The sequence below is a fragment of the Rickettsia sp. 109562A South Dakota genome (genome assembly GCF_055791265.1).
Genome location: NZ_CM147703.1, coordinates 483,874 through 599,216, shown reverse-complemented (window position 1 = coordinate 599,216; position 115,343 = coordinate 483,874). Strand labels below are relative to the sequence as shown.

The following is a 115,343-nucleotide window of genomic DNA, read 5'->3' as shown; positions in this document are numbered from 1 at the left end:
CTGATAATGTTGCTTCTATATCTGTTACTACTTTTTTAGCTATATTAATATATTCAAGATATATTTCTTTAGCCTTTATAATAGATGAATAAGTTTTTGGGGCATCGCTACCAAATAAATGTGTAATACATGAACACATTGTTTCCTCTTTATTAAATTTAAACTACCATATTTCATGGTTTTTTGAATATAACAGAAATGCACTATATTACAAAGGTAAACAAATGTCAATTTTTATTTAATAATAACTTAAGTAATATTAATGCTTGACATTTGTTAAAAAATTCCATATTTTGTGGTAATTAAGATAAACTAATGTTGGGAATACATAATGAAAGAATTTGAATCTTTAACTATAGCAGAAATTCCTATACGCGCTATAAACCATAAGGAATTTGCTCATTTAGGAGTAAATCTTGCGTATAAGACAGATGATACAAATCGATATCTTGCAGAAGCATTAATGACAGATGGTAGTCACTTAGTAGGTAGTGGTTGGGAAATACTCACCGCTTCTTGTAATAACGCAAATACAGCTCAATATGGTTATAAAGCTGTTGCATTTATAAATAAGGAAACTAAAGCCATTCATATTGCTAGTGCCGGTACAAAAGCAGATATGAATGACATATGGGATGATGCACGTATTACTTTCCATTATAATCCTAATAAATTAGTAACAGTTAAGAAATTTATTGATGAAGTAATTGAAAAAATAGGCGGCATTGAGAAAGCTGCAGAATATATTTTTGATACTAGCGGTCATTCACTTGGAGCAATAGTTGCGGATTTAACCGGAGTAGAATTACATTCTCGTAATTTAAATTTTAATAAATCCGTAACTTTTGACTGCCCAGGTTCACAAGAAGTAATTAAATACGCTATAAATCAGGATTTATTTACCGGAAAAGTAACAACCCCTCTAGAAGAGTTAGCTAAACATTCTGAGGTATATAATGCAAAACCTAATATTATTAATACTACCAATAATCATTCCGGTAAAATACACTTAGTTCTACCGAAAGTAAATAATATCGAGAAGTCAGAATCATCAAAAGCAGAAGGGTGGGGATCATATTTATATAATATGGTTGGTTCTGTTGTTCAAAAAGCTTCAGCATATCTAGGCATTAATAAAATGATGGAAGGGCTTGAGAATCATAAGTTAAAGAATTTTGCTAATTTAGAAGATAAGATTATTTTACCTATAGCCGATTGGGAACAGCAAATATTAGAAAATAATGAATATACTCAACAGCTTAAAGCTATTTCAGGTCATGGTAAAGATGTATTTTTATTAGATACTTATGTTGAAGATGAGTATCCTAGTATGGTTGGAGTAGATATGCATCGTTGGGGATATAGTGATTTACAACAAAATTGTGCTATGGAAGTTAAACAAATAGGTAACATAACCTCATATAATAGTATAGAAATTGTATGTTAGACAACATTATTTTTGGTATAGCTAGATTTGTAAGAGGTGCAGCTGATACTGCTTTAAATATAGTAGAAGCTAATACAAATATGATTTCTACTATTTTAAGTACAACAACAGATAATGAAGATATAGTTAATAATCCTACTATTATAGAGAAACTTGATGGCAACTGGGTAGTAGTCTCATTAGGAGAAGCGTCATCTTCTGTAACCAAATCATAATTTCAGTATTATAGCTTAAATTACCCTCAATTATTGAGGATAATTTTTTATTTCTTATTTAGAGCAACTAAATAGATTTCAGTGGATTCGCTACGGCTGGATGAAGGTTTAAAATGTTTCACCGTCCTAAATTCACGCTTCACTTTATTTAATAACTCGTTTTCTGCACCGCCGCGAAAGATTTTAGCAATAAAATGACCTGAAGGTTTTAGAACTTTTAAAGCAAATTCAAAAGCTTGCTCACATAAAAGTAAGGTTCTGATATGATCGGTAGCTTTATGACCTATGGTATTTGATGCCATATCACTCATTACTATATCAGCTTTACCGTCTAAAGCCTGAATAATTAATTCTTCCGTATCTTCTTCAAAAAAGTCTTTTTGAAAAAACTCAACTCCGACAATAGGTTCGATTTCTAATAAATCGATAGAGATTATTTTATTATTTAGGCTATTATCCGAAGCTTGAATAAGCTTGGAAGCTACTTGGCTCCATCCGCCAGGAGCTGCTCCTAAATCAACAATTTTCATATTAGGAGTAAAAAGTTTAAATTTTTCATGAATTTCAAGCAGTTTATACGCAGCTCTTGATCTAAAGCCTTGGGTACGTGCCTTTGCAACATACGGGTCATTTAATTGGCGTCTAAGCCAGTTATTAGAAGAGACGGTACGTTTTTTAGAAGTCTTAACTCTAACAAATTTATTTCTATAACCGCTTAAGTTATTTGTCATGGGATTTTTTTATTTTCTTTTGCTATTTTATCTAATACGGAATTAACAAAACCGATCTCGTGTTCATTTAACATATCATTTGCTATGTCCGTATATTCGTTGATTACTACTTTAGCAGGCGTAGTAGGGCAAAATAATAGCTCACATATACTAACACGAAATAAAGCTCGGAGTAAGATCGGCATATGTGCAGGATCTTTATCATTTGTTAAATGATTGGCGATAATTTCATCTAGTTTATTAATATTTTCAAATACTGACTTTACCAGCATTTTAAAATGACTTATACTTAATGATATTTTTAAATTCTCCGGTAAATCTGTTATAGAATTATTATTTTGATAAAAAGAAAGTACGTTCTGCAATATATCTTCCATATCTTGATTATCTTGTAATATATGTTGATACATAGCCTGCACTGCTGCAATACGTGCAATCGACTTTTTATTAATTTTATTTGAACCCATAGAGAAAAGAATTTTAAAATTTAATTTTCGTCATTGCGAAGGAGTATTGTTGCGTGGTTTGAGTTTCTCATTGTTTGTCATCCCGCGACTTGATCGCGGGATCCAGTCTTTTTTTGATTTTGTTCTGGATACCGTGGTCAAGCCACGGTATGACACTGAACGCATTTTTCGATCCACGCAACAATATCACTCGCAATGACGGAATGATACCTATAACCTTGCAATTTATACCTTAAAATAATGTATTAGTAAACTTATAAAAATTTTATGTTATCTATAGTCGGATTTATTATAACAATTAGTATCTTGGTATTTATCCATGAGTTTGGACATTATGCGGTTGCTAGATATTTTAATGTAAAAGTTGAGGAGTTCTCGATAGGCTTCGGTAAAAAACTAATAGGTATTACCGATAAAAAAGGAGTTAGGTGGAAGATTTGCCTTGTACCGCTCGGCGGCTACGTCAAGATTTACGGCTATGATCGTACTCTTATGGCTAACGCTAAAGAAGTTAATGAAAAAGTAGCTTTTTATGCTAAATCTTGTTTAGAACGTTTTTTAATAGTTGCAGCAGGTCCACTCATTAATTATTTACTTGCCATAATAATATTTGCAGGTTTTTATTGTTACTTTGGAAAAACAGAGATTCCTCCTATAATAGGTGATGTAGTAGCTTCATCACCGGCAGAGAGAGCAGACTTAAGAGAAGGAGATAAAATTGTTAAGGTTAACGATAAACCTGTTAAAGATTTCGGGGACGTGCAGAAAGAAATATTAATTAACGGCTTTAGTTCTTCTACTTTAACTATAGAAAGAAAAAATGAAGAATTTACCGTTAATATAATGCCCCAAGAAATAATTATATCGCCTCCCGAAGAAAAGAAGGTTAAGAAAACTCTCCGCATCGGTATTGTAGCTAAAAATGAACCTATTTATACTAAAATAGGAATTTTAATAGGATTTTGGGAAGCTATTAATACTACTATAGATATGTCCGCTTTAACTCTAAAAGCAATATCACAAATGATTGTAGGAAAACGTTCATTCGATGAGATAGGAGGGCCGGTAGCTATTGCTAAAGAGTCAGGGAAATCTATAGCTCAAGGAGCCCAAATGTATCTATTATTTATAGCAATGCTTTCCGTTAATTTAGGGTTACTTAACTTACTACCCATACCGGTTCTTGACGGTGGACATTTGATATTTATACTCTATGAAGCAATTACCGGTAGATTACCGAATCCTAAAACTAAAAATATTTTGTTACAATTAGGAGCGGCAATAATAATTTTTCTTATTATAATCTCTGTTTCCAACGATATACAAAATTTATTTTCTTAAATAATAGATTTACTTGCTCTGACTAATATTATCCACTATAGTGGAGTACATTAATTATGTTTGAATGCATTAGTGTAGGAGAACTTTATGTCATTCCCGCGAAAGCGGGAATCCAAAAAAATAACCTTAATATTAGTACAAATAATTACATAGTTGGTAAAATAACCATATAAAAACAAGTTTTTTATATGGTTTTACTAGATTCCCACTTTCGCGGGAATGACATACAATGTTTTTCAAACTAATATAACAATTTACCTATATTAATACATATATAACGTAAAGAAATTTAAATTAAATCTTAAAAGAAGGTTTTAAGTGAAAATCAGATCAATTAGTAAGTTAACAATTTTATTATTAACGATTTTTTATTATCATATTTCATTAGCCGACACTGTAATTCGTAAAATAACTATCGAAGGTAACCACAGGGTTGAGCGTTCTACTATTGAGAGCTATTTAAAGCTTAAAGTAGGAGAAACTTACAATAATTCTAAAGAAGATGAGGCAATAAAACGTTTATATGCCACCTCACTTTTTAGAAATATAAATATGTATATAACAAATGAGGGTAATTTAATAGTTAACGTTACGGAAACGCCTTTTATAAGTAGCGTAGTATTTAGCGGTAATTCTAAAATCAAAACTAATATGCTTGCTAAAGAAATTTATACAATGTCGGGTGAATCTCTTAGCCAAGCTAAAATCGAATTAGACGTAAAGAAAATATTAGAAATTTATAAACGTAGCGGACGTTTTGCTACTACGGTAACACCTAAAATTGAGAATTTAGAAAACAACAGAGTTAAGGTTATTTTTGATATCGCAGAAGGACCAAAAACCGGTATTAAATATATTTATTTTAGCGGTAATGAAAATTATAGTGATTCAGAACTTAAATCTATTGTTTTAACTAAAGAATCTCGTTGGTTTCGTTTTTTAGAAAGTAACGATACTTACGATCCTGATAGGATGGAGTATGATAAAGAATTACTAAGAGAATTTTATCAATCTGTCGGTTTTGCAGATTTTAGAGTAATTTCGGCATCGGCAGAACTCAATAATACTAAAGAATATTTCACCCTTACATATTCCATTGAAGAAGGAGAGAAATATAGTTTCGGTAATGTTACAATAGATAACAAATTAACTAATATAGATATAACTCCACTTAATAAAATTGTTAATATTAAGCAAGGCAAGGTTTTCAATATGAAAACGGTTGATGATATAGCTGAAAAAATCGGAGAATATTTTACGGATTCCGGTTATCCTGCGGTAAATGTTTATCCGGATATAATGAAAAATGCTAATCATACTGCAGATATTAAATTTATTATTGAGAAAGCCGATAAGGTTTATATTAATAAAATTAATATTATTAATAACCTTAAAACTGAAGACCATGTTATAAGAAGAGAATTTAAAACAGAGGAAGGTGATATAATTAACCGTTCATATATTGAAAAAGGTGAGCGTAATCTTAGAAATTTAGATTATTTTGAGAAAGTAGCAATTAGCTTAGCTCCAACTAAAGCTAAAGATAAGTATGACGTTAATGTTGAAGTTGATGAAAAATCTACTTCCTCTATAGGTTTTGATTTAGGATATAATACTGCCGGCGGTTTATTTGGTCGTTTTTCTTTCTTAGAGCGTAATTTAGTCGGTACCGGTAAACTGCTTAATGCCGGTGTACAAGTAAGTAAAAACAGTACAAGCTATTACGGCGGTATTACCGAACCGCATTTTTTAGATCGCGATTTATCACTTAGTGTAAACGCATTTAGAAACTATACCGGACGCGGTGCTAGTGTATTAAATACAACTGATCAAAGCTATAAGTTACACTCTATAGGAGTCAAAACCTCTCTCGGTTATGAAATTAAAGAGGATTTAGGTCACGAAATAGATTATTTAATCAAACGTGATATTTTAAGTGCACCAACTCCGTCAACCTCAATATTCTTAAAGGAGCAAATGGGAAGATTCATTACTTCCGCTATAGGACATACTATTACTTATGATCAGACCGATAACAAAATTGTTCCAAAGAACGGTTATTTAGTAAGCGGTACACAAGAATTTGCCGGCGTTGGAGGTGATAACAAATATATAAAACATGAAGTTGACGGTAAATATTATAAATCTTTCATACATAATAAGCTTACTTTAAAAGTATCTGCTTCCGGCGGTGATATTGCAGGGCTTGGAGGAAAAATCGTTAGAATTTCAGATCGTTTTAATTTAGGTGATTATAGTTTAAGAGGCTTTGCAAGCGGCGGTGTCGGACCTCGTGAAAAGAACACTAATGAGGGACTTGGCGGTGAGAGATATTATACATTCTCAACAGAGCTTAATTTCCCGACTCCTGTTCCTGAAGAGTTTAATTTAACGGGAGCAGTCTTTATGGATTTAGGAAGCGTATGGGGCGTGGGTTTAAACAAAAAGCGCTATGAAACTCCAAACGGTTTTTATAATGATAAATCGCTTAGAGCTTCCGTTGGTTTCGGCTTTATGTGGGTAACGCGTTTTGCTCCGATCAGAATGGACTGGGGATTTCCGGTAAAGAAGAAAAAATATGATGATACGCAGCATTTCCATTTAAGATTTGCGACGCATCTTTAAAAATGCCGTGATTATAAACATTGTTGTATGGCCTCTATATGTCATTCTAGCTAAAAGCGGGAATCTAGAAATCTTTTATTGTCATACCGCGACTTGATCGCGGTATCTTAGGACGCAGTCTGTGGTACAAGACACCCCGTGGCTTGACCACGGGGTGACAACAAAAAAGCCTGGATTCCCGCTTTTAGCTAGAATGACATATTAACCACGTATACCGAAATACAACATTAAGTTACAATTTCTTCAGCATAATATAATGATATTTCAGCCGATGTAGCTCAGCGGGTAGAGCGGCGCATTCGTAATGCGTAGGTCTGGGGTTCAAATCCCCACATTGGCACCACTTTCTAAATGCGAATTTAGGATAAAATATCCTAAGTTCTGTGGAGATTTCTAAAAAGATTTAATTTTGACTCTTTATTTGCTGCAAATTATAAGATTTTTTTGAAATAGGGTTCACTATTCCAACAAAAATCTTATTAATTTTCGCTAAAAAATAGCTCAAAATAGCAAATCAATTAGAAATTTTCACAGAACCTAAGCTTGAGATTGGTTTAGATTCTATGTACTTTTGATAAATGATTATTGGCATTCCATAATAGAGTTCTTTCCAAGCTCTACTAAAACTTGTGTAATTTACTACCCCATAAAAAGCTGTAGAAATTGAGATTTGAAACAGTTATTATATTGGCATTGCCTAAAAAGAATTGCTTGGGATAGCCTAATGCTTCAATGTCATTCCCGCGTAGGCGGGAATGACATTAAGGTCTTTTTAAGAGTTGTGTAAAACAAAACCACCTTTTTTAGGCAATTCCATTATATTGTATAAAGAATTATAAGTTTTTGCTAAAAAATAATATATACTTAACTTTATATAAAAGGTGAAAACCATCTTTCGCCTTTTATATTCAACTTTTTAAGCCAAATAATAGATTATGTAATAATTCGCTATTCGTGTTAATTAACTATTATCTTTTTTCTTGGAGGAATATAGATTGTTTCATCTTCAGCATGTGAAATCTTTTCTAAAAGTCCGATAAAACGGTCTTTATTAGGTACTAGCTTTACTATCGCCCACCCCTCTTCTATTGATTTCTTTATGCGTTCTATATCAGACTTATGCTCTGAAAAAGATATAACTTTTTGTGCTGGATTTTGCATATTGATAAATCAATTATAGTTAATAAATATTAATATTATAGTAAATATTTTTTAATAAATCAATTATATATTTATTATTTGCTAAATATAAATAAAATGATTACCATATATTAGGTCTTGTCTACTTATATCCTAATAAATGGTTTAATTAAAAATTAAAAGTTGTACAACAATTTTTTATTTTAAACACGTATTTTTATATCACTTATTAACTTTATTTTAAAAAAACATTTGAAAAAATCTTATATGACAACAATAATTTATAATATGGTTAGGTTCTGTATACAAAATTTAATTTAAACTGTATAATTTAATTATGTCAAACGATAATTTACAAGTTCCTTCTACTCTATCCAAAAAGCAATTATTTGCTTTCTTCGATATGGTTGTCGGGATGTTTATGTCGGTACGGACTGTTGAAAAAGTGATAAGAAGGAGCGGAATGCAGTTAAGTTAAGAAATAAGATGTATTTTTATGCTTAAATAAAGGTATAAAGATGCATGGTTATAAAGCTGATCAAGATGTAATGAGTGGTAGTATTAGCTTAAGGCAAATGATACCCAATGATCATTTATTAGTAAGGATTCATGAAAATAAAGCATTAGATTTTTCTTTTATCTATGGAATAACCAAAAAATATTATTGTGCTAACAACGGACGTCCATTAATTGATCCTGTATTATTTTTCAGGATGAAAATAATATCTTACTTATATGGTATAAGGTCAAATAGAAGATTATGTAAAGAAATTCATCTGAATGTAGCATATAGATGGTTTTGTGATTTAGGTTTGGATGATAAGGTACCCGATCATTCATCATTAAGTAGAATAAGAGATAGATATGGAGTAGAGCTATTTCAACAGATATTTGAAAGCTTAATTAAGCGATGGTATAAATTAGGTATTTTAAAAGGAGAAACCATTATTTCAGATGCATCTTTAGTTGAAGCGTATGCATCTATAGATAGTATGATATTAAGAAATGATAAAGATGATACACAAAAACGAGAATTAAAAATATATGAACGTCGTTATCATGATTTTAGAGAAGGGAAAAAAGTAAGAAAAATATCTAACCAACCTCATGTAAGCAAAACAGATCCTAATTGTAGTCTTGTATCAAGAACTAGTGGCTATAAAAAGCTATGTTATAAAACACATTACTCGATTGATAGCGGTACGCGTATTATAGTAGATTGTTATGTAAGTACAGGATCACAACATGAGTGTGTTATACTGCCAAATAGGGTTTGTTATATATTAAATAATTTTTCTTTTAAAATAAAAGAATGGATAGCAAATAAAGGTTACGGTAGAGGTCCAACTTATAGATACTTTCAGTTGCTAGGAATTACTACTTATATACCTTTACACGTAGACAATCTTGGTGAAGGAAAAATAAGTAGAGGTGAATTTAAATATGACAGAAAGAACGATAGGTATAAATGTCCTGAAGGACATTACCTTTATCCTTATACAAAATTAGATAAAAACGAATAAAGCGTTATCGTATTACGGGTGGACATTGTAAAAATTGTCTATTAAGACAACGTTGTATTTCTGATAATTATAGTAATAGAGCAAGATTTATATACCGTAATCCTTATCAGGATGAAATAGATGAAGTAAAAGCAAGACAGAACAGCATTGATTTTAAGCAAAAACTAATTGAGAGCAAATGGAAAATAGAAGGCATCTTTGCTGAAGCTAAAGATAATCATGGCTTACGAAGAGCACAATTTAGAAGTATACAAAAAACACAGATTCAAGTCTTCATGATTGCAATAGTGCAAAATTTCAAACGGATACTTAAAATTATTTTTTGGTTTTTTATCTATTGCTACTAAAAATAAAAAATATTTGCAACCTTGATGACTTTTTCAACAGTCCGGGTACTTGATATTCAAATTGTCGCTAGCTCATTATCTGTAAGAGCGCAGGCCTCTTGCTGCTTCAAGTGACGAGCTTTCTTGGGTGTAAACATCGTACTTAATAGCTGAATTTATCATTATTCCTATTACAGGCTTTTTAGCAAGATTACTTTCTACTAGAATTTCTTATTTTATTGCAGCTCTAGGATTTACGGTTATGAGCGTATTATGTTCGCTTGCAACTAAATATTGAATCAATGATTATCTTTAGAGCATTACAAGGATTTTTTGGCGGTGCGATGATACCGACGGTCTTTAGTACTGTTTTTATAATTTTTCCGGCATCGCAACGTCCTACCGTTACTATTTTAATTGGACTTGTCGTAACTGTTGCACCTACTTTAGGACCTACGCTCGGTGGATATATTACGGAAATTTTGTCATGGCATTTTATGTTTTTTTAAATATTATCCTAGGAATTTTTGTTTGCAGCGTCGTTTTTTTATACGGGGATTTTGATAAACCAAATTATAAATTACTCAAAAATTTTGATTTTCTCGGTATATTATTAATGGCTTTAACGCTCGGCTTATTACAGTATGTTTTAGAAGCAGGAAATAAAAAAGGTTGGCTTGAGGATAATTTAATATTATTTTTAAGTATTGCAGTAGCTTTAGGCTTTATTTTATTAATCATTAGAGAACTAACCTTTATGAATCCAATTTTAGATTTAAAAACATTTCTTTATAAAGACTTTACTTTTGGTTGCCTTTATTCGTTCGTGATGAGTATAGGATTGTACGGGGCAGTATATATATTACCGCTATTTCTCTTTACCATTGCCGGATATGATACATTACAAATCGGGGCTACTATGATGGTGAGACGGGCGGAGCACAATTTTTATCTGCAACCGGTTAGCCGGCAGGATGCTAGGGCTAGGGGTAGATTTACGCCTGATGCTTATTATAGGGCTTGGAGGGTTCGCTCTTGGATGTCATTTGAATAGTTTTCTAACGCCTGATTCTAAATTTGCTGCATTTGTGCTTCCTCAATTTGTTAGAGGTCTTTCCTTAATGTTTTGTTTTATACCGACTAATAATATAGCTCTTGGCAATATGCCAAAAGAAAGAGTAGGCAACGCTAGCGGGCTTTATAATCTTACCCGTAATCTAGGAGGAGCAGTAGGGCTTGCAATAATCAGCACTATACTTACTAATGATACTAAAACCTTTATGCAATATTTATCGGAAAATATCTCGTCTACTTCTATAATGGCATTAGAGCAGCTAGATTCTTACACTGAATTATTAAGCGGAAAAGTTCTTAATCCTGAAAAAGCATCATATTTGTTATAGCAAACAAATTAAATAATGATGCTTTTGTAATTGCAATAAATAATATATTTAATATGATAGGGCTGTTATTTGTATTTATAATGCTGCTTATACCTTTTACTTCAAATATCAAATTAACCGGAAATGTTAATGCCCACTAAAATTAAATTTATATTATATTTTCCTTGGTTATTATTAGAAATATGGAAATCGGCTTTCTCGGTTATCAAAATAATTTGGCAAAGAAAAATAAAAATAGAACCGGTTTTTGAATGGATTGATGCAGAAGGACTAGAAGAAATGGGTGAAATAGTATATGGTAACTCGATTACGTTAACACCTGGTACAGTAACACTTGATATAAATAATAATATGTTATTAGTGCATGCACTCAATAAATCATCGATTGCCAACCTACAAAGAGGTATAATGATTAAAAAAATTAAGCAGATATTAAAAGCAACTTGAAATAGAAAATGATATCAGATATAAACGCTCTAAAGTATAAAAAAGTTTTGCTTAAAGTTTCAGGGGAAGCTTTAATGGGAGACAAGCAATTTGGGCATGAATATGACGTAATCAAAAAGATTACCGGCGATATTAAAGAAGTTATCGATTTAGGAGTAGAAGTCGCTATTGTAGTCGGCGGCGGAAATATCTACCGCGGAATTAATGCAGCACTCGTTGGTATGGATCGTGCTTCAGCGGATTATATAGGTATGCTTGCAACGGTGATTAATGCCTTAACTTTACAAAACGTTATGGAAAGCCTCAATATCTATACAAGAGTTCTATCGGCTATTCCTATGATGAGCGTGTGCGAGCCTTATATTCGCCGCAAAGCTAAAAGACATATGGAAAAAAAACGAGTAGTAATTTTTGCCGGCGGCACGGGTAATCCGTTTTGTACAACCGACAGTGCCGCAGTACTTCGTGCAATCGAAATGAATTGCGATATTTTATTAAAGGCAACTCAGGTTGACGGCGTATATGATTCCGACCCTAAAAAAAATCCGAATGCTAAAAAATATTTCACTATTAGCTATAAAGATGTTATAACTAACAACCTGCAAGTCATGGACACGGCAGCTATAGCAGTAGCACAAGAAAATAAATTACCTATAAGGGTATTCTCGATAAAAGAACAAGGAAATTTTGCCAAAGTAATACAAGATAAAGGCGAATATACGACAATTAAGGAATAATATATGGACACAGAAACGTTAAAGAAAAATTTACAAGAAAAGATGGAGAAAGCTCTAAAAGTTTTAGATCATGAGCTTAAAGGGCTACGTACAGGTAGGGCTTCGGTTAATTTACTCGACAGTGTAACCGTAGAAGCTTACGGGAGTAAAATGCCGCTTTCACAAGTTGCTTCCCTATCCACCCCTGATGCACGAACAATTAACGTGCAGGTTTGGGATAAATCTATGGTATCATCGATAGAGAAAGGAATTACGATAGCAAATCTTGGCTTAACTCCGGCAACGGACGGTCAACTAATCAGACTGCCGATACCGGCTTTAACTGAAGAAAGACGTAAAGAACTTGTAAAACTTGCTCATAAATACGGTGAGGATACTAAAATTTCATTACGTAATATTAGAAGAGACGGCAACGAAGAACTTAAAAAGCTAGAAAAGGACAATATTATTGCAAAAGATGAGCATCATAGCTTATCTGAACACGTACAAAAACTAACCGATGATTATAGTAACAAAGTTGACTCGGCAATAAAACAAAAAGAACAAGAAATAATGACTGTTTGATATTCGGTGTCATACTGTGGCTTGACCACGGTATCCATAATTTTAGTATTTTTAACTGGATCCCGCTACAAGCTCGCGGGATGACAAGAGTGGAATCGATCCACGCAACAATGTCTCACGGGAATGACATCAGGCTATACCACTCAAAATAATAAAACTATGATTACAAAAGAAGAAGCACAAAAAATAGCAAAATTAGCTAGATTAAAATTTGAAGAAGATACCGTAGAAAAATTTTCTACTCAGCTTAGCTCTATAATGGATATGATCGATATTTTAAATGAAATAGATTGCAAAGATATAGAGCCCTTAACTTCGGTTTCTAATATGAATGCTAGAATGCGAGAGGATGAAGTTACAAGTTCTGATTTATCAAATAATTTATTTGATAATGTAAGCGGAAATAGCGCTCAGCTTGCTAAAGAAGTAAAATATTTTATCACTCCAAAGGTTGTTGAATAATTATGACGGAACTAAACAAATTAACAGTAGCAGATAGTATAAAAGGTCTAAAAAATAAAGATTTCACAAGTACAGAATTAGTTAATGCACATATTAAACAAATAGAGAAGCATAAAAACCTAAATGCTTATGTTACCGAAACTTTTGATCTTGCCTTAAAGGGGGCTCAAATTGCCGATCAAAATTATGCTCAAAATAAAGCAAGAACACTTGAGGGTATCCCGTTTGCCGCTAAAGATCTTTTCTGTACGAAAGGAATTAGAACTACGGCATGTTCTAATATACTGAAAAATTTTATACCTAATTATGAATCAAGCGTTACACAAAATATTTTTGATAAGGGCGGTGTGATGCTCGGCAAAACTAATATGGACGAATTTGCGATGGGTTCGGCAAATATTACTAGTTGTTTTGGAAATGTAATTAGCCCTTGGAAAGCGAATAACGACAATAGTGATCTAGTACCAGGCGGTTCTTCCGGAGGATCGGCTGCGTCAGTTAGCGGTTTTATGGCATCTGCTGCTCTTGGTAGCGATACGGGCGGCTCGGTACGTCAACCGGCAAGTTTTACGGGTTTAGTCGGGTTTAAACCGACATACGGACGTTGCTCAAGATACGGAATGGTATCGTTTGCTAGCTCTCTTGATCAAGCAGGAATATTTACTAGAAGCGTTTTAGATAGTGCTATTATGCTTGAAGCAATGATGGGATTTGATGAAAAAGATTCTACTTCGATCAAAGCAGAAGTTCCACAATTACAATCTGCTATCGGAAGTTCGGTAAAAAATATGAAGATAGGCTTACCTCTTAGCCTTGGTGAAGGCGGTATTATTGAACCTAATATTATGAAAATGTGGCAGGATACCATAGTGCTACTTAAAAATGCCGGTGCTGAAATAGTTGATATTACTTTGCCACATGCTAAATACGGCGTTGCCGTTTATTACGTAATAGCACCGGCTGAAGCTTCTTCAAATTTATCTAGATATGACGGCGTTAGATACGGTCTTCGGGTAGAACGTGAAAATATGACGCTTGACGAAATGTATGCAATGACTAGATCAGCCGGATTTGGGGAGGAAGTAAAACGTCGTATTATGATTGGAACATATGTACTTTCATCTAGTTGTATGGATGCATATTATTTAAAAGCTCAAAAAGTACGTCGTTTAGTTGCAAACGACTTTAATAATGCTTTCGCAAAAGTTGACGCCATTTTATTACCGGCGGCCCCGTCTGAAGCATTTAAGATCGGTGAAAAACAAAATGATCCGACTATTATGTATTTAAACGATTTATTTACTATTCCTGCAAGTTTAGCCGGTTTACCTTGTGTATCGGTGCCTGCCGGATTATCGACACGAGGTTTACCTCTTGGAATGCAGATTATCGGTAAACAATTAGATGAATATAATGTTTTGAAAGTAGCATCGACAATTGAGTCAGGTGTTAAACATATTAAATTTGAGCCAAAGGGGTTTTAATTATGGCATATATTGAAGGTAATACGGGGAAATGGGAATATGTAATAGGGCTTGAAATTCATGCTCAAATCTCCTCAAAATCTAAGCTTTTTTCAGGAACTAGTACTACATTTGCAGCAATGCCAAATTCGCAGGTTTCTTATGTTGATGCAGCAATGCCCGGGATGTTACCGGTATTAAATAAGCACTGTGTACACCAAGCAATTAAAACAGGACTTGGACTTAAAGCACGGATAAATAAATATTTGGTATTTGATCGTAAAAATTATTTTTATGCCGATCTACCGCAAGGTTACCAAATTTCGCAATTTTACTATCCTATAGTACAAAACGGGACTATGGAAATACCGACTAGTACCGGTGATCTTAAAACTATTCGTATTAACCGTTTGCATTTAGAGCAAGATGCAGGTAAATCTATGCATGATCAATCTCCGCATTATAGCTTTATCGATTTAAATCGTGCCGGCATTGGGCTTATGGAAATTGTGACCGAACCTGATATATCATCACCGGAAGAAGCGGCTGAATTTGTTAAAAAACTGAGAAGTTTGCTACGTTATATCGGTAGCTGTGACGGCGATATGGAAAAAGGATCAATGCGTTGTGATGCTAATATATCAGTAAGACGTAGCGGTGAACCACTCGGCATAAGATGCGAAATTAAAAATATTAACTCAATTCGTAACATCATTAAAGCAATAGAATTTGAAGCTAAAAGACAAGTAGATTTAATTGAGAGCGGTGGAATCGTAATTCAGGAAACACGTTTATTTAATGCCGATAGCGGCGAAACAAGAACTATGCGTTTAAAAGAAGAAGCACTTGATTATAGATATTTTCCTGATCCTGATTTATTACCGCTTGTTATTTCTGATGAGTTAATAAACGAGCTAAAAGCAAACTTACCTGAGCTACCTGATCAAAAGATTGAGAAATATACGAAAGAATTTGGCTTAAGTAAATATGATGCCGAAGTAATCGTAGCCGATGAATCGGTTGCCGAGTATTTTGAGAAAGCAGCAAATGAGTGTAACCCTAAAATGCTTACTAATTGGCTAACCAGTGAGTTGTTCGGACAATTAAATAAAGCATCGATAGGAATCAGTGAATGCAAAATTACTCCCAGTAACTTTGCACAACTAATAAAATTAATAGAAAATGATACTATTTCCGGTAAAATTGCAAAAACAGTTTTTGCAATTATGTTTGAAACCGGTAAAGCACCTGATAAAATAGTAGAGGAAAAAGGACTTGTACAAGTTTCGGATAATAACGTGCTAAACACGGTAACTGACGAGGTAATAGCTGAAAATCCTGAATCTGTAGAGGGTTATAGAAGCGGTAAGGATAAATTATTCGGTTTTTTTGTAGGGCAGGTAATGAAAAAAACCGGCGGCAAGGCTAATCCGATACTTGTGAATCAGCTTTTAAAGGAAAAATTGGGTTCTTGATATTTTCTATACCAAATGTCATACCGCGACTTGATCGCGGTATGACACAGGACATGCTCAAACTTAAAACATTATTTTTATGAAATTTCTGAAAATATTTTTACTATCTTTCTTACTAGTTTCTTGTGAAAAAAAAGAAACGGAAAAAACTTTAATAGTCGGTACTGCCGCAGATAATCCTCCTTATGAATTCATCCAAGACGGAGAGATTGTCGGGATTGATATTGATATTATCAAAGCAATAAGCGAACATCTAAATAAAAAAGTTATCATAAAAAACTTCGACTTTAACGGTTTACTTGCAGCTTTGGTTAGCGAAAATATTGATGTTGCGGTGGCGGCGCTTTCCGTAACACCGGAGCGTGCCGAATATATCAGCTTTTCCGATAATTACGCTACTGCAAGATTCGCCATAATATATAGAACAGGCGATAATATACAAGGTAGCAAAGATCTAGAGAATAAAATAGTAGGAGTACAACTTGGCAGTGTTTTAGAAAAAAAAGCACAAGATCTATCACAGACGATGAATATTAAAGTTCATTCTTTAGCAAATCATTTAATGTTAGTTGAAGAATTAAAAGCCAGAGTCATAGATGCTATTATCTCCGAAGAATTTCAGGGCGTAAAATTAAAAGAAAATAATTCAAATTTAGAAAGCAGTACTTTAGAAGAATTTTCATCCGATGTTGCTATAGGTATGTCTAAAAACTCAGGACTAATTAATGAAATTAATGAGGCAATCGATTCATTAAAAAAAGACGGAACCATTAACAAAATTATGAAAAAATGGCTGGGACAGTAACAGAAAGTCAATTTAAAGATGCTATGAGCCGCTTCCCTCATGGGGTGACTATTATAACAACAAATTGCAACAACGAACTTTTTGGCTTTACTGCTAGTGCTTTTACTTCCGTATCTTTAAGACCGCCGTTAATATTATTTTGCCTTAATAAAAACTCTTTTAGCATAAACAGTTTTCAAAAAAGTAATAAGTTTGCAGTTAGTATTTTAGCAAAAAATCAAATTGATATCTTAAAGCATTTTGCTAAATCACAACCTAATAAATTTACAAAAATTGATTATAAGCTTGGTAATAAAACCGATTGTCCTTTAATAAATGGTGCAACTTGTCATATAGAATGTAATAAATATGCTTCTTATGATGCCGGTGATCATGTTATATTTATCGGTGAAGTAATAAATACCGCTATTAAAAACAATCTAAAACCTCTATTATATTTTCATAAATCCTATACAAATTTACAATAAAGCAAATATGATAAATATCGGTCTTAGCGGTTCTACCGGTAAAATGGGAAGAACTATTGCTGAAAGAATAGACGAATTTGAAAATTGCAAAATTTCGGCAAAATTTAGTAGTACTAATAGTCTGTATGATTTAGACAATTTTTGTAAAAATTCTGATGTGATCATCGATTTTTCTACCCCTGAAATATTAGAAAAATTAGTTAATGATGCATTAAAACACAATACAAAATTAGTGATCGGAACGACAGGTCTTCAGCCTAAACATTTTAAGCTTTTAGAAAAAGCAGCTCAAACTTTACCTATTTTATATTCCGCAAATATGAGTATAGGGGCTAATTTGCTCAGCTATCTAGCTAAAGCAGCAACAAAAATACTAGATGATTACGATGTTGAAATTTTAGAAATACATCACCGTAATAAAAAAGATGCACCCTCAGGTACTGCTATTATGCTTGCTGAAACAATTGCAAGCGAAAAAGGTTTAGATATAATATTTAATCGCGGTAACAGACCAAGAAAAAAAGAGGAAATAGGTATTTCCTCACTGCGTGGTGGGAATGTTCACGGTATACATGAAATATCTTTTTTAGATGACAATGAAATAATCACTTTAAAACATGAAGCTCTGAATAACAATTCTTTGGCTGACGGAGCAATTAAAGCTGCTATTTGGCTACAAGATAAACCTTCTGCTTTATATTCAATGCAAGATATTTATAAAATTTATTAATTATAGCTTGCAAAAACACCTTTAAAAGACTATATTTTATTATGTAAATACATAGTAGGTTACTTATGATCGATTATACAAAAACTTTAACTGCCACCTCAAAAAATAAAACTTTTGATGAAGGCTTAAGAAAATACATGCTTAAAGTATATAATTATATGGCTTTAGCACTTTTACTAACCGGCGTAGCAGCCGTAACGACTATATCAGTTGAGCCTATTTATAATTTAATGTTTCAAACCGGCTTCGGCACTATTATAATGTTTGCTCCGCTCGGTATTGCTTTATATTTCTTTATGGGCTTCGGACGCATGAATCTGCAAACGGCACAAATATTATTTTGGGTTTATGCCGCTTTAACCGGTATGTCGCTTGCATATTTAGCTCTTATTTATACCGGTGCATCAATAGCACGCACTTTCTTTATTTGTTCCTCTGTTTTTGGAGCAATGAGCTTATACGGTTATAGTACAAGTAGAGATTTGACATCTATGGGGTCATTTTTTGCAATGGGTCTTATAGGTCTTATAATCGCCTCGCTAGTTAACCTATTTCTCAAAAGTTCAGCTCTCTCTTTTGCTACTTCTCTTATTGGAATAGTAGTATTTATGGGGTTAATTGCTTGGGATACTCAAAAGATTAAGTCTATGTATTACATGGCAGGAAACGATGAAGTAGGACAAAAGCTTTCTATTATGGCAGCCTTTACTTTATATTTAGATTTTATCAACCTTTTCCTATATTTAATGAGATTTTTAGGCAATAGAAGAGATTAAGAAAATCTTTATACTTTTCTATGTCTATACGGACAAATAATTTAACCTCGATGATCACCAATAGCGAATTATTACATAATCCGCTATTTGCGTTTGGTGACTATTCTGCATTAAGTATAGTAGTATCTATCTATATATACTGCTAAATCTCTTATCATGAGAGTCCATAATCTGCATTCATATAGCCACATTATCTCCTGGCTTTGCTCTTTCATAATTTGACATTGCATTCTCAAATTGCTCTGAACTAGCTCCAAGTAAATAATATTTATTTATTAATTATTGCAAATAATTTTTTAAAACTGTTTTGGACATTGCCTAAAAAGAATTGCTTTGTATGATAGGCTTAAATGCTTCGATGCCATGATGATGTCTAGATTCGCAGCTTTGAGTGTTCTTGTCGCATGGATCGAAAAAAACACTCTTTATGTCATTCCCGCGGAAGCGGGAATCCAGTCACTAAAAAGTATAAACACACTAAATTTTTAAAATTAAAAGCTTATATAATTTCGCTTTTTTCTGGATTCCCGCTTCCGCGGGAATGACATCGAATCGCTATACCGAGGCCATGCAACAATGCCAAGCTTGTAGCGAGATCCATATAAATATTTGTTTTACTGGATACCGGGAGGGGCCACACGGTATGACATCGGAGCGTTTTTCAAGAGCCTAGCAACAACTATAAATTCTTATTCTTTCTCTGCATTTTTTCTAGCAGACGGTGAGAGCATAATGCTTAGCTCTTTTAGAGCTTTATCTTCTACATAGCTTGGGGCGTTCATAAGTAAATCTTCCGCTTGTTGGTTTAAAGGAAATGCAATTATTTCTCTTATATTTGTAGCTTCTGCAAGCAGCATAACAATTCGGTCAATTCCTGGAGCCATTCCGCCATGTGGTGGAGCACCAAACTTAAACGCTCTAATCATACCGCCAAATCTCTTATCAACTTCCTCCTCACTATAACCTGCTATGGAAAATGCTTTATACATAATTTCCGGCTTGTGGTTTCTAATAGCACCGCTGGAAAGTTCAATACCGTTACACACAATATCATACTGGTATGCGGTCAGCTCTAACAACTCTTCGGTTGTTTTAGCATTTTCTAAAGCATCTAAACCGCCTTGCGGCATAGAAAACGGATTATGGCTAAAATCAATTTTACCTGTTTCTTCATTTAATTCATAGAATGGAAAATCAGTAATCCAGCAGAATTTAAAGCAATCTTTTTCAAGTAAATCAAGCTCATCGCTAAGTCTTATTCTAACCTTACCGGCAAGTTTGGCAGCTTTTTCTTTTTTATCGCTAGCAAAAAATACGGCATCACCGTTACTTATATTGGCAGTAGCCTTTAGGCTCTCTAATTGCTGCGGGCTTAAGAATTTTGCTACCGGTCCTTTTGCTTTACCGCTTTCACTAAATTGGATATAGCCAAGTCCTCCTGCTCCTTCGGATATCGCAAACTCTATCATTGTATCGAAGAAACTACGAGGTTGTGCTGCTGCTTTAGGTGCAGGAATTGCACGAACGACACTACCTTTTTTGATATTTTCTCTAAAAATTGTAAAATCGGAATCTCTAAATATTTCCGTTACGTCAGCAATTATAACAGGGTTACGCAAATCAGGCTTATCAGAGCCGTATTTTAGCATAGATTCATTATATGGGATACGGATAAAAGGGGTCTCTGATACTTTCTTGTCTGTAAATTTAGTGAATAAATTATGCATCACAGGCTCAATAGTACTAAATATGTCTTCCTGTGTAACAAAAGACATTTCTACGTCTAGCTGATAAAACTCACCAGGGGATCTATCGGCTCTTGCATCTTCATCCCGAAAACAAGGAGCAATTTGGAAATAACGATCAAACCCCGAAACCATGAAAAGCTGCTTGAATTGCTGAGGTGCTTGCGGTAGTGCATAAAACTTACCGGGATGCATTCTACTAGGCACTAAGAAATCCCTAGCTCCCTCAGGTGAGCTTGCCGTTAGGATCGGCGTTTGAAATTCAGTAAAACCTCTTGCCGTCATCAAATGACGAATATGAGAAATAATTTGCGAGCGGAGTATTATATTATTATGTAATTTCTCACGTCTAAGATCTAAAAAGCGATGTTTAAGCCTCGAATCTTCCGGAGCGTCTTTTTCGGTATTAATAACAAAAGGTAGAGTAGCTGCTGCTGATTCAACAATAAATTCTCCGGCTAATATTTCAATATGACCAGTCGTAAGCGTATCATTAATAGTATCCCCTGATCTTGCTACAACTTTACCAATAACCGTAATTACCGACTCATAACGCAAACGACTAGCCGTCTCCATAAGCTGGAGGTTTTGATCTGTAAACACGATTTGAGTTATACCGTAATGATCACGTAAATCTATGAAAACTAGATTACCGTGATCTCTTCTTCTATGTACCCAACCTGACAATTTAACTTCTTTTCCTACATCGGATATTTGTAATTCGTTACAATTATGAGTTCTATATTGATGCATTTTTATTTTTTTATTATACGATTTCCCCTATATTATATACATAAAATTGTGGATTTTCGCAAATAAAAACTAAAAATTTATCTTGATAATGTAGGAACATTCTTTTGTTTTGGCAATGATTGGATATGATTTTGTTGTTGAGGTTTTACTTGATTTAACTCACCTTTAATCCATTAATATATTGCTTTCTTAGGGTTTTTATTATCTCCGCAACATTTTCTACTAAATTTATTATTCCTTTAATTAACGGTAATAACTCCTCTTTAATTTTATTTATAGGAATTATTTACTTGTAATTTTTCTTGATTTTCGCTTGATAGATTACCAAATATCTTATTCATTCTTAACTGAAGATCATTTCGTTCAAGATCTTTTTCTCTAAAATGTGATTCAAGTGTTCTATCCACTTCTTTTTGTTCTTCCGGAGTTAAATTCTTATATTTATTAATAAGCTCATCCGCTTCCTTTCGTTGTTCCGGTGAAATATTTTCAGAAATATTTGGCATTTGTTTCTCTTAAAAAGTTAAAACATATTAATTTTGCACATTATATATATTTTTTATAATAGAAATTAACCTTTAAACATAGTCTTAATACCTAAAAAGTCTAAAAAATTTCGTAATTCTTGACGTGCAAGCACATGTGAGCTATTAAATGCTCTATCATATTTTGCAGTTTTTAGATCAAGTAATGTTAAACCTTGCAAAAATAATTCCCTATATATTACACGTTCGCTAAATCCCTCTGCGAGTTTAAAGTTAATTCTTTTAGCAAGTTTAGCTAATACATTTCCTACACGTCGTTTATTTAATGCATCAAGGTTACTTAAACGATTACGAAGTATTATCCAATCTATACTGACTCTATCACGACTAGCACGCTCCATTTTCTGTTCCCAAATCATTTGACTATAGATTGATGGGCTAATAATTTCGTCCTTGCTATCGATTTTTGCTATCACGTCTAAATCTAGAAAGCTATCATTAATCGGTGTAATAATCATATCGGCATAAGAATGAGCAAGCCTTGATAAAGGAGTATGGCTGCCTGGGGTATCAATCACTATATAATCGGCATCCTGATTATTTTTGAGTACCTGCTCAAAACTCTTTGCTTGCTCTTCTACTTCACTTTCCGATATATGAAAATGTTTCGGTACTAATACAGGTTTATCAGGATTTTGTTTATTATATAAATCTCGATTTTTTAAATAATTTGTTAAAGAACTTTGACGTGAATCGGTATCTATACTTACTACCGAAGAATTTTGATAAAGCAGAGCTATTATTAGATGTATAGAACAGGTAGTTTTACCTGCTCCTCCTTTTTCATTACCTATAACAAAAATATAAGGTTTACTGTTCATAATATACTTCTTTTCTTTCAAAAGTAGTATTGCATACTCCCTTTTGAAAGAAGTTTAAAATAGTGGGTATTCGAGATGAAAAGCGGTTCCCATCTCGAATACAAATTTAATTATATTTTATTCTAACTATTCTTCATTTATCAGGAATATATATTCCGAATAAACGAAGAGTAAGTATACTACTAGTAAATGCAAAGTAGTATACGAAGATCAACTTCAAAAAAAGCAAGGAGTTCACAAGACGAGGAACGGAGCGTATACTTAATACGTGAGTACCACAGTACTTGTAGAACGACGTAGCCAATTTTTGAAGTTCATCGAGTATATTCCTTGATGAATTTTTCAAGTAGTCTCACACCGTACCCCACTGCTCCCTTAGGACCAAGCGATGAAGCTTTATTACTATTTGCAACGCCTGCTATATCTAAATGAGCCCAATCTACTCCATCTTTAATGAAACGTTTAATGAAATGTGCAGCCGTGCAGCTTCCGGCAGCTCCCGGTACGTTACCGATATTTGCCATGTCGGCTATGTCGGAGCTAATCATTGCATCGTACTCATCATGAAGCGGCATTCTCCAAAGTTTTTCATTAACTTCTTCCCCCGCTTTTATTAATTTACTCGCTAACTCATCATTATTGGAAAAACAACCGGCATATGTACTACCAAGTGCTACGGTTATTGCTCCTGTTAGAGTTGCAATGTCAATCACACATTTAGGCTTAAATTTTTCTTGTGCATACCAAACAGCATCAGCAAGTACTAAACGCCCTTCTGCATCGGTATTTAAAACTTCTGCAGTTTGCCCTGACATGGTAGTGACCACGTCCCCTGGACGCTGTGCGTTACCGGACGGCATATTTTCTACAAGCCCTACAACACCGACTATATTTACAGGTAATTTTTGACCGGTAACTGCAATCATGCTACCCACAACTGCTGCAGAACCTCCCATATCGTATCTCATTAAATGCATATTACTTGACGGTTTTAAGGAAATACCGCCTGTATCAAAAATCACTCCCTTACCGACCAAAGCAATAGTAGGAGCATCTTTACTGCCGCCTTTATATTCCATAACTACTAACTTTGACTCGTGTTGTGAACCTTGTCCCACACCAAGTAATGCTCCCATACCAAGATTTTTCATCTCACGTTCACCGATAACATCAACATCTACTCCTAGCGGTTCAAGTATATCAACTATTCTTTCGGCATAGACTTGCGGAGTTTTAATATTTGACGGTTCATTACTTATATCTCTTGTAAAAAATACTGCCTCAGCAATTAATTTTTTGACTTCAAATAATTTTGCTGCTTCAGTGTTATTATCGGTAAAAATTTCAATTGATTCTACTGCAAACTTTTCTGCTTCTTTTAAGGTAGTTCTATATTTATCAAATCTGTAAGAAGCAAGAAATGCACCGCTAACAACTAAAGATGCAAATGTTTGAGATGTAAATCTGCTTATTCTATTTATAATTTTTAAGCCGATAGTAGAAATTTTAGCACTAGTTGCATGCTGTAAGATTTTGCCGCCTAACTCTTCGATTTTTGCTTCAGTTAACTTTTCTTCATCCCCAAGCCCTGCTATTATCAAATATTTAATCTCGCCTGATTTAATGAAGGACGGAATAACCTTGATCTGTCCATATTTACCGGTAAATCGTAATTTATCTGCAATAGTTTTAGAAATTAATCCATGATGTTGTTGATCAAGTGCTATTAAATTACTATCAAGTTTTAACTGTTCATCAATAAAAACTACTAAACCTTGATTGTTAAGCGATTCTTCATTGGTAAAATTTACATTAAGCATAACTATTCCTTATATTAACTTATTGATACTCTTCTGCTTTCAAGAATTTAATTTCATTTTATCAAGGATTCGCATCCTCACCTATTCAGTATAGGCTGCGGGTGCTCATCTCTCAAAATAAAATTAAATTCTTGAAAGCAGAAGAGTATGCTTGAGCGATAATTCTATTTATCTTGATAAAACTTTGCAAGTATTATAATTGATTTAAAACAAAATCTCATTAAATACTAGTTGACAAATGTTAACGTTTTTTATATTGTGCTGGCGAATTAGTTAAATTTAAGTAACCATATGCTAATACATGACATCACTTCTTACTTAATTAAACAGAAGTATACAATGATTAAAACATCATGTGAGTTAAACTGTGATATGAATGAGGTTTATAGTCTCACGCCTCACCCGATACGATATACTTACCTTAACTATTTAAAGCTATTATCTCTACCTATATCACTAGCATTTTATGTAACAAAGCTTTGTTTTACAGCTAATCCGGTATGGACGTGGATCGGGGGTAATATTTTGTATAAGAAGATGGATCAAGCAATAGCCAAAAAAATATTACATGGCTTACCTGACGAAATAGAAACAGATCAAAATATACCTAAAATTGTCGAGTATGTATTTAAAAACTATGAAGAAAATCCTACATTAGCACCTCTTATTGAACCTACATTTGTACAAAAATTTTTAGCAAAGGCCGATAAATATATTCCTGTTTTTTCTAAAATAGTAAAATTTTGGAATGCAGGAGGAATTAACTATTCTGATGCAATACAAACAAAACGAGCATTAATTGACGTTATTTATAAACAAATTGTTTCCAAAGCTTATGAAGTAGGTAAAAAAGGAGGAAAACTTGAAATAACGGACGTGAAAGCCCTTTTCCCAAACATAAATTTTGAAGCAAAAGTCAACGCTGAATCAGAAAATCTTCAAATAGATAAGGTAGAAGTAAGTAACAGACCTCTTTCTAATGATCAAAAATATGAAGAAGTTAATACTAACCCATTAATGAACTTAATAATGCTCAAAGCTTTACATGATGGAGTTTGTCAGGAAGTACAAAAAGTCTATATTGAAAATTATCTAGCAGAATACCAGATACATAATCATCAAGAAATACTTAAAAACGCTTATATTGAGGATTATTTAGCAAGATTACAATTATACGGTAATTATAATTATGATAACAATAATACGTATATCTCAGCACAACCCGTCCCTTATTTAGGTCAAAACTACGAGCATTTAACAGCACCGATCCCTTGTTATTAGCTTTAAATATAAAAATACTTTTGTAAATTTGCTATTAGCGATGGCTTTGTTGCATGAATCAATTTTGGCATTGCCTAAAAAGAATTGCTTGGGATAACCTAATGCTTCTATGTCATTCCCGCGTAGGCGGGAATCCAGTAAAACATATAAAAAATTTATTTGTGATATGTTTATTTTATCAAATATGTAATTTTTGTACCAATATTAAGGTTATTTTTTCTAGATTCCCGCCGTTGCTGGAATGACAATAAGGTCTTTTTAAGAGTTGTGTAAAACAAAACCACCTTTTTTAGGCAATGCCTCAATTTTTCAGTTATCGTACTGCGACTTGTGAGCTAGATCCAGCTTAAAATATTAAAATCATTGATATTAAAAGTTGTTTTATGGATTCCTGCTTCCGCAGGAATGACATACTAAACGTTCGTAACATCAGTTTAGGATAAGATTAAAGATCTTATCCTTGTTCAGCATTTATACATTCTCTTCATCAAGCTTTACGGCTGCTTTACGCATTTTGTCCATAAAATAACCGGTTCCGGCAGGTACTAATCGTCCAACTATCACGTTTTCTTTTAGTCCTCGTAACTTATCTACTTTACCGGCAATAGCTGCTTCAGTTAAAACTCTAGTAGTCTCTTGGAATGATGCCGCAGAGATAAACGATCTAGTTTGCAACGAAGCTTTAGTAATACCTTGTAATATTAATTGTGCTTCAGCAGGTTTTAAACCGTTTTTAATAGCTTTGTTATTTATCTCATCGAATTCATGTCTATCTATTTTTTCACCTGCTAATAACGTAGTCCCACCTGAATCTGTAATCTCTACTTTTTGTAACATCTGACGAATAATAACTTCTATGTGCTTATCATCAATCTTTACACCTTGTAGACGATAAACGGCCTGAACCTCTTTAACAATATAATTTGCAAGAACCTCTACACCCATTACTTTTAAAATATCTTGAAGTACCGGATTACCATCAATCAATAAATCACCTTTTTTAACAAAGTCACCTTCGTTAACTACAACATGCTTGCCTTTTGGTACCATATACTCAATAGACATTGTGTCATCAATCGGATGTATGATAATACGTCTTTTAGATTTATAGTCTTTACCGAATTCTACTCTACCGTCAACCTCAGCAATAACTGCATGATCTTTAGGACGTCTTGCTTCTACAAGTTCGGCAACTCTCGGTAAACCACCGGTAATATCTTTAGTAGTGGTTGATTCTTTCGGTATACGTGCAATAATATCACCTACCGATATCTGCACTCCGTCTTCCACGCTTAAAACTGCTCCAACCGGCAAGTAATATCTAGCTTCTAAACCGTTTGATAAGGTTATAACTTCACCTTTAGCATCTAAAAGCTGTATACGCGGACGTAATTCTGCACCGCGTGAATATTGCTTTGATTCAATAATAACTTTACTTGGTATTCCGGTAGCTTCGTCAGTTACATCACGAATAGAAATACCCTCAACCATATCTTTAAATAAAACTTTACCTGACTTCTCCGTGATAATTGGTATAGTATAAGGATCCCACTCCGCTAGTTTTTGAGTTTTCATAACCATATCACCGTCATCAACAAGTAATCTAGCACCGTATGGAATTTTATGACGTGCCTTTTCATTACCGTTATTATCAAGCAATAATAACTCACAATTTCGGCTCATAACAATTTTGCGTTCTTCGGAATTAATAACAACGTTACGGCTTATAATTTTCACTTTTGCATCATAGGAAGCTTCTACGGAAGAAATCTCAGCACCTTTTGTTGCCGCTCCTCCGATATGGAAAGTTCTCATTGTAAGCTGCGTACCCGGTTCACCGATAGATTGAGCAGCAATAACCCCGATTGCTTCACCTTCCGATACTAATGTACCGGTAGCAAGATCCCTACCGTAACATATGCTACATATACCGGTAGTACTTTCACAGGTTAATACGGATTTGATCATAATTCTGTCTAATCCTGCCGACTCAATCTGTTCTAATTTTGCTTCATTAATAAGCTCGCCTGTATTGAGAATTAGATCATTAGTTACCGGATGAAATATATCGATAGCAGCAGTACGACCTAAAATCTTTTCAGCTAAAGGTACTATAACTTCTCCGCCTTCAATAACACTCTTAACTTCAATTCCTTTATCGGTTCCGCAATCTTTCTCCGTAATAATACAATCCTGTGCAACATCTACTAATTTTCTTGTTAAGTAACCTGAGCTTGCCGTTTTTAAAGCCGTATCTATTTGCCCTTTACGCATTCCGTTAGCAGAATTAAAACACTCAAATTCGGTTAACCCCTCTTTAAAATTAGAAATAATAGGAGTTTGTATAATTTGACCGTTTGATTTGGTCATTAAACCTCGCATACCACCAAGCTGCTTAATTTGCTGGAAAGAACCTCTTGCTCCGGAAATAGCCATCATATATATAGCATTTATTTTCTGATGATTTGGATCATCATTAATCGGCGGCGTAGCAATCTCTTTCATCATGTCGTTTGCTACTATATCGGTACATCTTGACCAAGCATCAACTACTTTATTATATTTCTCTCCGTAAGTAATTAAACCGTTTGAATATTGTTGTTCAAATTCTTTTATTTCAAGTTGCGTTTCATTGATATGAGTACTCTTAGATTCCGGTACTACCATATCATCCATTCCAAAAGAAATACCTGAAGAACAAGCATATTTAAAACCTAGTTTCATTAACTGATCGGCGAAAATTACCGTAGCTTTTTGACCGCAGTGACGATAAACTAAATCTATAACTAATGATATGTCTTTTTTAGTTAGTTGTTTATTAATAAACTTGAACTCTATATTAGGATGAGAAGGCAATAACTCACCGACCATTAACCTACCGTAAGTAGTATCAATGATAACAGGCACCATTTTACCTTCGGCATTTAACTGATTTCTACGATATTTTATCTTTGTATGAATAGTTATAAATTTATTATATAAAGCATGTTCCATCTCAGCTAAGTCTGAGAACATCATACCTTCACCTACTTCATTATCAAATGCAAGGGTTAGATAATATAAACCAAGTACTATATCTTTATCCGGTACAATAATAGGACGTCCGTTAGCAGGGCTTAAGATATTATTCGTAGACATCATAAATACCCTAGCTTCAAGCTGTGCCTCAATCGATAGCGGGATATGTACCGCCATCTGATCACCGTCAAAATCCGCATTAAACGCAGCACAAACAAGCGGATGAAGCTGAATCGCTTTACCTTCTATCAATAGAGGTTCAAATGCTTGAATACCAAGCCTATGTAACGTCGGAGCTCTATTAAGTAAAACTGGATGCTCTCTTATCACTTCTTCAAGCACGTCCCAAACTTCAGATTTTTCAGCTTCCACCATTCTTTTAGCGGCTTTAATAGTTGTAGCGATGCCGTACAACTCAAGCTTAGAATAAATAAACGGCTTAAATAGCTCTAAAGCCATTTTCTTAGGTAAGCCGCATTGATGAAGTTTAAGCTCAGGTCCTACCACGATAACCGAACGCCCTGAATAATCAACCCTCTTACCGAGCAAGTTCTGACGGAAACGACCCTGCTTACCTTTAAGCATGTCACTTAATGACTTAAATGGACGCTTATTAGCATTTTTTGCTGCTCGCCCGCGACGACCGTTATCAAATAATGCATCCACCGCTTCTTGTAACATTCTTTTTTCGTTCCGGACTATTATATCAGGAGCTTTTGACTCTATTAGTTTCTTTAAACGATTATTTCTATTAATTACTCTTCTATAAAGTTCATTTAAATCCGAAGTAGCAAACCTTCCTCCGTCAAGCATAACAAGGGGTCTAATTTCAGGAGGAATCACCGGTAAAACATCCATAATCATCCATTCCGGCTTGTTTTCCGACTCTAAAAAATCCTCTACTAATTTTAAACGTTTTACTAATTTTTTCTTTTTTACTTCTGAAGTGGTATTTTGTAATTCTTCGTATAATTCTTGCTTTAACTTTGAAAAATCAAGCTCTTTAAGCATTTGTTGTATTACTTCTGCACCTATAGAGGCAGTAAATGCATCTTCACCGTACTTATCTTTTGCTTTCTGTAATTCTTCCTCTGTTAAGAGTGCGCCTTTTTGTAAAATTGATAACCCTGGGTCAACTACTACATAATTTTCAAAATAAAGAATCTTTTCTAAATCTCGCATTGTTATATCAAGAAGCGTACTAATTCTTGAAGGTAGCGACTTTAAAAACCAAATATGAGCAACGGGAGCTGCAAGCTCTATATGCCCCATTCTTTCACGTCTTACTCTAGAAACCGTAACTTCAACGCCGCATTTCTCGCAAGTAATACCACGATTTTTCATCCGCTTATATTTACCGCAGAGACATTCGTAATCTTTTACCGGACCAAAAATTCTTGCACAAAATAACCCATCTTTTTCAGGTTTAAAAGTTCGATAATTAATTGTTTCAGGCTTCGTTACTTCACCGAAAGACCACGAACGTACTTGATCGGGACTTGCTATATTAATCCTTATCTGATCAAATTGTTGAGTATTACTTAATTGTCCGTAAAAATTTACTACGCTCATAAATACTTTTCCTTAAAAATTACTTGCTCTCTAAAATGTCATACCGTGGCTTGACCACGGTATCCAAAAACACAACTTACGATACTAATAATTTTAGTATTTTTAACTGGATCCCGCGATCAAGTCGCCGGAATGACAATAAAAAGAATCGATCCACACATCAAAGCCGGCTTGACCATGGGATAACACATTTAACTCGAAGTCACTTCAAGCTTTACGTTAAGACATAAAGATCTAAACTCTTTTATCATAACGTTAAATGACTCAGGAATACCTGATTCAAAATTATTTTCACCACGTACTATAGAATCATAAGTTTTGATCCTACCGTTTACGTCATCTGACTTAACCGTTAACATTTCCTGTAACGTATAAGCAGCACCATAAGCTTGTAGAGCCCAGCATTCCATTTCCCCAAAACGCTGTCCGCCAAAATGAGATTTACCTCCAAGCGGTTGCTGCGTTACTAAACTATAAGGTCCTATAGAACGAGAGTGAATTTTATTATCGACTAAATGATGCAATTTCATCAAATATTTCTGTCCGACAGTTACTAGACGATCAAAATATTCACCGGTTCTACCGTCAATTAATTTTACTTGTCCTGAAGGATCTTGACCGGCAAGCTTTAGCATATCTTTAACATCTTGAACTTTTGCTCCGTCAAATACAGGAGTTGCAAAATGTACGCCTTTACTTACTGTCTTACAGAAAGAGATAATCTCTTCTTCTGATCTTTCAAGTATAGAATTAATATTTTCTCCGTACAGCTCAATTAAGAATTTCTTAATTTGCTCAATACCGATCTTTTTATTGTGATATTCCTTTACTAAGGTAGATATTTTTTTTGCTAAATTTATTGATGCCCACCCAAGATGCGTCTCTAAAATCTGCCCTATATTCATACGAGACGGAAGACCAAGCGGATTAAGAACAATATCCACCACTGTTCCATCTTCTAAAAACGGCATATCCTCTTCAGGTACGATACGTGAAATAACACCTTTATTTCCGTGTCTTCCTGCCATCTTATCACCGGGTTGTAATTTATGCTTAGTTGCAATAAATACTTTGACTACTTTCAAAGCTCCCTGAGGTAAATCATCACCGCTTTGCAATTTCTCTACCTTAGTAGCAAATCTTTTATCAAGAGCCTCTTTTTTCTCATCATAATGAGTCTTTATCTGCTCTATTTCATTCATTACATTTGCATCTTCCACGGTAAGCTGCCAAAATTGCCCTTTAGATAAGCCTTTTAGCATTTCAGTAGTAATAGTTTGCCCTGCTGTTACTTGCTTAGGACCGTTAATAATCACCTGCCCTACTAAAAGCTTTTCAAGCCAACTAAATACAAAATGCTCAATAACTTCTAACTCATCATCTCTGTCTTTTGCTAATTTTTCAATTTGTTGTTTTTCAATAGCAATAGCACGCTGATCTTTTTCCACGCCTCTACGAGAGAATACCCTTACTTCTACTACGGTTCCGCTAACTCCGGAAGGTACGTGCAGCGACGAATCTTTTACGTCAAAGGCTTTTTCCCCGAAAATAGCACGTAATAATTTTTCTTCAGGTGTAATAGGCGCCTCACTTTTCGGTGTTACTTTTCCGACTAAAATATCACCGGCTTTTACTTCTGCACCTACATAAATTATTCCGACTTCATCAAGATGACGTAATGCTTCTTCACTTACATTAGGTATATCACGAGTAATTTCTTCAGGACCAAGACGTGTATCTCTGGCTATTACTTCAAACTCTTCAATATGAATAGATGTAAACACATCCTCTTTTACTATACGTTCAGATATTAAAATTGAATCTTCAAAATTATAACCGTTCCAAGGTAAGAAAGCCACAAGTACGTTTCTACCTAAAGCAATTTCACCGTTATCCGTACTAGGACCGTCAGCTATAATATCGTTTTTCTTAACGTAATGACCGACTTTAACTAAAGGCTTTTGATTAATACAAGTATTATGATTAGATTTTTGGAATTTTAGTAAATTGTAAATATCAACCGAAGGAGAACCGTCAGCTTTTTGTTCTAGAGTTCTAATTACGATTCTATTTGAATCTACCTGCTCAACAATACCGTCATGTAATGCAAGTACCGATGCTCCGGAATCTTGAGCTACTACCCCTTCAACTCCGGTACCTACAAAAGGTGCATCCGTTTTAATTAAAGGAACGGCTTGTCTTTGCATGTTTGAACCCATCAAAGCACGATTAGCATCATCATTTTCTAGGAAAGGTATAAGAGAAGCCGCAACCGATACTACCTGCATAGGAGTCACATCAATGAAATCCACCTCATGCGGTTCTACCATTACAAAATTTCCTCCCTCAACACGACAATTAATAAACTCTCCTTGTAGCACTCCGTCTTTATCAACTTTAGAGTTTGCTTGTCCAATTTTGTATTTACCTTCTTCAATGGCAGAAAGATATACCACTTCATCGGTTACACGCCCATCTTTAACTCTTCTATACGGACTCTCTATAAAGCCGTGTTTATTTATTCTAGCATAGGTAGCCATAGAGTTAATTAACCCGATATTCTGACCTTCAGGTGTTTCAATAGGACAAATACGACCATAATGAGTCGGATGTACGTCACGCACCTCAAAACCTGCTCGATCTCGACTAAGACCTCCAGGACCGAGTGCCGATAACCTCCTTTTATGAGTTATTTCCGATAATGGATTTGTTTGATCCATAAACTGTGATAATTGCGAAGTACTAAAAAATTCTTTTACTACTGAAACTAAAATTTTAGAATTTACTAAATCATGAGGCATTACGGTATCAACATCACCTGCCGACATCCTTTCAATTACGGATTTTTCCATTCGGACTAAACCTATTCTAAATTGATTTTCTATCAATTCACCTACCGATCTAACCCTTCTATTACCTAAATGATCAATATCGTCTATGATACCTTTACCGTCTTTAAGCTCTACTAAAACTCTTACGATATTTTTAATATCATCAATTGTTAAAACTGTAACTTCTTCAGAAATATTCAGCTCTAACCTAGAATTCATTTTTATTCGCCCGACTTCTGAAAGATCATATCTGTCCGCATCAAAAAATAAATTATAAAACAGGCTTTCGGCTGCTTCAATATTAGCAGGTTCGCCTGGTCTTAAAACTCTGAAAATGTCACATAATGCTGCCTCACGAGCCTGGTTTTTATCGGCAAATAAGGTATTTCTTATATACGAACCGGATTGAGGATTGATCACTAACACGTTAACATTTTTAATTTTAAGATCATTAATAACATTTAGCATATCAGCAGTAATCATTTCACCGATTTTTGCTAATATTTCATCACTTGCAGGATCTCTTAAATCTTCGGATAGATATTTGCCGATTAAAGTTTCATGAGCTACTAAAATATTATTAAGCCCTTCTCCAAAATATTTTTTAGCTAAACGAGGGGTAATTTTTTGTCCTGCTTTCAGTAAAACATTACCGGTATCTGCATCTACTAAATCACTTGTTAAACGATGAGCAGTAATATGCCCGGGCATAAATTTAACCGCCCAACCTTTATTTTTAACACGCTTATAAGTTACTGAATTATAATAAAATTTTATAATTTCTTCAGTACTCATGCCTATAGCTCTAAGCAAAGTAGTAGCATAAAGCTTTCTTTTTCTATCAATTCTAAAATAAATAACATCCTTAGCGTCAAACTCTAAATCAAGCCAAGACCCTCTATATGGAATAACGCGAGCAGAATATAAAAGCTTTCCGGAAGAGTGGACTTTTCCTTCATCATGATAAAAGAATACACCTGGTGAGCGATGCATTTGTGATACAACTACTCTTTCCGTACCATTGATAATAAAAGTACCGTTTTTAGTCATTAACGGGATATCACCCATATATACTTCTTGCTCTTTAATCCCTTTAATTTCTCTAGTACCGGTATCCTCATCTATGTCCCAAATACTTAATCTTAAAGTAACTTTAAGAGGAGCAGCATAATTTAAACTTCTTTGACTGCACTCTTCTACATCATATTTTGGAGGATCAAATTCATATTTTACAAATTCTAAGTTAGCAATATTAGAAGAATCCGAAATAGGAAAAATTGAGTTTAATATAGATTGTAAACCCTTATTTTTTCTTTCAGAATCTTTAATATTTAACTGTAGAAAGTTTTTTTCATATGAATTTTTTTGAATTTCAATCAAATTCGGTATATCTGCTACTAAATTTATGTGACCGAAATTTTTTCTTATTCTTCTATTATGTGACAAGGGTTGTGCTTCTATATTATCCCTTAATGAAACCATATAATCTCCTGACTGATAAAATTACTGCCCGTATTGAAGTGACTAGGTTCTGTATATAAAATTTAAATTATTTATATTTTAAACAATAAAGTTTTTATTGGAATAGCTATCTATTTCAACAAAATACTTATAATTTGCAGTAAAAAATTAAAAATATACTGTTTTAAATTTTTTTACATAAAGCCTAAATTAAAGAAACCTAGTAAGCTTCTTATTTAGATCTTGTGTAGGCTCTGTGAACATTTCTAAAAAGATTTAATTTTGGCTATTTTTTGCTGCAAATTATAAGATTTTTTTAAAATAGGAGCAGCTATTCTTTCAAAAATCTTATTAATTTTCACTAAAAAATATCTAAAAATAACAAATCAATTAGAAATGTTCACAGAGCCTAGGAAATTTCAATAATTTAAATTTCTAGACGTATGGTACGTTAATAAAATTATTTTAATTAATAAGATTTTTAATGTAATAGCTTTATCCTATTTCAAAAAAATAACTTAAATTAGCTTTAAAATAATTTTTAAACAAAAAAGCCTTATTCAAATTTAATCACTAAAATAAGGCTTTTTAGATTTTAAGAAGTTAATTTAAAGCTATAAAATATTTCATCTGTGATGCAAAAAACATTAGGTTCTGTAAAGGAAAATTAATCTATATTTAGTGCTTTTTGATTGCAAATTATAAGATTTTTTTGGAATAAAAACAACTATTCCGGCAAGGATCTTATTAATTTTCACTTAAAAATATCTAAAAATACAAATAACTTAACTTTTCTTTACAGAACCTAGTGCAGAAATAATTATTTTAATTCAACTTTTGCTCCAGCAGCTTCTAATTTACTTTTAATTTCTTCTGCTTCTGCTTTCTTTACACTCTGTTTAACTGCCTTTGGAGCTTCATCAACTAATTTCTTAGCTTCAATTAAACCAAGACCCGTAATTTCTCTTACAGCTTTAATTACTTCAACTTTCTTGTCACCTACAGCTGTTAAAACTACTTCAAAATCTGTTTTCTCTGCGGCTACTTCAGCGGCAGGAGCGGCTGCAGCTGCCATAGCAACAGGAGCAGCTGCGGATACACCCCATTTTTCTTCTAGCATTTTCACAAGCTCAGCTGCTTGCATTAATGTTAATGATGATAATTGTTCTTCAATTTTAGCTAAATCTGCCATAATTTTTTCCTTTTTACTTTTTTATATTAAGTTAATTTTTACTAGCATGTGCTTGTATTACTCTCGCCATACTCGAAGACGGGGCTTGTAAAACACCTACAACCTTAGTAGCCGGTGCTTGTAATAACCCAACAATTTTACCTCTAAGCTCATTAAGTGAAGGTAGTTTAGAAAGTTCTTTTATTGAATGTTCATCTAACACGTGATTATCGACTATTCCGCCAATAATCTTAAGATTATCATTAGCCTTAGCAAAATTAACTACTAATTTTGCCATCTCAACCGATTCTTTAGAATAAGCAATAGCAGTAGGACCCGCAAATAACTCAGCAATATTATTAAGCCCTGTTTGATTCGCAGCTATTTTTGCTAAAGTATTTTTAACTACTTTAAAACCTGCTTCTTGAGATTTAAGTGATTCTCTAAGCGAACTCACTTGACTAACGGTTAACCCGTGATAATGAGTAATAATTACAGACGGCGATTCTTTATAAATATTTACAATATCCTCTACTACTACTGGTTTTTCTGATCTTAACACCTTTTAATTCTCCTTTTATAACACAGTTTTAAATATATTTGTATTAATACAATCCTAAAACCATTATTTGATTATCTATTTATCACCAATAGCAAATTACATATGTAATTTGCTATTGTTTTAAAAGCTGTATAAATCAAGCTTGAAGCGGTTCTTCGCTTGATTTCAAAAATAAAATATTATTAACCTATAAATCCTTACATAAAACTAATATTTTTATATAAAAGGTGGAAGCCGCCTTTCACCTTTTATATTCAATATTTTATCCAAATAGCGGCTTATGTAATAATTCGCTATTTGCGTTATTTAAATAGAAACGGTTTATAAAAATTATGCTATACTAGTTAAATCTATTTGTACCGATGCTCCCATAGTAGAAGATAGATACATTGCTTTTAAATAACTTCCCTTCAATCCGGCAGGTTTCGCTTTAATTACTGCCTCAATAAACGCATTTAAATTTTTTAATAAATCTTGATCTGAGAAAGATAATTTTCCAAGCCCTGCATGAATTATACCTGCTTTCTCTGCTCTATATTCTACCTGACCGCTTTTAGCATTTTTTATAGCATTTTTAATATCTAAAGTTACGGTACCGAGTTTAGGGTTAGGCATTAAACCTTTTGGTCCTAAAATTCTTGCAACTGAACCTATAGCTGCCATCATATCGGGAGTAGCTATACATACATCAAAATTAATTTTTCCTGCTTTAATTTCATCAATGATATTTGTCGAACCTACTAAATCTGCTCCGGCACTTTTAGCTTCTTCTTCTCTTTCTTCTTTACAAATAACGGCAACTCTTACGGTTTTGCCTGTACCGGCAGGTAAATTCACTACGCCGCGTACCATTTGATCGGAATGCCTAGGATCAATTCCAAGCTTCATAACTATTTCTAAGGTTGGATCAAATTTAACATATGATGCTGATTTTAATCGCTCAACTGCATTTGTTAAATTATATAAAATATCTGATTTTACTTTGTCTCTAGCTTCTCTTATTTTTTTACCGCCGCTAATTTTTACGGTAACATCTTTCTTATTTGACATAATAATTAATTCCCTACCACTTCAAGTCCCATAGATGCAGCACTACCACAAATAATTTTTGTTGCTGCTTCAATATTTTTTGTATTTAAATCAGGTATTTTTAACTTTGCAATTTCACGGCAATCATCCATAGTAACTTTACCTACTACGACTTCTTTTTTAGTAGCACTAGAACCTTTAGTAATTTTAGCATACTTCTTTAAAAAATAAGAGGCAGGAGGAGTTTTTATTTTAAAAGAAAAACTACTATCTTCATAAACGGTAATTACGGTTGGCAGAGGTATTCCTTTTTCCATACCTTGTGTAGCATCATTAAAATCTTTACAAAATGCTGCAATATTAACTTTTCTTTGTCCAAGTGCCGGCCCTATAGGAGGGGCAGGAGTGGCTCCGGCAGCCGGAATTATCAAGTTAATATAACCTTTTATTGCTTTCTGAGACATTTATAAATATCCTTATTTTTCTCTTAAATTAATATTACTTTATAACACTCTTACGTAGAGGTAATTTATATATTGCACTTTAGTCCTAATTAGACATATACTTCTTTTTTTTGAAGCAGTTTTAAATAATGAGTAATAAAAATGAAAAGCTGTTTCCACTTTTATTAAAAAATTTATTTATTTTTTATCTTTCCTACTCTTCATCTTATTTAGGAGTATTCTAAATATACTACCGACTTTTAATCATTTTTCTTTACTTGATTAAAATTTAGTTCTATTGGAGTTGCTTTACCAAATATTGAAACTGAAACTTTTAACCTATTTTTTTCTTGATCTCTTTCTTCTACCGTACCCATAAAAGTTTCAAAAGGACCGTCTGTAACAGTCACTATTTCACCGACTTCATACAATTTAGAATTTTTTGCTTCTTTAGCTTCTGCTTCCAAATTATTAAAAATATTTTGTATTTCACTTTCTGTAAGAGCTTTTGGCGTGGTTTTGCTTCCTAAAAAGCCGGTTACTCCAGGTATATTTTTCACCAAATGCCAAGATTTATCAGTCATATTCATCTTTATCAAGACATAACTCGGCATTAGTTTTTTTTCTACCTTGACATTTTTACCGCGTTTAACTTCAGAAACTCCAAAAACAGGTATTAATATATCTTCAAAAAAATCCGTCATTTTCTGTTTAGCGATTTTTCTAAGCATATCTTCTTTTATGCGTTTCTCTGCTCCTGATGCCGTATGTACTACATACCACTGCTTTACATTTTTTTCAGAAGAAGGCAATATATTCTCTATACTCTGTTCTGTCACAATTTATTCCTTATACTATTTGCCAATATTAAGCAAAAGCTGCATTATATTATGTATACTATAATCAAGCACCAAACAAATTAAGCTAAAAATAAAAACTGCTACTACCACTACTAATGTTGAAGCAACAAGCTCTTTTCTAGTTGGCCAAACTACCTTATAAGTTTCTTGTTTAACTTGTTCAAAAAACTTATAAATTTTATATTCCTTAAACATATTTTTGTTAGGTAATTTATTAGACTTCTTACAAAATTCTACTTCTAGAGGTAATTGAGACAATGACTCGGCACTCGAATTCTCACCTACTAGTATGTACGATGCGATTCGAGGTGAAGTGTCTCCTTCAAATTCCTCTCTATAAGCGAATTTTGTAAGAAGTCTATATTTTATAGTAAAAAACTCAAACCTATAATGGCAGGAGCGACAGGCATCGAACCCGCAACCTCCGGTTTTGGAGACCGGCGCTCTACCAATTGAGCTACACTCCTATCATATTTTTAATAAAAAATCAATAAGATTTATTAAAAATATTTGTTATTATTAAAAAATTACTATAATAACCGGTACTTCTAATTTATAAGCTGTCACGGCAAAACAACATTTATCTTTGTAAGACGTGACATTCATTATATCTAATTAGACCCCTCGATTATTTTTTAGCTTTAATAATATCAGCTACCTGACTCGGCACTTGATCATAATGAGAAAATATCATACTAAACTGAGCTCTACCTTGAGATAGCGACCTAAGCGTATTAACATAACCAAACATTTCTGCCAAAGGCACATTAGAGGTAACTACTTGAGCATTTGCTCTTGGATCCATGCTTTGGATTTGTCCTCTACGGCTATTTAAATCACCTATAATATCTCCCATATATTCATCAGGAGTGATAACTTCAACTTTCATAATCGGCTCAAGTAATTTAGGATTACCTTTCGGCATCCCTTCTCTAAATGCTGCCTTTGCTGCAATTTCAAACGCAAGTACACTAGAATCTACATCATGAAACGCACCGTCAACTAAAGTCGCTTTAAAATCAATCATAGGATAACCGGCAATAACACCGGTTTCTCTAATATTATTTAATCCTTTTTCAACACCGGGTATATATTCTTTAGGCACAGCACCGCCGACAATTTTGCTTTCAAAAACAAACCCTTCGCCTGGATTTAAAGGTTCAAAGATAATTTTTACACGTGCAAATTGCCCCGCACCGCCTGATTGTTTTTTATGAGTATAATCAATTTCGCAAGCTTTGGTTATAGTTTCACGATATGCTACTTGAGGAGCTCCAATATTTGCTTCAACCTTAAACTCTCTTCTCATACGATCAATGATAATTTCTAAATGGAGTTCTCCCATTCCTTTTATCACCGTTTGTCCTGTTTCATGATCCGTTGAAACTCTAAATGACGGATCTTCTGCTGCCAAACGAGAAAGTGCTAAGCCCATTTTTTCTTGATCGGCGGTTGATTTAGGTTCCACCGCAAGCTCAATTACCGGCTCCGGAAATTCCATTCTTTCTAAGATTACTTGCTTATCAACATCGGATAACGTATCACCGGTGGTAGTATCTTTAAGACCTGCTAAAGCTACTATATCACCTGCCGATGCTTCTTTTACGTCTTCACGATTATTAGCATGCATTAATAGCATTCTACCGATTTTTTCTCTTTTATTCTTTACGGTATTAATAACAGTCGATCCGGAAGTAATTTTCCCCGAATATATTCTAATAAAAGTTAATGAACCGACAAACGGGTCATTCATAATTTTAAATGCTAAAGCTGCAAAAGGCTCAGTTACCGAAATAGGAAAATCTTTTTCTTCACCGGTACTTACTTCCATGCCTTTTACTATACCTATATCAATAGGTGAAGGCAGGAAATCTACTACGGCATCAAGTAAAGGCTGTACTCCTTTATTTTTAAAAGCACTACCGCATAAAACCGTATAAAAAGCTGCTGAGATAGTACCATTTCTGATTAATCTTTTAATCTCTTCTTCCGTTACTTCTTCACCTGATAAATATTTTTCCATAACATGATCATCTAACTCAACAACCATATCAAGTAATTTAGTACGATATTCTTCAGCTTTGTCTTTCATATCGGCAGGTATATCTTCTTCAAAATACTCGGCTCCAAGTGATTCATCTTTCCAAATCACTGCTTTCATTTTAACAAGATCAATTATACCTTTAAAATTCTCTTCAATCCCTACAGGCAACTGAATAACAAGCGGTTTTGCTCCTAAACGATCTTTGATCATTTCAACGCATCTATAAAAATCCGCTCCCATTCTGTCCATTTTATTGACAAAACACATTCTAGGAACATTATATTTATCGGCTTGTCTCCATACCGTCTCAGATTGCGGCTCGACACCTGCTACACCGTCAAATACTGCAACCGCACCATCAAGAACACGAAGCGAACGTTCTACCTCAATAGTAAAGTCAACGTGTCCGGGAGTATCGATAATATTTATTATCTTATCTTGCCATCTACAGGTAGTAGCAGCCGAAGTAATGGTTATACCACGCTCTTGCTCCTGCTCCATCCAGTCCATGGTAGCACCGCCCTCATGAACTTCACCTATTTTATGTGATTTACCGGTATAATATAAAATACGCTCGGTAGTTGTGGTCTTACCGGCATCGATGTGAGCACATATACCTATATTACGAATATACTCAAGTTTGTTTATTTTACTCATAATTAGCTTACCTTATTTCATTTTTTTAGGACTAAAATGAGAGAAAGCTTTATTAGCTTCAGCCATTTTATGAGTATCGTCTTTCTTCTTAATGGCAACACCTCTGTTATTAGAAGCTTCAAACAACTCTTCAGCGAGTTTATCAATCATCATTTTTTCAGAACGTTTTGACGCAGCATTAATAATCCAGCGGCTAGCGAGAGCATACCCTCTTCTTTCATCAACATGTGTCGGAACTTGATAATTAGCTCCTCCTACTCTAACCGAAGTTACTTCTAAATGCGGCTTTACGTTATGCATAGCATTATTAAAGGTTTGATATGGATCGACTCTATGCTTCTTTTCAATTTTATCAAAAGCTGAATAAACAATTTTCTCTGCAAGAGCTTTCTTTCCTTCTTTCATAATATTATTGATAAATCTTGACAGCAAAATACTGTTATATTTCATATCAGGTAAAATTACTCGCTTTTCCGCGGCGTGACGACGTGACATTTTATTTTTTCTCTCTAACTAATAATTTATTTTTTTGTAACTGCAACTTGTTTACGAGGAGCACCGTAACGTGAACGACCTTGCTTACGTCCTTTAACTCCGGCAATATCATAAGCACCGAGTACGATATGATATTTCACCCCTGGAAGATCAGGAACCTGACCGCCTCTTACTAACACCCTATCATGCTCCTTTACACTATGCTTTTCACCTGGAATATATGCATTTACGGTTCTTTTATTACTTAAACGCACCGTTGCGATCTTACGAAGTGCAGAGTTAGGCTTTTTAGGGGTAACGGTTTTTACGACTAAGCAAACACCGCTTTTAAAAGGATTAGATTCTAAGGCAGGAGATTTGGTCTTACGAGTTTTTGACTTTCTCCCAAAACGTACTAATTGATTATATGTCGGCATTAAAATAAATACTCCAAAAAAACTTATATATACGATAACTAAAAGGTGGAAAAATACTCCCACCCTTTAATTTTAAATCATTTCTAAATACAAATTATAAGAATTTGTAAATTACACTAAATTTAAATTATAATTACTTTTTCCATAAAAGCAAGTATGTTTTAATTAACAATCATTTTTTTCTCAATTATTTGTGCTATAAAGCTGATTAACATGACTAAAATATAATAACAGCACGCGGCAATAAGCATTGGAAAAAAATAATTATATGTTTCAATTGATACAATTTGTGCTCTACGCATTAAATCCATTTCTCCAAGCATAGAAATAATGGCTGATTCTTTAATCAAATTTACAAGTTCATTTACTAATGACGGAAAAATATTTTTAACTGCTTGCGGTAGGATTATATCTTTCATTATTAAAAACTTTGGAATAGCAAGAGCTTCAGCCGCTTCAAACTGACCTTTATCAACCGCATTAATTCCTGCTCTAATTACTTCCGAAACATATGCACCCGAATTAAGAGAAAAGGAAATAGCCCCTGCCGTAAACACGCTAAATTTAATACCTACTATATAAGGCGATGCAAAATAAATAATACTTAGCTGAATTAATAGAGGCGTCCCTCTAAAAATAGCAGTATAGAAATTTGCAAAAAATCTTAAAGCACGATTTTTATTTACCTTACAAATAGCAAGTAACATCCCTATCACTAAACCAAATATAACGGCAATAACGCTATATTTTAAAGTAACTAAAGTCCCCTCTACAATAAAAAGGATTGTTGGATAGAATTTTATTAAATACTCAAACATAAATTATTTATAGATTTATTCCTGCGTGGATCGATTTTTTCGTCATTGCGAGGAAAATTACAAAGTAATTGACGAAGCAAGGAAGAAATAAAAATGCTAGTTTACAGCATTTTTATTATTTTTACTGGATTGCCACGCTCCGAGCAAATGCTCGCAATGACGATTTTGGTATCCACGAACCAACGACGCCAATTTTTCAAATTAAACGAGTATACATTAGTACACTCTCTTTGCCGGCGGGACTGCTTTTACTTCATCGGTTAAAGTGGTTAACGTCACAGGTTTATAATCAAGCACTACTTTACCTGCTTCATCGATAGAGCTAAGGGTATGCTTCATCCAATCCCCATCATTACGATCAGGGTAATCTTCCCTAGCATGGGCACCTCTGCTTTCTTTTCTTGCAGCTGCCGAATATACCGTTACCAAAGCTTGATCAAGTAAATTATCTAGCTCTAAGGCTTCGACTAAATCACTATTCCAAATTAAAGATTTATCGTTAATCTTTATATCTTTATAACCGGCCCTTATCTCGCTAATCATTTCCGCTCCTTCGTCTAGTACCTCTTGAGTTCTGAATACCGAAGCGTGGCTTTGCATAGTTCTCTGCATTTTAAGCCTTAAATCTGCAACTAAAATATTACCGTTACTATGACGAACTTTATCAAATCTATTTATAACTTTTTCAAGGCTTTCTTCTTTTAAAGGCTTATGCGGGCTGGCAGGCTTAATAAGCTCAGCTGCTTTTAATGCAGAGCTTCTACCAAATACTACTAAATCAAGCAAAGAGTTTGATCCTAAACGATTAGCACCATGTACCGATACACAAGCAGCCTCGCCAATTGCCATAAGACCTTTTACTATAGTGTTATGATTTTTGCCGTCTTTAATTATGACTTGACCGTGGTAATTAGTCGGTATTCCGCCCATATTATAATGAACTGTAGGAAGTACCGGTATCGGCTCTTTAGTAACATCCACACCTGCAAAAATTTTAGCTGTTTCGGAAATACCCGGTAAGCGGCTGTGTAAAATTTCAGGAGATAAATGATTTAAATGTAGGAATACATGATCTTTATGCTCGCCGACTCCTCGACCTGCACGAATCTCGATAGTCATTGCTCTTGAAACTACATCCCTTGAAGCTAAATCTTTTGCGGCCGGAGCATAACGCTCCATAAAACGCTCACCGTTTGCATTGACAAGATATCCCCCCTCACCTCTAGCTCCCTCGGTGATAAGACAGCCCGCCGAATATATACCGGTCGGGTGGAACTGCACAAACTCCATATCTTGCAGCGGCAGGCCGGCTCGAATCGCCATACCTCCTCCGTCACCCGTACAAGTATGAGCAGACGTCGCCGAAAAATAAGCACGCCCGTATCCACCCGTTGCAAGTACTACATTATGAGCTCTAAAACAATGCAGACTACCGTCATCTAAATTCCATGCAACTACGCCTCTACATTCACCGTCTTCCATCAATAAATCAATAGCAAAATATTCAACAAAAAACAGTACTTTATGTTTCAATGATTGTTGATATAAAGTATGGAGTATGGCATGCCCCGTACGATCTGCCGCAGCACATGTACGCTGGGCTGCTTTTCCTTTGCCGTACTCTGTTGTCATACCACCGAAAGGACGCTGATAAATTTTTCCTTCTTCGGTTCTTGAAAAAGGTACGCCGTAATGCTCAAGCTCTAAAATCGCATCGGGAGCGTTCTTACACATATACTCGATGGCATCTTGGTCGCCTAACCAATCAGAGCCTTTAATAGTATCATACATATGCCAACGCCAATCATCTTCGCCCATATTTCCAAGAGCTGCACTAATTCCGCCCTGAGCAGCCACGGTATGACTACGAGTCGGGAATAGCTTAGTTACACAAGCGGTATTTAGCCCTTCTTTAGCCATACCGAAAGCAGAACGAAGACCCGCTCCGCCTGCCCCTACGACAACGACGTCAAATTTATGATGAATGATATTATACGCTTTAGTCATTAATTTAATTTTTTATCTTGTATTTTGAAATGTTTGTGTCAACGTCATTGCGAGAAAGCGTTGTTACGTGCATAGGTTTCTCAATTGTCACCCCGTGGCTTGTGACCACGGGGTCCAGTTAATAATACTAAAACTATTAGTATTATTAGTGATTTTTCTGGATCCCGCGATCAAGTCGCGGGATGACACTGAACATAACTAAATCACCCCTTATAAAACATAGCCGTCACAAAAGCTGCAATAGTAACTAAGCAGAATAATTTTACTACTATAATTAATGCATTACGTAATTTATTGCAGCTGATATAATCTTCTATTACTACCTGCATACCGAGCATAGCATGATATAAAGAAATAATTACTGTAATTAATAATGCTACTACATTAAAAGGTTTTTTAAGCTCCCACATAATGATACTTAAATCACTATTTTTATTAGTTAACGTAAAATATATTAACCATATAGAACATAAAGCTAATATAATCCCTGTAACCCTTTGTAATAACCAATGATGAGAACCGCTTTTAGCAGAACCGCCGGCCTTTGCTTTTACAATTTCCGCTTTAAAATCATATACCATTAATTTTCTCTAAACACATTTTTTCTGTTATTTGTTTTAGCTTTTCAACTCTTGAAATTAAATATAAAAGCTGTTCTTTGGTAATTTTATAGTTTTTATCATATCTTGCATCAACATAAGCTTTCCGAAGTAATTTAAAACATTCTTTTTGCTCCGGCGTTGCTATAGGAAATACTTGCAATAGCTCACTATTATAATTTTTTGCTCTACTATCTAACTTTTTTATATCATGCAACTTAGGTTTATAATTTGAAAAAACTAATAAAATGCTACTATAAAAACTTTCCGTAGCTTGATGAAGATAAAAAGCACTTTTGTTTAACTCACCTCTTTCAAATGGATATTTGCAATCAATCAAAAACCCGCATCCACTTTTAAACCACTCTTCATAATAATCTTTAGCAATTTCTTTTACCTCGCTCCAAGGTAAATCTTTAGCTTCGCTTAAAGTAAATTCACCGCTATCATATAAAAGCACTCCTTCTTTTTTGATATCTGTATAGAAATAACGCCCTTTTTCTAACTGCCTATTTACCTCGTCTATTGATTCAAGAATTATAGATATTTTCTGAATCATAAGGGATAATCTGATCTTTTATTACTCCCGTTTTTTCTAATCTTTTATAGATATTATCTTCGAGTCTTAAAGCAGCATGTCCCTTATACTTACTTTTTTTAGTATTATTAAAATATCGAGATCGCTATGATAACCATTAACTAAATCACGCACCCAATCGCCTCTAGCATATGATCCATATAAGATAATCATGGTGATTTTATCTTGTGCAATATCTAGAATTTGCTGCACTATAAAATTAAGCCTGGCCCTAATTTTAAGGGAGCGTTCGGGTAAAGTAGTTTTCATAATTCCTACAACAACATATAGCTTAAACCCATAACAACATAGTTAATAATATAGAACATATAACCACACACCAACCCGTGATGTTAACTGCTTTTATAGAAAAGCCATAACCGATATCCCAAAATAAATGACGAATACCATTACATAAATGATAAAACCAAGCGTAGCTAACGGCTACTAAGCATATTTTTATAATGCAGCAACTAGCAAGATGCAAATAATTATTGTCATATTTACTAAGAATCAACCACCACGCCAAAATTGATACTGCAAAAAATAAAGCAACACCGGTCATACGATGCAAAATCGACAACGTAGAACTTATCTGCGGTTTATATATGCTTAAATGCGGCGAAGTCGGACGCTTATTATAAATTTCCTGTTTTGTTTTAGTCATAGCTATTTAACATAATAAAAAATTAGGTAGAAGGTAGACGAGTATACCCTTCAGCAGGTGATAAATCATCTGCCACTGCTCTTCTATCATCAAAAACAAAGCACTCGCCTTGCCATAAATTATTCTTGTTTTGCGTATCTTTTAAGTACTGCAATATACCGCCCTTTAAATGATATACCTCATCATAGCCTATGCTTTTAAGTAAGCTGGTAGATTTTTCACATCTAATACCACCGGTACAAAACATAGCAATCTTCTTGCCTTTAAGTAATTTCTCATGCTGGCGAACCCAAGCCGGAAACTGCTTAAATGTTTCCGTATACGGGTTAATTGTCGATTTAAATGTACCGACCTCTACTTCATAATCATTTCGAGTATCTATTACTATAACATCTTGTTTTGTAATAAAACTATCCCAATCTTTCGGCTCTATATATTCGCCCTTAAATAAATCAACATTTAAATCATCAACATTCATCGCTACAATCTCTTTCTTAAGTCTGACTTTTAATTTCTGAAAAGGATGAACATCACTATAATTTATTTTAACGTTAACATCTTTGGTACCGGTTAGCTTTATCAATTCTTCAAGTACAAGATTTACATTTTCATATGAACCTGAAAAAGAACCGTTAAAACCTTCTTTTGATAATAAAATAGTACCTCTAACATATTTTCTTTTACCAATAAGCAAAAGCTTTGGGATCAAATTCGCCGGCTCTTCTATATTAACAAAACTATATGCACTTAAAATTGCTATTTTTTCATTCATAATTATTTAATGTTATTTTTAACGTTATTATGGCATGGCTCTTGAAAAACACTCCGGTGTCATACCGTGGCTTGACCACGGTATGACATTTAATCACATCACCTGCAGCGGTACGAACATATTACTATCGCCTCTTTCAATCAAGAGCAAAATATTTTGCTTATTCGATTTTTTAGCATTTTCATATAATTCTTCTAGCTTACTTATATCGTCTATGTTTTCTTGATTAACATTGGTTATCAGATCACCAATTTTGAAACTGTTTCCTTCTTCATCAATATTGGTTATAACTACTCCCGTTTTATCCTGAGGGATAGTATATTTTTGTCTTAATTCTTCAGTCAAATTACTAAAAGTAATATTATTTTTAGTAATAGATAAATTATTTTCTCCTTTGTTTGTTACTTCTTCTTTATTTACTTGTTCTGCTGAATCTTTGTTAATTTCTTCATTATCTGCAGTAATCTTAATAGGTAATTCAAACTCTTTTTTGTCACGAAGTATTTTTACTTTTACTTCCTGATCAATAGGAGCATCTGCAATAATTACACGTAATTTTTTAGTATTTTTAACCGGTATATCTGCAAACTCTATTATTATATCGCCTGTTTTAATACCTGCTTTATCCCCCGGACCGTCTGCTTGTACTTTAGCCACTAACACCCCACTAGTATCTTTAAGCCCTAACCCTTCAGAAATTTCCTCGGTTAAATCTTGTATTGTTACTCCAAGACGTCCTCTATTTATTTTACCGTCTTTCTTAAGGCGTTCGATTATAGGCTTTGCAGTATTTGACGGTATTGCAAAACCGATACCTATATTAGTACCGAGCGGTGAAAAAATTGCCGTATTTACGCCGATTACTTTCTGATCCAAATTAAACATAGGACCGCCGGAATTACCGTTATTAATTGCAGCATCCGTTTGAATAAAATTATCGACTATATTATCCGTATCTATATCGATATCCCGACCTTTAGAAGAAATAATACCGGCAGTAACCGTACCCCCTAGATTACCGAACGGATTACCGATTGCAATAATCCAATCACCTACTCTTGCATCATTTGAATCTCCAAACTCAACAAAAGGTAGAGGCTCCTCGCTATCTATTTTTAAGAGAGCTAAATCGGTTTTAGTATCGCTACCTATTAATTTAGCCGGTACTTCAGTATTATCTGCAAGTTTTATATTAATTTTATCAACATTTGCAATTACATGATAGTTTGTCACTATTAAGCCGTTAGGCTTAATAATAAATCCTGAGCCAAGCGGAACATTTTTAGGAGTTTGATCCACTTCTTCCCAATTCAGCGGTATATTAAGACGTTCTAAAAAATCATTAATGAAGTCTAAAGGTTTGTTTTCTTGCAGAGGATCTTTCTCGGCATTTTCTGATTTACTATTAACATATTCTATCGTTGAAATATTAACGACTGCAGGAATTAACGGCTCAACTATATCGGCAAAGCTATAACGAGCAGCTTCACTTACTTTTAAAGGAGCAGAATTTATTTCCGTAAACTCATTTTCTTCCAAAATTTCCGGTTTTTTAATGTTCTCTTTTGCTAAAACAGCATTGTTTAATATTATAACTATTACGGCAAAAATATATTTAAACATTTTGGGGTGCATAATTACTACTTAGCTAAATTTAAATATTTAAAAACTTCAGCCTCAGGTGAGATTACAAAATTAGTATCTTCTTTCTTTAAAGAATTTTTATATACAAAAAGTGATCTATAAAATTTATAAAATTCCGGATCGACGGAATAAGCAGAATTATATATTTTTGCTGCTTTCTCATCGCCGTCACCTTTGATAATTTGTGCATCTCTATAAGCTTTAGCAAGTATTATTTTACTTTCTTTATCTGCTTTTGAACGAATACGCACGCTTTCTTCTTGTCCTTCTGCTCTAATTTGGGTTGCTTCTTTTTCACGTGCCGTTTGCATACGGCGATAAATAGCCGCACTATTTTCTTTTGGTAAGTCTGCTCTTAAAATTCTAACATCTACAACATCAATACCAAAACTTTTAGCTTCTCCGTCCATTTGGTTTAAGATATTTAACATTACGTTACTACGCTCTTGGCTTAAAAGACTACTTAGCGAGATTTTACCTATCGCCTTACGCATCGACGACTCAAGATTTCGAGTCAATCTAATTTTTACCCCTTGATAATTATGCACCGTTTTATAAAACATTACCGGATTATTAATTTGGAATTTGGCGTAAGCATCAACAATAACTCGTTTACCGTCGGCAGCCGTTAATTCTTTTGCCTCAACCTCAACATCTAAAAGACGTTTATCAAAAAACTCTACATTTTGAATAAACGGGATTTTAATATGCAGCCCTGGATTTTCTATAGTTCTAACTGCCTCACCAAACTGGAATACCACGGCAGAGTAGCGTTGGTCAACTGAAAATAAGGAGCTAGAAATCAGTATCAGCCCGAAAACAATTGTAAAAATTATATAATAAATCTTTTGTTGCATTTAATATTCCTTGTTGTTTAAATGTCATTCTTGCGAAAGGACTTTGTTGCATGGATCAGTTTCCCGATTGTCATCCCGCGACTTGTGAGCTAGATCCAGTCTTTTTTAATTTTTTTATGGATCCCGTGGTCAAGCCATGGTATGACAAAGTGGATTTCCACCAAAGCGGGAATGACATAGTACCCTATGGTTTAATAGCCATATGCGGTAGTAGTGCATTATTAATAATTGTTTTATTTGAACCGCTTAATATCTCTTCAACTACCTCTAAATATAACCTATCTCTAGTTACCTGCCTACCTGTAGTATATTGTTTATAAATAGCATTAAATCTTTGGCTATCACCTTCTGCTTTTGATATTACTTCTTCTCTATAACCTTCTGCTTCTTGTATAATCTTTGCAGCTGCTCCTCTAGCTTCCGGTAAAATTTTATTATTATAGGCTTGAGCTTGATTTATTTCTTTCTCTTTATCGGCCTTTGAAGTTTGCACGTCTCTATAAGCGTCTATTACTTCAGCAGGCGGTTCGGCTTTCAATAACTGCACTTTCTCAATCATAACACCGGCATTATAACTATCCAGTATCTTTTGTGCTAATTTCTCTATCTTATAAGTAATTTCTTGCTTTTGATCGGATAATACCCAAGAAATAGGAGTATTGCCTATTACTTCCCTAACGGCACTTTCTACTGTTGCTTTTACTGTTTCTTCAGGTCTTTGTACATTAAAAATAAAATCTTCAAGATTATTAATATGCCACATTACGTCACAATTTAAAGCAACGATATTTTCATCACCGGTGAGCATTATACTTTCACCGGCAATATTTTTAGTATTATCGCCACCGCTACGTATCGAGCTATTTGTACGATAACCAATCTCAATTCGGCGTGATTGTTTAACTTTCTCAACTATTATCTTTTCAAAAGGAGCAGGTAAATGATAATTAAGCCCTGGATAGCCCTTACGTACAAAGCGTCCAAACCTTATCACTGCTGCTTCTTCACCTTCTTTTATTTCATAAATACCCGAAGTAAGCCATAAAGCAGCCACCGCAACAACAGCTAAAATTATTGTTTTAGCATTAAAATTAAACTGGAATTGAAATTTATCAAAATTAAATTGATTTTTACGCGGTCTTGTGAATATGTTATAGTCCTTATTAGAATCAAAATCTTTCCATGGGGATTTTTTTAAAATCGAGATATATTTTTTATTAAGCATTTGCTTTTTTATATTATTTTAAAGATTAGATAATTATATATATTATAGTATATAACGTCAAGTTACGAGCTTTAATAGATTTAAAAAGGAAATTTAATTATGGCGAATTTACACCAAAGACAAATTATCGATAAGATTCAGAATATTACTTTTAAAGACGGTACTTTTTTAAAACAAGTTATATCGGATATTGTAATTAAGCGTAATAATATAGGTTTCTCAATAGATATATCAGGTAAAGAAAAGTTAGAAGCCGAAGAAATCAGACTTAAAGCAATTAATAAACTTAACGAGATTTCCGGAATAGGTAATATAACAATTGTTTTTACAAGCCACAACACTTCAGAACAAAAACCTCAAAAACCAAAACATTTTGTAGAAAACGTAAAAAAAATTATCTTAGTAGCGTCAGGTAAAGGCGGAGTCGGAAAATCTACAATATCGGCTCTTATTGCTCAGCAGTTAAGTCTAAAAAATTACCGAGTCGGGATAGTAGATGCCGATATTTACGGTCCGTCAATTCCTCACATATTCGGCATTAACGAAGTGCCGAAAACCATTGAAGGACGAATAATACCTATAACGGCAAAAAATAGACATCTTCCCAAATTCGCTTATAGAGAGGAATTTGAAGGAAACACGGAACGCAGCACCGCAGCGTACAAAGAAGTACGTGAGGATGCGAGTACCGGATCGACGTACAAATTACCTCTAGAAGTAGAGTTTGGGAAGATGTCTATTATTCAAATTATGTCTATAGGCTTTTTTGTTAAAGACCATTCAGCAATTATTTGGCGCGGTCCTATGGCGAGTAAGACCATTTATCAATTATTATCAGTAACAAAATGGGATAACCTTGATTATTTAATTATCGATATGCCTCCCGGTACCGGTGATATTCATTTAAGTATCTTAGAGAATTATCATTTAGACGGCGTAATAATAGTAACTACTCCGCACAAAATATCAGAAATAGATGTAATACGCTCTATCGATTTATATCAAAAATTAGGACTGCCGATACTTGGAATAATTGAAAATATGAGCTATATGCTTGAAGATAATAGTGGCAACCATCTATCACAAAAATATAATATACCTTTAATTGCTCAAATCCCAATCACACCGCAAATAGCCGATGCTTGCGATAAATCACTACCCCTAACAAACTTATTAACATTACCTTTAGAGAAATATTTATCATGAAAATATACGTATTGGCAGATGATAGAACAGGCAACACACATCAGGCTATTGCACTTGCAGAAAAATTAGCTACAGATTACACTTTAATTAAACTTCAATATAATTGCTTAGCTAAGCTACCGAACTTTTTACTAAAATATTATCCTATTCATATAAAAAGTGAACTATTGCAAGATATTTTGGATAAATCCCTGCCTGACATGATAATTACCGCCGGAAGGAGAACAGCAGTACTGGCATTTTACTTAAAAAAGAAATTTAAAGATATCAAGTTAATACAAATAATGCAGCCTAATCTTCCTTATAATACATTTGATGCCGTTATCCTGCCTTATCATGATTGTCACCTGTCATCCCGCGACTTGATCGCAGGATCCAGTAAAAATCCTAAAATAATTAGTACTATAAATTATTTTCTAGATACCGTGGTCAAGCCACGGTATGACAAAGTGGATTCCCGCTTTCGCGGGAATGACATCAAACACAAAAACATAATCCCCATCAACGGAGCTATCAACAACGTAACCGATAAGTTTGCTGCTGCAAGTCTAGAACTACAAACATATTATCCTGATCTTAAACAATTTATTGCAGTGATAATCGGCGGAAATAATAAAAAATTTAATTTTAATGAAGATGAAGCAATTTTATTTTCTTCATTATTAAATAAAATATATACTAATCAAAAAATACCTTTTTTCATTAGTTTCAGTAGACGTACTCCTCTAGAAGTGAAGTCCATTATTAAAAATAACATGCCGTCTTCCACAATTATTTATGACCCGAACGAAGACATAGGCTATAACCCTTATATCGCTATGCTTGCTAATGCGAAGTACATAATAGTTACAGCCGACTCGATTTCAATGTGTAGCGAAGCAGCTTCAAGCGGTAAGCCTCTTTATATATTCTGCCCACCAAACTTTAATTCCTCAAAACATAAGATTTTTATAAAGCAATTAGTAGAACAGAAAACAGCAAGAATTTTTGCTGAGTCAGTTATTTCTCTAGAAGAATATAATTATAAACCTTTAAATGAAGCAGAGCGAGTAGCTGAAATTATTAAATCTTTGATAAAATAAATACCTGTCATTAAGAATGATATATTCCTAGCAGTATACGAAGATCAAATGCAAAAAGAGCAAGGAGTTCATAAGGCGAGGAGCGGAGCGTATATTAATACGTGAGCACCACAGCTCTTATAGAACGACGTAGCCAATTTTTGCAGTTCATCGAGTATACAAAGACTTTATGATGCCTTGCAGTGTTTGAACTTCAGGGGAAGAGAGGTTAGTGATACGTGTAAATATATTGGTGATATTTTGCTGCATAGCAGGCTTTTTGTCAGGAACTTTGAAGAATCCGACTTTATCGAGTTTGCCGAATAAATTTGTTAAAAAATGCTCTATTTCTTCTTTAGTAGCTAATTTTTGAATATTATGTATATCCTCTCGAGACGTAGAATTACGAAACAATTCATAACATATAATAATCACTGCTTGAGCAATATTTAACGAACTAAATTCAGTGGTGTTAATAGTGATGATCTTATTGGCAAGTGAAATCTCTTCATTACTAAGCCCGTTATTTTCCCGCCCGAACATTATCCCGACCTTTGCAGAATTTGGATAATCTAAAGGCAAATTTTGTGAAAATACATAATCTTTATTCATAGCCCTTTTAATGCAAGTAGTAGCGTATAAATATTCGAGGTCTTTAATACTATCCTCTAAGCTATCATAAATTTTTGCATTATCTATAATATTGACTGCTCCAACTGCATTACTGCGTGCTTGCTCATTTGGCCATCCGTCTCTTGGTGCTACGATTCTAAGCTCATTTAAACCGAAATTCTTCATTGCTCTTGCAGTAGCACCGATATTTTCACCCATTTGCGGTGCAACTAATATTATTATTGGATTCATTTTAATAACTTTTTGTAAACTAGGCAAGTATAAGCGATTGCTACGGCGTCAGCTTCATCAGAGTTAGTAATTAAGGAAGTTCCAGGCAGCAAGAGTTTAATCATATGCAAAATTTGGTCTTTCTCTGCATGACCATATCCTGTTACGGTTTTTTTTACCGTATTTGGCTTAAACTCTCGTAAACCAAAATTATATCTACCGATCAGCGACATTATCGCACCTCTAGCATAGCCGAGTTTTAAAGAAGTCACGCTATTAGTATTAACAAATGTTTCTTCAATCGCTGCCATATTTGGCTGATATTCTAATATTACTTTTTCTAACGTGCTATTGATAAAAGCAAGCCTATGATGAATTTCATCTTTGCTATTTGTCTTTATCGTGCCGCTGGCTAAATATTTCAATTTTGTCGACTGCCTTGCAACCACCGCCCATCCAAGACTCCCAAGTGCTGGATCAATGCCAAGTACTATCATAGTTATTATTTTATTTTTTATGCATGATTCCGCTGTCATTCCTGCGAAAGCAGGAATCCAGTTTTCTCCAGTGTCATGCCGTGACTTGATCACGGCATCCAGTCTTTTTTTTATGGACCCCGTGGTCAAGCCACGGGGTGACAATAATTCATTTTTACTAGATTCCCGCTTTCGCGGGAATGACATACTTTCATATCTTCATATACTGATAAAATGCTTGATTATTCTCCCACAGCTCACGCACCTTAACAAACAAAAATAAATGAACGGGGAAGCCGAAAAACTGCTCCATTTGCATACGGGATTTTGCTCCGATCGCTTTGATTTTAGAGCCATTTTTACCGAGGATTATAGTTTTATAGCTTTCTCTTGAAACTACTATAACTTGATTAATTTTTACGGATTTGTCTTTAAGCTCTTCCCATTTTTCGGTTTGCACGGTTAATTTATACGGAAGTTCTTGCTGCAAATTTAAAAATAACTGCTCTCTTGTAATTTCTGCTGCAATAAAACGCATCGGTAAATCCGTTATGTCGTCTTCCGCATAAAGCCAAGGAGCGATTTTTGCTTTACTTGTTATATATTCAAGCAATCCATCAATATTTTTGCCTGATAAAGCAGAAATGGGAAAAAGCAAACTATCAGGATGATTTTCCGTTAAAAAAGCTTTAATGTCATTTAGATATTTTGATTCGATATCTATTTTGTTCAATAAAAATACCGGTACAATATTAAGTGAGCGAAGCTTATCTAAAATATTATGTGTTATATCATCAAACGGTTTTAAACTATCGATAATCAACATAACTAAATCCGCACTATGTAAACTTGACCACGCACATCTGACCATCGCTTTCTCAAGTGTCCCTTTCGGCTCAAATATACCAGGCGTGTCATATAAAATTACCTGCGTATCTTTTAAGGTAATAATGCCCGTAATAATTGACCTAGTTGTTTGAACTTTGGGAGTAACTATAGAAAGCTTCTCACCGATTATTCTGTTTAATAAAGTCGACTTACCACTATTTGGTCTGCCGATGATACAAACCGAAACCGTTTTCTGAATTTGTTCAGTCATTTTTAAGCCTATGCAATAAGCTTCTTGCTGCGTTTTTCTCTGCTTCTTTTATCGAGTGACCTATACCAATTTGTTCATAATCTTTTACTTTCACAAGAACCGTAAAAGTCGATGAATGAGCGACTCCTTCTCTTTTTATCAGACGGTATATAGGTAGGTGATGATCACTAGCTTGAGCCCATTCTTGTAAAGCAGTTTTTGGGTCATAATCCGTTAAATTCTGAACTTTTATAAATTCTGCCCATAATTTCCCGATAATATTATGAGTTGTTTCAATATTGCTATCAAGATATATAGCTGCAATCAAAGCTTCCGTAGCATTTTCTATATTATGAGGGTTATCACGCCCCCCTGCTACTTCTTCGCCATGAGTCATAATTATATAATCTTTTAAAGCAAGCTTAGCCCCAACCATACATATTGTTTCTTTGCAAACCAAATATGATCTAATTTTAGCTAAATTCCCTTCATTATAACTTACAAAATTACTAAATAAAATTTCCGTGATTACTAAATTTAATACGGCATCACCTAAAAACTCTAAGCGTTCATAATCTTTATCATCCTTGTACTCGTGATGCTGTCTTAAAGACGGGTGACTTAACGCCTCTATTAAAAGCTCTTTATTTTTGAAACTATAGCCTAGTAATTTTTCTAATTCGTTAAATGATGACATTATGCATCCGTATTATAAAGATTTCTAAAAATTCTATTCAATCTAACAGACTCAATCCATGGCTTTAACTTTAATATTAGATTAATAACTCCTATATCATTATCCCACCAAGTTATTGTTGTTGAGAACCAAATAAATTGTGCTTTAGCAATAAAATTTTCAAACGGTACAAATCCAAGATTTACTCTACTATCATTTGATTGATCTCTATTATCCCCTAAAAAGAAATATTTTCCCTCCGGCACATAAAAAACATCCGTATTACCGTATCTATCATCAGATATAACACCAAAAATAGGGGCGAGCTTATAAGAAAAATATGTTCTACCGTTTGGCAGCGTTTCTTTAAATTTCAAATATTTTCTTCCTTCTTCACTTATATAAGTTCCAACTTTCGTGCGTTCTATTTTTTTATCGTTAATATATATCACGTCATCGATCAATTGAATTTTATCGCCCGGTAATCCTATTAAGCGTTTTATATATCTAACACTCATATCATTAGGTGGACGAAAAACTACAATATCGCCACGCTCCGGTTCACGAGCAAATATTCGCCCTTTAAAAAGAGGCATAAAATCAAAGAAAGATAAAGAATAATTACTATAACCATAACTATATTTAGTAGAAAATATATAATCATTCTCAAGTATGGTTGCTTTCATAGAACCTGTTGGAACGGTAAACGGCTCCATAATAAGTATTCTAATCAGTAAAGCGATGCATACTACAAAAGCAAGAGATTTCCATTCTTGAGCAGTTGTTTTATTAGTGTTTGTTTTTGTATCTGTTTGCATAATCTCTTAATTATTTATAAGTAACGTTTGTTACATGGCTCTTAACTATGCAACAAGCTCCATCAATCTACGTGATGACATATCCTCTCTTCAATCTCGTCTCTAAAATGACGTATCAGTCCTTGAATCGGCCAAGCTGCCGCATCACCTAAGGCACAAATAGTATGCCCCTCTATTTCTTTTGTAACGCTAAGAAGTTCGTCTATCTCGGATTTTTTGGCATTACCTTTAACTAGCCGCATCATAACTCGCCACATCCAGCCCGTACCCTCACGGCAAGGAGTACATTGCCCACATGATTCATGCATATAAAATTTACTAAGCCTAGCTATTGCATAAATAATGTCGGTAGATTTATCCATAACTATAATACCGCCTGTACCGAGTCCGGAACCTGCAGTGCTCAAACTATCAAAATCCATATCAACAGTTTCACAGATAGATTTAGGAAGTAACGGAACGGAAGAACCGCCTGGAATTATGGCTTTAAGATTATCCCAACCGCCTCGAACACCGCCGGCATATTTCTCAATCAATTCTTTTAACGGAATCCCCATTACTTCTTCAACATTGCAAGGCTTGTTAACATGACCTGATATGCCGAAAACCTTAGTTCCCGTATTGTTAGGCTTACCAATGGAAGCAAACCAATTAGCTCCACGTCTTAAAATGGTCGGCACTACTGCGATAGACTCAACATTATTTATAGTAGTCGGACAGCCATATAACCCAAAGCCGGCAGGAAAAGGCGGCTTCAGCCGTGGCATGCCTTTTTTACCCTCTAAGCTTTCAAGCAGTGCCGTTTCTTCACCGCAAATATAAGCCCCCGCCCCGCGGTGTAAATAAATATTACAATCGAATCCTGAACCGCAAGCATTCTTTCCTATTAACCCGTCTTTATAAGCTTCATCTAATGCACGCTGAATATTAGAAGCTTCATTATAAAACTCACCTCTAATATAGATATAACAATTATTCGCTCCTATAGCAAAACTTGCAAGCAAACAACCTTCTATTAATTTATGCGGCTCAAACCTTAATATATCCCGATCTTTGCATGTGCCAGGCTCAGACTCATCTGCATTTACTACTAAATAGCACGGTTTCTCTGAATTTTTGGGCATAAAAGACCATTTCATGCCGGTAGAAAATCCTGCACCACCTCGCCCTCTAAGCCCTGATTTCTTGACCTCTTCAATAATGAAGTCTCTACCTTTATTAAGCAAAGCTTTAGTATTATCCCAATCACCGCGTTTCTTGCTAGATTTCAAATCATGGCTTTGCTGACCATATAGATTAGTAAAAATTTTGTCTTCTTCTTTTAGCATAAATAGTTCTCGTTTTAATTATTGTCATACCGTGGCTTGACCACGGTATCCAGAAAAAATTAAAAAAACTGGATCCCCCGCGATCAAGTCGCGGGATGACAATGAAAAGTACTCATTACCTCTTATTATTAAACTTCTTATTAGCAAACATTGTAAGTATCGGAGCAGAGATAAAAATTGATGAATAAGTACCGACTATTATCCCAAAAAATACAAGTACACTAAAACTACGAATCGCCTCTCCGCCAAAAAGAATAAGGGCTAAATTGGCAAGTAGCGTAGTAATTACCGTTAAAATAGTTCTTGATAAAGTCTCGTTAATACTTAAATTTATAATTTCCGTGATATTTTTTTTATGGTATTTACGTAAATTCTCTCTAATCCTATCATATATTACTACCGAATCATTAACGGAATAACCTATAATAGTTAACACTGCGGCAATAGTACTTAAGTTAAAATCAAGCTTTGTCATACTCATAAAACCAAGAGCGAGTATTACGTCATGCACTAAGGCGATAAGTATACCAAGACCGAAATACCATTCAAACCGCACCCAAATATAAACCATAATTGCTAAGAAAGAGAATAGCATTGCCATAGTCCCTGCTTCTATTAACTGCCTACCGACCTGCGGACCGACAAAATCTACCTTACGATATTCAAACTTATACGGAAAATTATTTTGCAAAGATGCTTTAATTAGCTCAATATTTTTCATGAGATTTTCTTCACTACTACTACCGAATCTAATCGATAAATCACGCTCACTACCGAAATTTTGTAAGACCACCTCACCTATTCCAAGCTCGCCTAGAACTTGACGCATTTTTGGCACATCAGGAGTTTGATCAAGCCTTACTTCAATAACTATACCGCCGGCAAAATCAATACCAAAATTAAATTTATATATACCGATCCAAATAAAGCTGATAAGTGATAAAATAATTGAGAAAGTGTAACTGACTTTTTTAAAGTTCATAAAATCCAAATCGATTTTATTCGGTAAAAGCCTCAAAGGATAAATTTGCATTATTATATATTGTATTGAATAAAAGTTATATTTGTATTATATAGTAAATTCAAAAAGGTTAAATGATTTTTTATGTCAGAATTAGTAGTAAAAGAACAATTAGAGCAATATATAAGCAAAATAGAAAGATTAGAACAAGAAAAAGCTGATTTATCGGAGGAAATAAAAGATATTTTCCAAGATGCTTCTTCGCATGGATTTGATGTTAAAGCTATGAAATCTATATTGAAACTAAAGAAATTGGATAAAGATAAACTTGCCGAACAAGACGCTATGCTTGAGCTTTATAGAGATACTTTAGGGATTTGAATTTTTGAAGTATTATATTGTCATACCGTGGCTTGACCATGTATTGTACGAACGGTTGAGATGTCATTCCCGCCTAGGCGGGAATCCAGAAAAATAACTTAAAACATATATGGTTTTTACATTTTTTCTAGATACCGAGTGCCTTTTCCGAGCTATGCAACGATGCTTTGTAGTCGCTCGCAATGACGAAAAAACTAAGCCACGCAAGACCAATCAAGTTAGCTAGGATGACACAGCTAATACTTATGCTTTTGCTGCCTTAGTTTTAGCAATAGGGATATGTCTCTCTTTAATTCTAGTTGACTTACCGCTTCTATTTCTTAAATAATAAAGTTTAGCACGACGAACCACCCCGTACTTTACTACGTCAATAGAGTGTACTATCGGCGAGTAAGTCATAAAACGTCTTTCAACACCTTCTCCGTGGCTAATTTTACGCACTAAAAAAGAAGCAGTAATACCGCGATTTCTTTTTGCAATAACTACACCTTCATAAGCTTGGAATCTTTCCGTTAGTTTTTCCTGACCGTCTTTCTCAATTGATCTATCAATAATTTTAACAGTCACCTTAACTGTATCGCCGGCTTCAAAATCAGGAATCTTTTTATTTGCCGTAAGTTTTGAAATATTTTCTTGTTCAAAACTATCAATAATATTCATTTTTTTAACTCCTTAATCTCTATAATGCGAATATAAAAGGTGAAAGGCGGCTCCCACCTTTTATATAAATAAATTATATATGTTATTTTTTAGTAAAAACTTATAATTCTTTACTAAATATAATAATATATTATTTTGAAACCGGGGTGAAGACTAGCATCAAAGCCCGATTTCTACAATTTCTCAATCAATAGCAAATTACTTATGTAATTTGCTATTGGCGATCTATAAATCTTTAAGTAACTCCGGACGGCGTAATTTAGTAATCATAAGAGACTGCTCTCTTTTCCATTCATTAATTAGTTTATGATTACCTGATAATAATATCTCAGGTACTTTTCTTCCATGCCAAATTTCAGGTCTTGTATATAGACCGCATTCAAGCCCTCCCTTAAATTCCCCGTCTTCTTCAAAAGACTCGGAAGATAAGGTATTTTGATTTATCAATACCCCAGGAAGTAGCCTAATTAAGCAATCAAGAATGGTAAAGGTAGGTATTTCTCCGCCGGATAAAATGTAGTCACCCACACTAATTTCCATGATATTATACTCTTCAATTACACGTTCGTCAATCCCTTCGTAACGTCCGCATAAGAATATGAGGTTTTTGGTTTTTATCATCTCTTTAGCAAAGCTTTGAGTAAAGACTCTACCGCGAGGTGAAGGATAGTAAATTTTAGCATTAGGATTTAACGATAAAGCATGATCTATGCTATTCCCTAGAACATCAGGACGCATTATAAGCCCGTCACCTCCGCCGTAAGCTTCGTCGTCAACGTTTTTATGCTTAGTTAAACCAAAATCCCGAATATTAATAACGTCATATGACCAAATATTTTTGTGCAGTGCTTGCCCTGCTAAAGAATGCCCTAAAGTCCCGGGAAACATTTCAGGAAAAACGGTTAAGATTGTAGCGTGAAGTATAGACATATGTTTAAAATAGTACCTAGTACCAATTAACGCAATAAAATTATAATTTTATATAAAGGTAACTATCTACCTTTATAATCTTCTTTTCTTTGCTTTCTAGCAGCAGCTGTTGCACCACTCCTAAATGTTTCAGCTGTTTGTTGATTCGTTCTATGAGCTTGATCGCTTTGATATTGTTTAAAATCACTTTTCTGCGTAGCTGCTTCAAAACGGTCTTTTATTTTATCCAAACGTCTCATAGCAGCTTTATCTAGGTTAACTCCGGCTTTTGCTGCTTTATCCTCCATCTTTAATGCTTTATCATAACCTTTAGATGCTTTTTCTATTATAGTTTGCTGTTTCATAAAATCCACTTTAGAACCCGACTTTATTGCATCACGATATGGATTTATCCTATTATTTTTTATATCCTTTATTTGTTTTTCTGCTTTCTTTTTATCAAATTTTTCTACCATAACTTTCTCCAAAATTTAAGTTAAAAATATACTTATAGTTGCATATATTTTATTTCAAAAAAAGTTAATAAAGAAAAATAGATGTATACGTTAATTAAAAATTAACCAATTTGTGTTATAAAAACTTCATCACTGCCTCAGCGATGATTAGCTCTTCGTTTGTCGGCACAGCGACGACTTTAACACTGCTATCTTTGGTACTTATTATATACTCGTTTTTTTGGTTTTTTGCATCATCTATTTTAATGCCTAACCATGAAAGTGTTTCAGTAATCATGTCACGTATTACGGCAGAATTGTGACCAACGCCAGCAGTAAAAATTAAGCAATCAAGCCCCTCAAGTGCAGCAGTTAGCTTACCTATTTCAAGTTGGATACGATAGACGAATAAATCTATAACGAATTTAGCATCAGGCGAATTGCTTGCAAGTAAAGTACGCATATCGGAGCTTTCACCGGACATACCCAGTAACCCTGATTTCTTATATAATAACTCGGTTACTTCTTGCGTGTTCATTTTCTCATGATCAATAAGATATAACACTACTCCAGGATCAAGGTTACCTGTTCTTGTACCCATCATAACACCGTCAAGTACGCTAAAGCCCATGGAACTTGTTAAACTGAGACCGTTTTTAATAGCACATAGACTACTACCGCTTCCTAAGTGAGCTATAATAGTCCTGGCAGGTAAATCTTCCTTTGTCATTTCTTTAAAATGGCTGCTAACATATTTATATGATAACCCATGAAAACCGTAACGAATTACCCCTTTATCATAATATTTTTTCGGTAAACCGAAAGCTTTTGTAATAGGTAGATTGGTAGAATGAAACGACGTATCAAAACAGGCTATATGTGAGACTTCTTTGTATTTCTGAAACAATAAATCCAGTACCTGCAAATTATAAGGTTGATGCAAGGGGCTTAAAGGTATGAATGCTCTTAAATCTTCGCTAACTTTTTCATTAACAATAACCGGTTTATTAAAATTTTGACAATACGGTGACCGGTTGCAATTAAATTGAGGTTTTCTTGCTTTTCCCACCAATCTTCAAAAAGATCAATCATTCCTTTAATAGCATCGCCGGTAATATCTGCAGTAGACTCACGATTTTTATTGATGTGGAATACTATTTTATTGTCGTTTTTTTCTAAAAAAATATTATAAATTTTATCCTTAACTTTTTTATTCTGAATTTCAAAAATAGAAATTTTTAAACTAGATGGACCGGCATTAGCTATTAAAATAACATCTTTCATATTATTTACCTGCTTGGATATGTAACTTTGCCTTGGTATGATTATAAATAAACGAAGCAAGTACACAGGAAATAACACACATATCCATAGGATCGGCTCTGCTTGTTAGAATAATCGGTACCCGTGCTCCTCCAAGTACAATACCTGCCATAACCGCTTGACCCAAATATTTTAGCTGCTTTGCAAGCATATTGCCTGACTCAAGATCGGGTACTACTAATATATCGGCATTTCCTGAAACTGAAGAGCTAATACCTTTTGCTTCTGCAGCAAATAAAGATATAGCATTATCAAACGCAAGCGGTCCGTCAACTATAGCATTCGTGATCTGTCCGCGATCTGCCATTTTTGATAAAGCGGCAGCATCAAGGGTTGTAGGAATTGCAGAAGTCACCGTCTCAACTGCTGATAATACCGCCACTCTAACTTGTTTGTCTTCTTTGAGCATATGCATTAAATCAATAGCATTCTGCACTATATCACGCTTATCTTCTAGAGTAGGGCATTAATAGCAGCATCGGTAATAATAAACGGCTTTGGAAAAGTAGCGACTGCCATTAGGAAAGCATAACTTATACGGCGTTCGGTACAAAGACCGTTTTCTTTATGAACTACCGCAGACATAAGCTCATCAGTATGCAAGGAGCCTTTCATAATAGCCGCCACTTCTCTTTTCTTTGCAAGCTCTACGGCTTTTTTTGCTGCTGCTTCTATTTTATGTTGAGGTACAATTAAAACCGGTTTTATTACATTAAATTGTGCTGCTCTAACTGCACCGAGTAATGATTCTTTATCGATCGGATGAACTACTGCAGTTTTAACAGGCTTAAAGCCATCGGCTCTAAGTAATAGATCGATGAAATGCTTTGCTGCTTCCGTCAAAGTCAGGATCGTTGATTTCTTTTGAAGGAGTGTAAGTAGTGCCTAATTTCTTAGCTAGAATCGCATCTAAAAAAGTCTCGTTTATTATATTTTTATTTATCCCAATCTAAAATTAAATTAGGTATACGCTTAAATTCTTTTATATTATTAGTGACTAAAGTTGCATTCTCGGCTAGAATATGACTTGCAATAAGTAAGTCATTACTCCCTATTATTGTTCCTTTCTTCTCTAACATACTTCTCAATTCGTCATAGTAAAATGCACATTTTGCAGAGAAACTTATTACTTCAACTTTATTTAAAAAAGCGTCTAAGTTAATTTGATTTTGTTTTTTATTCTGATTACTCGAATTAGACACTCCATATTGAGGCTCTGCTAATACTATAGAAGAAATAACTACAGAATTATTTTTTTCAACTACTTTAAGCTTTTGTAAGTAAGGTATAGGTTTTTTATTCATTACGTCAATACAAACGTTTGTATCTAACATGTAAATCATTTAAATAATTCCCAGTTTCGTTCTTGTAGTGGCAAATCCTTTCTTCCTTCAGGAAAAAAATCACCTGTAGGTTTTATTTCATCAAATACTTCCTCCCATGTTTTTAATATTGGCTGTAATACTATTCCTTTTCCTAAAGGAATTATGCTTACTTCTTTAGCTGAACAACGAAATTCCTTAGGTAATCTTACTGCTTGACTTTGACCATTCATAAATATCTTTGCTTTATTCATAATAATACCTCATAGTATATATTATTATTACAGCAAACAAAAATTCTATATTTTTTACTACTGCATATTTCTCAAATGATCTTCTAATTTTCTTAATTTTCTGCCTTCATTTACTATAGGTTTTACATAGGTTTGCATTTTTGCATTTTCCCTATATTTATTAATCTGATCGATCTGAGCATTTACTTCATCGGTAATAACTTGCTTTCTATCCTCTATTTTATTTAGTACTTCAGTACTATATTCGTAATTTTTAACATCAGCATTAAAGTTATTAATCTCTTCTGTAATCTTTTTGTCTATTTCAGCTCCCCCGTCAGTATCTTTGACCTTTTGTGCTATTAATGCCGGCATTTCTTCGAGCTTGATATCATCTCTTTTGAAATGATCTTTAAGCTCTTTATAAGTTTGTTCTAAATTTGCCTGAGCTTTCTCGTGCATAATATCATAATGCTCTTGACGACGAGTATATCGATCTTCATCTATAAATTGTGCATGTTTTCTATGAGCGTTATCTATCATATCCCGCATCTGAGAATCAGTAGCTTTCTCACGCATAAATCTGTCACCCATCATTACCGGATCATCTTCCTCGGATAACCTACTACGTACCTCATGAATGAGCTTTCTTTGAGCTAATTCTTGATAATATTCCACATCACTCTGTCTACCTGTTTTCTCTAGTCTTGCTAGATATTCCGGTGATAACACATCTGCTTGAGCAGCTAGCGTTTCCTTATTAATATGCATTTGAAGCTCTTTAAATTCTCGTGCTTTTTCTTCATCTTTTAATTTTTCGCTATAAGTTCTAAGTCTTGGATCGTTATATTCAAAATCATGCCATTCGGCACTAGTTAGATTACCCTCATAAGCATCACGTAAATCTTTACCAACTATTGCAGTTAAAGCCCCTCTTTTTATTCCTGTATAACCAGCATATATTTTTTCGCCTATACCTACACGTTTTTGTTCTTTTAAAGCTCTCTTAGATTCAACCCGATGCTCCATCTCTTGCCAACTTCTAAGTACTCCTATATTCTTACCAAATAAACCTACTCCTCGCCCTGACATATCTTGATGAGCATCTTTATAAGCTTTTTGATAATCTCTAGTAAAGTTCGCATCACTAGCGAGTTCACGTAAGTTAGCATCTTTTAATGACTTATCAAGCTCAGTTTTTTGTTCTTTACTTAAAGCGGCATAATCTTTCACTCCATATTTATTTTCAGCAATTTTATCTCGAAGCTGAGTAAATTTCATTTGCGATAGTTCTTTTGCTTTTAATTCATTCCCTTTAGGTAAATTCTTTAATAATCCTGAAATACCGTTTTCATAATCCGTAATAGCATTCATTTTTACATCTTTAGAATCTATACCATATTTCCTCTTAACTTCATTTTGTACGGCTTTGTTAGCAGAAGAACCAAGAGCTTGATTTTCAAGTCTTCCCATCATCATATTTTCAAATTTCTCGGCAAAGAACATACTAGTTTCCTCTAACTTCGCACTTACACGGGTAGTTACAGGTGCACTTACTGTCTTAGCCACATAATTTAGCGGTCTATTCATTTGCTTCGCTGCAGATGCATAAGATTGCTGATTAACTTTTTGTATGTCTGTTAAATTACCCGAAGTACCGGCAATAAATTCTGCTGTCGATATAGCAGTATCGTTAAATTTACTTAGTAAATAAATAGACACAAAAATCAGTAATATCCCGTCAAGTTGGACAAATTTCCCATTTATAAAATGACTAATTCTTTTTGCATCTTTAACTAAATCTAAAAACGGTAACTCAATATAGCGTTCATCTATACACTCATACGCAGCACAATGCTTACCGTTAGTAGTGCCGTCATCTTTTATATGATCTTCAGGAACTAATATCTTTGCTTTGTGGAAATTATTTATACCGCCTTTCATTGGTACGGGGAACCACCAATAAAATATCGAATTACCAAGACTTGGATCTATATCCTCAAGGAAACTACCGAATATTTCATTTATCGGACCTAAATTAGGAAAATCATGTTTACATACCGCAAAACCAAGCGTTGAATATATTTCGGTTCTGATGATCATTGCAATAAAAGCGATACCGGCAAATAAGATTAGAGGTTGTAGTGCATATGATATTAATTGCCTTAACCAATTCTCAAATAACGAACGAGTGATATTAAACAACATGAAGCAAATAAATATCGGTCCCATAGTGATAATCATACCGATAGTTATAAGAGCGGTTAGATAGATAATAGTAGCTTTAAATATAAGAAAGAAAATAAAATACAGAGCTATTAAATATAGAATGATATATATAAAGCCAAGCCACTCAACAAACAGTAAAGAAAATAATTTAGATAAAGTTTGAGGAGAAATAAGTAACCCAAGCAAGCTTTGAGAACCTGGCCCGTTAGCGGAAGCCTCATTAATTATTTGCAGTATTTGCTGAACTCCATCAATAAAAAATACAAATAAATAATCATGAAAAAACGTCCAAGCTTTATCCGTACTTAATAATATTGAGACTATACTAACTTTTAATATTCTAATTATAAGTTCGACATGAGTAAGGTTTATATTACCTATTAAAAAGGAAAAGCCCGTAAACATTATATATAGAGTTAAAATAGCCGAGACACTCATTCTATAACCAGAAGTATCAATTATTTGTTTATAAACTTTTCTTACAATTCCGGGATCTTGATCACTAGTACCAAATAATACTTTTTTTATCAAATTCGTTAAAAATTGTAATGGGTCAGGTCTAGTATCACTAACTCCGGACTTTATCACTAATCTATATTGCCCGCTATTATCATTATAAAATTTATCTATAATCTTAAAATAAAGAGGAGATTGAGCATATTTTGACTTATCCTCACCTTTATATTGATAATTTATACCGCCGGCTTGCAAGAATTGTCCTGTACTACTAATACTATAAAATGCATAATCGTTATTTGGAGGCGGTTCTCCTAAATGCTGAGTTATACCTTGCGGTTTACGCTGTGAATCCGGCGAAATATTAGGATCGGTATTTTTAGCGGCAATAAGAAAATAAAGCCCTACACCGTTTGTCATTATACATGGGGCATTATAAATAGCCGCATCATTTTGATTTGTAGGACTAGGTCTGCACATGTCATTATCTATAAAAAGACACGGTTGTAACTTAACGCAAAAAGCAGCCAAAGTAGTTGTATTATTTTTTTGACCATACCATGGACACCATGCAGATAACTGACCTGAAGTATTTTTATCGCCAAGTATATAACTCCACGGTCTTACCATAACGGTTAAAGGATAACCGTTTACTTTATAAGCACTATCACGCCATGGTGCTACCTGATCTCCCTCCTGTTTTGAAGTAATTTCTTCCGGATCATATCTAGAAGAGACATTAAATTTGATAAAACCGAAATCATCAGGGTCAATGCAAGTATCGCCGGTACAACCGGAAAGCAACAATAGCGATATTAATAATGTAATAAAAATATTTTTGTTCATTTCAAGTTATTGTGTCATGCCGTGACTTGATCACGGCATCTTTAAAGACAGTTATTTTTAATTTTTATAGATAGATACCGCGATCAAGTCGCGGTATGACAATTTATTTACTTTCTCTCTCCTTCCTCTTTCTTTCCATCATTACGCTCGGCAAGGAATTTATTTGTATACTCACCGCCTCCTTCCGGTTTTCTAGCTTTATAATTTTGATCAATTATCTTGTCTTTGAAAACTCTAGCCGGAGCCATTGCAGCCTTTTTAATCGGTTTTGTTACCGAACCTATATCATGCATAACGGCTCCCACAGGATCAGAACGTGCTTGATAATTTCCTGATATTCGTGCCGGTGTAACATTTGTAAGCATTCCGACTACTACATTTACAAAAGTTACTAAACCATATGACATCAGGCAATATGAATAAAATAATAAAGCCGTAGTAAATAATACTAAGAAAGTATTAGCATTGTTCGTTAAAATATTCGAGCTACTAATTTCCGGAACATCTGGTACAAAGAAAGGTATTCCGGGTAAGAACGGCAATGTAAAAGAGAAATTGATCGGAATACCGAGATTTGTTAAATCAAGCCCTATTTTTATCGGTATAAGAGTATCCCAACAGGCTCTAACTACTACTTTTAAAAGCTGTTCAGATAAAACCTGATCTATCAATAAAAAGAAAATCAATAATATTGTCGGCTGCACTACATAGCTAAGCAATATCGATATCCAGTTATCAAATAAACTCTTAGTTTTTTCAAATAACATTAATATTATGAAAAACGGTGCTAATGAAATTAGCACCGTTACCCCTATGAATGCAATAACATAGCCTATTATAACTTCTAAAATAGCTCTAAAATAAGTGATGAGAGAATAAATGGTTATAATAGCGATCAATGCTAAACCATTATGTATTTGCAATAATTCAATAAATAGTAGTCCCCAAATCCTACCGTTAGTATATTTATCAAATATAGGATCAATAAAACCAAAAATATTAGATCTAGAGCTTGTAGCACCTACTACGTTAGTTACAAAGAAATCAATACCGTTAGTAAATACACTAAAGAAATATGTATTAAAGAAATCCCAACTTTCTTCTCTAATTAAAAAAGCTACTATAGCTATTTTGCATATACGTGTTATTACTTCTACGGCAGTTAATTTTAATGCTCCCGCAACGAACATTAGTCCAAATATAGTAACATAAAGGGTTAATGCAGCTTTAGCTATATTCTGCACTGCAGAATTTTTAACTAACTTAATATAAAAGTTTTGACTAAAAGTTCTAAACTGATCGGTAATAGGTTTAATAGCACCGTTATATACTATATCAGAAAACCAAGTTGTACCGGTATAATTAGCATAATTTACACTAACTACCCCTTGTATATTACTATTAGGATTTACCACCCTTAACCATAAATATCCATCTTGCGGTGCATCAGTCGCAACGTTATAATCTACCGGCGTACCGCGAACAGATGAATCCGGTAACGCACCGTCCGGTGTTATTAAATATTCTAACTTTATATTTTGTTGATCACCCGGACTAATTGAATTTGTCCCGTTACCTATTTCAACAATCATCGCATAACGACCGAAATATAAAAAATTAGCTGACCAATCATTCTTATTTATATCATTTACAAACCTATTATAATCACCAGAATAATTTCGGCTCCAATCACTCATTAAAACTGAATTACTAAACATTCCGGTAGACGACCAATCACTAGTAAAATCCATAGTACCGCCGCTAGTCGCTTGATAATATATAAAACTACTTTGAGTACTGCCTGAATTTACAAAACGCTGATCTCGTCCCTTAATAACCTGCCCGCCTACTTTAATTATCATCCCTCTACCTTGATCGTAATAGCAAGCAGGGCTAGTATCTATACCAGCATTAGCAGGACAAGAATTAATTAAGCCCATAAAATTCTGTACCGCTCCCGTTATCATAGGCTTACCGACTATTACTCCGTTATCGGTATTTTGATATTTTGTAGCAGTGCCTGTGCCGCTACATACGCTTGTTCTTGAAGCATCTATCATATTACATACCTGCTCTGCAGATGAGTAAATGATTCTATTATCAAATTTGCCAAGGTTACTTTGAGTATAAAGTGCAGAAGCAGCGAATACCGAACTATCAAGTTCCTGTGTTAAAATATTATCTACAGTATTAGGAAGTTTTGGAGTATTAGGGCTAAAAAAATTATCTTTACTAACTAAACTAATATTTACTACATCGCCGGCATTAACTTGAATTCTCGAATTACCGTTAGAATAGTTAAAATACTTAACAGAATCAGACATTTTAGTAAATGAAAGTGCATCAAGGTCTTTATCAGGCGGTATAGCACCGTTATTTTCCGTAACAAAACGAGGAAATCCTAAAACTTCAAATTGTAATTTAGTATAATTATAAGTTTTAATGAAAACTTGCGGCGTACTAAACCTTGGATCAATTCTATATAATACTAGATATTTTCTAGGTTCAGGAGTAATACCTGAAGTAGACCAATTTATTTTTAACAATTTACCTTTCTCAACAGCATTACCTGTTGACTGCCAAGTTCCGGCTGTAGATAAACTAATTCCTATATTACCCTCTTGAAAACTTGTAAATTCAGGCACTTCTAAACAACCGAATAAGCTTTTTAACCCACCAAAACCGGTTGACATCCATGAAAAAGCATCAACAGCTTTAGCTGGTGCGGTCATAAATAAAACTAATAAAACTAAACTCTTAAGAATTTTCATCATATTACATTATTTCGGTGTTTCAGGTTTAGGCGGTTCTTCATTTGTCTTCTCACCTCCTTCTTGCGGCGTATTTTTTCTGTTTTTCTCAGCTTGATCTAACGTTTTATTACGTTGTTTTAATCGTGCTTCCGCTCTACCGGTAATACCTTTTCTTGTCTCGGCATCCATTCCTACTTGACTCAACGTTTTCTGTTCTGCAGCATTATACATTGCTTCGCCCATACCAGTAGCCGAAGGTCCGGCAGCACTAGTTAATTTTGCTACCATACGTCCTGAAAATTCGACGTAACCGTACATACCGTAAGCAATAATAACTAAAGCTACGATATTTTGCATATTCACTCCCATCATACCTGACATATAATCCATCCCCCAAGGGGCAAACCAATTAATACAGAAGATCGGTACATTCAGTAATGCAATAGGTAAAATAGTACCGATAAACGGAATTTTTATCGGTAAAGCACATTTCCAACAAACGCTATAACCTAAAACAAAATCTAGATAAATGGTAAATAGCTGTGTTAGTACTATAATACCCGCCATCATAACTACCGGTTCTATCATATAGCGAATCGTAAACCTCACCCAATTATCAAATAAATACCTAGTAAAATCAAATAATAAGAAACTAATAAATAAAGGGGCTATACCGATTAATATACAAGTTGCCATAAATGCCATAATATAAACGGCAATAGCTCTAAGTGCCGTAATAATTACTATACCAAGCGCAATAAAAGTAATTATAAAATATATAATACCGCTAAGCCCAAGAGAAAGAAGCGCAAGTAATTGAGCGATAAATGTTTGACTAAAAAATATTTTACTCATTACTGCATCTAAAAACATAAAAGGATTAGAAATAGTATTAGTAGAAGTAAACAAACTATACCCACTCATATTAGCAATAATTGCGTCTGAAAAACCGGTAATTGCATCAAAAAGATAGTTATTGAAAAACTCAAAAGTATTACCGTTCATAAGTCCGCTCACTACTCCGATTTTTGCTATTCTAATTACTAGCTCTTTTTGGTTTATCTTAGCAAAGCCGAGCAAGAACATTGCTCCGTAAGTCATCACATACAGAATTAAAATCGCTTTAATATAGGTAAAAAAGTTAGTACAGGACGAGCTATCACTAGCTTTATAACATACCATATTTTTAAAAATAGAAGTAGCAGCCCCTTGCACTTTAGTTTTAAATAACTGAAGTAACGGATTCATTACTTTAATAGTAAAACTTCCTACTTTTAAGGATGTTGAGAAATGTACTTTATAGTTACCATTACTATCTTTGTAATCATTAGAATCGTTTAGAATTCTCATCCATATATAACCGTCTCCATTTACATTAACGTTAGCTTTACCGTCACTATCAACGTTAATTCCTTGAGGTGAATAAGGTTTACCGCTAGTATTCGGGTTTTCTGAACCGGCTACTATTATGTATTGCACTCGTCCCCGATCATCAAAAGTATCGTTAAAACTATTACCGTTCTCTCTATAGCATTTAGTCTGTTTAATATTTAGAACATATCCGCCCGTATTCTTACTAGCATCTTGTGAGGTGGGAGACCAAAGTCTATATTGTAAATAACTTTTTTCAATATTGCTGTTAAAAGGTATATTATATATAACTTTATATATATATTTACCGTCTTTATCTTTATATTCAGGCGGTTGATCTGAATCTGCAACAAACTTAGCAAATTCTAGATTAGAAGGCAAAGCTTGACTTACAGAACCCGCATCATTCATTTGATATATTAATCCGGTTGGTCCTTTGCCTCCTTTACCGTCCGCCGTATACCAAAATCTCCGATTCTTTTGAAAATCTCCGTCGTTACATATTCCTGAAGTACAATTTACACCTCCAATATAATCTTTATCTTTAGGACTACGATTATCAACACTATCAGGACATTGACCATTCGGTAAAATATTAGCATTATTGGAACATTGAAGATTTGAATAATCAATAAATAAATTACCCGAATTATCTGACCAACTAAAGGTAAAACTACCATCGTCTTTATAAGATTCTGGCATTGTTCCATAGTGATTTATCCAAACAGGTAAGGAGTCACATATAAAACCAATGCAACAATGAGAAACTAAATTAGTGCTCTCACATACCCACTGAGAAACAACTTCTTGATGAATACATCCCAAAATACAATGACATTCTTCCCGATGCTTATTACCTTGCCAATAATTTTGTTTCAATTCACAAGCATTAACATATTGACCGGAATAAATAGAATATTTTCCACAAATCGGCTCATAAGAAGTTTTGCCTTGTGAACAATCTTTCGTAACCGCAGTACCTTTAAAGACATCATTAACTGTCGCCTCCGTACCGGCAAAATTAGGAGATACGGAAACTAAAACCCTATCATTAGCGTATAATTCGGCAATATTACGCCACTCACTATTTTTTGCATCCATTATTAGAGAGACAGGCGGAGTATTGGCGTCGGTGATACGAGGGATCGGAATCATTTTACCGTTATCGTCTAAATTAGATCCAGGTCCAGTACGTTGGAAATTATCTTTTGGTATATAAGCTAAACACAAACTAATCTGACCAACCACTTGTAAATTCACCGGTTGGCTATTTTCTACTAGCACCTGAGTATTTAACCATTCACCGTAACGAGTAGGATCAGGAATAAGCTGAGTTGTACCGTCGGGCAGCATCTTAGAAGTGTTTACATAATTAGCATTAGCATTAAGGGTTATAGTACCGGTTATTGAATCCGTACCGCCTTTACCGTTTGCGTCATATCTCATGTAGCAGCCGTTACCGACTTTTACTGCTCCTATCATACCAAGTGCTGCAAAAATAAAGCAAACTAACGTTGCTACTATAGCGAGTACTCCTAAAACTTTTAACAAGTTACTCTGCATATTCTATCATTTACCTCCACTTATCGATAAAGCGTCTTTGGCATTATCACTACTTCCTCCGGCTGCACCAAGTGTATCATCACTTTGCTCCCCACCTTTACGTCCACTTCCTCCACTCGGCTTATCTCCTACCGGTGGCTTGCCTTGCGAAACCATAGCAGCATCCTTAAGGAAAGCGGCTCCTTTCTTTACTAAATCAACGATTTTAGTTGGACTTGCCGTTACTGCGTCCATATTAGGACCATTAGTTAAATCAGCGGCAAACCGCCCTATAGATTTAGAGAAATAATAAAAAATAACCGAAAATACTAATACGCACAAAAGTTCCGCTAAAATAGATACAACATCTCTAACAATTGATTTTATTGGGAAAAGTATCAATAAATGCTCTTCCCAACCTTCACCTGCATAATATTGTAACATTTTATATCCAAAACTTTCCTGGCATTTGTCTGCAGCACCAATAGGGAGCCTTAACTCAAAAGTACTAAATCTAATATCTCCTTTTTCATAATCATATCTAAGGAATTCACAATTTTTAAATATTGCGGAATCATACATAGTTATTAATAAAGCTATAAAACCTGCTATTACTGCCGGCTGCAATGCACATGAGATACATACTTTTAACCACCCGTCAAAATAAGCTTTTGTACGAGTAAATAGAGCCATAGGAATGAATATAGGAGAAACATATGTCATAACGTAAATAGTAATCATGCAAACTAAATAATGCGTAATAAAATATAAAAGTATAGATAAAAATATTACAGAAAATACTAAACCTGCTGCAAGTATAATGACGTTTCCAGCCATAAAGAATCCAAACATAACGGTAAAAAACCTCAGTGATCCTGCTTTACTTAAATCATTCGGACTATTTTTATCCGGAGTACCAAGGTTAGGTATCTTCTCATTATTACCACTGGGACCATTGCCGACCGAACTCCCTAAAACTCCATTCTTATCTATATTATAAAGTAAATCCAAACCAAGATAATAACCTATACGGCAATCAATAGCGTCCCATAAACCGTAAAATTTATAACCGTCCTTATACTTTGAATTATCAAACTGACATAATCCTCTAGAACCTGCTGCATTAAAGATCATCTGTGCAAAGTCCGGTGCTGCTCCCGTCAAAAGAGGTAGTCCGTATTTTAACATACCGTTTTCTTTTGTCGGCTGACCACCGCTAAAATCTAAAGGTCCAAGACCGAGGGAAAAATAAGCAACAAATAAGAATTTTATTATAAAAAGAGCTATTTTTTCAGTACTTGCATATTCTTTATTTAGAGCCATATTAAAGGCAAAAAACATAGTATAAAGAATTAGTGCGGCACCTATAGTTCTCTTTAAATAACCTTGAAACGTAGAAAAAGCGGCAAGATGAGTTATTCTAGAATTTTGATCTTGAGAACTACAGCTATTTCCGACAAAAAATATTTTATTAAGCGTTTCACTCAAACACTGAACTGCAAGACCGGAAAAATTAATTAACGATTGACTATAACTTGCTCCCGTATAACAGCTTTTTCCTATATTACAATTTTCATCATCAGGCGGAGTAGGCGGCGGAGTAGCACTTAAAGATTTACATGCTACCGGTATCGGTCCCCTTGATGTGGGCATAACTAAACATAAATCATTATCCCATTTTTTAACCGTTAACACGATATTCTGTAATACAGGATTTGCTCCAAGATCAGGATTATTATCAGTACTTAAATCGCTAATCTTCTTAGAATCACCTTCATTTAAAGTATACATAGTACAAGGGCTACTACTACCTTCTATATTTTTAAAACAAAACGTTATACCAGGCACAGCCGAGTCACAATTACCTCTCGGATCTTTCATATCAATATTACGAATTATATAGCCATATGCCGTATCTGTTTCTAAATATTTGTCTGAAGTAGTCGGTAAACTAGAACATGATTCCCCAAAGCCGGCAAAGCTAGCTAAGCTTACAGACGCTATACAAACTATAATAAATATCTTTAAGGTTTTAAGAGTTTTCATTAGAACTATTATCTTTTTTTTCTGTTACTACGCCGTTTTTTACTAACTCATCCCATGCCTTTTCAGCATTTGCACGTCGTTCTGATATTTCTCCTCCTTCTTGTTCTCTTACTCTTCCTCCTCCGCTTGCTACTAGTTCATTCCATGTTTTTTCTACTTTTACACGTTTATCCCGAATCTCTGCATTTTCCCGTATTTGCTTTACTCCTGTCGGATTATCATGTTCTTTCAAGTTAAAACTATAATCAATTACTCCTGAACCCCTACTTGTACTGTCAACTTTTTCTTGCGGTGACGTAGTAGTATCATCTTCTTTTCTGTCGTTTTCTATATTTTTATTGTCTTCTACCTTTGCTTTTTCTGATTTATTAAGTTCATCAGCTAATTTATCAAATTTATTAGTTGCACTATTATCTCTTTCTCTAATCTCCGTTATTACGCCGTTTTTTACTAAGTCATCCCATACTTTTTCGGCATTTGCACGTCGTTCTGATATTTCTTCACCTTGCTGGTCTCTTATTCTTCCTCCTCCACTTGCTACTAATTCGTTCCACGCTTTCTCTACTGCTGCACGTTTATCCCGAATCTCTGCATTTTCCCGTATCTGCTTTACTCCTGTCGGATTATCATGTTCCTTCAAGTTAAAACTATAATCAATGACTCCTGAACCCTTACTTGCATTTTCAACTTTTTCTTGTGGAGTTGCATTTTCAACTTTTTCTTGTGAAGGCGGAGTATTATCGATCTCTTTTTTACTTTCTTGATTATTATCTCTTATGATTTTTCCGGCACTTGCAGCTTCAATATTACTTTGTGGTGCAGGTATAGAAATAGCAGTTCTAATGCTAGCAGGCGGTGAAACAACTTCCGGAGGAGCAGGAGGAGGAGTAACAACATCCGATCTTGCTTCACTACTTACAGTTTTTGGACTAGAAGTGGCTACAGAAGACGAAGTTGTCGGCGTTACCATAGGTGCCGACGCACCTCCGCTTGCAGCAACATTATCGCTTACTCCGCCGCCTGAGCCACCTGCTAAATCACTTACACCTCCTCCCCTACTTGCTACCTGATCGAGACCCTTGGTTGCAGCACCCGCAGTAGCAAGTGCTGCCATAGCTGCCTTAAATATTGCTTGCGGCTTTATAGCAACATTATTAAGAGCTACTCCTTCCGTCATATCTGCAGCAAATTCAGCCAGCTGACTACTAAAATTATACATCAAATACAATGTAAAACATGCCGTAACTAACGCAAGCAAAATATTTTTAATTTTCTCAAAAAGCACTTTTGGGGACATAAAAAACATCCCTGGACCTAAAATCACTCCCGATAAAAATTGAAATTTGGCAAGAAATTTATCGGTAGGGGTATCGCCCGGTTTACTATCGACAATTTCACTTACACTATCTTTTGCAAAATTAAATGCCGTGGTAATAGGGTTATTTAACATGTAACCTAAACTATTTTGACAACTTTCCACATCCTCATCAGTAGGATATTGTGACTTATCATTCCAATCATTATTAATATAAAATATCAAAACATCACGACTTGAAGTACCGCCCTGTGCAAGATTTTCTATACTATTGTGAATTAACTTGCTCTTATATTGACATTGACCGTAGAAACCATAATCATATACCGAAAACATCGTGATCATAAAAGTAACTACCACCATAGGCTGTAGCAAGAACGAGATCATTAGTTTAACCCAGCTATCAAAATAATTTCGTGTATACGTGAATAAAAACATGGGTACAAAAAGAGGAGCTAAAATACCGAGTATTACTATAGATATCATACACATAATCGTTGCATTAACCATAAAGGCAGCAACCGAAATCACAAGTAACGGATAAGAAAGAGCGAGTGACACTAGCATCATATTACCGGAGATTATCGCCGGAATTAGCAAATAAATATATGGCGGAGCGCTAAAACTAAAGAAATCAAAATTTAAAAAATCATGGCTTCGATAAGCATTTTCGACAAGTAACGTAGATAATATATCAAGCCCTAAATAATGAGCTACCCTACAATCTAATGCATCCCATAATGCAATATAGGAAACACTGCCATCATAGGAAACACCAGGACCGTTAAATTTACATAAATTAGACGGAGCAGCATTCATAACCCAACTTGCTAAACCGTTTATACCGTCAAGTAAGAAAGGAAACGCCCACTGAATCATACCGTCTAGCCGGTCATACGGAGAGCCGCTACCAGGGGTTATATTAATTCCTATTGAAAAATAAGTTACGAATATCATTTTCAATATAAAATTTATATACTCACTTTTTGGCGGCACTTCACCTGCAAGTAACAGTTTAAAACCAAAAAACATAACATATAAAGTTAAGAAAGCCGTAACTATTTTATACATTCCTACTTGGAACTGAAATAATGCACTATCTTGCCTTGAAGCCAAATTAATCACTTGACTTACATTATCAAAACTACAAACATCTTTACTAATTAGTAACCTAGCAATCATTTGCCTTATACATTCTATAAGAGGAGAGGTCATGACTACTGCAGTTTTTGAAGCATTATAAGCTTTTTGATAACATCCTCCACCCGCACTACTGCATGAAACTAAGGCTAAAGGATCGGTAGGAGTTTCATTTGGATCCTCAATAAAATCCTTATCTCCTACATCCATAAAACTATTATACATGGATTTCGGAAACGGCTCTTTCATATATTTACAGCCGACGGGAACATCTCCTGTAAACCCCTTTGTTGAGACACATATTCTATCTTTATCTTGAATAACTTTCCAATATATTACAGGAAAGCCTACATCCAAGGCAAAACCGTCATCACCGGGCTTACCGCTATATGGAACATAATAATCCTTTTTATTATTTTTCCATGCTTCTTTTATATCGTCCCAAGGATCGCTCCCTGTTAATACAGCTTTAGCAATAGCAAGTGCCGATTTTGCTACGGCCTCTGCTCGAGCTACAATTAATTTAGCATTACTACATAAAGCAAAACGTAATTCCGGCTTTTTAGGATCAATTCTGTTTTCACGAGTACATTGACCTCCAGGGAAATACCCAAAATCATCATGCTCATTCTTACCAAATAAATCGTTATCGTTTATTTTAAGCTTTAAAAACGTATTCATGTATAAAACGGGAGAAACAAGATTCATTACCGCAAAAGTAAAGAACGGGGCAACAATACATGTATGAGAGAATTCACTACGCAATAAATCACCGACTCCTTGAGTTTCACAAGTTAAGCCGCTTAAAACATCTACAATGCTATCAAGAGTATCTTTGGCATGAGTTGTAGTGACTAGCCCTAAATTTAGGGCAAAGCTTATTACTAATGTTATAAGTATACTACGAGGAAATAATTTCATAACTAGTTACTTGCCTCGTGTATCGTAAGACTGTCATACCGTGGTTTGACCACGGTATCTATAAAAACAATCAAGAATAGTATGAGTATGGATACCGTGGTCAAACCACGGTATGACAGTCCTTTTTGACTCACTTCCAATCTATAATGTTTTAACTGCTTCATAAAATATAGGTAACCACTTATCCGGATCATTGCCGTATTTCTCTCTAATTTGATCGAGCAATATTACAGTCTCAACTCTGCCGGATAAAACACTAATTATATTATTCATACCGTCTAAATTAACTTTGGCAACTACGGCATCTATGCCTTGTTTTATTAAAAAATAACGTGTAGTAGGGTCGGTAGTTTTAATTAAAATATATTCTCGCTGACTTAACATAAATGCACTACGATAAATATCCGTAGCTTTCAAATTAGGTAAAAAAATCTGCGTGGCTGTTTGTTGAATCAACGTATCACTAATGCTACTTTTTGCAGCATCTTCAACACTCTGCGTAGCAAATATAACAAAAGTATTTAATTTTCTCAACACTTTTAACCAATCTTTGATCTTAGGTGCAAATACCGGATTATCGATTAAAGCCCATGCTTCATCAAGCACTATCATAGTTTTCTGCCCATCTAAAGAGATATTAATACGATGGAAAATATATAACAATACCGGTGCAAGACTTATAGGATCTTTAAGTAATTCAGTCATATCAAAACCGAATACCCTTGCTTTTTGTAAATCGATATCATCTATTTCATTGTCAAATATCTTAGCGTGTGAACCTTTACCGACCCACATTGCAATCCTACTTGCCAAACTATTTGGTGTATCAATACCAAGAAATGCTATAACATTACTAAGCCTTCTGTCTTTTCTTTCTAATCTAAAATTACCGCTTACCGCTTGAGATAAGATTTTATTATCTTGTGCAGTTAAACTTTCACCGTTAGAAGTTACAAGCACACGAAGCCACTCTAAAATAAACGTTCTATTCTCACTAGTATCTTCAAGCTGCAAAGGGTTAAAGTTGCATTTTAAACCCGGGTCAATTACTGTATAAACTCCGTTTAAAGCACGTATAAATATTTCTGCTCCTCGATCTTTATCAAAAAAGAACATACGAGGTTTGAATTTTTGTGCTTCAGCACATAAAAAATTCATAAGAACTGTTTTACCGGCACCTGTTGGACCGATAATTAGAGTATGTCCAACATCCCTTACATGGAAATTAAAATAAAACGGCGTACCTGAAGTAGTATCAAGTACTGTGACATATTCTCCCCAATGATTATCTTTAATTTTACCAAGCGGGTAATTATGCTGCGATGCAAAGCTAGCCATATTCAAGGTGTTGATAATAGATTTACGTACTATATATTCCATATTTCCGGGTAGCTGCCCCCAATAACTAGGTTCCATATTAACTTTTTCTCTGACCGGTTGAATTCCTGAATTAGAAAGCTCAACTGCTGCCATTGACAATATATCTTCCAAAGCTTTAATATTATTTGCAGAACATAAAAGGGATAAGTGGTGCTCACCAAAACCGATATCACCGCTAGTGGCCATATCAAGTGCCGTTGAAATTTCGGCAATTTGTGAAGTAGCCTTATCACTTGCTTGTATCATTCGGTTTTGTTGTAATTGCATTTTACCTATTGCTACAGTTCGGTTAGCAAAAACAAAACTTTGAGTCATGATAAATTCAAAAGGCATTTGCAGGAATCCGTCAAAAATTCCCGCTGAAGTATTAGGACCATATTCAAGTATACTAATTATTCCTGCATATTTTTTGCCAAGCGGACTTCTTGCTTCAATAGTACGTGAATCAAAAAATAAGCGATGTGTCGGTAAATATTCGTCAATAGTACCACGCGGTAATGCTATAGGACCGGGTGAATCACCGCAATTAACTAAAGAGGAAAGGAATTCTAAAATTTCACAATAATTACCTGACGGCGTTTGACGAACTCCAAGTAATCTTGCTCCGTAACTTCTGAATGTATTAACCACTCTAGTTGACATTTCTTGAAGATTTTCTTTCATCTCTTTCATGTCATTTTCCCAAGCGGTTTTATTAGATTTTTGTCTAAGCTTCTTTAGAAAATACTCAACTATAGCAGCACCGCCGGTATCAGGCTTATATAAAATGCTAACATATAATTCATTAAAAAACGACTTGCTACCGGCATGTTTTTTACGCCATTCTGCACCTAAATAAGTAATAAAATCATTAGGTACTTTTACAGTAGGATCATAAGTAAATTCAGTATCATCAAATATTACTGCTTTACGTCTTCTAATAGTATGGAAATACATAACGATATTTCCCGAAGACATATTTTTAAGTAAGGCATTTCTTATATTCTTCTTAATGTCCAAATCTTCATCATCTGCAGTTTCAAAAGAAAAGCCGTTTATTTTAATAACTTGCAATAACGAATTATCTTTAGTTAAAATGGTATTACTATCCCAATGACATTTATAAGGGATAAAATGCGAAGTGGGTCTTTCTTGTTTAGACCTTAATTCTTTAGCTGCTCTAGTTCTAAATAACTTCATTACCTCACCTGATTTTAACTATTGTTATTTTATTAGTTATTCCTGAAACGTTGTACTAATGTCATTCCCGCGTGGCTTTGTTGCGTGGATCAAAAAACGCGTTCGGTGTCATACCGTGGCTTGACCACGGTATCCAAAAAATAGCTTTTAGTATATGTTTTTTGACATTTTTATCTGGATCTAACTCACAAGTCGCGGGATGACAACCGATTTACCGAGCCACGCAACAATGCTTTCCCGCATAGGCGGGAATGACATCGGACTCAAATACCATACGAATTTGCTCCGTAGTAAAATTTATTAGGACATTGGCTAGTTCTTGACATTTTATTTAAATATAATTCTATGAACCTTGGTTCTTTAAAACATATAATATAAGCTATCAAATGCAAAACCGCTGCAATGAATAAAATCATAATACCGTTATTCCAAATAAATACTATCATCGTCATTATCATATTTAATGCAGCAAACTTAATACTTACTCCAAATATCATCGGCGGTCTAGTTAACCCTACAAATAAAAGATCGGATGCTAATGCTCCTGCCATAAAAAACCTCTCTTAATTTATCACTAATAGCGGATTATGCAATAATTCGCTACTTGCATTAATTTAATTTATATCAAACATAGTTGACAATATTGAATTCGGTACTGCGCTATTTACAAAATGTACGTAATCGTTATTATTTTCAAGTGCATTAACTGCTATTTTAATTAATTCTTCTTCGATAAAATTATTACTATCATCTAACATTGATTTCAATAAGTTAATATCTCGTATTTTTATATTATACGGAAATGTCTCGGATACCTGTAATATCTCATATGGCAATATTAAATGTTCTGCACTTAATGCAGAAGCAATTGTTGCTACCGTTAAGTTAACATTTAATAAATGTGTTTTCTCCTGATCATCGTTAGCAAACGGTGCTATTACAGGTATAATATTATTATCTTCAAAATTTAATAAAATTTCCGGATTAATCATAATAGGCTCACTTAAAAAACCAATATTTATAACATCATGATTTACAATTTTTCGGTGAGATAATTTTGATTTTTTTGCTTGCAGTAAATTAGCATCCTTACCTGAAATACCAACTGCATAACAACCTATACTACTTAACTTTGTTACTATAAGCTTGTTAACGTAACTGGATAAAATCTCCATAATCATAGGATTATTTAGAGAACTATAGTCGCTTATTTTACTAATTTGTTGACTAAAATTTTCATCTATTTGTGATATTAAAGATGAACTTCGTAAATCAATATGATCATGTACTATATATATTTTAGCACCGCACATCTCAAGCAATCTAACAGATTCAATAAAAGCCGTAAATAATTTATCGTCAATAATAATAGTAGCAGGTAATTTTAGAACTATTGCTTGATTCTTCAGCTCACTACTACACTTTATTATATTCTTAATTATAGCAATGTTATTTAATGAAGAAATACTATCTACCTCTTTACCTTTGAGGTTTGATGCATTTTGCCAAACTAGCTTTAAGTTCTCTTGCACCTTCTTTACTCCTACTACTTACATACATAACATTACATGAGTAGTGTAAAGTTGCAAGAAAATTCTGTGCTTCATCGGTAAGGTTTTTACGATCCGTAACTTTATCGGACTTTGTAAAAATAATTTGAAAATTTCGTTTATTTTTAAGTAATAGCTCAGCTACTTTTTTATCGTTTTCTTTTATGCCTCTTCTTGAGTCAATCAATAAGTTAACTAACCTTAAATTATGGCTATTTCGTAAATAATAACTAATTAACACCTCCCACTGTTCTTTGACCGATATAGGGACATTAGCAAAACCATAGCCCGGAAGATCAACTATAATAAGTTTATCTGCAAGGTTAAAGAAATTGATTTGCCTAGTACGCCCCGGAGTATTAGAAACTTTAGCAAGATTTTTATTATTACATATCGTGTTTATTAGACTTGATTTGCCAACATTTGATTTACCGACAAAAGCAATTTCCGGTAATGAAAAATTGGGGATTTGATTTATATTCATAGCACCGGCTACAAATTTAGCTTGATGACGAAAAAGCTTGCTGCTATCAGTCGATTTTGTATTATTTATCGCTTTCTCATTATTAGTCATAGTTTTTTAGATTTGATAAATTTGTAGGTGTTGTATAAACTTTCTAAATCATCATTGCGAAAAAAATTAGGTTTTGTTGCATAGCTCAGAAAATAGCCAAAATATCATTCCGAGCTAAAAGCGGGAATCCAGCAAAACATATAAAAAAAGTTTTTTTTTATATGTTTTTTTATCAAATATGTAATTTTGGTATCAATATTAAAGTTATTTTTTTGGATTATCGTTTTCGCGGGAAGGCGTTGTTGCGTGGATCGATTTTCTGATTGTCATCCCGCGACTTGATCGCAGTATCCAGTTTAAAATACTAAAATTATTAGTATTTTAAATTATTTTTATGGACCCCGGGTCAAGCCACGGGGTGACACCCAGCGGATTTTACCGATCCACGCAACAACACTTTCGCGAGAATAACATCGATCTATACAACGAGGCCGATCAAGAAACTATCATAACTTCTTGGAGTTACCGAGTTGTTCAACAACCTAAAAAAATAACTTTACTGAAAATATAAAAATATGGTAGCGGGGGCTGGATTTGAACCAACGACCTTCAGGTTATGAGCCTGACGAGCTACCGAGCTGCTCCACCCCGCAATAATTGAGAATCAATGACTTTGATGCCTGTGTTATATCGTGACTAAATCCACTGCTATACGAACGTTCAGGATGTCATTCCTGCGTAAGAACTAATCGTCATGAGCTAAGCGACTGTAAGGAGCGTGGCAATCAAAAAAAAATTAAAAAATGCTAATCTTTAGCATTTTTTAACTGGATTGCTTCGTCAATTTACTATTGTAAATTTCCTCGCAATGACGAAAAACTGATCCACGCAACAAAGCATAGCTTTCTTATAATGAATCCAAGAAATATAAGCCTAACTAGCTTCTTTCTTACTACCGAAAGAAAGACCTGAGAATCTTTTATTAAAATCACTAACACTTTTGTTCGATTGATTTACTACATTTCCGGAATCTTTATTCCATGCCGGATGCTTTCTAAAATCAACATCCATTAAAATCTCACCTGTAGGATGAGTTGACATTGTTTCAAAAACATCACTTCCTACTTTAATCAAAAGCTTTTTATATTCTGGATGTATACCGCTTTTCATAATGATTTTGCCGTTTTAGTCTGAATTATTTTTTTCTTAATAGCTCTAGCCGTACTAGATAAAACATTATCATCGGCTTTTAGAATATATGCATCAAAACCGCCAGCTTTTTCCACTGAACTAATACATCTAGCATTAACCGATAATCTATATTCTCCAGCTGTTATATCACTTTTAAACTTAACTGACCTTAAATTAGGCTCAAAACGTCTTCTAGTTTTACGCTGAGAATGTGATACATTATTGCCGTATAAAACACCCACACCTGTGAGTTCGCACTTACGAGACATAAGCTAAATACCTTAAAACTTATAAATATACAATAGATGAAAAATATAAAGTAATACTACCCTAGTGTCAAGAGATAATTATGGTCCATTGAGTGAAGAAATAAAGATAGGTACAATGTATTTATACGTGAAATAGGCAAAAGCCAAACCTAAAATAGTACCGATAACTACTATACGGAATTTTGCAGGACTAAAAATTAAAATAACTATTCCAAGAATAATTACTATTTTTATTATATCATCTGCCGTATAAGAACTATTATTTACAGCATAAACATTTAGATTTATACCTAAAAATATTATTACAAATAATAAATTTCTTAACATTTTATACCTCAATAATGCGAATTTAGGATAAATTCTTATCCTAATTAAAATCTATAGGACCGGTAGTTAATCCATTTATAAATTGTTTTAAATAAGGATTATCACTATTACGCATTTCAGCTTTACTGCCGTACCATTTAATTTTTCCTTGATAAATCATAGCTACTTCTTTAGCTATTTTTTCGGCACTAACCATATCGTGAGTTATAGTAATCGTAGTTGCCCCAAGCTCCTCTTGTATTTTTATAATTAATTCGTTGATAACATTTGCCATTATAGGATCAAGCCCTGTGGTCGGTTCATCAAGAAATAAAATCGACGGTGTACTACAAATAGCCCTAGCAAGGGCGACTCTTTTTTGCATTCCTCCCGATAATTCGGAAGGATAAAGATCGAGTATTCCAGGGGATAAACCGACGGATTTAAGCTTTGCACCGGCAAGGTCGTTTTTTTCTTTCTTAGACAATTTTTTAGTCTCGAAAGTAATATTATCACGTACATTTAAGGAGTCAAATAATGCTCCGCCTTGGAATAAAAAGCCTATACCGTCCATAACCTCAAATTTTTGTTTACTTAAGATATCTTGGATTTCTACATTATCAATAAAAATTTTACCTTTATCGGGTTTAATCAGTCCTACTATATTTTTAATTAGAACCGATTTGCCGCTACCGGAGCCGCCTAAAATAACTAATGAACTGCCCTTTTTTACATCCAAATCTATTCCGTCTAACACCTTATGATTAGCAAATGATTTATATAATGACCGAATTTTAATTTTAAATTCTTCTTTTGCACTCATATCTATACTTTAAAAAATAATTCGGTTATTAAATAATTGCTTATTAAGATAAGAATAGAAGAATTTACTACTGCCGAGGTAGTTGCTCTTCCGACTCCCTTAGCCCCTTTACCTGAATAATAGCCGCTATAGCAACTTATTATAGAAATAATAAACCCAAAAACTCCCGCTTTAACAAGACCGGAAATTACGTCAATCGGCTCTAAATACTGAAAAGTACTGGTTAAATAAGCTGCACTATTAAAATCAAGTTTATATACACCTACCAAATAACCACCCATAACACCGATTACATCCCCGATTAAAACAAGACAAGGCATTGTAATAATAGCTGCTATCACTCTTGGGAACACTAAATATTTAATAGGATTGGTAGATAAAGTATATAAAGCATCTACTTGCTCCGTTACTCTCATTGTTGCTATTTCGGCAGCAATCGATGCTCCAACTCTTCCTGCTACCATTAGTCCAGCTAAGACAGGTCCAAGCTCTCTAGTCAGCGATAATACTACTACCGTTGCAATAGAACTTTCAGCTGAGAAACGGGAAAAGCCGGTATAGCTCTGTAATGCAAGTACCGCACCTGAAAAGAAAGTTGTCATAGCAACGACCGGCAAAGAGTAAAACCCGATAAATAATAATTGCCGAATGATTAAACTAAAATATAAAGGTGGTCTTATAATACTGCTAACGGCAGCAAAGCTAAATAGAGAAAAACTGCCTATATTTTGAGCAAACTTTATGGTACGTTTACCGACTGAATTAGCTATATTTAATAACATTTGTGTATATCTTTTTCTATAATTTAAGTGTTTTACTGGATTCCCGCTTGCGCAGGAATGACATATAAGGCTGCTTACACCTTACGAAAACATAACATTTTTAAAAATTATCCGGTATTATAAGCCGGTATACTCGATCAACTTCAAAAAGAAGCAAGGAGACTACAAATACTGCGGTGCTCACGTATTAAGTATACGCTCCGCTCCTCGTCTTGTAGTCTCCTTGCTTCTTTTTGAAGTTGATCGAGTATACTTTCTTCTATATCTATTACCAAGGCTAGTTAATACCTCATACCCGATAGTACCTATAATACTCGCTATTTTATCAGGCGTGCAATGATTTCCGATAATTTCCGCTTCCTGACCTAGAAAAATATCAGAAGGTGGTAGATCGGTAACATCGATATTTATCAAATCCATCGATACTCGCCCTACTATAGGAACGCTGTGACCGTTAATAAACACTTCGCCTTGATTACTAAAATTACGGCTATATCCGTCGGCATAACCAAGCGGTAATGTTGCAATAACACTATCACGCTTAGTGGTAAAAGTCATATTATAACCGATATGGCTATCTAGTGTCAAATTCTGTAAATGAATTATGGGGGCTTTTAAGGTTACGGGATTTTGCATTAAAGGGTTAAGACCGTATAAAGCAGCCCCCGGTCTTACTAAATCAAAATGGTAATCCTGCCCTAAAAATATGCCGCCGGAATTAGCAAGGCTTGCTTTTGTACTTGGGAAATATCGTAAATAAGCTTTAAATTTGTTTAATTGTTCTAGATTATAAGGATTATCTATTTCCTCGGATATAGCTAGATGGCTTATAATATATTGTAAATTTAGCCCTTTTAACAAATCACGATTATTAATTAACTGCTCTATCTCATTAGAGCTTAAGCCGAGACGATTAATCCCCGTATTGAAATGTAAATAACAAGGTAATAATCGGTTTTTCAAATTACCGAATTTTTGCCAAATTGCGATTTGCTTTAAGTTATTTAGAACAGGTATTAAATTATATTCTATAAGCTCTAAAGCATCATGCTCAAAAACACCGTTTAAGACTAAAATATTAACATCTATTCCTAAAGCTTTGCGTACATTAACTCCTTCTTCACTTGAGGCTACAAAAAAATGTCTACAATTTGCTTCTATTAAAGCTTTAGAAATTTGTACTGCTCCAAGACCGTAACCGTCAGCTTTAACGGCAGCACCGACTAACGAGGTTTTGCAAATATCTTGTAATAAAAGGTAATTATTTTTTATTGCAGATAGATTTATTTCTAGAGTACACAAACTCATAGTATATTTCTTAACTCTTTTACGATGATAGGCAACACGGGTATTATATGAAATTTTGTAGATAAGTCACCTACTTCTATAGTATCGGTAACAAAAATATTATCTATCACCGAATTTTCAATTTTATCTTTAGAATCAACAGAAAGCACTGCATGAGTTATAAAAGCATTAACCGATAAAGCCGAATGTTTTTTAAAAACCTTGCTGCTTTACGGATTGTTTCGCCGCTATCTATAATATCATCAATTAATATGCAATTTTTCCCCTGGGCTTTATCTCTTATTTCTATCATCTCACAATTATTATTTATATCCCTTTCTTTGTTTATATAAGCTGAATCTATATTCAGTAAATTACTAATTTTTTGGGTCAATACTTCCTTTGTCGGGTGCAACGACGGTGAAATTGCTATAAGTTTTTAAAAACGGGATATATAAATTTGTAGGTTCGAGATTAGAAACAGGAATATTAAAAAATTTCTCTATTTTATCGGAATGTAAATCAATAGTAATTACATGGTTTACTCCGAGCTTCTCTAAAAAATCGGCTATTAACCTAGCAGGAATCGTAGATTGATTAAAACCTATATTATCTTGCCTTGCATAACCGAAATAAGGCATTATCAATATTATTCGGTTTGCTCCCGCTTTTTTTGCTGCATCTACTAGCAAGAACAGCTCAATTAATCTCGATCGTTAACGGGTTTTGAAGTAGATTGTACTACGATTACATCTTCATTATGAAGCGATTCTTGAATTTCTACTTTTATTTCGGAATCATTGAAATAGGTAATTCTCGGCTCAATATATTTAATATTTAATGCTCTAGCTAAACGAGATGCGAGTAGCTTATTACTACTGCCTACTAGGATTTTCATGTGAGTGGTTTATGTTGTTTAACGTCATTGCGAGGAAAATTACGGAGTAATTGACGAAGCAATCCAGAAAAAAAATGCTATAATTTTTCTGGATTGCCACGCTCCGAGCAAATGCTCGCAATGACGTTTTAGTGATGACACCGAATTTAAGAACGACTTTGTAAATTTTGTATTAATTGATCAAAACCTTCATTCTTTAAAGTATTTGTAAACTCATCTTGTTGAGCTCCAATAAGACTTATGCCTTCTGTAATTATATCAGAAACTTTAAAAATATCTTTCCCGTCTTTTTTCATTTCGCGTACTAAATACTCTACTTTCATAGGGTCTTGTCCTTTATTACTAATAATATTCATAGCAACCATAAAATCAGTAGAATTTAACGCACGTACTCCTACTATTTTAGGTTTTTTGCCTTTATAATCTTTTATTAAATCAGTATAAGCTTTAGTAACATATTTAGAGTAAATTTTTGTAAATTCCCCGATTTGTTCATTAGATAAAGTTTTTACTCCATTACGTCCTAAAGTATATCTAGCCATCCAGTTAAAGTCTAAGTTATTGTACATTAACTCACGAGCTTTAGAAATTTTTGCTTCTTGAGATAACCTGCTATTATTTAGTGTAATTGAAGCTTCATTTACTAAATTAGTGACGTAATCGTTCAAACCGGCAGGCACTTTCTCGTTAGAATAGGCAGAAAACGTTATAACTAATAGAAATAAACCTGTAATAATTTTTTGCATATAATCCTCTTTTAAGTTAATTTTTAGGTTTAGGACATTTAAAATTCTCAGGATATTGAACCGATGCTTCACGAGCACGATGTAATGCCGATCTAATAGCCACGTAAGGGTCGGTAGAATTCTTCATTACATAATCACTAAACGGTAGTACAACATACCGATCGTTTATTTTACTAACTACCAATACTCTGAGGTCAAAATCATTATGAGTGTAATACATTAAGGGATTAAGAGCATAGTTAGTAAATATCGGATCCGTCATATCTCTTGCATTAGTACTACCGATTATCGGTAACACTAAATAAGGACCCGGAGCTACTCCATAATGTGCAAGAGTATTACCAAAGGTCTGACGATCAGACGGCAAACCTACTTTACCTGCCACGTCAAATAAACCGCCTATGCCAAGCGTCGTGTTAATGAGAAACCGCCAAACGCTTTTCATAGTTTTATCGTAATTTAACTGAAGCCCATAATTTACCGCCGTAAGAGGTGTATCAACATTACTGACGAAACTATTAACGCGCGCTTTTACGTAATCATTCGTGATATTCTTATAACCCACCGCTAAAGGGCGTAATATTATATAATCTAACGCAGAATTAAATGCAAACACTTTACGGTTAAATTTTTCGTATGGATCATAAACTTCCAAACAACCGTTTTCATTTCTTCCACCATTATAATTATATATGTCATTATCAACATATTCAAGATCAGCTCTTGCAAATAATGAGCATAGTATCATAGATAGTATCATTAAAATTCTCATTGATTTATGCTGTTTTCTTACAACAAACAATAATACTATATTTATTGTTTTCCGCTAGTATTATTTCTTCCGAAGTTAATATAGTAAAATTATTGTTTTGTAAAATATTATTTATTTCATTTAAGTTAAAAATAAATTCTTTGCGTTTTACTGAAAATTGTGTCTTTGCAGAAGTAGGTAAACAAAGGGCAAAATACCCTTGTTTACTAAGAGATGAGTATATTAAATTAAAATATTCTACTAAATTGTTAGTAAACGATAATCCGCAAAAATTAAAAATAATATCAAATTTATTAGAGTTTTGGCTTAAAAATTTATTGATAGAAATATTATATATATGATCATAAATTTTAGTATTTGGATAATATGTTTCTTGTAAATCATTCATTAAAGTAGAAATTTCTACGCCGGTTAAAGTAAAACTTTCTGGAAAACGTTTTTGTATTTCATAACCTACCAGCCCTATATTACTTCCAAGTTCCAAAATAGAGTAATTATCCGGTAAACCAGATATCTGCTTAAGTGCTTCATTAACAAACCTATACGGAAGATGGATATTTTTATCGTTATTAAAAATAGTAGGATAATATTTTGCAGTTAAATCTCGATATTTCCCCCAAATTTCTTGAGGTATTTCAGTAATATCCTTATAATTTTTCAAAAAATTTATAAATATAGTTTTTTTTTCATTAGATTTTTCTAAATATTCTATAACTTGCCCGTAATTATTTTTTAAAAAATAGACCCATCCAAGTTGATAATATACTTTAGAATCGTTAGGATTAAAAAATTTCTCGACTAGTTTAAACCTAAGCAGTGCATCATTTAAATTACCTCTATATAAATGATCGAGTCCAAGCTGATAATTCGTTTCAGCTAAATGAGAGAATTTATATTTACAATCACTTATATAATTTTTAAATTCTAAAATTTTATTCTTAATAAAATTCGGTATATTTATTATAGTTAAGCAATAATGTTTGATTTTGTCTTTGATTTTACCGAGCATAGTTTAATTACTAAATTAATATTACTTATTATAATAAACATATCTTGATAAATTTTTAAATAAAATAATTTTATTGTGATCAAAATTACTGTATTATTGCTTTTATAAACAAGCCTTGTTACGTAGCTCAGACAAAACTACGTATGTCATTCCCGCGGAGGCGGGAATCCAGAAAAAAGTGAAACAACTATAACTTATTAATTTTAAAATTTTTAATTACTGGATTCCCGCCTCCGCGGGAATGACATCGAACTGTGCAACAACAAATGCCTAATTAATACGGACTCAAAATTATGTCAATTATTTCTACGAGGCTAAATTCTATAAAGCCGTCGCCAACCCTTGCAGTCGTTAAAAAAACTCTTGAGCTTAAAAGGCTAGGTGTTGATATTATTGCCCTCGGTGCCGGTGAGCCTGATTTTGATACGCCTGATAACATTAAGGAAGCAGCGATTAAAGCTATTAAAGACGGCTTTACCAAATATACTAACGTTGAGGGTATGCCGCTTTTAAAGCAAGCAATAAAAGACAAGTTCAAACGTGAAAATAATATAGATTACGAACTTGATGAAATAATAGTTAGTACCGGCGGTAAACAAGTTATATATAATCTGTTTATGGCATCTTTAGATAAAGGGGATGAGGTAATTATTCCCGCTCCTTATTGGGTTTCATATCCTGATATGGTTGCACTTAGCGTAGGAACACCGGTTTTTGTAAATTGCGGAATTGAAAATAATTTTAAATTAAGTGCGGAAGCTTTAGAACATTTAATTACGGATAAAACTAAGTGGCTTATTATTAACTCTCCAAGTAATCCGACAGGTGCGAGTTATAATTTTGAAGAATTAGAAAATATTGCTAAAGTTTTAAGAAAATATCCCCATGTAAACGTAATGTCGGATGATATTTACGAACATATTACTTTTGATGATTTTAAATTTTATACATTAGCTCAAATAGCACCCGATTTAAAAGAACGAATATTTACCGTAAACGGAGTATCTAAAGCTTATTCTATGACGGGATGGCGTATAGGCTACGGCGTGGGTTCAAAAGCTTTAATTAAAGCAATGACTATTATCCAGTCGCAAAGCACCTCAAATCCTTGCTCAATAAGTCAAATGGCTGCTATTGAAGCATTAAACGGTCCTCAAGATTATATAGGGCCTAATGCTTTAAATTTTCAGCAAAAGCGTGACCTTGCTTTATCAATTTTGAAAAGAGTAAAATATTTTGAGTGCTATAAGCCGGAAGGTGCGTTTTACTTATTTGTTAAATGCGATAAAATATTTGGACATAAAACTAAGTCAGAAAAAATTATTACAAATAGTAATGATTTTGCCGAATATTTACTTGAAGAAGCAAAAGTTGCCGTAGTACCCGGTATTGCTTTCGGCTTAGAGGGGTATTTTAGAATTTCTTATGCTACTTCTATGGAAGAGCTAGAAGAAGCTTGCCTTAGAATTGAGAGCGCGATCGATGTCATTCCCGTGAAGGCGGGAATCCAATAAAACCTATAAAAAACAAGTTTTTTATAGGTTTTTTTTGTTAAATATATAATTTTTGTACTAATATTAAGGTTATTTTTTCTGGATTCCCGCCTTCGCGGGAATGACATCGAGCAAAGCCAAACCAACAAAAAAAATAATGCGGAAAGCTTTTAAAAAATTTTTAAAACGTAATAAATGCGTACTTAGTATAATTACTATTTTACTATATTGGTACTTGCGTTTTGTTTACTTTACTTCAAGGCAGAAATTTATATTTTACGATAACGGCAATAAGGAAAAATTCCTAAACGAACAAGGTGTAATCTTTGCATTTTGGCATAATATGCTTGCTTTGAGTCCGGCTATGTTTATAGGACATAGAAATATCTATGCTTTAATATCGCCGCATTTAGACGGAAAAATTTTAAACGATCTAGTAGGAAAATTCGGTTGCAGAGTTATAGTAGGTTCTACTAATAAAAATCCAATTGAAGCTTTACGCAATATTATAGGTAAGCTATCTCAAGGTGCAAATATAATAGTCACACCGGACGGTCCTAAAGGACCGGTATATAAAGTAAATAGCGGAATTACCGAAATTGCTTATAGATATAACAAAAAAGTTATTCCGATAGTAAGTAGTACCTCTAAATGTTTTAGACTAAAAAGTTGGGATAAATTAATAATACCCCTACCGTTTGGTACTATTAAAATCATAGTTGGCTCACCTTTAGAACTCACAAATGATAAAATACAAAACCATATAAACCTTGAAAAACAATTAGCAAGCTTAACAGAGAGCTTAAAGAAATGATGCTATTATATTACGCTTTAAGCTTTATATTATTACCTGTTTATTTTATCATAATTCTTATTCGTTTATTAATAGGTAAAGAAGATATAAAACGTATACAAGAACGTTTTGCTATCGGGAAGCATAGACAAAATAGCTCTTTCTTGGTATGGATTCATGCAGCTAGCGTCGGTGAATCTATGGCGGCTTTAACATTAATACATAATATAAGTAAACGCTACCCTGATGTTCGTTTTCTAGTAACTTCTTGGACAAAAGCTTCCGCTAAAATATTAAGTACTAAGTTACCTAAAATAGCCACTCATCAATTCTTACCGATAGATAATATTATTTTTACTAGAAAATTTTTAAGAACTTGGCAACCTAATTTAGGTATTTTTATAGAATCAGAATTATGGCCGTGTACTATTAATGAGGGAGCTAAACAGTGTAAATTACTACTAGTAAATGCTCGTATTTCCGATAAATCGTTTAAAGCTTGGCAAAAAAGAAAAAGCTTTTTTCAGCTTATCCTCAAAAATTTCAGTAAAATTATCGTACAAAGCGAGCGTGACTTACAAAAATTCAACGAACTTGGAGTATCAGATGCAATTAACCTAGGCAATATTAAATTCGCTAATGAAAAACTTCCGGTCAATCAAGAAGAGTTATCAAAATTAAGCTCATATTTAAACAATAGGCGAGTCGTGGTATTCGCCAGCACTCACGTGGAAGACGAAGAAATTATTTTACCTATAATTAAAAGCTTAAAAGAGCAGTTTTTAGATTGTTATGTTATCTTAATTCCAAGACATCCTGAGCGAGTTAAATCAATTATTGATAACTGTAAGTCACATAATTTATCCGCTACCGCTAAGTCGCAAAATGATTTACCGGTATTAAGCGATGATCTTTATATAGTTGATAGATTCGGTGAAATGGGGCTGTTTTTTTCCGTAGCTACAATTTCTTTTATAGGTGGCTCTTTTAAACAAGGCGGACATAATATTTTAGAAGCGGCATATTTCTCTAATTGTATTATATTCGGTCCCGATATGAGTAAAAACACCGATATCGCTAAAGGCGTACTGCAACATAAAGCCGCTATCCAAATCAAAAACGGTGAGGATTTACTAACTAAACTAAAATATCTACTTAGGTCTAATAATTCTCTAGAACTTAAAATTTATCGTGAAAATGCTTTAAAATTTGTTGAGAACAACCAAAAAGTCCTATATGAATATTTGAAAGTAATTACAAAGTTTCTTTGATAGTTAAGGTTAGTTAATAATAAGTAGAATTTTCAAAATAAAATTTGACTTTTGATTGTAATATGATTAAATAATCCTATTCAATAACTAAGGAGATACTATGGAAGACCCGGATGTCATACGTGCTCGCATAAATGAACAGGCAGCAGAGGAACACGCAAGAAGAGAAAGAGCTAAAAAATACGGAAAATCATCTGATAGTGGAGATGCAGAATTGGTTGGGACATTAATAGTAGTCGGTGGCATAGCGGCATATGAAGGAGCAAAATTTCTAGGAAAAGCTGCTATAGAAGGCGGAAAAATGGCAATAAAAGGAAGTAAAATTGCCGGTAAGACTGCAGCGAATGCTTATAAATTACACAAGGGAGATATCGAAATTGTAGATAGGGATAAGGATGGTAATATTATAGAAAAAGCACCGGAGCCTGCACCTACTGAACCTCAAGAAAATACTACTTTTTCTAAGAGAGAAAAAGTAAAAGAATGGATTGGAAAAGGAGTAAAAAGAAGTAAATCAGCTAGCGAGTTGATAACAAGTGCTTATAAATTAACTACTAGCACCACAGAAATAGGGCATACTGACCCTGCGTATCATATAGAAGCTATATATGATCAATAATCACGACTTATTTTATTAAGCTGAAGATAGCTTGAGAATTTTATGTCATTGCGAGGAAAAATTGTAAGTTTTGACGAAGCAATCCAGTAAAAAATTATAGCATTTTTTATTATTTTTTTCTAGATTGCCACGCTCCTTTTAGTCGCTTAGCTCTTGATCTTGACGGCGACTTGACACAAATGTTAACCCTGTGTAATAGCTGCTACTTCATCGGCAAAGTTTTTTTCTTCGTGTTCTATACCTTCACCAAGTTCATATCTAATAAATTTGGTAACTTTAATTTCTGCACCGAGTTCTTTTTCAGTATTTTTAATTACTTCCGCAACGGTAAGTGTAGGCTCAAACAAGAAACCTTGTTGAAGTAATACAACTTCCGAGCAGAATTTACGTATTCTACCTTCTACCATTTTTTCTATAATATTATCAGGCTTTCCTTCTTCTTTAGATTTCTCAAAGCATACTTTTCTCTCACGCTCCACGAGTGCTTGATCCAAACTTGAATCATCTATACTTTGCGGGTTATTTCCTGCCACATGAATTGCAATTTGCTTAGCTAAAGCTTCTAGTTTCGTTTTATCTTTTGCCTTAGACTCTAGACCTACTAATACGGAAATTTTTCCTAGATTCGGTACAACTTCATTATGTACGTACGAGCCGATTGCTCCTTCGGATATTTCTAATATATCCATACGACGTAATGTTAAATTTTCACCGATTGTAGCGATATTTTCTATAATATCTTCTTCAACTGATTTACCGTTCGGCATTTTAGATGTTTTTAACTTGTCTATAGTTTTTGCAACTACTGCAAGGTTCGCAATATTCTTAACTAAATCCTGGAACTGCTCATTTCTAGCAACAAAATCCGTTTCGGAATTTACTTCAATTACTACTCCGGCGAGTCCTTCAACTTTTGCAGCCGTTAAGCCTTCAGAAGCAATACGTCCGGCTTTCTTTGCAGCAGCAGCTAAACCTTTCTTACGAAGAAAATCTATAGCTTCTTCAAAATTACCACTAGTTTCTATTAATGCCTTTTTGCAGTCCATCATACCTGCACCGGTTTTTTCTCTTAATTCTTTAACCGCTGCAGCACTTATATTTACTTCACTCATATTTACTTAATCTCCATTTAATTATGCATGTTCAGAATTTTTATTTTCATCGGCATCATTTAATGCTTGCTCAAATTCTGTATTTGTCTCTTCATCAATATTTTGCGTTTTAGAGAATTTTTTAGCTTGTTTTAATTTAGAAACATTTTTAGAAGTTAACGCCTTATCTGTATGTTCCTGCATAGCACCCATATCAACTCCTGAAGCTTTCATTGATTCTGCAAGTCCTTGTAATGCCGCATCCGCCAATAAACTACAATAAAGTCTTATTGATCTTATAGAATCATCATTACCCGGAATCGGATAATCCACATTATCAGGATTGGAATTAGTATCGACTACTGCAACTATAGGGACATTAAGCTTCACCGCTTCATTAATTGCGATATGCTCTTTATTAGTGTCAATAACTACTAGAAGATCAGGTTTCGAATTAAGATTTCTAATACCGGCAAGAGATAAAAGTAATTTATCTTTCTTACGGCTCATATCAAGTATCTCTTTCTTAGTATAGCCCATAAGTGCTTCTTCATTTTCTAAGGTTTTTTCTAACTTATTTAGTTTTTCTATTGAACCCGCAATAGTTTTCCAGTTAGTTAGCATACCGCCAAGCCATCTATGATTTACGTAATATTGCCCGCATTTTTCGGCATATTTCGCTATAATATCACTTGCCTGTATTTTAGTACTTACAAATAATATTTTACCGTCTTTTTTTACGGTTTCATATATTGCATTCAAAGCAACGCTCATTAAAGCGGCACTGTGTCTTAAATCGATTATATGAACATCATCACGTTCACCATATATATAAGACGCCATTTTAGGATTCCAGCGTGAGGTCTTGTGACCGAAATGCACGCCCGCATCCAATAATTCTTTAATGTTAACAGATGGTATTTTTGACATTTTTAAATTCTCCTAATTGTTAGTTTATACCTCCGTAAGATGTTCATGCCAATGAACTAACATATATCTTACGTGTGAATTTTTGCTTATTTAGGTCTAGGATGTCATTCCCGCGTAGGCGGGGAATGACATAGATAGACTTCACAATAAAGTCTTAAATCATAAGCCTACAAGTTATATACGCATAATGCGTAATTTACAAGCTTTTATTCTTTTCGCCAGATAGTAGTACCGTCAGGTTTATCTTCTAGAATTATTTGTTGTTCTAATAATTGATTGCGAATTTGATCGGCTAATAACCAATTTTTTTGTTTTTTTGCTTCTAAACGTTTATTTACAAGCTCATTTATATAGAGTTCATTCACACCGCTATTAAACCATTCATGTGGAGTCTTATTCATTAAACCAATAAAATTAGCACAAGTAATAAGGTTAGATGCATTAAACTTTTTTTCCTCTTCAGTTGTAGAAGTAAATACCCCTTTAGCGTAGTCATTAATTATTTTTACGGCAAGCGGCGTATTTATATCATCAAGTAAGCTTTGCATAAAATCATTAGGTATGATGTCTATTTTTTGTAAATTAATATTTTCTATAGCTCTATACCAATAATCTAAAGTTTTTTTAGCATCTTCTATAGCTTTATCATTATAATCAAGGGGACGTCTATAGTGACTACTTAATAAAAATAATCTTATTACTTCTCCTGAAATTTCTTTGTCCATTAAGTCCCTTACGGTAATAAAATTACCGAGGGATTTACTCATTTTTTCACCGTTAACCGTTAAAAAACCGTTATGTACCCAATATTTAGCATAGGTAGAACTTGGGAAAGCACATCTACTTTGTGCAATTTCATTAGTATGATGCGGAAAGATTAAATCTGCTCCGCCACCGTGAATATCAAAATTCTCACCTAAATATTTGTAGCTCATGGCTGAACATTCAATATGCCATCCAGGGCGACCAAGCCCCCAAGGACTTTCAAAATTCATATTTGCGAATTCATTTGGCTTTGCCGGTTTCCATAATACAAAATCCTGTGGATGCTTTTTGGTTTTACTATTTTCTACACGTACTCCCGCAAACATTTCCTCTAAATTTCGGTTAGATAATTCTGTATAATTCGGAGCCGATAAAACATTAAAATATACATGCTTATCAGCAATATATGCATGTTTTTTTGCTATTAAGCGTTCTATTATTTCAATCATTATATCAATATGCTCTGTAGCTTTCGGCTCAATACTCGGTAGCTTGCAACCTAAATATTCCATATTTATATGAAACTCTTGTGTAACTTTATCAGTCAACTCATTAATAGTAATGCCAAGTAGTTCAGCTCTATCGATAATTTTATCGTCAACATCGGTAATGTTACGTACATATTTTACTGCTGCACTTCCGAATATTTTTATAAGTATACGATAAAGTAAATCATATACCGCTACCGATCTACTATTGCCTATATGAGGATTATCGTAAACAGTCGGTCCACATACATACATTTTTACGTTAGCCTGATCTTGAGGACTAAAAAGCTCTTTAGTGCGAGTAAGCGTGTTATATAAATGAAATTGAATTTGCATATTTTATTTACCGAAAACTGAAGTACCATTGCATACGATATATTAATCACACTTTGGCTAAAAAATTTATTAGTTAATGAAAATTAGTAATTAATATTTTACATAAGTTAATAAAATATTATATAATTCGCCTCGTTTATATTTAAAAAAAATAATAACTAATCGAGGTTCTAATGAATGTAATCGAGGTTCTAATGAATGCACAAAGTTTCAATGCAAAAAAATATGCCTTAGCTTTTTTTATGTCAACATGTTTGTTGGCTAGTAGCTTTTTAAGTACAAGTGCTGGAGCGGCAAGTTTTACACAATTAGCTAACAAAACACCGGCTTTGAGCGGTCTTTCGGAAGTACAGCGAAAAAATGAATGGAATAAATATAGTTTAGTAACCAAACAAGCAGCTTGGAAAGCAGCAAAGTTAGTACCTGATCTTAATCAAGCAATACTTGATGTACAAAATGGTTTTGATCCGCAACTTTTGTCCGATTCAAACACACATGTCCGACACAAAGCAAGAGCAAAAAATGCTGAAATTACTTTATATATCGCACAAATAGCACAACCAGATTATGATAAAAAATTTAATGAATATATTAATCGAGGAGTAATTCCTACGCCTGAAGAGGTAGGACAAAGCCTTGGAATAGATTATGATGCTAGAAAAACAAACGACAAAATAGAAAAAGATCAAAAAGTACGCCGTACAGAAAAGGACAAGAAAGCAATAATAGATCGATATGTTGATTTAGTAAAAATGGCACTTGTAGAAAAGGACTACATAACTACCGACAGGGTTCCTGAATTAAAAGAATTAATGAAAATACTTAATATAGATCAAGCCAAAGCAAAACTTCGTAGGACTGCGATAAGAGATCAAGTTATGGAGAATAAAAAAGAAGCACTTATAGCTATTGGTACGGTTCCTACACAAAAAACACTGAATAAACTTTTTGGTAAAGATAGAGAGTCAAATGATACACAATATACTAATGACATAAGAACGTGTATTATGCATAATAACAAACAGAATTATATAGATACTAATTATATTCCTAACACTCAAGAAATAATGCAAAAATTTAATATAGATACAGGAGGTGCAAACCTTTATCTAAAGCAAATAAAAGCTGCAATGGCAGCAAAGAATCAAGCCAACAATAACCAAAATACTGCAAAAACATTTTCTCAAGTTCCTTTTGACACAGGTAGAAAAGAGAAACAACCATATTCTTTTGATCCTAAAAGTACTTTCAAACGCTTGCTTAAAGATACAAGGGATAATAATTATACGCAGTCCCAGCAAAATATATATAAAATGATACAACAAGAAGAAAATATTGAAGAATTTAAAAATCTTATTAAAACAGATCCTATAGCAGCACTAAATCTTGAAGTAGATAGTAGTTATAAAAAAGAAGCAGTAAATACTATCTTAAGTGATTTTAATAATGATACTATTCAAAAAATATTATTTAGTAATGATAAGGGGCAATTAAATTTTAATACAAATATTGACGTTCAAAATAAACCTATTCTAAAAGAATTATTAAAAAATAGCTCTGAAGAACAAAGAAATAAAATTATTGAAAATATTAGTAAATATGCAAAAGAAAATATAATTCCTTTAGTATTTAAAGGAGAAGTTCGGCATGATAAATTATCAGATTTGCTGAAACTGGCAGCAATTACAGACAAATCGATAGTACAAGAACTTGTAACTTTACAATTAGAGTTAAAAAATGATGTACACTCATATAATGCTCAAGGAAATGGTATACCTCCTGAAACAATAAAAGCAATTAATGAAGTACTAAGAGAATATAATGCTACAGCGAAAGATTTGAGTAGTTCGGAAATAATAAAGTTAGCAAATTCTTTTAACACTCAAGGATTTGAAGATAGTATTAAAATTATGACCTCTCCTGAGCAAGCATTAACTACGCAAATATATAATTTATTTGGATTAAGTATTCAAAATAAAACACATGGTAATGGTAACATGCCGCTGCCACCACCACCACCACCTCCTCCTCCGTTTGGTAATCCTTATTTAGACAAGCTTAAAAATACTCCTGAATTATATGCATTATATGATCAATTTATTCAGAACAATAAATCAAAAAATAACAAAACCCCTAAAAATACAACTAAAAGTGATACTCCAAAAAGAAGTGAGCCAAAGACAGAATATGCTAAATTATATAAGCAATATAGAGCTGAGACAGGCGGTAAAAAAGCTGATGATTTACAAGATCAACTAATAAAGAGACAAAGTGATATTACAAATGTTATCCGCCAAATATTAACAGCATCATATGCTAAGCAAGAAATCGATACTAAAGATCTTATAACTTTATTTGGTAATTCAAATCCAAAAGTTAAAGCAAAAGCTCAAGAAGTTTTTGTTAGCCTTGTTCAAGACCCATATATACAAGATATAACCGTAAATGGTAAGACAGCAATAACAGAAGCGATACTTGAAAATCTTTGCAATGAAGACGCTGATGATGCAGTAGAACGTATTTTATTATCGTCATGTAAAATATCTGAAGAATTAAAGAAGCCTATTGAACATGAATTCAATAAATCAAAATTGATTAACGAATTAGAGAGTAAACAAAATCCATTTAAACAATTAAAATTTGCTTATGAAAACGCAGCAATTCTTGGTCAAAAGTTTGACACTAAGCTTGCAGAATTAATCAAAAACCCTGCTATATTAACCATCAACGAGCAAATTACTTTTTTAACAAACGAAAATAACGAATTAAAAAAAGTAATTAATTCTGATCAAGCACACGCTAAACTTGATGATTTAAGAACAGCTATTTTAAGCACAATAAAATTTGAAGAATTAACTACAGCAAATTTATCTCAAAATGATTTTATTGCTATAGTAAAAGAAAAAGATCCCGAATTATTAAAAGAGTTTTTAAAAGCTACTATTATCAAACAAGAAAGTAATAATAATTTAGCTCAATTAAGATTAGCGTTACCTTCATTTACAGGCATGAGTGATCAACAAGTAAGAATTCTTGCTAGTAAATTAAATATGTCTGTAATATTAAAAGCTCTTGAAGAATGCGCGAAAGAAAAAGCTAAAAATCACGCTCATACCAGCAATATGCCGCCACCACCGCCACCACCGCCTGGTTCAAAAATTTTGCAACTAACTTATCTAACAAGTTTAGGGATTACTGAAGATTGGATAAATAGAATTACTAAATTAAATGAAAATACTAACACATCTACTAGAAAAACAGTTCCGAAGGTTTATAACTTTAAGTCCGATATAGCTTTAAGATACAATACATTGGCTTTATCAGGACCAAAATCAGCAGGACATAAAGCAAAATACTCTGATGCCGATTTGTTTAAACAAGCTCTAGTAGAATCAATAGTATTTGAGCATTCAAAAAATGTATCTCAAGACGAAGACACGCAATATTTTGAAAACATTCAAGAAGCAGTTAGCACTATGCACTCTAGCTTTATAGGTCCTAGAACCGAAATAGGACAAGAAATACATAATATTTATACTTCTAAACTTTTGGAATTAACAAAAGATAAAGAATTTATTAGATATGTTGAAGATAATATTAAACCTAGCAAAAAACGTAAAGATGAATTAATGAAGGCGTTTACTTCTGCTAGCTCTAATTTTATAGGTCCTAGAACTGCAATAGAACAGGATATACATGACATTTATACACAGCAAGTGAAAAAATATACAGCAGAAGCGGTAAGAGAGGCATTTAATACTGCTAACTCTGATTTTATAGGTCCTAGAACCGAAATAGGACAGGATATACATAACATTTATACACAGCAAATGAAAAAATATACAGAAGAAGCGGTAAGAGAGGCATTTAATACTGCTAACTCTGATTTTATAGGTCCTAGAACCGAAATAGGGCAAGAAGTACATAACATTTATACACAGCAAGTGAAAAAATATACAGAAGAAGCGGTAAGAGAGGCATTTAATACTGCTAACTCTGATTTTATAGGTCCTAGAACCGAAATAGGGCAAGAAGTATATAATATTTATAGAGAGAAGCCTTCAGAATTGGTAAAAGACAAAGAATTATTACTTTTTGTTGAACAATTACTAACAGAATCTACTGAACTAGAACAAAAATACGGTAGTGATGTTCAACCAGAAAATAAAGATAAGAAAGAATCGCTTGTAGATAAAATGAAAAAACGATTCCAACAAGAAAACGAAGTTAAAAATGACGAATCCTCAACAGAAAGTGATACACAACATGAAGATAACAATAAAAAGTTAGAGGTATCTGATTCAAAAACCGTTTTATCACCGAGGTTATCGAATTCTAACGATAGCAAAAATGATAAATCATCAGATGACAAAAAATCACTTCCAACATTAAGATCTAGTGATGCAGAAGATGAAGGGTATGAAACTGATGCAAAAGAATTAGAAAAAAGCAATAACACAACTGAAGAAGAATTAAAAAAAGATATACCTTTAGAAAGCGAAGATGAAGCTATCAATATGTCATTAGAAACTGAAGAAGAATTAAAAAAAGATATACCTTTAGAAAGCGAAGATGAAGCTATCAATATGTCATTAGAAACTGAAGAAATTGCAAGACAAGATGAGGCTGTATTAAAAGAACAGATATCTAAAGAAACTAATAACAAAGTAGCAATATTAGTTAAGGCAACTTCAACTCTTCATAAGTATGTTCATCCTAGTATTTTAACTACAAGACTTAATATTGCTGCTATAGCTGCCGGTGATGAAGAGGCTAGTATAAACAGAGGATTATGGATTAGCGGCTTATACGGGATCAACAAACAAGGAGCTTGGAAGAATATTCCAAAATATCAAGGTCGTACAACCGGCGTAACTATAGGGGCCGATGCTGAATTCATCAATAGTCATGATGTTATAGGAATAGCTTATAGCCGTTTGGACTCCCAAGTGAAATATAATAAAAAACTAGGAAAAACAGCAGTTAACGGTCATCTTTTAAGCATTTACGGTCTAAAAGAACTAAGTAAAGGTTTCTCGCTGCAAGCTATAACATCTTACGGTCATAATTATATTAAAAACAAATCTATAAGTACCAATAATATAATTGGAAAATATCAAAACAATAACGTAAATTTTGAAAGCTCGTTAAATTATAAATATCGTACAAAATACGATTTATATTTAATCCCTAATATCGGCTTTAAATACGATTATTCAAGAGCTAGCAACTATAAAGAGTATAATGTAAATATAGAAAATTTAATGATTCAAAAGAAATCAAATCAATCATTTGAAAGTAGCCTTGGCGGTAAAATAGTGTTTAAGCCTATAGCGACCATAAGTAATATAGTATTAACACCAAGTTTGTACGGTAATATTGAGCATCACTTCAATAATAAAAATACACAAGTTAATGCAAAAGCGACTTTTAAAGGACAAACATTACAAGAAACAATTATTCTACCAAAACAACCTAAGCTTGGATATAATATCGGTAGTAATATACTTATGAGTAGAAAAAATATAAATGTTCTACTTGAGTATAATTATTATACGCATAGAAAATATCAAAGCCATCAAGGTCTTGTTAAACTAAAAGTCAATTTATAAATCACCAATAGCAAATTACTTATGTAATTTGCTATTGATTTAAAAGTTGTAGAAATCAGGGTTTGAAGCGGTTCTTCACCCTGATTTCAAAATAATATATATATATATATATATATATATATATACTTTATTTATATAAAAGGTGGAAGCCGCCTTTCACCTTTTATATTCAATAGACATCTTTCCAAACCAGCTTATAGAGAGAAATTTAAAGGAGACACTTCACCTCGAACCGCAGCGTATATAGACATACGTGAGGATTCGAGTACCGGATCGACGTATAAATTACCTCTAGAAGCGAAGTTTGGAAAGATGTCTAATATATTAACCGAATAGCGGATTATGTAATAATTCACTATTCGTATTAAACAAGGATAAGTTAAAACTTATCCTTGTTTAATGAATAAGCTTATTAACCAAACTCCTGCATAGAATATCGGGGTACTAAATATAGTAAAAAATAGTTTAAATGAATAGCTATTAAGAACAAGATAACCTAATTGTTTAAGAGGGAAAATATTAAACAAGCTCATAATCCCAATTACAATAAAAGTATCAATAAATAAAGAAATTGCCGTACTGAAATTGTTTCTTATCCATAAATATTTACCTTTAGTAATTTTACGTATCCATAAATAGATATTAATATCAACAAGTTGAGCTATATAACAGGCAAAAGTTGATGCTAAAAAAGATATATGATATGAACCAAAAACTTTATGAAAAGTTATGTTATCAACATTAGACCAATTAGTAGCTTCCAATTTATCCATAAGACTTATTATTAAAACTACTATTATATTAAAAATAATAGCAAGCTTTACACAAAAATTGGCTCTTTCTTTACCGTAAAACTCGGCTATCAAGTCAGTTAACAAAAAAGTTAACGGATAAAAAATTGCTCCTACGGATAATTCAAGAATATAAAAATTAAAAATATTAAGGGAAACAAATTTTTGATATATTAAGTTTCCTACTATAATAAGTACCGTAAAAAACGTACATAAAATGATATAAATCTTTTCTTTTATATTAAATTCTATAGACATTTTTAAAATTATTTTGTGGGTATTTCCTAAAAAGAATTGCTTTGGTTAGCCCTAATGCTTTGAGGTCCTTCCCGCGTAGGCGGGAATCTAGAAAAAATAACCTTAATATTAGTATAAAAATTACATATTTAACAAAATAAACATATAAAAACAAGTTTTATATATATTTTACTGGATCCCCGTTTTCACGGGGATGACATCAATTGCTGTTACAATCAAGCTAACAACAATGTACTACAAAGATAGAATTATATTATAAGCAACTGTAAATGACAAGTATGAGAGATATTAATAAGATAAAGCTGTAACTATTTAGCTATAGGTAAACTATTTTCTACTTGATTTTCTTCAATTTCATTAATCTTAGACACTAAATCAGATTTCTTTTTTGAGGAAAGGTTGGCAAGTACTATTGCATTTATTAAAAATAATATCGTAAGTATTATAGTGCTTTTAGTAAGAAAATTACCGACTGTTTTAGTACTGACCACTCCCATATTATTACCACCGCTTATACTACTAATTCCATCCGATCCGCTACGCTGCATCAGAATAACTATAATTAACAATATTGCAATAGTAATATGTACAAAGAGAAGTATGTCTATCATATAATAATCATTACCGTATTTTAAATGTAAATCATACATTAGTTTTATATTATTTGCAACTTAGCTTTATAAAATAAACGTAATACTATAAATAGTATCTGATAGAAACTAGACTAAAATCAGCGTAATTGAGTTTTTCAAGAAAAGATAAAAACTTATAAAGCTTTGAATATATAGTGGTGCTACTAGGGGGAATTGAACCCCCGACCTCTTCATTACCAATGAAGTGCTCTACCCCTGAGCTATAGTAGCCTAAACTTTATTTCAAACTCTTTTTGCCACATATTTGCTATTAAATCAAGAAGAATTTTGGAATTTGTTATATTATTTCATCTTGTTAGCTTTTCATCTTATCTAAACTTCTATTTTTGTAAAAAGATAAGGCGATCAATGCAAAAATGCAGCTTAATATGATGTAATAAACTGCCGAGATTACATGACCTGTTTTTTGTACTAAATATTCAAAGACAAGAGGCGTAGTACCGCCAAAAATACTTGTAGCAGTGTTATATGAAATAGAAAGAGCGGTATTACGTATATTTGTAGGGTAAAATTCTGCTTGCAATGCCGGTTCAGGACCGATATAGCTAGCGGCAAGTACTGCCAATATAAATTGTGAGATAATTACGCTCGTGAAGTCGCCGTTCTCAAAATTATTAAGTAAAAACGGTGTCGTTACAATAATTATTACAAGATTAATTACAAAAATTTTCCTGCGACCTATAATATCGGATAGATAACCGCTGAATAAAGTTACGGCTATCATAATCACGTAACATACGCTAGCGAGACTATTTACCTCATTTTCAGCGAAATTACGGCTGATTTTTAGGAATGATACTAAGTAAATTGTAGTTAGGTAGAATATTATCGAACCCGGAGCATTGATAAAAATCGAGATTAATATATCAAACCAATGATTGGTAATAACTTTTTTTAACGGTGACTGTAAAATCTTTTTCTGCTCTCTTAGATTTTTAAAATTCGGTGTTTCATGGGTATGTTTTTTAATATAAAATGCTGCAAAAAGAATAAAAAAACCAAGTAAAAAAGGTATTCTCCAGCCAAAATTATCAAATTGCGAAGCTGTTAGGATATTCTTGACGATATAAGAAACAAAAGAACCGAGCAGTAAACCGGAGCATATACTAGACATTGAAATACTGCCGGTGAAGCCTCGGTGTTTAAGGCTGGTATGCTCAATAACAAATGAAATAGAGCCGGTCAAAGCTCCTCCCATCGATAATCCTTGCAAAATTCTAACGATAATCATTAATACGGTAGCAGTAATGCCGATAGTATGATAGGTCGGTAATATTCCGATTAATACGGTTGGAGCAGACATGCAAAATAATGCACTAGTTAAGGCTACTTTTCGTCCAAATCTATCACCTATAACACCAAAAAATATTCCTCCAAGCAGTCTTGCTAAATAGCCTATCGCAAAAACTAAAAAAGCTTGTAGTAAAGAAGTATTAGCGTCATCATTCGGGAAGAATTTAGCTCCGATTATAGGTGCAAAATAACCGCATAATACATAATCGTACCATTCAAAAGTATTGGCGATACCGCTTGAAAATACTAGTTTACTGCGATTCATGTTTTCTGCTCATGGCTTTTTTTTCGGAGTATATTATAAATAAGGTGGCAGGAATTATTATTACTGCTCCATGGAGTGTGCTTTTATCAGGAAATTCATTAAATATGAAATATGCTGCTATTGCTGAAATTACAAGCTCTAAATATCTATAAGGAGCAGTAGCGGTAGCATCTACCATAGAAAAGGCTTTAAGCAGGAAGAATAATATTAAGCTTCCACTACTACCAAGTACAAACAATAAAGCTAATTCAAAACTACTTGGAGTTAGCCAATACTGAGATGCTACAGGTAGCGATACTATAGCAGTTACTATTGCAGAATAAAATAGCATACTAATCATCGATTCTTTTATTACGAATTTTTTATTAATAATGTCAAGTATAGCAAATGAAATAGCCGCTAATACAAAATACAAAATTTCGGGATTAAAATCCTCGGCATGCGGTTTAAGCGTAATAACAAGCCCTATAAATCCTACTATGGTAACCACCCATCTTTGCCAAATAATATTTTCGTTAAGAAAAAATACGGCAAGTATTAAAGTAAATAAAGGGATAGAAAAACTTATGACGGTTGCGGTAGTAACAGGAGCAATAGTAAGACCGTAAGTCCATGAAGTCATACCGAAAAATAATAATAATCCTCTTAATATATGTACAAAAGGACGACTTGTCTTTAAGGTATTTTTACCGTAATAAGCAACAAAAGGTAGTAAAACTATACTACTGAAAAAGAAACGGAAAAAAGCTACCTCAAAGCTATGTAAACGAGTCCCAAGATATTTAGACATTACATCATTGGCACTACTACTTACTAAACTAAGTAAAAACCAACCTATACCGGTTAAATATGTTTTTAATGCATCATTCATTAATATACCCCGATTATTCCTATAAATTTATTTAAATGTCTTGACTTTTAGCATAAAAGAATTCTATCTTTTACGACAATGGTATAAATATATAAATAAAAATTTTATATAATAATACGGTAATCAATTTTAAGCAAGTAAAGGTTATAATTATATGTTAAGAATAGTGAAAAAATTAGGGATAATTTTGTTTGTGTCCAGCATAAGCATTAGTAGTTTTGCTAAAAGCATGTACGATGACATAGACTCTGCTCCGGACTATGATAGTACACCGTATTACGAAAACGAAGGAAGTTTAGTTTTCAAGGTGCGTCTAGGGGGTATTGTTTCAAGTGCTAAGCAAAAAGGACTACCTCCTCCTACCTCTCCTCAACCCGTTTCAGTAGGAGAAGTTGCAAAAAACGGTTATGGCGGTGATGCATCCACTACTATATTCTTTAACAATTATTTAGCTACTGAATTATCACTTGGCTTTAATGTTTTACGCACCAAGTATACATCCCTTGCAAATGTTGCTCATAATTACGGTGTTGACGCTAAACTAGGAAAAAACAAACCAATTTATATGATTCCTGCAACGATTACCGGACAGTTTCATATAGCTCCTTACGGTGGAATAAGACCGTATATAGGTCTAGGTTATCACGGTTCTTATATGCTTACGCAAGCTACCGGTCTTAAAATTAGAAACGGACATGGTGCTGTAGGACAAATAGGTGTAGATTTTTACGCTCAAGATGATACTTTAATCAATCTAGACGTAAGACAATTTTTCTTAAATCCTAAACTTGAATACAAACCGAATTTAGTAGGTAATAAAACCGTGACCTCTAAAGTTACACTTAATCCTTTAATAGTTTCTATAGGTATAGGATTTACTTTTTAAGGATAGTTAATTTTTGCTGTTATTCCCATGCGTGCATGGTTCTCATGTCATTCCCGCGTAGGCGGGAATCCAGTAAAAATTTAACATACGTATATAATTTAACTAAAATATTTTCTGGATTCCCGCCTACGCGGGAATGACATAAAAATAAGTAATTCACCTATGTCTCTGCAGATTATCCAATTACTATATTTAGCTTCTGCTATTTGTTTTATTTTATCCCTCAAATTCTTATCCTCACAGAAACAAGCACGTTTAGGTAGTACTATAGGTATTTTGGGGATGGCGATAGCAGTCGGCGCTACTTTTTTCCTACCTGATTTTACTCATAAATTACCCATTATAACCACTATATTATTGGGCGGTATAATTGGAGGAATTATTGTACTTAAAATTTCTATGACGGCAATGCCTCAATTAATCGCAGGTTTTCACTCTTTTGTCGGTCTTGCTGCGGTATTTGTAGCTTACGCTACGGTACTTGCTCCTGAAAATTTTTCTATAGGAATAGCAGGCAGCTTACCGATTAATTCATTAATAGAAATATCACTCGGCGTTTCTATAGGTGCATTAACTTTTAGCGGTTCGGTAATAGCTTTTCTAAAATTACAAGGCTTAATGAAAAGTAGCCCGTTAAAATTCTACGGTCAGCAATATATATGCTTATTAACGGCAATAATATTAGTTCTTTTGATAATATCATTTATTCGTTCAGAGAGTATATTTTTATTTAATCTAATAGTCTTTTTATCGCTGTTAATCGGAGTATTATTGATAATACCGGTAGGCGGTGCAGATATGCCGGTTATAGTATCTATGCTAAATTCATATTCAGGTTTTGCGGCAGCAGGTATCGGCTTTACGCTTAGTAATAGTCTACTCATTATTACCGGAGCATTGGTAGGCAGTAGCGGGGCTATACTTAGCTATATAATGTGTAAAGCTATGAACCGCTCATTAATTAAGGTTATTTTTGGAGCATTTTTACCTACCCCCGCAGGAATTAACAAAGATATAGACGACGATAAAATAGCAAAAACAAGCGGCCCTGAAGATGCGGCACATTTACTACTTAATGCATCATCGGTGATAATTGTCCCGGGTTACGGTATGGCAGTAGCCCAATCTCAACATATCATAAAAGAGATGATTGATATATTAGAGCGTTCAAATATTAATGTACGTTTTGCCGTACATCCAGTAGCCGGTAGAATGCCCGGGCATATGAATGTTTTACTTGCAGAAGCTAATATAGATTATGAGAAAGTACTTGAGCTTGAAGAGATTAATAGAGATTTCGCTACCACTGACGTAGTGGTTGTGATTGGGGCAAATGACGTAACTAATCCCGCTGCTAAAAATGATCCGAATAGTCCAATTTACGGTATGCCGGTACTCGATGTTGAAAAAGCCCGTACTATTTTGTTTATTAAACGCTCTATGGCATCAGGATATGCAGGCATAGAAAATGAACTATTTTATCATGATAATACTTTTATGCTATTTGGAGATGCTAAGAAAGTAGTTGAGGAAATCGTTAAGTTTTTAAATGAAGATTAGAATGTAATATATCATTCCCGCAGAGGCGGGAATTCAGCTCTTTTCTGTGTCATACCGTGACCCCTCCACGGTATCCATAAAAAAAGACTGGATGGATTCCGCTACAAGCTCGGCTTTGTTGCATGGATCGATTTTTTCGTCATTGCGAGGAAAATTACGAAGCAATTGACGAAGCAATCCAGTTAAAAATGCTAATTTATAGCATTTTTTTATTACTTTTTCTGAATTGCCACGCTCCTTACAGTCGCTCGCAATGACGATTTGATATCCATGCAACAAACCTTACAAGCTCGCGGGGTGACATTATAGGTTACTAGATTCCTGCTTTTAGCTAGAATGACATTGATCATTTTAAATGAAGATTGACTTAAATAACTCTATTTGTTATAATTTTTCAAATTAAGCCAAAAAACAATTATCATGAATTCGCAAAAAACATTACCGCTTCTGCCAAAAGCCACGGCTATGTGGTTAATTGAAAATACTTCTTTAACTTTTAAACAAATTGCCGATTTTTGCGGTATTCATGAATTTGAAATAAAAGGTATGGCTGACGGTGAAGTAGCACAATCTATAAAAGGTTTAAGTCCAATTGCAAACGGTCAATTAACTTTAGAGGAAATTGAGCGTTGCAGTAAAGATCCTAATACTAGCTTGCAAATTTCATATAGTCCGACTGATGAATTGATGAAAAATCAGAAAAAACAATGTGCTAAATACACCCCTATAGCAAGACGTCAAGATAAACCGGATGCTATATATTGGTTATTGTCTAATTATCCGAACATCCAAGACCATCAAATAATTAAACTAATAGGTACTACTAAAACTACTATCGATGCTATTAGAACCCGTAGCCATTGGAATATGAATTCTATTCGTCCTCGTGATCCTGTATTACTGGGAATCTGTAGTCAAATAGACCTGAATAAAATAGTAGAAGTCTTAAAACCTATACAAAATCCTACAAAAGAATCATAAAATTATACTAACTTCTATTCTGCGGAAGACTTGCTTGCGTGGATCATTTTCTGATTGTCATCCCCCGCGACTTGATCGCGGGATCCAGTTAAAAATACTAAAATTATTAGTATTGTAAGTTGTATTTCTGGATACCGTGGTCAAGCCACGGGGGATGACACCGAACGCGTTTTTCGATCCATACAACAAGGCCAGCAAATGCTCGCAATGACGACTTGTTATCCACGTAAGCAAGCCTTCCTCACAAGCGGATTTTTTTATGGATTAAAAAAGTGAATTACTGTCTAATAAGTCGTTTATCGCTAGGTAAATTATAATTTTGATCTAGAGAACGATATGGACAAATATCAATCCCTCCACGCCTAGTATATACTATATAAATAGAAAGAAAATCAGGATTTATAGCGTTTTTAATGTCTGTAAAAATACGCTCGGCACACTGCTCTGCAAATTCATTACAATTTCTAAAAGATATTAGATATTTTAGGAAAGAATCATGTTTTAACTTTTTTCCTTTATATTTTATAACGATTGTACCCCAATCCGGCTGACCGGTTACTAAGCAATTTGATTTTAGTAAATTAGAATTAATCTCTTCTTCTACCAAAACATCTTCATACTCAATTAAACTATTATCGGGTGGACCGTAATTATTGCATTCTATATCTAAATCATCGATATTTTTACCGCTTGGAACACCAAATTCTATTTTTGTATTTATAGGAAATATCCATCCTGTTACTTTAGCGTGTGTAACATTACTTAGGTCCTGCAAGATAATTCTTTCTAATTCTTCTATTGATTCAACAACAAAGTTATTAAAAGAATTTAGATATAATTTAAATGATTTTGATTCTACTATATTTTCAGAATCCGTCGGTATATAAAAAGTGCCTACTCCAACCCATGGCTTACCGTTCTTATTAAGACAAGATAGTTCATATGTATTCCAAACATCTACACCGTAAAACGGAAGATTATTACTATTTATTCCAAGTTCGTTTCGATTATTTATACGTGGAATTTTAAATAATAAAGTTGCATCGTAACTATCTTTATAAGTACTTTTTTTACCAAGTAAAGAAGCAGATAAAGGCATTAATTATGCTCCTTGTGCTACAATTTCTTTTTGTTGTAATTCATCATATTCTTTTAGCATATAACCGCGTCCCCATACTGTATCGATATAATCTCTACCTCCGGCAGCATCACTTAACTTTTTACGAAGCTTACAAATAAATACGTCAATAATTTTCATTTCCGGTTCATCAACACTACTATATAAGTGATTTAAGAACATTTCTTTAGTTAAAATAGTTCCTCTTCTAAGTATTAATAGCTCTAAAATAGCATATTCTTTGTTCGTCAAATGTACTTGCTTGCCGTCAACTTCTACACTTCTAGTATCTAGGTTTACACTAACCTTATCAAATCTAAATACTGATGCTGCATGCCCTTTAGAACGTCTAACTATAGCTTTAATTCTAGCAATTAATTC

The 115,343-nt window shown here is 33.7% G+C and carries 97 protein-coding genes, 4 tRNA genes and 9 pseudogenes (2 of these 110 only partly in view); 32 read left to right on the top strand and 78 right to left on the bottom strand.

Translation table 11 applies throughout. The annotated features are described in order from the left end of the window. Positions 1–139, bottom strand: the start of a protein-coding gene (locus tag ACIAS7_RS03325) for a hypothetical protein (RefSeq protein WP_473199339.1). Its footprint begins 278 nt before the window's first position; only the first 139 of its 417 coding nucleotides appear in the window; the start codon lies at positions 137–139; its stop codon lies off the left edge, out of view. 192 nt (positions 140–331) lie between these two features. Between ACIAS7_RS03325 and rlip the strand changes: the two genes are divergently transcribed. Continuing rightward, complete coding sequence (gene rlip / locus ACIAS7_RS03320; protein ID WP_473199338.1) at positions 332–1,447, top strand: secreted effector lipase Rlip; 1,116 nt, start codon at positions 332–334, stop codon at positions 1,445–1,447. After that, positions 1,441–1,662 (top strand): hypothetical protein, encoded by a 222-nt coding sequence (locus ACIAS7_RS03315; RefSeq protein ID WP_473199337.1) that lies wholly within the window; start codon positions 1,441–1,443, stop codon positions 1,660–1,662. The genes rlip and ACIAS7_RS03315 overlap by 7 nt, the downstream gene beginning before the upstream one ends. Positions 1,663–1,709: 47 nt before the next feature. On the opposite strand, the gene ACIAS7_RS03310 is transcribed toward ACIAS7_RS03315, so the two are convergent. Both ACIAS7_RS03310 and nusB read right to left on the bottom strand, forming a co-directional pair. Beyond that, the gene (locus tag ACIAS7_RS03310; protein WP_473199336.1) at positions 1,710–2,393 is read right to left on the bottom strand and encodes an RlmE family RNA methyltransferase; all 684 of its coding nucleotides are present in this window, start codon (positions 2,391–2,393) and stop codon (positions 1,710–1,712) included. Beyond that, the gene (gene nusB / locus ACIAS7_RS03305) at positions 2,390–2,860 is read right to left on the bottom strand and encodes a transcription antitermination factor NusB (RefSeq protein ID WP_473199335.1); all 471 of its coding nucleotides are present in this window, start codon (positions 2,858–2,860) and stop codon (positions 2,390–2,392) included. The genes ACIAS7_RS03310 and nusB overlap by 4 nt, the downstream gene beginning before the upstream one ends. A gap of 267 nt (positions 2,861–3,127) precedes the next feature. Here nusB and rseP point away from each other — a divergent pair, with 267 nt between their 5' ends. The 3 genes from rseP (at position 3,128) to ACIAS7_RS03290 (ending at position 7,169) form a co-directional block, all read left to right on the top strand. Continuing rightward, positions 3,128–4,201, top strand: a complete 1,074-nt coding sequence (rseP, locus tag ACIAS7_RS03300; RefSeq protein WP_473199334.1) for an RIP metalloprotease RseP — start codon at positions 3,128–3,130, stop codon at positions 4,199–4,201. 318 nt (positions 4,202–4,519) lie between these two features. Continuing rightward, positions 4,520–6,826 (top strand): outer membrane protein assembly factor BamA, encoded by a 2,307-nt coding sequence (gene bamA, locus ACIAS7_RS03295; protein WP_473199333.1) that lies wholly within the window; start codon positions 4,520–4,522, stop codon positions 6,824–6,826. Positions 6,827–7,093: 267 nt separating this feature from the next. Then, positions 7,094–7,169, top strand: a tRNA-Thr gene (locus ACIAS7_RS03290). Positions 7,170–7,783: 614 nt separating this feature from the next. Here the strand turns inward: ACIAS7_RS03290 and ACIAS7_RS03285 are convergent. Further along, entirely contained in the window at positions 7,784–7,987 is a 204-nt protein-coding gene (locus ACIAS7_RS03285) for a DUF2674 domain-containing protein (RefSeq protein ID WP_011271433.1), read from the bottom strand. 316 nt (positions 7,988–8,303) lie between these two features. Here ACIAS7_RS03285 and ACIAS7_RS03280 point away from each other — a divergent pair. The 14 genes and pseudogenes from ACIAS7_RS03280 to ACIAS7_RS03215 form a co-directional block, all read left to right on the top strand. Then, a pseudogene (locus tag ACIAS7_RS03280) lies at positions 8,304–8,414 on the top strand (MFS transporter); the annotation flags it as partial. 70 nt (positions 8,415–8,484) lie between these two features. Then, positions 8,485–9,489, top strand: coding sequence for a transposase (locus ACIAS7_RS03275; RefSeq protein WP_473198628.1), 1,005 nt, complete (start codon positions 8,485–8,487; stop codon positions 9,487–9,489). Continuing rightward, on the top strand, positions 9,486–9,836 hold the full coding sequence (locus tag ACIAS7_RS03270) for a transposase (protein WP_473199382.1): 351 nt from the start codon (positions 9,486–9,488) through the stop codon (positions 9,834–9,836). The genes ACIAS7_RS03275 and ACIAS7_RS03270 overlap by 4 nt, the downstream gene beginning before the upstream one ends. Before the next feature lie 45 nt (positions 9,837–9,881). Continuing rightward, positions 9,882–11,358 (top strand): annotated as a pseudogene (locus tag ACIAS7_RS03265) (DHA2 family efflux MFS transporter permease subunit); the annotation flags it as partial. Continuing rightward, positions 11,342–11,665: a monovalent cation/H+ antiporter subunit E gene (locus ACIAS7_RS03260; RefSeq protein WP_473199332.1), complete on the top strand. Its 324-nt coding sequence runs from the start codon at positions 11,342–11,344 to the stop codon at positions 11,663–11,665. The pseudogene ACIAS7_RS03265 and the gene ACIAS7_RS03260, both read left to right, overlap by 17 nt. A gap of 8 nt (positions 11,666–11,673) precedes the next feature. Next, positions 11,674–12,402 (top strand): UMP kinase, encoded by a 729-nt coding sequence (gene pyrH, locus ACIAS7_RS03255; RefSeq protein WP_473199331.1) that lies wholly within the window; start codon positions 11,674–11,676, stop codon positions 12,400–12,402. Between the two features lie 3 nt (positions 12,403–12,405). Further along, entirely contained in the window at positions 12,406–12,966 is a 561-nt protein-coding gene (gene frr, locus ACIAS7_RS03250) for a ribosome recycling factor (RefSeq protein WP_473199330.1), read from the top strand. Positions 12,967–13,125: 159 nt separating this feature from the next. After that, positions 13,126–13,428 (top strand): Asp-tRNA(Asn)/Glu-tRNA(Gln) amidotransferase subunit GatC, encoded by a 303-nt coding sequence (gene gatC, locus ACIAS7_RS03245; RefSeq protein WP_473199329.1) that lies wholly within the window; start codon positions 13,126–13,128, stop codon positions 13,426–13,428. 2 nt (positions 13,429–13,430) lie between these two features. Then, positions 13,431–14,912, top strand: a complete 1,482-nt coding sequence (gene gatA / locus ACIAS7_RS03240; RefSeq protein ID WP_473199328.1) for an Asp-tRNA(Asn)/Glu-tRNA(Gln) amidotransferase subunit GatA — start codon at positions 13,431–13,433, stop codon at positions 14,910–14,912. 2 nt (positions 14,913–14,914) lie between these two features. Further along, positions 14,915–16,366: an Asp-tRNA(Asn)/Glu-tRNA(Gln) amidotransferase subunit GatB gene (gene gatB / locus ACIAS7_RS03235; RefSeq protein ID WP_473199327.1), complete on the top strand. Its 1,452-nt coding sequence runs from the start codon at positions 14,915–14,917 to the stop codon at positions 16,364–16,366. Between the two features lie 79 nt (positions 16,367–16,445). After that, positions 16,446–17,171: an ABC transporter substrate-binding protein gene (locus tag ACIAS7_RS03230; protein ID WP_473199326.1), complete on the top strand. Its 726-nt coding sequence runs from the start codon at positions 16,446–16,448 to the stop codon at positions 17,169–17,171. Then, a complete protein-coding gene (locus tag ACIAS7_RS03225) occupies positions 17,156–17,638 on the top strand; it encodes a flavin reductase family protein (RefSeq protein ID WP_473199325.1) in 483 nt (160 codons plus the stop codon). Before ACIAS7_RS03230 ends, ACIAS7_RS03225 begins: the two co-directional genes overlap by 16 nt. A gap of 7 nt (positions 17,639–17,645) precedes the next feature. Beyond that, positions 17,646–18,393 (top strand): annotated as a pseudogene (gene dapB, locus ACIAS7_RS03220) (4-hydroxy-tetrahydrodipicolinate reductase). A gap of 40 nt (positions 18,394–18,433) precedes the next feature. After that, positions 18,434–19,144 (top strand): Bax inhibitor-1/YccA family protein, encoded by a 711-nt coding sequence (locus ACIAS7_RS03215; RefSeq protein WP_473199324.1) that lies wholly within the window; start codon positions 18,434–18,436, stop codon positions 19,142–19,144. 689 nt (positions 19,145–19,833) lie between these two features. Here ACIAS7_RS03215 and aspS read toward each other — a convergent pair. The 4 genes and pseudogenes from aspS to ACIAS7_RS03195 all read right to left on the bottom strand — a co-directional run bounded on the left by aspS (position 19,834) and on the right by ACIAS7_RS03195 (position 24,828). Next, positions 19,834–21,642 carry an aspartate--tRNA ligase gene (aspS, locus tag ACIAS7_RS03210; RefSeq protein ID WP_473199323.1) on the bottom strand — a complete coding sequence of 603 codons (1,809 nt, stop codon included), beginning with the start codon at positions 21,640–21,642 and terminating at the stop codon, positions 19,834–19,836. Positions 21,643–21,719: 77 nt separating this feature from the next. Then, positions 21,720–22,148: pseudogene (locus ACIAS7_RS03205) on the bottom strand (DUF3106 domain-containing protein). A gap of 65 nt (positions 22,149–22,213) precedes the next feature. Beyond that, the gene (locus ACIAS7_RS03200; RefSeq protein ID WP_473199322.1) at positions 22,214–23,008 is read right to left on the bottom strand and encodes a division plane positioning ATPase MipZ; all 795 of its coding nucleotides are present in this window, start codon (positions 23,006–23,008) and stop codon (positions 22,214–22,216) included. Positions 23,009–23,322: 314 nt separating this feature from the next. Beyond that, entirely contained in the window at positions 23,323–24,828 is a 1,506-nt protein-coding gene (locus tag ACIAS7_RS03195; protein WP_473199321.1) for a leucyl aminopeptidase, read from the bottom strand. A 291-nt stretch (positions 24,829–25,119) separates the two neighbouring features. Between ACIAS7_RS03195 and ACIAS7_RS03190 the strand changes: the two genes are divergently transcribed. Beyond that, positions 25,120–26,109 (top strand): DNA-binding protein, encoded by a 990-nt coding sequence (locus ACIAS7_RS03190; protein ID WP_473199320.1) that lies wholly within the window; start codon positions 25,120–25,122, stop codon positions 26,107–26,109. A 471-nt stretch (positions 26,110–26,580) separates the two neighbouring features. Here ACIAS7_RS03190 and rpoC read toward each other — a convergent pair whose 3' ends face one another. From rpoC to hflK, 22 genes are all read right to left on the bottom strand, one after another. Further along, on the bottom strand, positions 26,581–30,699 hold the full coding sequence (gene rpoC / locus ACIAS7_RS03185; protein WP_473199319.1) for a DNA-directed RNA polymerase subunit beta': 4,119 nt from the start codon (positions 30,697–30,699) through the stop codon (positions 26,581–26,583). Positions 30,700–30,890: 191 nt separating this feature from the next. Beyond that, positions 30,891–35,012 (bottom strand): DNA-directed RNA polymerase subunit beta, encoded by a 4,122-nt coding sequence (rpoB, locus tag ACIAS7_RS03180; protein ID WP_473199318.1) that lies wholly within the window; start codon positions 35,010–35,012, stop codon positions 30,891–30,893. 799 nt (positions 35,013–35,811) lie between these two features. Then, entirely contained in the window at positions 35,812–36,183 is a 372-nt protein-coding gene (gene rplL, locus ACIAS7_RS03175; RefSeq protein WP_473199317.1) for a 50S ribosomal protein L7/L12, read from the bottom strand. Between the two features lie 31 nt (positions 36,184–36,214). Then, on the bottom strand, positions 36,215–36,724 hold the full coding sequence (gene rplJ, locus ACIAS7_RS03170) for a 50S ribosomal protein L10 (RefSeq protein ID WP_473199316.1): 510 nt from the start codon (positions 36,722–36,724) through the stop codon (positions 36,215–36,217). Positions 36,725–37,054: 330 nt separating this feature from the next. Then, positions 37,055–37,774, bottom strand: a complete 720-nt coding sequence (rplA, locus tag ACIAS7_RS03165) for a 50S ribosomal protein L1 (protein WP_473199315.1) — start codon at positions 37,772–37,774, stop codon at positions 37,055–37,057. Positions 37,775–37,779: 5 nt separating this feature from the next. Then, entirely contained in the window at positions 37,780–38,217 is a 438-nt protein-coding gene (gene rplK / locus ACIAS7_RS03160) for a 50S ribosomal protein L11 (protein WP_473199314.1), read from the bottom strand. Between the two features lie 239 nt (positions 38,218–38,456). Beyond that, the gene (gene nusG / locus ACIAS7_RS03155; protein WP_473199313.1) at positions 38,457–39,035 is read right to left on the bottom strand and encodes a transcription termination/antitermination protein NusG; all 579 of its coding nucleotides are present in this window, start codon (positions 39,033–39,035) and stop codon (positions 38,457–38,459) included. 15 nt (positions 39,036–39,050) lie between these two features. Next, positions 39,051–39,251, bottom strand: coding sequence for a preprotein translocase subunit SecE (secE, locus tag ACIAS7_RS03150; protein ID WP_004996644.1), 201 nt, complete (start codon positions 39,249–39,251; stop codon positions 39,051–39,053). Positions 39,252–39,447: 196 nt separating this feature from the next. Further along, positions 39,448–39,523, bottom strand: a tRNA-Trp gene (locus tag ACIAS7_RS03145). 161 nt (positions 39,524–39,684) lie between these two features. Further along, positions 39,685–41,757, bottom strand: a complete 2,073-nt coding sequence (fusA, locus tag ACIAS7_RS03140) for an elongation factor G (RefSeq protein WP_473199312.1) — start codon at positions 41,755–41,757, stop codon at positions 39,685–39,687. Between the two features lie 12 nt (positions 41,758–41,769). Beyond that, positions 41,770–42,252, bottom strand: a complete 483-nt coding sequence (gene rpsG, locus ACIAS7_RS03135; RefSeq protein WP_473199311.1) for a 30S ribosomal protein S7 — start codon at positions 42,250–42,252, stop codon at positions 41,770–41,772. 26 nt (positions 42,253–42,278) lie between these two features. Continuing rightward, complete coding sequence (gene rpsL / locus ACIAS7_RS03130; RefSeq protein ID WP_004996647.1) at positions 42,279–42,668, bottom strand: 30S ribosomal protein S12; 390 nt, start codon at positions 42,666–42,668, stop codon at positions 42,279–42,281. 161 nt (positions 42,669–42,829) lie between these two features. Then, positions 42,830–43,486, bottom strand: a complete 657-nt coding sequence (locus ACIAS7_RS03125; protein ID WP_473199310.1) for an amino acid ABC transporter permease — start codon at positions 43,484–43,486, stop codon at positions 42,830–42,832. A gap of 216 nt (positions 43,487–43,702) precedes the next feature. Next, the gene (sdhA, locus tag ACIAS7_RS03120) at positions 43,703–45,493 is read right to left on the bottom strand and encodes a succinate dehydrogenase flavoprotein subunit (RefSeq protein WP_473199309.1); all 1,791 of its coding nucleotides are present in this window, start codon (positions 45,491–45,493) and stop codon (positions 43,703–43,705) included. A 203-nt stretch (positions 45,494–45,696) separates the two neighbouring features. Further along, positions 45,697–46,074: a succinate dehydrogenase, hydrophobic membrane anchor protein gene (gene sdhD, locus ACIAS7_RS03115; RefSeq protein WP_473199308.1), complete on the bottom strand. Its 378-nt coding sequence runs from the start codon at positions 46,072–46,074 to the stop codon at positions 45,697–45,699. Next, a complete protein-coding gene (locus tag ACIAS7_RS03110; RefSeq protein WP_473199307.1) occupies positions 46,064–46,651 on the bottom strand; it encodes a HEPN domain-containing protein in 588 nt (195 codons plus the stop codon). The genes sdhD and ACIAS7_RS03110 overlap by 11 nt, the downstream gene beginning before the upstream one ends. Before the next feature lie 66 nt (positions 46,652–46,717). Next, the gene (locus ACIAS7_RS03105; RefSeq protein WP_473199306.1) at positions 46,718–46,939 is read right to left on the bottom strand and encodes a nucleotidyltransferase domain-containing protein; all 222 of its coding nucleotides are present in this window, start codon (positions 46,937–46,939) and stop codon (positions 46,718–46,720) included. A gap of 22 nt (positions 46,940–46,961) precedes the next feature. Further along, entirely contained in the window at positions 46,962–47,336 is a 375-nt protein-coding gene (gene sdhC, locus ACIAS7_RS03100; protein WP_473199305.1) for a succinate dehydrogenase, cytochrome b556 subunit, read from the bottom strand. Between the two features lie 22 nt (positions 47,337–47,358). Next, the gene (trhO, locus tag ACIAS7_RS03095) at positions 47,359–48,108 is read right to left on the bottom strand and encodes an oxygen-dependent tRNA uridine(34) hydroxylase TrhO (protein WP_473199304.1); all 750 of its coding nucleotides are present in this window, start codon (positions 48,106–48,108) and stop codon (positions 47,359–47,361) included. 93 nt (positions 48,109–48,201) lie between these two features. Then, positions 48,202–49,731: a Do family serine endopeptidase gene (locus tag ACIAS7_RS03090; protein WP_473199399.1), complete on the bottom strand. Its 1,530-nt coding sequence runs from the start codon at positions 49,729–49,731 to the stop codon at positions 48,202–48,204. A gap of 17 nt (positions 49,732–49,748) precedes the next feature. Then, positions 49,749–50,609: a protease modulator HflC gene (hflC, locus tag ACIAS7_RS03085; RefSeq protein ID WP_473199303.1), complete on the bottom strand. Its 861-nt coding sequence runs from the start codon at positions 50,607–50,609 to the stop codon at positions 49,749–49,751. Between the two features lie 184 nt (positions 50,610–50,793). Further along, positions 50,794–51,834 (bottom strand): FtsH protease activity modulator HflK, encoded by a 1,041-nt coding sequence (hflK, locus tag ACIAS7_RS03080; RefSeq protein WP_473199302.1) that lies wholly within the window; start codon positions 51,832–51,834, stop codon positions 50,794–50,796. A 99-nt stretch (positions 51,835–51,933) separates the two neighbouring features. On the opposite strand from hflK, the gene ACIAS7_RS03075 reads away from it, so the two are divergent. After that, entirely contained in the window at positions 51,934–53,040 is a 1,107-nt protein-coding gene (locus tag ACIAS7_RS03075) for a P-loop NTPase (protein WP_473199301.1), read from the top strand. Further along, a complete protein-coding gene (locus tag ACIAS7_RS03070) occupies positions 53,037–54,122 on the top strand; it encodes an ELM1/GtrOC1 family putative glycosyltransferase (protein ID WP_473199300.1) in 1,086 nt (361 codons plus the stop codon). Before ACIAS7_RS03075 ends, ACIAS7_RS03070 begins: the two co-directional genes overlap by 4 nt. A 147-nt stretch (positions 54,123–54,269) precedes the next feature. Here the strand turns inward: ACIAS7_RS03070 and ACIAS7_RS03065 are convergent, their stop codons facing one another. From ACIAS7_RS03065 to secF, 7 genes are all read right to left on the bottom strand, one after another. Continuing rightward, the gene (locus ACIAS7_RS03065) at positions 54,270–54,965 is read right to left on the bottom strand and encodes an RNA methyltransferase (RefSeq protein ID WP_473199299.1); all 696 of its coding nucleotides are present in this window, start codon (positions 54,963–54,965) and stop codon (positions 54,270–54,272) included. After that, positions 54,962–55,441: a crossover junction endodeoxyribonuclease RuvC gene (gene ruvC / locus ACIAS7_RS03060; protein ID WP_473199398.1), complete on the bottom strand. Its 480-nt coding sequence runs from the start codon at positions 55,439–55,441 to the stop codon at positions 54,962–54,964. The genes ACIAS7_RS03065 and ruvC overlap by 4 nt, the downstream gene beginning before the upstream one ends. A 190-nt stretch (positions 55,442–55,631) precedes the next feature. Beyond that, positions 55,632–56,519, bottom strand: coding sequence for a GTPase Era (gene era, locus ACIAS7_RS03055; RefSeq protein ID WP_473199298.1), 888 nt, complete (start codon positions 56,517–56,519; stop codon positions 55,632–55,634). Next, the gene (gene rnc / locus ACIAS7_RS03050; protein WP_473199297.1) at positions 56,512–57,195 is read right to left on the bottom strand and encodes a ribonuclease III; all 684 of its coding nucleotides are present in this window, start codon (positions 57,193–57,195) and stop codon (positions 56,512–56,514) included. Before rnc ends, era begins: the two co-directional genes overlap by 8 nt. Further along, the gene (gene lepB, locus ACIAS7_RS03045; RefSeq protein ID WP_473199296.1) at positions 57,195–57,992 is read right to left on the bottom strand and encodes a signal peptidase I; all 798 of its coding nucleotides are present in this window, start codon (positions 57,990–57,992) and stop codon (positions 57,195–57,197) included. The genes rnc and lepB overlap by 1 nt, the downstream gene beginning before the upstream one ends. Before the next feature lie 62 nt (positions 57,993–58,054). After that, positions 58,055–59,320 carry an NADH-quinone oxidoreductase subunit NuoF gene (nuoF, locus tag ACIAS7_RS03040; protein WP_473199295.1) on the bottom strand — a complete coding sequence of 422 codons (1,266 nt, stop codon included), beginning with the start codon at positions 59,318–59,320 and terminating at the stop codon, positions 58,055–58,057. 115 nt (positions 59,321–59,435) lie between these two features. Then, on the bottom strand, positions 59,436–60,353 hold the full coding sequence (gene secF, locus ACIAS7_RS03035) for a protein translocase subunit SecF (RefSeq protein WP_473199294.1): 918 nt from the start codon (positions 60,351–60,353) through the stop codon (positions 59,436–59,438). Between the two features lie 72 nt (positions 60,354–60,425). Between secF and ACIAS7_RS03030 the strand changes: the two genes are divergently transcribed. Continuing rightward, complete coding sequence (locus ACIAS7_RS03030) at positions 60,426–60,662, top strand: DUF2312 domain-containing protein (RefSeq protein ID WP_473199293.1); 237 nt, start codon at positions 60,426–60,428, stop codon at positions 60,660–60,662. A gap of 243 nt (positions 60,663–60,905) precedes the next feature. Here the strand turns inward: ACIAS7_RS03030 and rplS are convergent, their stop codons facing one another. The 31 genes and pseudogenes from rplS to ACIAS7_RS02875 form a co-directional block, all read right to left on the bottom strand. Then, positions 60,906–61,322, bottom strand: a complete 417-nt coding sequence (rplS, locus tag ACIAS7_RS03025; protein ID WP_473199292.1) for a 50S ribosomal protein L19 — start codon at positions 61,320–61,322, stop codon at positions 60,906–60,908. Positions 61,323–61,547: 225 nt separating this feature from the next. Next, positions 61,548–62,252, bottom strand: a complete 705-nt coding sequence (gene trmD, locus ACIAS7_RS03020) for a tRNA (guanosine(37)-N1)-methyltransferase TrmD (RefSeq protein WP_473199291.1) — start codon at positions 62,250–62,252, stop codon at positions 61,548–61,550. A 62-nt stretch (positions 62,253–62,314) separates the two neighbouring features. Beyond that, on the bottom strand, positions 62,315–62,707 hold the full coding sequence (locus ACIAS7_RS03015; protein ID WP_473199290.1) for a hypothetical protein: 393 nt from the start codon (positions 62,705–62,707) through the stop codon (positions 62,315–62,317). 115 nt (positions 62,708–62,822) lie between these two features. Then, positions 62,823–63,970: pseudogene (locus ACIAS7_RS03010) on the bottom strand (acetate/propionate family kinase). 1 nt (position 63,971) lies between these two features. After that, positions 63,972–64,952, bottom strand: a pseudogene (locus tag ACIAS7_RS03005) (bifunctional enoyl-CoA hydratase/phosphate acetyltransferase). Next, a complete protein-coding gene (locus ACIAS7_RS03000) occupies positions 64,945–65,343 on the bottom strand; it encodes a PIN domain-containing protein (protein WP_473199289.1) in 399 nt (132 codons plus the stop codon). Before ACIAS7_RS03000 ends, ACIAS7_RS03005 begins: the two are co-directional and overlap by 8 nt. A gap of 5 nt (positions 65,344–65,348) precedes the next feature. After that, a complete protein-coding gene (gene vapB / locus ACIAS7_RS02995; protein WP_473199288.1) occupies positions 65,349–65,585 on the bottom strand; it encodes a type II toxin-antitoxin system VapB family antitoxin in 237 nt (78 codons plus the stop codon). Between the two features lie 57 nt (positions 65,586–65,642). Next, on the bottom strand, positions 65,643–69,095 hold the full coding sequence (locus ACIAS7_RS02990) for a TrbL/VirB6 family protein (protein WP_473199287.1): 3,453 nt from the start codon (positions 69,093–69,095) through the stop codon (positions 65,643–65,645). 107 nt (positions 69,096–69,202) lie between these two features. Then, positions 69,203–71,866: a TrbL/VirB6 family protein gene (locus ACIAS7_RS02985; protein WP_473199397.1), complete on the bottom strand. Its 2,664-nt coding sequence runs from the start codon at positions 71,864–71,866 to the stop codon at positions 69,203–69,205. Between the two features lie 9 nt (positions 71,867–71,875). Further along, positions 71,876–74,782, bottom strand: a complete 2,907-nt coding sequence (locus ACIAS7_RS02980) for a TrbL/VirB6 family protein (RefSeq protein ID WP_473199286.1) — start codon at positions 74,780–74,782, stop codon at positions 71,876–71,878. Positions 74,783–74,788: 6 nt separating this feature from the next. After that, positions 74,789–76,807: a TrbL/VirB6 family protein gene (locus tag ACIAS7_RS02975; protein WP_473199285.1), complete on the bottom strand. Its 2,019-nt coding sequence runs from the start codon at positions 76,805–76,807 to the stop codon at positions 74,789–74,791. Next, positions 76,794–80,183 carry a TrbL/VirB6 family protein gene (locus tag ACIAS7_RS02970; RefSeq protein WP_473199284.1) on the bottom strand — a complete coding sequence of 1,130 codons (3,390 nt, stop codon included), beginning with the start codon at positions 80,181–80,183 and terminating at the stop codon, positions 76,794–76,796. Before ACIAS7_RS02970 ends, ACIAS7_RS02975 begins: the two co-directional genes overlap by 14 nt. 141 nt (positions 80,184–80,324) lie before the next feature. Then, the gene (locus tag ACIAS7_RS02965; protein WP_473199283.1) at positions 80,325–82,742 is read right to left on the bottom strand and encodes a VirB4 family type IV secretion/conjugal transfer ATPase; all 2,418 of its coding nucleotides are present in this window, start codon (positions 82,740–82,742) and stop codon (positions 80,325–80,327) included. A 263-nt stretch (positions 82,743–83,005) separates the two neighbouring features. After that, positions 83,006–83,293: a type IV secretion system protein VirB3 gene (locus ACIAS7_RS02960; RefSeq protein ID WP_473199282.1), complete on the bottom strand. Its 288-nt coding sequence runs from the start codon at positions 83,291–83,293 to the stop codon at positions 83,006–83,008. 63 nt (positions 83,294–83,356) lie between these two features. After that, a complete protein-coding gene (locus ACIAS7_RS02955) occupies positions 83,357–84,274 on the bottom strand; it encodes an amino acid kinase family protein (RefSeq protein ID WP_473199281.1) in 918 nt (305 codons plus the stop codon). Continuing rightward, positions 84,222–84,866, bottom strand: a complete 645-nt coding sequence (gene yihA / locus ACIAS7_RS02950) for a ribosome biogenesis GTP-binding protein YihA/YsxC (RefSeq protein WP_473199280.1) — start codon at positions 84,864–84,866, stop codon at positions 84,222–84,224. The genes ACIAS7_RS02955 and yihA overlap by 53 nt, the downstream gene beginning before the upstream one ends. A 516-nt stretch (positions 84,867–85,382) precedes the next feature. Further along, positions 85,383–85,459, bottom strand: a tRNA-Met gene (locus ACIAS7_RS02945). A gap of 280 nt (positions 85,460–85,739) precedes the next feature. Next, the gene (rpmE, locus tag ACIAS7_RS02940) at positions 85,740–85,976 is read right to left on the bottom strand and encodes a 50S ribosomal protein L31 (RefSeq protein ID WP_473199279.1); all 237 of its coding nucleotides are present in this window, start codon (positions 85,974–85,976) and stop codon (positions 85,740–85,742) included. Next, positions 85,973–86,266, bottom strand: a complete 294-nt coding sequence (gene rpmB, locus ACIAS7_RS02935; protein ID WP_473199278.1) for a 50S ribosomal protein L28 — start codon at positions 86,264–86,266, stop codon at positions 85,973–85,975. The genes rpmE and rpmB overlap by 4 nt, the downstream gene beginning before the upstream one ends. A 78-nt stretch (positions 86,267–86,344) precedes the next feature. Then, positions 86,345–86,593 (bottom strand): DUF5510 family protein, encoded by a 249-nt coding sequence (locus tag ACIAS7_RS02930; protein ID WP_473199277.1) that lies wholly within the window; start codon positions 86,591–86,593, stop codon positions 86,345–86,347. A 40-nt stretch (positions 86,594–86,633) separates the two neighbouring features. Continuing rightward, a complete protein-coding gene (locus ACIAS7_RS02925) occupies positions 86,634–87,395 on the bottom strand; it encodes an ABC transporter ATP-binding protein (RefSeq protein ID WP_473199276.1) in 762 nt (253 codons plus the stop codon). Between the two features lie 2 nt (positions 87,396–87,397). Continuing rightward, on the bottom strand, positions 87,398–88,177 hold the full coding sequence (locus ACIAS7_RS02920; protein ID WP_473199275.1) for an MlaE family ABC transporter permease: 780 nt from the start codon (positions 88,175–88,177) through the stop codon (positions 87,398–87,400). Positions 88,178–88,426: 249 nt separating this feature from the next. Next, positions 88,427–89,485 (bottom strand): annotated as a pseudogene (locus ACIAS7_RS02915) (alanine racemase); the annotation flags it as partial. Next, a complete protein-coding gene (locus tag ACIAS7_RS02910) occupies positions 89,482–89,634 on the bottom strand; it encodes a hypothetical protein (protein ID WP_473199274.1) in 153 nt (50 codons plus the stop codon). The pseudogene ACIAS7_RS02915 and the gene ACIAS7_RS02910, both read right to left, overlap by 4 nt. Positions 89,635–89,642: 8 nt before the next feature. After that, entirely contained in the window at positions 89,643–89,858 is a 216-nt protein-coding gene (locus tag ACIAS7_RS02905) for a phosphoribosyltransferase family protein (protein WP_473199273.1), read from the bottom strand. Next, the gene (locus ACIAS7_RS02900) at positions 89,842–90,156 is read right to left on the bottom strand and encodes a ribose-phosphate pyrophosphokinase-like domain-containing protein (protein WP_473199272.1); all 315 of its coding nucleotides are present in this window, start codon (positions 90,154–90,156) and stop codon (positions 89,842–89,844) included. The genes ACIAS7_RS02905 and ACIAS7_RS02900 overlap by 17 nt, the downstream gene beginning before the upstream one ends. An 11-nt stretch (positions 90,157–90,167) precedes the next feature. After that, complete coding sequence (locus ACIAS7_RS02895) at positions 90,168–90,362, bottom strand: ribose-phosphate pyrophosphokinase-like domain-containing protein (protein ID WP_473199271.1); 195 nt, start codon at positions 90,360–90,362, stop codon at positions 90,168–90,170. A gap of 17 nt (positions 90,363–90,379) precedes the next feature. Continuing rightward, positions 90,380–90,503 (bottom strand): annotated as a pseudogene (locus ACIAS7_RS02890) (lytic transglycosylase domain-containing protein); the annotation flags it as partial. 5 nt (positions 90,504–90,508) lie between these two features. Next, positions 90,509–91,108 (bottom strand): MlaC/ttg2D family ABC transporter substrate-binding protein, encoded by a 600-nt coding sequence (locus ACIAS7_RS02885; RefSeq protein WP_473199270.1) that lies wholly within the window; start codon positions 91,106–91,108, stop codon positions 90,509–90,511. Between the two features lie 16 nt (positions 91,109–91,124). Beyond that, the gene (locus ACIAS7_RS02880; RefSeq protein WP_473199269.1) at positions 91,125–91,880 is read right to left on the bottom strand and encodes an MlaA family lipoprotein; all 756 of its coding nucleotides are present in this window, start codon (positions 91,878–91,880) and stop codon (positions 91,125–91,127) included. 4 nt (positions 91,881–91,884) lie between these two features. After that, positions 91,885–92,889 (bottom strand): methyltransferase domain-containing protein, encoded by a 1,005-nt coding sequence (locus ACIAS7_RS02875; protein WP_473199268.1) that lies wholly within the window; start codon positions 92,887–92,889, stop codon positions 91,885–91,887. 293 nt (positions 92,890–93,182) lie between these two features. Between ACIAS7_RS02875 and ACIAS7_RS02870 the strand changes: the two genes are divergently transcribed. From ACIAS7_RS02870 to ACIAS7_RS02855, 4 genes are all read left to right on the top strand, one after another. Continuing rightward, a complete protein-coding gene (locus tag ACIAS7_RS02870) occupies positions 93,183–94,403 on the top strand; it encodes a pyridoxal phosphate-dependent aminotransferase (protein ID WP_473199267.1) in 1,221 nt (406 codons plus the stop codon). 136 nt (positions 94,404–94,539) lie between these two features. Then, positions 94,540–95,196 carry a lysophospholipid acyltransferase family protein gene (locus ACIAS7_RS02865; protein ID WP_473199266.1) on the top strand — a complete coding sequence of 219 codons (657 nt, stop codon included), beginning with the start codon at positions 94,540–94,542 and terminating at the stop codon, positions 95,194–95,196. Further along, positions 95,193–96,446, top strand: a complete 1,254-nt coding sequence (gene waaA / locus ACIAS7_RS02860; protein ID WP_473199265.1) for a lipid IV(A) 3-deoxy-D-manno-octulosonic acid transferase — start codon at positions 95,193–95,195, stop codon at positions 96,444–96,446. Before ACIAS7_RS02865 ends, waaA begins: the two co-directional genes overlap by 4 nt. 100 nt (positions 96,447–96,546) lie before the next feature. Continuing rightward, the gene (locus tag ACIAS7_RS02855) at positions 96,547–97,065 is read left to right on the top strand and encodes a hypothetical protein (protein ID WP_473199264.1); all 519 of its coding nucleotides are present in this window, start codon (positions 96,547–96,549) and stop codon (positions 97,063–97,065) included. Positions 97,066–97,247: 182 nt separating this feature from the next. Here ACIAS7_RS02855 and tsf read toward each other — a convergent pair whose 3' ends face one another. The 3 genes from tsf to cysS all read right to left on the bottom strand — a co-directional run bounded on the left by tsf (position 97,248) and on the right by cysS (position 100,675). Then, positions 97,248–98,177 (bottom strand): translation elongation factor Ts, encoded by a 930-nt coding sequence (tsf, locus tag ACIAS7_RS02850; RefSeq protein WP_473199263.1) that lies wholly within the window; start codon positions 98,175–98,177, stop codon positions 97,248–97,250. Between the two features lie 21 nt (positions 98,178–98,198). Continuing rightward, on the bottom strand, positions 98,199–99,086 hold the full coding sequence (gene rpsB / locus ACIAS7_RS02845; protein ID WP_473199262.1) for a 30S ribosomal protein S2: 888 nt from the start codon (positions 99,084–99,086) through the stop codon (positions 98,199–98,201). Positions 99,087–99,292: 206 nt separating this feature from the next. Continuing rightward, a complete protein-coding gene (cysS, locus tag ACIAS7_RS02840) occupies positions 99,293–100,675 on the bottom strand; it encodes a cysteine--tRNA ligase (protein WP_473199261.1) in 1,383 nt (460 codons plus the stop codon). Positions 100,676–100,869: 194 nt separating this feature from the next. Between cysS and ACIAS7_RS02835 the strand changes: the two genes are divergently transcribed. After that, positions 100,870–106,287 carry an autotransporter outer membrane beta-barrel domain-containing protein gene (locus ACIAS7_RS02835; RefSeq protein WP_473199260.1) on the top strand — a complete coding sequence of 1,806 codons (5,418 nt, stop codon included), beginning with the start codon at positions 100,870–100,872 and terminating at the stop codon, positions 106,285–106,287. A 165-nt stretch (positions 106,288–106,452) separates the two neighbouring features. Beyond that, positions 106,453–106,614, top strand: a pseudogene (locus ACIAS7_RS02830) (palindromic element RPE1 domain-containing protein); the annotation flags it as partial. Positions 106,615–106,673: 59 nt separating this feature from the next. Here the strand turns inward: ACIAS7_RS02830 and ACIAS7_RS02825 are convergent. The 5 genes from ACIAS7_RS02825 to ACIAS7_RS02805 all read right to left on the bottom strand — a co-directional run bounded on the left by ACIAS7_RS02825 (position 106,674) and on the right by ACIAS7_RS02805 (position 110,418). Then, positions 106,674–107,336 (bottom strand): queuosine precursor transporter, encoded by a 663-nt coding sequence (locus ACIAS7_RS02825; RefSeq protein ID WP_473199259.1) that lies wholly within the window; start codon positions 107,334–107,336, stop codon positions 106,674–106,676. A 308-nt stretch (positions 107,337–107,644) separates the two neighbouring features. Further along, positions 107,645–107,947 (bottom strand): preprotein translocase subunit SecG, encoded by a 303-nt coding sequence (secG, locus tag ACIAS7_RS02820; protein ID WP_473199396.1) that lies wholly within the window; start codon positions 107,945–107,947, stop codon positions 107,645–107,647. 177 nt (positions 107,948–108,124) lie between these two features. After that, positions 108,125–108,199: transfer RNA gene (locus ACIAS7_RS02815), tRNA-Thr, on the bottom strand. An 85-nt stretch (positions 108,200–108,284) separates the two neighbouring features. Further along, complete coding sequence (locus ACIAS7_RS02810) at positions 108,285–109,547, bottom strand: MFS transporter (protein WP_473199258.1); 1,263 nt, start codon at positions 109,545–109,547, stop codon at positions 108,285–108,287. Continuing rightward, positions 109,534–110,418 (bottom strand): DMT family transporter, encoded by an 885-nt coding sequence (locus ACIAS7_RS02805; RefSeq protein WP_473199257.1) that lies wholly within the window; start codon positions 110,416–110,418, stop codon positions 109,534–109,536. Before ACIAS7_RS02805 ends, ACIAS7_RS02810 begins: the two co-directional genes overlap by 14 nt. 154 nt (positions 110,419–110,572) lie before the next feature. On the opposite strand from ACIAS7_RS02805, the gene ACIAS7_RS02800 reads away from it, so the two are divergent. The 3 genes from ACIAS7_RS02800 to ACIAS7_RS02790 all read left to right on the top strand — a co-directional run bounded on the left by ACIAS7_RS02800 (position 110,573) and on the right by ACIAS7_RS02790 (position 113,845). Further along, entirely contained in the window at positions 110,573–111,304 is a 732-nt protein-coding gene (locus ACIAS7_RS02800) for an OmpW family outer membrane protein (RefSeq protein WP_473199256.1), read from the top strand. Between the two features lie 162 nt (positions 111,305–111,466). After that, entirely contained in the window at positions 111,467–112,864 is a 1,398-nt protein-coding gene (locus ACIAS7_RS02795; protein ID WP_473199255.1) for an NAD(P)(+) transhydrogenase (Re/Si-specific) subunit beta, read from the top strand. Positions 112,865–113,284: 420 nt separating this feature from the next. After that, on the top strand, positions 113,285–113,845 hold the full coding sequence (locus ACIAS7_RS02790; protein WP_473199254.1) for a cell cycle transcriptional regulator TrcR: 561 nt from the start codon (positions 113,285–113,287) through the stop codon (positions 113,843–113,845). A 277-nt stretch (positions 113,846–114,122) separates the two neighbouring features. Here ACIAS7_RS02790 and queF read toward each other — a convergent pair whose 3' ends face one another. Continuing rightward, entirely contained in the window at positions 114,123–114,944 is an 822-nt protein-coding gene (queF, locus tag ACIAS7_RS02785) for an NADPH-dependent 7-cyano-7-deazaguanine reductase QueF (protein WP_473199253.1), read from the bottom strand. Positions 114,945–114,947: 3 nt separating this feature from the next. Further along, positions 114,948–115,343, bottom strand: partial view of a response regulator transcription factor CtrA gene (gene ctrA / locus ACIAS7_RS02780; RefSeq protein ID WP_473199252.1) — the 3' portion only. Its footprint extends 318 nt past the window's final position; the window shows 396 of its 714 coding nt (coding positions 319–714); its start codon lies off the right edge, out of view; it ends in the stop codon at positions 114,948–114,950.

Excerpts from the sequence above, each read along its gene's own strand:
- rlip (WP_473199338.1), top strand. The coding sequence starts at position 332 with ATGAAAGAATTTGAATCTTTAACTATAGCAGAAATTCCTATACGCGCT.
- ACIAS7_RS03315 (WP_473199337.1), top strand. The coding sequence starts at position 1,441 with ATGTTAGACAACATTATTTTTGGTATAGCTAGATTTGTAAGAGGTGCA.
- ACIAS7_RS03310 (WP_473199336.1), bottom strand. The coding sequence starts at position 2,393 with ATGACAAATAACTTAAGCGGTTATAGAAATAAATTTGTTAGAGTTAAG.
- nusB (WP_473199335.1), bottom strand. The coding sequence starts at position 2,860 with ATGGGTTCAAATAAAATTAATAAAAAGTCGATTGCACGTATTGCAGCA.
- rseP (WP_473199334.1), top strand. The coding sequence starts at position 3,128 with ATGTTATCTATAGTCGGATTTATTATAACAATTAGTATCTTGGTATTT.
- ACIAS7_RS03285 (WP_011271433.1), bottom strand. The coding sequence starts at position 7,987 with ATGCAAAATCCAGCACAAAAAGTTATATCTTTTTCAGAGCATAAGTCT.
- ACIAS7_RS03275 (WP_473198628.1), top strand. The coding sequence starts at position 8,485 with ATGCATGGTTATAAAGCTGATCAAGATGTAATGAGTGGTAGTATTAGC.
- ACIAS7_RS03260 (WP_473199332.1), top strand. The coding sequence starts at position 11,342 with ATGTTAATGCCCACTAAAATTAAATTTATATTATATTTTCCTTGGTTA.
- pyrH (WP_473199331.1), top strand. The coding sequence starts at position 11,674 with ATGATATCAGATATAAACGCTCTAAAGTATAAAAAAGTTTTGCTTAAA.
- frr (WP_473199330.1), top strand. The coding sequence starts at position 12,406 with ATGGACACAGAAACGTTAAAGAAAAATTTACAAGAAAAGATGGAGAAA.
- gatC (WP_473199329.1), top strand. The coding sequence starts at position 13,126 with ATGATTACAAAAGAAGAAGCACAAAAAATAGCAAAATTAGCTAGATTA.
- gatA (WP_473199328.1), top strand. The coding sequence starts at position 13,431 with ATGACGGAACTAAACAAATTAACAGTAGCAGATAGTATAAAAGGTCTA.
- gatB (WP_473199327.1), top strand. The coding sequence starts at position 14,915 with ATGGCATATATTGAAGGTAATACGGGGAAATGGGAATATGTAATAGGG.
- ACIAS7_RS03230 (WP_473199326.1), top strand. The coding sequence starts at position 16,446 with ATGAAATTTCTGAAAATATTTTTACTATCTTTCTTACTAGTTTCTTGT.
- ACIAS7_RS03225 (WP_473199325.1), top strand. The coding sequence starts at position 17,156 with ATGGCTGGGACAGTAACAGAAAGTCAATTTAAAGATGCTATGAGCCGC.
- ACIAS7_RS03215 (WP_473199324.1), top strand. The coding sequence starts at position 18,434 with ATGATCGATTATACAAAAACTTTAACTGCCACCTCAAAAAATAAAACT.
- aspS (WP_473199323.1), bottom strand. The coding sequence starts at position 21,642 with ATGCATCAATATAGAACTCATAATTGTAACGAATTACAAATATCCGAT.
- ACIAS7_RS03200 (WP_473199322.1), bottom strand. The coding sequence starts at position 23,008 with ATGAACAGTAAACCTTATATTTTTGTTATAGGTAATGAAAAAGGAGGA.
- ACIAS7_RS03195 (WP_473199321.1), bottom strand. The coding sequence starts at position 24,828 with ATGCTTAATGTAAATTTTACCAATGAAGAATCGCTTAACAATCAAGGT.
- ACIAS7_RS03190 (WP_473199320.1), top strand. The coding sequence starts at position 25,120 with ATGCTAATACATGACATCACTTCTTACTTAATTAAACAGAAGTATACA.
- rpoC (WP_473199319.1), bottom strand. The coding sequence starts at position 30,699 with ATGAGCGTAGTAAATTTTTACGGACAATTAAGTAATACTCAACAATTT.
- rpoB (WP_473199318.1), bottom strand. The coding sequence starts at position 35,012 with ATGGTTTCATTAAGGGATAATATAGAAGCACAACCCTTGTCACATAAT.
- rplL (WP_473199317.1), bottom strand. The coding sequence starts at position 36,183 with ATGGCAGATTTAGCTAAAATTGAAGAACAATTATCATCATTAACATTA.
- rplA (WP_473199315.1), bottom strand. The coding sequence starts at position 37,774 with ATGTCAAATAAGAAAGATGTTACCGTAAAAATTAGCGGCGGTAAAAAA.
- rplK (WP_473199314.1), bottom strand. The coding sequence starts at position 38,217 with ATGTCTCAGAAAGCAATAAAAGGTTATATTAACTTGATAATTCCGGCT.
- secE (WP_004996644.1), bottom strand. The coding sequence starts at position 39,251 with ATGTTTAAGGAATATAAAATTTATAAGTTTTTTGAACAAGTTAAACAA.
- fusA (WP_473199312.1), bottom strand. The coding sequence starts at position 41,757 with ATGAGTAAAATAAACAAACTTGAGTATATTCGTAATATAGGTATATGT.
- rpsG (WP_473199311.1), bottom strand. The coding sequence starts at position 42,252 with ATGTCACGTCGTCACGCCGCGGAAAAGCGAGTAATTTTACCTGATATG.
- rpsL (WP_004996647.1), bottom strand. The coding sequence starts at position 42,668 with ATGCCGACATATAATCAATTAGTACGTTTTGGGAGAAAGTCAAAAACT.
- ACIAS7_RS03125 (WP_473199310.1), bottom strand. The coding sequence starts at position 43,486 with ATGTTTGAGTATTTAATAAAATTCTATCCAACAATCCTTTTTATTGTA.
- sdhA (WP_473199309.1), bottom strand. The coding sequence starts at position 45,493 with ATGACTAAAGCGTATAATATCATTCATCATAAATTTGACGTCGTTGTC.
- sdhD (WP_473199308.1), bottom strand. The coding sequence starts at position 46,074 with ATGGTATATGATTTTAAAGCGGAAATTGTAAAAGCAAAGGCCGGCGGT.
- ACIAS7_RS03110 (WP_473199307.1), bottom strand. The coding sequence starts at position 46,651 with ATGATTCAGAAAATATCTATAATTCTTGAATCAATAGACGAGGTAAAT.
- ACIAS7_RS03105 (WP_473199306.1), bottom strand. The coding sequence starts at position 46,939 with ATGAAAACTACTTTACCCGAACGCTCCCTTAAAATTAGGGCCAGGCTT.
- sdhC (WP_473199305.1), bottom strand. The coding sequence starts at position 47,336 with ATGACTAAAACAAAACAGGAAATTTATAATAAGCGTCCGACTTCGCCG.
- trhO (WP_473199304.1), bottom strand. The coding sequence starts at position 48,108 with ATGAATGAAAAAATAGCAATTTTAAGTGCATATAGTTTTGTTAATATA.
- ACIAS7_RS03090 (WP_473199399.1), bottom strand. The coding sequence starts at position 49,731 with ATGTTTAAATATATTTTTGCCGTAATAGTTATAATATTAAACAATGCT.
- hflC (WP_473199303.1), bottom strand. The coding sequence starts at position 50,609 with ATGCAACAAAAGATTTATTATATAATTTTTACAATTGTTTTCGGGCTG.
- hflK (WP_473199302.1), bottom strand. The coding sequence starts at position 51,834 with ATGCTTAATAAAAAATATATCTCGATTTTAAAAAAATCCCCATGGAAA.
- ACIAS7_RS03075 (WP_473199301.1), top strand. The coding sequence starts at position 51,934 with ATGGCGAATTTACACCAAAGACAAATTATCGATAAGATTCAGAATATT.
- ACIAS7_RS03070 (WP_473199300.1), top strand. The coding sequence starts at position 53,037 with ATGAAAATATACGTATTGGCAGATGATAGAACAGGCAACACACATCAG.
- ACIAS7_RS03065 (WP_473199299.1), bottom strand. The coding sequence starts at position 54,965 with ATGAATCCAATAATAATATTAGTTGCACCGCAAATGGGTGAAAATATC.
- ruvC (WP_473199398.1), bottom strand. The coding sequence starts at position 55,441 with ATGATAGTACTTGGCATTGATCCAGCACTTGGGAGTCTTGGATGGGCG.
- era (WP_473199298.1), bottom strand. The coding sequence starts at position 56,519 with ATGACTGAACAAATTCAGAAAACGGTTTCGGTTTGTATCATCGGCAGA.
- rnc (WP_473199297.1), bottom strand. The coding sequence starts at position 57,195 with ATGTCATCATTTAACGAATTAGAAAAATTACTAGGCTATAGTTTCAAA.
- lepB (WP_473199296.1), bottom strand. The coding sequence starts at position 57,992 with ATGCAAACAGATACAAAAACAAACACTAATAAAACAACTGCTCAAGAA.
- nuoF (WP_473199295.1), bottom strand. The coding sequence starts at position 59,320 with ATGCTAAAAGAAGAAGACAAAATTTTTACTAATCTATATGGTCAGCAA.
- secF (WP_473199294.1), bottom strand. The coding sequence starts at position 60,353 with ATGCAAATTTATCCTTTGAGGCTTTTACCGAATAAAATCGATTTGGAT.
- ACIAS7_RS03030 (WP_473199293.1), top strand. The coding sequence starts at position 60,426 with ATGTCAGAATTAGTAGTAAAAGAACAATTAGAGCAATATATAAGCAAA.
- rplS (WP_473199292.1), bottom strand. The coding sequence starts at position 61,322 with ATGAATATTATTGATAGTTTTGAACAAGAAAATATTTCAAAACTTACG.
- trmD (WP_473199291.1), bottom strand. The coding sequence starts at position 62,252 with ATGTCTATACTTCACGCTACAATCTTAACCGTTTTTCCTGAAATGTTT.
- ACIAS7_RS03015 (WP_473199290.1), bottom strand. The coding sequence starts at position 62,707 with ATGGTAGAAAAATTTGATAAAAAGAAAGCAGAAAAACAAATAAAGGAT.
- ACIAS7_RS03000 (WP_473199289.1), bottom strand. The coding sequence starts at position 65,343 with ATGTTAGATACAAACGTTTGTATTGACGTAATGAATAAAAAACCTATA.
- vapB (WP_473199288.1), bottom strand. The coding sequence starts at position 65,585 with ATGAATAAAGCAAAGATATTTATGAATGGTCAAAGTCAAGCAGTAAGA.
- ACIAS7_RS02990 (WP_473199287.1), bottom strand. The coding sequence starts at position 69,095 with ATGAACAAAAATATTTTTATTACATTATTAATATCGCTATTGTTGCTT.
- ACIAS7_RS02985 (WP_473199397.1), bottom strand. The coding sequence starts at position 71,866 with ATGAAAATTCTTAAGAGTTTAGTTTTATTAGTTTTATTTATGACCGCA.
- ACIAS7_RS02980 (WP_473199286.1), bottom strand. The coding sequence starts at position 74,782 with ATGCAGAGTAACTTGTTAAAAGTTTTAGGAGTACTCGCTATAGTAGCA.
- ACIAS7_RS02975 (WP_473199285.1), bottom strand. The coding sequence starts at position 76,807 with ATGAAAACTCTTAAAACCTTAAAGATATTTATTATAGTTTGTATAGCG.
- ACIAS7_RS02970 (WP_473199284.1), bottom strand. The coding sequence starts at position 80,183 with ATGAAATTATTTCCTCGTAGTATACTTATAACATTAGTAATAAGCTTT.
- ACIAS7_RS02965 (WP_473199283.1), bottom strand. The coding sequence starts at position 82,742 with ATGAAGTTATTTAGAACTAGAGCAGCTAAAGAATTAAGGTCTAAACAA.
- ACIAS7_RS02960 (WP_473199282.1), bottom strand. The coding sequence starts at position 83,293 with ATGGCAGGAGCATTAGCATCCGATCTTTTATTTGTAGGGTTAACTAGA.
- yihA (WP_473199280.1), bottom strand. The coding sequence starts at position 84,866 with ATGACTAATAATGAGAAAGCGATAAATAATACAAAATCGACTGATAGC.
- rpmE (WP_473199279.1), bottom strand. The coding sequence starts at position 85,976 with ATGAAAAGCGGTATACATCCAGAATATAAAAAGCTTTTGATTAAAGTA.
- rpmB (WP_473199278.1), bottom strand. The coding sequence starts at position 86,266 with ATGTCTCGTAAGTGCGAACTCACAGGTGTGGGTGTTTTATACGGCAAT.
- ACIAS7_RS02930 (WP_473199277.1), bottom strand. The coding sequence starts at position 86,593 with ATGTTAAGAAATTTATTATTTGTAATAATATTTTTAGGTATAAATCTA.
- ACIAS7_RS02925 (WP_473199276.1), bottom strand. The coding sequence starts at position 87,395 with ATGAGTGCAAAAGAAGAATTTAAAATTAAAATTCGGTCATTATATAAA.
- ACIAS7_RS02920 (WP_473199275.1), bottom strand. The coding sequence starts at position 88,177 with ATGTTATTAAATATAGCTAATTCAGTCGGTAAACGTACCATAAAGTTT.
- ACIAS7_RS02895 (WP_473199271.1), bottom strand. The coding sequence starts at position 90,362 with ATGAAAATCCTAGTAGGCAGTAGTAATAAGCTACTCGCATCTCGTTTA.
- ACIAS7_RS02885 (WP_473199270.1), bottom strand. The coding sequence starts at position 91,108 with ATGCAAAAAATTATTACAGGTTTATTTCTATTAGTTATAACGTTTTCT.
- ACIAS7_RS02880 (WP_473199269.1), bottom strand. The coding sequence starts at position 91,880 with ATGAGAATTTTAATGATACTATCTATGATACTATGCTCATTATTTGCA.
- ACIAS7_RS02875 (WP_473199268.1), bottom strand. The coding sequence starts at position 92,889 with ATGCTCGGTAAAATCAAAGACAAAATCAAACATTATTGCTTAACTATA.
- ACIAS7_RS02870 (WP_473199267.1), top strand. The coding sequence starts at position 93,183 with ATGTCAATTATTTCTACGAGGCTAAATTCTATAAAGCCGTCGCCAACC.
- ACIAS7_RS02865 (WP_473199266.1), top strand. The coding sequence starts at position 94,540 with ATGCGGAAAGCTTTTAAAAAATTTTTAAAACGTAATAAATGCGTACTT.
- waaA (WP_473199265.1), top strand. The coding sequence starts at position 95,193 with ATGATGCTATTATATTACGCTTTAAGCTTTATATTATTACCTGTTTAT.
- ACIAS7_RS02855 (WP_473199264.1), top strand. The coding sequence starts at position 96,547 with ATGGAAGACCCGGATGTCATACGTGCTCGCATAAATGAACAGGCAGCA.
- tsf (WP_473199263.1), bottom strand. The coding sequence starts at position 98,177 with ATGAGTGAAGTAAATATAAGTGCTGCAGCGGTTAAAGAATTAAGAGAA.
- rpsB (WP_473199262.1), bottom strand. The coding sequence starts at position 99,086 with ATGTCAAAAATACCATCTGTTAACATTAAAGAATTATTGGATGCGGGC.
- cysS (WP_473199261.1), bottom strand. The coding sequence starts at position 100,675 with ATGCAAATTCAATTTCATTTATATAACACGCTTACTCGCACTAAAGAG.
- ACIAS7_RS02835 (WP_473199260.1), top strand. The coding sequence starts at position 100,870 with ATGAATGCACAAAGTTTCAATGCAAAAAAATATGCCTTAGCTTTTTTT.
- ACIAS7_RS02825 (WP_473199259.1), bottom strand. The coding sequence starts at position 107,336 with ATGTCTATAGAATTTAATATAAAAGAAAAGATTTATATCATTTTATGT.
- secG (WP_473199396.1), bottom strand. The coding sequence starts at position 107,947 with ATGATAGACATACTTCTCTTTGTACATATTACTATTGCAATATTGTTA.
- ACIAS7_RS02810 (WP_473199258.1), bottom strand. The coding sequence starts at position 109,547 with ATGAATCGCAGTAAACTAGTATTTTCAAGCGGTATCGCCAATACTTTT.
- ACIAS7_RS02805 (WP_473199257.1), bottom strand. The coding sequence starts at position 110,418 with ATGAATGATGCATTAAAAACATATTTAACCGGTATAGGTTGGTTTTTA.
- ACIAS7_RS02800 (WP_473199256.1), top strand. The coding sequence starts at position 110,573 with ATGTTAAGAATAGTGAAAAAATTAGGGATAATTTTGTTTGTGTCCAGC.
- ACIAS7_RS02795 (WP_473199255.1), top strand. The coding sequence starts at position 111,467 with ATGTCTCTGCAGATTATCCAATTACTATATTTAGCTTCTGCTATTTGT.
- ACIAS7_RS02790 (WP_473199254.1), top strand. The coding sequence starts at position 113,285 with ATGAATTCGCAAAAAACATTACCGCTTCTGCCAAAAGCCACGGCTATG.
- queF (WP_473199253.1), bottom strand. The coding sequence starts at position 114,944 with ATGCCTTTATCTGCTTCTTTACTTGGTAAAAAAAGTACTTATAAAGAT.